The 115,343-nt window shown below is 63.9% G+C and carries 104 protein-coding genes (2 of these 104 running past the window's edge); 54 read left to right on the forward strand and 50 right to left on the reverse strand.

Annotated features, from left to right (window positions below):
- Positions 1–2,013: the 5' portion of a phosphoenolpyruvate--protein phosphotransferase gene (ptsP, locus tag KIH45_RS07695; protein WP_213175439.1), read on the reverse strand. It extends 264 nt beyond the left edge of the window; only the first 2,013 of its 2,277 coding nucleotides appear in the window; its start codon is at positions 2,011–2,013; its stop codon lies beyond the left edge, outside the window.
- A gap of 150 nt (positions 2,014–2,163) precedes the next feature.
- A complete protein-coding gene (locus KIH45_RS19445) occupies positions 2,164–2,592 on the reverse strand; it encodes a YdcH family protein (RefSeq protein ID WP_337925421.1) in 429 nt (142 codons plus the stop codon).
- Between the two features lie 14 nt (positions 2,593–2,606).
- Here KIH45_RS19445 and KIH45_RS07705 point away from each other — a divergent pair, with 14 nt between their 5' ends.
- Positions 2,607–2,801: a YdcH family protein gene (locus KIH45_RS07705; protein WP_213175440.1), complete on the forward strand. Its 195-nt coding sequence runs from the start codon at positions 2,607–2,609 to the stop codon at positions 2,799–2,801.
- On the opposite strand, the gene KIH45_RS07710 is transcribed toward KIH45_RS07705, so the two are convergent.
- Positions 2,802–3,560 carry a sulfite exporter TauE/SafE family protein gene (locus KIH45_RS07710; protein WP_213175441.1) on the reverse strand — a complete coding sequence of 253 codons (759 nt, stop codon included), beginning with the start codon at positions 3,558–3,560 and terminating at the stop codon, positions 2,802–2,804.
- A gap of 116 nt (positions 3,561–3,676) precedes the next feature.
- Entirely contained in the window at positions 3,677–4,375 is a 699-nt protein-coding gene (gene trmB / locus KIH45_RS07715; protein ID WP_213175442.1) for a tRNA (guanine(46)-N(7))-methyltransferase TrmB, read from the reverse strand.
- 117 nt (positions 4,376–4,492) lie between these two features.
- On the opposite strand from trmB, the gene KIH45_RS07720 reads away from it, so the two are divergent.
- Positions 4,493–5,131, forward strand: a complete 639-nt coding sequence (locus KIH45_RS07720) for a YoaK family protein (protein ID WP_213175443.1) — start codon at positions 4,493–4,495, stop codon at positions 5,129–5,131.
- Between the two features lie 4 nt (positions 5,132–5,135).
- On the opposite strand, the gene KIH45_RS07725 is transcribed toward KIH45_RS07720, so the two are convergent.
- The 3 genes from KIH45_RS07725 to KIH45_RS07735 all read right to left on the reverse strand — a co-directional run bounded on the left by KIH45_RS07725 (position 5,136) and on the right by KIH45_RS07735 (position 8,388).
- Entirely contained in the window at positions 5,136–6,356 is a 1,221-nt protein-coding gene (locus tag KIH45_RS07725; RefSeq protein ID WP_213175444.1) for a vanadium-dependent haloperoxidase, read from the reverse strand.
- 162 nt (positions 6,357–6,518) lie between these two features.
- A complete protein-coding gene (gene ctrA / locus KIH45_RS07730) occupies positions 6,519–7,214 on the reverse strand; it encodes a response regulator transcription factor CtrA (protein ID WP_213175445.1) in 696 nt (231 codons plus the stop codon).
- A 235-nt stretch (positions 7,215–7,449) separates the two neighbouring features.
- Complete coding sequence (locus KIH45_RS07735; RefSeq protein ID WP_337925422.1) at positions 7,450–8,388, reverse strand: tetratricopeptide repeat protein; 939 nt, start codon at positions 8,386–8,388, stop codon at positions 7,450–7,452.
- A gap of 274 nt (positions 8,389–8,662) precedes the next feature.
- On the opposite strand from KIH45_RS07735, the gene KIH45_RS07740 reads away from it, so the two are divergent.
- Entirely contained in the window at positions 8,663–9,373 is a 711-nt protein-coding gene (locus KIH45_RS07740) for a class I SAM-dependent methyltransferase (protein ID WP_213175446.1), read from the forward strand.
- Here the strand turns inward: KIH45_RS07740 and rpoN are convergent.
- Both rpoN and lptB read right to left on the reverse strand, forming a co-directional pair.
- Complete coding sequence (gene rpoN / locus KIH45_RS07745) at positions 9,370–10,821, reverse strand: RNA polymerase factor sigma-54 (RefSeq protein ID WP_213175447.1); 1,452 nt, start codon at positions 10,819–10,821, stop codon at positions 9,370–9,372. The genes KIH45_RS07740 and rpoN overlap by 4 nt on opposite strands.
- Before the next feature lie 20 nt (positions 10,822–10,841).
- A complete protein-coding gene (lptB, locus tag KIH45_RS07750; protein ID WP_337925423.1) occupies positions 10,842–11,600 on the reverse strand; it encodes an LPS export ABC transporter ATP-binding protein in 759 nt (252 codons plus the stop codon).
- 292 nt (positions 11,601–11,892) lie between these two features.
- On the opposite strand from lptB, the gene KIH45_RS07755 reads away from it, so the two are divergent.
- The 3 genes from KIH45_RS07755 (at position 11,893) to KIH45_RS07765 (ending at position 15,135) form a co-directional block, all read left to right on the forward strand.
- Positions 11,893–12,276, forward strand: coding sequence for a hypothetical protein (locus KIH45_RS07755; protein WP_225899760.1), 384 nt, complete (start codon positions 11,893–11,895; stop codon positions 12,274–12,276).
- A gap of 134 nt (positions 12,277–12,410) precedes the next feature.
- Positions 12,411–13,754, forward strand: a complete 1,344-nt coding sequence (locus KIH45_RS07760; protein WP_213175448.1) for a TldD/PmbA family protein — start codon at positions 12,411–12,413, stop codon at positions 13,752–13,754.
- Positions 13,747–15,135: a mechanosensitive ion channel family protein gene (locus tag KIH45_RS07765; RefSeq protein WP_337925424.1), complete on the forward strand. Its 1,389-nt coding sequence runs from the start codon at positions 13,747–13,749 to the stop codon at positions 15,133–15,135. Before KIH45_RS07760 ends, KIH45_RS07765 begins: the two co-directional genes overlap by 8 nt.
- 21 nt (positions 15,136–15,156) lie before the next feature.
- Here KIH45_RS07765 and ppa read toward each other — a convergent pair whose 3' ends face one another.
- Positions 15,157–15,696 (reverse strand): inorganic diphosphatase, encoded by a 540-nt coding sequence (gene ppa, locus KIH45_RS07770; protein WP_213175449.1) that lies wholly within the window; start codon positions 15,694–15,696, stop codon positions 15,157–15,159.
- Positions 15,697–15,848: 152 nt separating this feature from the next.
- A complete protein-coding gene (locus tag KIH45_RS07775; RefSeq protein ID WP_225899761.1) occupies positions 15,849–17,798 on the reverse strand; it encodes a M61 family metallopeptidase in 1,950 nt (649 codons plus the stop codon).
- 94 nt (positions 17,799–17,892) lie between these two features.
- Here KIH45_RS07775 and hisS point away from each other — a divergent pair, with 94 nt between their 5' ends.
- The 8 genes from hisS (at position 17,893) to KIH45_RS07815 (ending at position 27,439) form a co-directional block, all read left to right on the forward strand.
- Positions 17,893–19,122, forward strand: coding sequence for a histidine--tRNA ligase (gene hisS / locus KIH45_RS07780; RefSeq protein ID WP_213175450.1), 1,230 nt, complete (start codon positions 17,893–17,895; stop codon positions 19,120–19,122).
- Positions 19,123–19,128: 6 nt separating this feature from the next.
- Positions 19,129–20,202: a peptide chain release factor 1 gene (prfA, locus tag KIH45_RS07785; protein WP_213175451.1), complete on the forward strand. Its 1,074-nt coding sequence runs from the start codon at positions 19,129–19,131 to the stop codon at positions 20,200–20,202.
- On the forward strand, positions 20,202–21,044 hold the full coding sequence (prmC, locus tag KIH45_RS07790; RefSeq protein WP_420481930.1) for a peptide chain release factor N(5)-glutamine methyltransferase: 843 nt from the start codon (positions 20,202–20,204) through the stop codon (positions 21,042–21,044). Before prfA ends, prmC begins: the two co-directional genes overlap by 1 nt.
- A 301-nt stretch (positions 21,045–21,345) precedes the next feature.
- Positions 21,346–21,981 carry a DUF4167 domain-containing protein gene (locus tag KIH45_RS07795; protein WP_213175452.1) on the forward strand — a complete coding sequence of 212 codons (636 nt, stop codon included), beginning with the start codon at positions 21,346–21,348 and terminating at the stop codon, positions 21,979–21,981.
- Between the two features lie 31 nt (positions 21,982–22,012).
- Positions 22,013–23,611 (forward strand): apolipoprotein N-acyltransferase, encoded by a 1,599-nt coding sequence (lnt, locus tag KIH45_RS07800; RefSeq protein ID WP_213175724.1) that lies wholly within the window; start codon positions 22,013–22,015, stop codon positions 23,609–23,611.
- 41 nt (positions 23,612–23,652) lie between these two features.
- Positions 23,653–24,900 (forward strand): methionine adenosyltransferase, encoded by a 1,248-nt coding sequence (metK, locus tag KIH45_RS07805; protein ID WP_213175453.1) that lies wholly within the window; start codon positions 23,653–23,655, stop codon positions 24,898–24,900.
- A gap of 74 nt (positions 24,901–24,974) precedes the next feature.
- Positions 24,975–25,640, forward strand: a complete 666-nt coding sequence (locus KIH45_RS07810; protein WP_213175454.1) for a lysozyme — start codon at positions 24,975–24,977, stop codon at positions 25,638–25,640.
- Positions 25,641–25,693: 53 nt separating this feature from the next.
- Positions 25,694–27,439: a bifunctional metallophosphatase/5'-nucleotidase gene (locus KIH45_RS07815; RefSeq protein WP_213175455.1), complete on the forward strand. Its 1,746-nt coding sequence runs from the start codon at positions 25,694–25,696 to the stop codon at positions 27,437–27,439.
- On the opposite strand, the gene KIH45_RS07820 is transcribed toward KIH45_RS07815, so the two are convergent.
- The 4 genes from KIH45_RS07820 to KIH45_RS07835 are packed head-to-tail and all read right to left on the reverse strand — an operon-like array spanning position 27,436 to position 30,136.
- Positions 27,436–27,972 (reverse strand): glutathione peroxidase, encoded by a 537-nt coding sequence (locus KIH45_RS07820; protein WP_213175456.1) that lies wholly within the window; start codon positions 27,970–27,972, stop codon positions 27,436–27,438. The two genes, KIH45_RS07815 and KIH45_RS07820, sit on opposite strands and share 4 nt — an antisense overlap.
- 29 nt (positions 27,973–28,001) lie before the next feature.
- Positions 28,002–28,637, reverse strand: a complete 636-nt coding sequence (locus KIH45_RS07825; protein ID WP_213175457.1) for a CoA transferase subunit B — start codon at positions 28,635–28,637, stop codon at positions 28,002–28,004.
- Between the two features lie 42 nt (positions 28,638–28,679).
- Positions 28,680–29,423 (reverse strand): hypothetical protein, encoded by a 744-nt coding sequence (locus KIH45_RS07830; RefSeq protein WP_213175458.1) that lies wholly within the window; start codon positions 29,421–29,423, stop codon positions 28,680–28,682.
- Between the two features lie 5 nt (positions 29,424–29,428).
- Positions 29,429–30,136, reverse strand: a complete 708-nt coding sequence (locus KIH45_RS07835) for a CoA transferase subunit A (protein ID WP_213175459.1) — start codon at positions 30,134–30,136, stop codon at positions 29,429–29,431.
- Between the two features lie 143 nt (positions 30,137–30,279).
- Here KIH45_RS07835 and glnE point away from each other — a divergent pair, with 143 nt between their 5' ends.
- The 4 genes from glnE (at position 30,280) to KIH45_RS07855 (ending at position 35,178) form a co-directional block, all read left to right on the forward strand.
- Positions 30,280–32,973 (forward strand): bifunctional [glutamate--ammonia ligase]-adenylyl-L-tyrosine phosphorylase/[glutamate--ammonia-ligase] adenylyltransferase, encoded by a 2,694-nt coding sequence (glnE, locus tag KIH45_RS07840; protein WP_213175460.1) that lies wholly within the window; start codon positions 30,280–30,282, stop codon positions 32,971–32,973.
- A 2-nt stretch (positions 32,974–32,975) separates the two neighbouring features.
- Complete coding sequence (locus tag KIH45_RS07845) at positions 32,976–33,452, forward strand: peroxiredoxin (RefSeq protein WP_213175461.1); 477 nt, start codon at positions 32,976–32,978, stop codon at positions 33,450–33,452.
- Between the two features lie 22 nt (positions 33,453–33,474).
- Positions 33,475–34,275, forward strand: coding sequence for a ferritin-like domain-containing protein (locus KIH45_RS07850; RefSeq protein ID WP_213175462.1), 801 nt, complete (start codon positions 33,475–33,477; stop codon positions 34,273–34,275).
- A gap of 180 nt (positions 34,276–34,455) precedes the next feature.
- Entirely contained in the window at positions 34,456–35,178 is a 723-nt protein-coding gene (locus KIH45_RS07855; protein ID WP_213175463.1) for a M23 family metallopeptidase, read from the forward strand.
- Positions 35,179–35,247: 69 nt separating this feature from the next.
- On the opposite strand, the gene KIH45_RS07860 is transcribed toward KIH45_RS07855, so the two are convergent.
- Positions 35,248–38,781, reverse strand: coding sequence for a PAS domain S-box protein (locus KIH45_RS07860; protein ID WP_213175464.1), 3,534 nt, complete (start codon positions 38,779–38,781; stop codon positions 35,248–35,250).
- Positions 38,782–38,907: 126 nt separating this feature from the next.
- A complete protein-coding gene (gene galU / locus KIH45_RS07865) occupies positions 38,908–39,789 on the reverse strand; it encodes a UTP--glucose-1-phosphate uridylyltransferase GalU (protein WP_213175465.1) in 882 nt (293 codons plus the stop codon).
- 169 nt (positions 39,790–39,958) lie between these two features.
- Between galU and murA the strand changes: the two genes are divergently transcribed.
- The 4 genes from murA to KIH45_RS07885 all read left to right on the forward strand — a co-directional run bounded on the left by murA (position 39,959) and on the right by KIH45_RS07885 (position 43,868).
- Positions 39,959–41,242: a UDP-N-acetylglucosamine 1-carboxyvinyltransferase gene (murA, locus tag KIH45_RS07870; protein WP_213175466.1), complete on the forward strand. Its 1,284-nt coding sequence runs from the start codon at positions 39,959–39,961 to the stop codon at positions 41,240–41,242.
- A gap of 58 nt (positions 41,243–41,300) precedes the next feature.
- Entirely contained in the window at positions 41,301–43,004 is a 1,704-nt protein-coding gene (locus KIH45_RS07875; protein WP_213175467.1) for a coiled-coil domain-containing protein, read from the forward strand.
- A 71-nt stretch (positions 43,005–43,075) separates the two neighbouring features.
- Positions 43,076–43,321, forward strand: a complete 246-nt coding sequence (locus KIH45_RS07880) for a hypothetical protein (RefSeq protein ID WP_213175468.1) — start codon at positions 43,076–43,078, stop codon at positions 43,319–43,321.
- A gap of 67 nt (positions 43,322–43,388) precedes the next feature.
- Positions 43,389–43,868, forward strand: a complete 480-nt coding sequence (locus KIH45_RS07885; RefSeq protein ID WP_213175469.1) for a DUF305 domain-containing protein — start codon at positions 43,389–43,391, stop codon at positions 43,866–43,868.
- A gap of 3 nt (positions 43,869–43,871) precedes the next feature.
- Here KIH45_RS07885 and KIH45_RS07890 read toward each other — a convergent pair whose 3' ends face one another.
- The 4 genes from KIH45_RS07890 to KIH45_RS07905 are packed head-to-tail and all read right to left on the reverse strand — an operon-like array spanning position 43,872 to position 45,909.
- Entirely contained in the window at positions 43,872–44,105 is a 234-nt protein-coding gene (locus tag KIH45_RS07890; protein ID WP_213175470.1) for a ribbon-helix-helix domain-containing protein, read from the reverse strand.
- Positions 44,102–44,662 (reverse strand): GNAT family N-acetyltransferase, encoded by a 561-nt coding sequence (locus tag KIH45_RS19450; protein WP_213175471.1) that lies wholly within the window; start codon positions 44,660–44,662, stop codon positions 44,102–44,104. Before KIH45_RS19450 ends, KIH45_RS07890 begins: the two co-directional genes overlap by 4 nt.
- A 58-nt stretch (positions 44,663–44,720) precedes the next feature.
- Positions 44,721–45,227 carry a GNAT family N-acetyltransferase gene (locus KIH45_RS07900; protein ID WP_213175472.1) on the reverse strand — a complete coding sequence of 169 codons (507 nt, stop codon included), beginning with the start codon at positions 45,225–45,227 and terminating at the stop codon, positions 44,721–44,723.
- Between the two features lies 1 nt (position 45,228).
- The gene (locus KIH45_RS07905; RefSeq protein ID WP_213175473.1) at positions 45,229–45,909 is read right to left on the reverse strand and encodes a uracil-DNA glycosylase; all 681 of its coding nucleotides are present in this window, start codon (positions 45,907–45,909) and stop codon (positions 45,229–45,231) included.
- Positions 45,910–45,989: 80 nt separating this feature from the next.
- Here KIH45_RS07905 and KIH45_RS07910 point away from each other — a divergent pair, with 80 nt between their 5' ends.
- Genes KIH45_RS07910 through KIH45_RS07925 form a run of 4 tightly spaced genes read left to right on the forward strand, consistent with a single transcriptional unit; the run spans position 45,990 to position 48,542 of the window.
- A complete protein-coding gene (locus KIH45_RS07910; RefSeq protein ID WP_066764807.1) occupies positions 45,990–46,610 on the forward strand; it encodes a ribonuclease D in 621 nt (206 codons plus the stop codon).
- A gap of 42 nt (positions 46,611–46,652) precedes the next feature.
- Complete coding sequence (gene lptC, locus KIH45_RS07915; protein WP_213175474.1) at positions 46,653–47,300, forward strand: LPS export ABC transporter periplasmic protein LptC; 648 nt, start codon at positions 46,653–46,655, stop codon at positions 47,298–47,300.
- Positions 47,297–47,857 carry an LptA/OstA family protein gene (locus tag KIH45_RS07920; protein WP_213175475.1) on the forward strand — a complete coding sequence of 187 codons (561 nt, stop codon included), beginning with the start codon at positions 47,297–47,299 and terminating at the stop codon, positions 47,855–47,857. Before lptC ends, KIH45_RS07920 begins: the two co-directional genes overlap by 4 nt.
- A 25-nt stretch (positions 47,858–47,882) precedes the next feature.
- Positions 47,883–48,542, forward strand: a complete 660-nt coding sequence (locus KIH45_RS07925; RefSeq protein WP_213175476.1) for an O-methyltransferase — start codon at positions 47,883–47,885, stop codon at positions 48,540–48,542.
- On the opposite strand, the gene KIH45_RS07930 is transcribed toward KIH45_RS07925, so the two are convergent.
- Positions 48,539–49,783 (reverse strand): glycosyltransferase family 4 protein, encoded by a 1,245-nt coding sequence (locus KIH45_RS07930; RefSeq protein ID WP_213175477.1) that lies wholly within the window; start codon positions 49,781–49,783, stop codon positions 48,539–48,541. The genes KIH45_RS07925 and KIH45_RS07930 overlap by 4 nt on opposite strands.
- A gap of 106 nt (positions 49,784–49,889) precedes the next feature.
- Here KIH45_RS07930 and KIH45_RS07935 point away from each other — a divergent pair, with 106 nt between their 5' ends.
- Positions 49,890–50,342: a hypothetical protein gene (locus tag KIH45_RS07935; protein WP_213175478.1), complete on the forward strand. Its 453-nt coding sequence runs from the start codon at positions 49,890–49,892 to the stop codon at positions 50,340–50,342.
- Positions 50,339–52,297, forward strand: coding sequence for a hypothetical protein (locus tag KIH45_RS07940; RefSeq protein WP_213175479.1), 1,959 nt, complete (start codon positions 50,339–50,341; stop codon positions 52,295–52,297). Before KIH45_RS07935 ends, KIH45_RS07940 begins: the two co-directional genes overlap by 4 nt.
- Positions 52,298–52,311: 14 nt before the next feature.
- Here KIH45_RS07940 and KIH45_RS07945 read toward each other — a convergent pair whose 3' ends face one another.
- Positions 52,312–53,409, reverse strand: a complete 1,098-nt coding sequence (locus tag KIH45_RS07945) for a glycosyltransferase family 4 protein (protein ID WP_213175480.1) — start codon at positions 53,407–53,409, stop codon at positions 52,312–52,314.
- Positions 53,410–53,575: 166 nt separating this feature from the next.
- On the opposite strand from KIH45_RS07945, the gene KIH45_RS07950 reads away from it, so the two are divergent.
- A complete protein-coding gene (locus KIH45_RS07950) occupies positions 53,576–55,000 on the forward strand; it encodes an O-antigen polymerase (RefSeq protein WP_213175481.1) in 1,425 nt (474 codons plus the stop codon).
- 10 nt (positions 55,001–55,010) lie between these two features.
- Here the strand turns inward: KIH45_RS07950 and KIH45_RS07955 are convergent, their stop codons facing one another.
- The 5 genes from KIH45_RS07955 to gmd all read right to left on the reverse strand — a co-directional run bounded on the left by KIH45_RS07955 (position 55,011) and on the right by gmd (position 60,001).
- A complete protein-coding gene (locus KIH45_RS07955) occupies positions 55,011–56,387 on the reverse strand; it encodes an MATE family efflux transporter (protein WP_213175482.1) in 1,377 nt (458 codons plus the stop codon).
- Entirely contained in the window at positions 56,384–57,661 is a 1,278-nt protein-coding gene (locus tag KIH45_RS07960; RefSeq protein ID WP_225899762.1) for a WcaI family glycosyltransferase, read from the reverse strand. The genes KIH45_RS07955 and KIH45_RS07960 overlap by 4 nt, the downstream gene beginning before the upstream one ends.
- Positions 57,651–58,610 (reverse strand): GDP-L-fucose synthase family protein, encoded by a 960-nt coding sequence (locus KIH45_RS07965; RefSeq protein ID WP_213175483.1) that lies wholly within the window; start codon positions 58,608–58,610, stop codon positions 57,651–57,653. Before KIH45_RS07965 ends, KIH45_RS07960 begins: the two co-directional genes overlap by 11 nt.
- On the reverse strand, positions 58,607–58,828 hold the full coding sequence (locus tag KIH45_RS07970) for a hypothetical protein (protein WP_213175484.1): 222 nt from the start codon (positions 58,826–58,828) through the stop codon (positions 58,607–58,609). The genes KIH45_RS07965 and KIH45_RS07970 overlap by 4 nt, the downstream gene beginning before the upstream one ends.
- Positions 58,829–58,930: 102 nt before the next feature.
- Complete coding sequence (gene gmd / locus KIH45_RS07975; protein ID WP_213175485.1) at positions 58,931–60,001, reverse strand: GDP-mannose 4,6-dehydratase; 1,071 nt, start codon at positions 59,999–60,001, stop codon at positions 58,931–58,933.
- A gap of 132 nt (positions 60,002–60,133) precedes the next feature.
- Between gmd and KIH45_RS07980 the strand changes: the two genes are divergently transcribed.
- Positions 60,134–61,285 (forward strand): glycosyltransferase, encoded by a 1,152-nt coding sequence (locus tag KIH45_RS07980; protein ID WP_213175486.1) that lies wholly within the window; start codon positions 60,134–60,136, stop codon positions 61,283–61,285.
- Positions 61,282–61,839, forward strand: coding sequence for an LbetaH domain-containing protein (locus tag KIH45_RS07985; RefSeq protein ID WP_213175487.1), 558 nt, complete (start codon positions 61,282–61,284; stop codon positions 61,837–61,839). The genes KIH45_RS07980 and KIH45_RS07985 overlap by 4 nt, the downstream gene beginning before the upstream one ends.
- Here KIH45_RS07985 and KIH45_RS07990 read toward each other — a convergent pair.
- The 10 genes from KIH45_RS07990 to KIH45_RS08035 form a co-directional block, all read right to left on the reverse strand.
- A complete protein-coding gene (locus tag KIH45_RS07990) occupies positions 61,825–62,946 on the reverse strand; it encodes a tetratricopeptide repeat protein (protein ID WP_213175488.1) in 1,122 nt (373 codons plus the stop codon). The two genes, KIH45_RS07985 and KIH45_RS07990, sit on opposite strands and share 15 nt — an antisense overlap.
- A 1-nt stretch (position 62,947) precedes the next feature.
- Positions 62,948–65,116 carry a GumC family protein gene (locus KIH45_RS07995; RefSeq protein ID WP_213175489.1) on the reverse strand — a complete coding sequence of 723 codons (2,169 nt, stop codon included), beginning with the start codon at positions 65,114–65,116 and terminating at the stop codon, positions 62,948–62,950.
- 62 nt (positions 65,117–65,178) lie between these two features.
- The gene (locus KIH45_RS08000; protein ID WP_213175490.1) at positions 65,179–65,874 is read right to left on the reverse strand and encodes a polysaccharide biosynthesis/export family protein; all 696 of its coding nucleotides are present in this window, start codon (positions 65,872–65,874) and stop codon (positions 65,179–65,181) included.
- Positions 65,871–67,148, reverse strand: coding sequence for an O-antigen ligase family protein (locus KIH45_RS08005; protein WP_213175491.1), 1,278 nt, complete (start codon positions 67,146–67,148; stop codon positions 65,871–65,873). Before KIH45_RS08005 ends, KIH45_RS08000 begins: the two co-directional genes overlap by 4 nt.
- A gap of 153 nt (positions 67,149–67,301) precedes the next feature.
- The gene (locus tag KIH45_RS08010; protein ID WP_213175492.1) at positions 67,302–67,553 is read right to left on the reverse strand and encodes a hypothetical protein; all 252 of its coding nucleotides are present in this window, start codon (positions 67,551–67,553) and stop codon (positions 67,302–67,304) included.
- Between the two features lie 116 nt (positions 67,554–67,669).
- Positions 67,670–69,106, reverse strand: coding sequence for a sugar transferase (locus KIH45_RS08015; RefSeq protein ID WP_213175493.1), 1,437 nt, complete (start codon positions 69,104–69,106; stop codon positions 67,670–67,672).
- Between the two features lie 106 nt (positions 69,107–69,212).
- Positions 69,213–70,256, reverse strand: a complete 1,044-nt coding sequence (holA, locus tag KIH45_RS08020) for a DNA polymerase III subunit delta (protein ID WP_213175494.1) — start codon at positions 70,254–70,256, stop codon at positions 69,213–69,215.
- The gene (gene lptE / locus KIH45_RS08025) at positions 70,253–70,735 is read right to left on the reverse strand and encodes an LPS assembly lipoprotein LptE (protein WP_213175495.1); all 483 of its coding nucleotides are present in this window, start codon (positions 70,733–70,735) and stop codon (positions 70,253–70,255) included. Before lptE ends, holA begins: the two co-directional genes overlap by 4 nt.
- A complete protein-coding gene (leuS, locus tag KIH45_RS08030) occupies positions 70,735–73,257 on the reverse strand; it encodes a leucine--tRNA ligase (RefSeq protein WP_213175496.1) in 2,523 nt (840 codons plus the stop codon). Before leuS ends, lptE begins: the two co-directional genes overlap by 1 nt.
- A 23-nt stretch (positions 73,258–73,280) precedes the next feature.
- On the reverse strand, positions 73,281–73,727 hold the full coding sequence (locus KIH45_RS08035; RefSeq protein ID WP_213175497.1) for a DUF3576 domain-containing protein: 447 nt from the start codon (positions 73,725–73,727) through the stop codon (positions 73,281–73,283).
- Positions 73,728–74,133: 406 nt separating this feature from the next.
- Between KIH45_RS08035 and KIH45_RS08040 the strand changes: the two genes are divergently transcribed.
- The 3 genes from KIH45_RS08040 to KIH45_RS08050 all read left to right on the forward strand — a co-directional run bounded on the left by KIH45_RS08040 (position 74,134) and on the right by KIH45_RS08050 (position 76,312).
- The gene (locus KIH45_RS08040) at positions 74,134–74,898 is read left to right on the forward strand and encodes a Rho GTPase-activating protein (protein ID WP_225899763.1); all 765 of its coding nucleotides are present in this window, start codon (positions 74,134–74,136) and stop codon (positions 74,896–74,898) included.
- 242 nt (positions 74,899–75,140) lie between these two features.
- Complete coding sequence (gene phbB / locus KIH45_RS08045; RefSeq protein WP_213175498.1) at positions 75,141–75,863, forward strand: acetoacetyl-CoA reductase; 723 nt, start codon at positions 75,141–75,143, stop codon at positions 75,861–75,863.
- Between the two features lie 56 nt (positions 75,864–75,919).
- Positions 75,920–76,312 carry a limonene-1,2-epoxide hydrolase family protein gene (locus tag KIH45_RS08050; protein ID WP_213175499.1) on the forward strand — a complete coding sequence of 131 codons (393 nt, stop codon included), beginning with the start codon at positions 75,920–75,922 and terminating at the stop codon, positions 76,310–76,312.
- On the opposite strand, the gene KIH45_RS08055 is transcribed toward KIH45_RS08050, so the two are convergent.
- The 5 genes from KIH45_RS08055 to KIH45_RS08075 form a co-directional block, all read right to left on the reverse strand.
- Positions 76,309–76,728: an SPFH domain-containing protein gene (locus KIH45_RS08055; protein WP_213175500.1), complete on the reverse strand. Its 420-nt coding sequence runs from the start codon at positions 76,726–76,728 to the stop codon at positions 76,309–76,311. The two genes, KIH45_RS08050 and KIH45_RS08055, sit on opposite strands and share 4 nt — an antisense overlap.
- Positions 76,729–76,837: 109 nt before the next feature.
- Complete coding sequence (locus tag KIH45_RS08060) at positions 76,838–78,274, reverse strand: glutamate synthase subunit beta (RefSeq protein WP_213175501.1); 1,437 nt, start codon at positions 78,272–78,274, stop codon at positions 76,838–76,840.
- Positions 78,275–78,285: 11 nt separating this feature from the next.
- Positions 78,286–82,926, reverse strand: coding sequence for a glutamate synthase large subunit (gltB, locus tag KIH45_RS08065; RefSeq protein ID WP_213175502.1), 4,641 nt, complete (start codon positions 82,924–82,926; stop codon positions 78,286–78,288).
- Positions 82,927–83,116: 190 nt separating this feature from the next.
- Complete coding sequence (locus tag KIH45_RS08070; RefSeq protein WP_213175503.1) at positions 83,117–84,448, reverse strand: hypothetical protein; 1,332 nt, start codon at positions 84,446–84,448, stop codon at positions 83,117–83,119.
- 134 nt (positions 84,449–84,582) lie between these two features.
- The gene (locus tag KIH45_RS08075) at positions 84,583–85,827 is read right to left on the reverse strand and encodes a polyhydroxyalkanoate depolymerase (protein WP_213175504.1); all 1,245 of its coding nucleotides are present in this window, start codon (positions 85,825–85,827) and stop codon (positions 84,583–84,585) included.
- A 179-nt stretch (positions 85,828–86,006) separates the two neighbouring features.
- Between KIH45_RS08075 and KIH45_RS08080 the strand changes: the two genes are divergently transcribed.
- The 11 genes from KIH45_RS08080 to KIH45_RS08130 all read left to right on the forward strand — a co-directional run bounded on the left by KIH45_RS08080 (position 86,007) and on the right by KIH45_RS08130 (position 96,593).
- Positions 86,007–87,821, forward strand: a complete 1,815-nt coding sequence (locus tag KIH45_RS08080) for an ABC transporter transmembrane domain-containing protein (RefSeq protein ID WP_213175505.1) — start codon at positions 86,007–86,009, stop codon at positions 87,819–87,821.
- Between the two features lie 203 nt (positions 87,822–88,024).
- The gene (locus tag KIH45_RS08085; protein WP_213175506.1) at positions 88,025–90,154 is read left to right on the forward strand and encodes a M13 family metallopeptidase; all 2,130 of its coding nucleotides are present in this window, start codon (positions 88,025–88,027) and stop codon (positions 90,152–90,154) included.
- Positions 90,155–90,220: 66 nt separating this feature from the next.
- Positions 90,221–91,045 (forward strand): undecaprenyl-diphosphate phosphatase, encoded by an 825-nt coding sequence (locus KIH45_RS08090; RefSeq protein WP_213175507.1) that lies wholly within the window; start codon positions 90,221–90,223, stop codon positions 91,043–91,045.
- Positions 91,046–91,162: 117 nt separating this feature from the next.
- Positions 91,163–91,417 carry a GlsB/YeaQ/YmgE family stress response membrane protein gene (locus tag KIH45_RS08095; protein WP_047822682.1) on the forward strand — a complete coding sequence of 85 codons (255 nt, stop codon included), beginning with the start codon at positions 91,163–91,165 and terminating at the stop codon, positions 91,415–91,417.
- 77 nt (positions 91,418–91,494) lie between these two features.
- Positions 91,495–91,725 (forward strand): hypothetical protein, encoded by a 231-nt coding sequence (locus KIH45_RS08100; protein ID WP_213175508.1) that lies wholly within the window; start codon positions 91,495–91,497, stop codon positions 91,723–91,725.
- 282 nt (positions 91,726–92,007) lie between these two features.
- Positions 92,008–92,175, forward strand: a complete 168-nt coding sequence (gene rpmG / locus KIH45_RS08105) for a 50S ribosomal protein L33 (protein ID WP_066764720.1) — start codon at positions 92,008–92,010, stop codon at positions 92,173–92,175.
- A 170-nt stretch (positions 92,176–92,345) separates the two neighbouring features.
- The gene (locus tag KIH45_RS08110) at positions 92,346–93,002 is read left to right on the forward strand and encodes a LolA family protein (protein WP_213175509.1); all 657 of its coding nucleotides are present in this window, start codon (positions 92,346–92,348) and stop codon (positions 93,000–93,002) included.
- A 321-nt stretch (positions 93,003–93,323) separates the two neighbouring features.
- Positions 93,324–94,115, forward strand: a complete 792-nt coding sequence (locus tag KIH45_RS08115; RefSeq protein ID WP_213175510.1) for an exodeoxyribonuclease III — start codon at positions 93,324–93,326, stop codon at positions 94,113–94,115.
- A gap of 10 nt (positions 94,116–94,125) precedes the next feature.
- A complete protein-coding gene (gene ribA, locus KIH45_RS08120; RefSeq protein ID WP_337925429.1) occupies positions 94,126–95,196 on the forward strand; it encodes a GTP cyclohydrolase II in 1,071 nt (356 codons plus the stop codon).
- A gap of 225 nt (positions 95,197–95,421) precedes the next feature.
- Complete coding sequence (locus KIH45_RS08125) at positions 95,422–95,601, forward strand: DUF465 domain-containing protein (protein ID WP_213175511.1); 180 nt, start codon at positions 95,422–95,424, stop codon at positions 95,599–95,601.
- A gap of 14 nt (positions 95,602–95,615) precedes the next feature.
- Positions 95,616–96,593 (forward strand): TerC family protein, encoded by a 978-nt coding sequence (locus KIH45_RS08130; protein ID WP_213175512.1) that lies wholly within the window; start codon positions 95,616–95,618, stop codon positions 96,591–96,593.
- A 120-nt stretch (positions 96,594–96,713) separates the two neighbouring features.
- Here the strand turns inward: KIH45_RS08130 and KIH45_RS08135 are convergent, their stop codons facing one another.
- From KIH45_RS08135 to recQ, 3 genes are all read right to left on the reverse strand, one after another.
- Positions 96,714–96,914, reverse strand: a complete 201-nt coding sequence (locus tag KIH45_RS08135; protein WP_213175513.1) for a type II toxin-antitoxin system antitoxin — start codon at positions 96,912–96,914, stop codon at positions 96,714–96,716.
- 15 nt (positions 96,915–96,929) lie between these two features.
- A complete protein-coding gene (locus KIH45_RS08140) occupies positions 96,930–97,811 on the reverse strand; it encodes an SPFH domain-containing protein (RefSeq protein WP_225899764.1) in 882 nt (293 codons plus the stop codon).
- 68 nt (positions 97,812–97,879) lie between these two features.
- Entirely contained in the window at positions 97,880–99,766 is a 1,887-nt protein-coding gene (recQ, locus tag KIH45_RS08145; protein WP_213175514.1) for a DNA helicase RecQ, read from the reverse strand.
- Positions 99,767–99,935: 169 nt separating this feature from the next.
- On the opposite strand from recQ, the gene KIH45_RS08150 reads away from it, so the two are divergent.
- A complete protein-coding gene (locus KIH45_RS08150; protein ID WP_213175515.1) occupies positions 99,936–100,514 on the forward strand; it encodes a hypothetical protein in 579 nt (192 codons plus the stop codon).
- Positions 100,515–100,518: 4 nt separating this feature from the next.
- On the opposite strand, the gene KIH45_RS08155 is transcribed toward KIH45_RS08150, so the two are convergent.
- Positions 100,519–101,055 (reverse strand): acyloxyacyl hydrolase, encoded by a 537-nt coding sequence (locus tag KIH45_RS08155; protein ID WP_213175516.1) that lies wholly within the window; start codon positions 101,053–101,055, stop codon positions 100,519–100,521.
- A gap of 179 nt (positions 101,056–101,234) precedes the next feature.
- Here KIH45_RS08155 and KIH45_RS08160 point away from each other — a divergent pair, with 179 nt between their 5' ends.
- The 6 genes from KIH45_RS08160 to KIH45_RS08185 all read left to right on the forward strand — a co-directional run bounded on the left by KIH45_RS08160 (position 101,235) and on the right by KIH45_RS08185 (position 108,639).
- On the forward strand, positions 101,235–102,638 hold the full coding sequence (locus KIH45_RS08160; protein WP_213175517.1) for an MATE family efflux transporter: 1,404 nt from the start codon (positions 101,235–101,237) through the stop codon (positions 102,636–102,638).
- A gap of 166 nt (positions 102,639–102,804) precedes the next feature.
- Complete coding sequence (groES, locus tag KIH45_RS08165) at positions 102,805–103,092, forward strand: co-chaperone GroES (protein ID WP_213175518.1); 288 nt, start codon at positions 102,805–102,807, stop codon at positions 103,090–103,092.
- A 48-nt stretch (positions 103,093–103,140) separates the two neighbouring features.
- Positions 103,141–104,793 carry a chaperonin GroEL gene (gene groL, locus KIH45_RS08170; RefSeq protein WP_213175519.1) on the forward strand — a complete coding sequence of 551 codons (1,653 nt, stop codon included), beginning with the start codon at positions 103,141–103,143 and terminating at the stop codon, positions 104,791–104,793.
- 225 nt (positions 104,794–105,018) lie between these two features.
- Positions 105,019–105,426: a baeRF12 domain-containing protein gene (locus KIH45_RS08175; RefSeq protein ID WP_213175520.1), complete on the forward strand. Its 408-nt coding sequence runs from the start codon at positions 105,019–105,021 to the stop codon at positions 105,424–105,426.
- Positions 105,427–105,526: 100 nt separating this feature from the next.
- Entirely contained in the window at positions 105,527–106,075 is a 549-nt protein-coding gene (locus KIH45_RS08180) for a biliverdin-producing heme oxygenase (RefSeq protein ID WP_213175521.1), read from the forward strand.
- A gap of 17 nt (positions 106,076–106,092) precedes the next feature.
- Positions 106,093–108,639: an HWE histidine kinase domain-containing protein gene (locus tag KIH45_RS08185; protein ID WP_213175729.1), complete on the forward strand. Its 2,547-nt coding sequence runs from the start codon at positions 106,093–106,095 to the stop codon at positions 108,637–108,639.
- On the opposite strand, the gene KIH45_RS08190 is transcribed toward KIH45_RS08185, so the two are convergent.
- Positions 108,631–109,620, reverse strand: a complete 990-nt coding sequence (locus KIH45_RS08190) for an agmatine deiminase family protein (protein ID WP_213175522.1) — start codon at positions 109,618–109,620, stop codon at positions 108,631–108,633. The genes KIH45_RS08185 and KIH45_RS08190 overlap by 9 nt on opposite strands.
- A gap of 131 nt (positions 109,621–109,751) precedes the next feature.
- Between KIH45_RS08190 and KIH45_RS08195 the strand changes: the two genes are divergently transcribed.
- On the forward strand, positions 109,752–110,201 hold the full coding sequence (locus KIH45_RS08195; RefSeq protein ID WP_213175523.1) for a COG3650 family protein: 450 nt from the start codon (positions 109,752–109,754) through the stop codon (positions 110,199–110,201).
- A 340-nt stretch (positions 110,202–110,541) separates the two neighbouring features.
- Positions 110,542–112,845 carry a CDC48 family AAA ATPase gene (locus KIH45_RS08200; protein WP_213175524.1) on the forward strand — a complete coding sequence of 768 codons (2,304 nt, stop codon included), beginning with the start codon at positions 110,542–110,544 and terminating at the stop codon, positions 112,843–112,845.
- A 54-nt stretch (positions 112,846–112,899) separates the two neighbouring features.
- Here the strand turns inward: KIH45_RS08200 and KIH45_RS08205 are convergent, their stop codons facing one another.
- Both KIH45_RS08205 and KIH45_RS08210 read right to left on the reverse strand, forming a co-directional pair.
- On the reverse strand, positions 112,900–114,000 hold the full coding sequence (locus KIH45_RS08205) for a mechanosensitive ion channel family protein (RefSeq protein ID WP_213175525.1): 1,101 nt from the start codon (positions 113,998–114,000) through the stop codon (positions 112,900–112,902).
- Positions 114,001–114,073: 73 nt separating this feature from the next.
- On the reverse strand, positions 114,074–115,343 hold the 3' portion of the coding sequence (locus KIH45_RS08210) for a sensor histidine kinase (RefSeq protein WP_213175526.1). 41 nt of this gene lie beyond the right edge of the window; 1,270 of the gene's 1,311 nt are visible here — the last part of the coding sequence; the start codon falls outside the window, past its right edge; the stop codon is at positions 114,074–114,076.

Consider the following 115,343-nt stretch of genomic DNA (forward strand, 5'->3'; position numbering starts at 1 on the left):
GATGACGCGGCGCATGAAGCGCATGATCGACGGGGTCAGCCAGTCATAACGTTCGGCAAGCTTGGGGTTCGACCGGTCAGCGGCGAACAGGAACTGCGTAAGATCGTTCGTTCCGATCGACAGGAACGACAGCTTGGGCGCGAGCACGTCGAGCACTTCGGCCAGCGCGGGCACTTCCAGCATCGCGCCGTAGCGGATCTGTTCGGGCAGCATCTTGCGGCGCGAACGCAGGAATTCGAGCTGACTTTCGAATACTTCCTTCGCGGCATCGAACTCCCACGGCTCGGACACCATCGGGAACATGACATTGAGCGTGCGGCCCGCAGCCGCCTCCAGCAGCGAACGGGCCTGCGCCTTCATCAGGCCTTCGCGTTCGAGCGCGAGACGCAGGGCGCGCCAGCCCATCGCCGGGTTTTCATCGTCGAGCCCGTCTTCATCGCCACGCAGATAGGGCAACGACTTGTCGCCGCCGATGTCGACGGTGCGGAACACCACCGGCTTTTCGCCCGCCGCTTCCAGCACGTCGCGGTAGAGCCGGGTCTGGCGGTCACGCTGCGGCAAGGTCGCGGAAACGAGGAACTGGAACTCTGTCCGGAACAGGCCGATGCCGTCCGCGCCGGTCATGTTGAGCATCGGCACGTCATCGCGAAGGCCCGCATTGACCATGATCGTGATGCGCTCACCATCCTTGGTGCGCGGCTCGACCTCGCGCAGTGCGGCATAAGCGGCCTGGCGTTCGCGGTTCTTGGCCGACCGCGCCTCGAAAGCCTCGATCACGGCGGGGCCGGGGCGGACGTTGGCGATGCCCTGCGAAGCGTCGAGCAGGATTTCGTCCCCCTCACGCACGAAACCGCGCAGACCATGCACGCGGCCCAGCACCGGCACGCCCATGGCGCGCGCGACGATGACGACGTGAGCCGTCAGCGAGCCTTCTTCGAGGATCACGCCCTTGAGCCGTCGCCGGTCATATTCCAGCAGTTCGGCAGGGCCGAGGTTGCGCGCGATCAGGATGGCATCGCCGCGAAGGCCCATCGTCGCAGCCGTACCGACCTGCCCCGAAACCATGCGCAAAAGCCGGTTCGACAGGTCTTCAAGGTCGTGCATGCGTTCCGCCAGCAGCGGATCATCGATCTGGCGCATGCGCATGCGGGTGCGCTGCTGCACGCGTTCGATCGCCGCTTCGGCGGTCAGGCCAGAATCGATGGCCTCGTTGATGCGGCGCGCCCAGCCCTCGTCGTAGGCGAACATCTTGTAGGTCTCGAGCACGGCCTCGTGCTCTCCGCCCACGCCGAATTCGGCCTGGCTCGCCATCTTGTCGATCTGTTCGCGCATCTTGTCGAAGGCGAGATAGACGCGCTGACGCTCTGCCTCGGTATCTTCGGCAACGACGTGTTCGATGTTGATGCGCGGCTGGTGGAATACCGCGTGGCCCGCAGCCAATCCCTTCACCAGCGGCAGGCCCGACAACTGCTGCGGATCGACGAAGTGCGGGCTGGCCGACAGCGAATCGTATTCGTCGATGAGGTCGGCGTTGCTGATCAGTTCGGCCAGCACCATCGCCACCGTCTGCAGCGCCTCGATCTCGACATCGGCATAGCGGCGCGGCTCGACATGCTGCACGACCAGTGCGCCCACCGCGCGTTCGCGGCGCACGATCGGAACGCCTGCGAACGAATGGAATTTTTCTTCGCCCGTTTCGGGGCGGTAGAGGAAGTCCGGGTGGGCCGCTGCCTCGGCCAGGTTCAGCATTTCCACGTTCTTCGCGATCGTGCCGACAAGGCCTTCGCCGATGGCAAGCCGCGTGACGTGGACTGCGCTTTGTTCAAGACCGCGCGTTGCGAAGAGTTCGAGCATGCCTTCGCGCAGCAGGTAGATTGAGCAGACCTCGCTATCGAGGTTTTCACCGATGATATCGACGACCTGGTTCAGCTTGGCCTGCGCGTTCGCGCGCGAGGCCATGACCTCGTGCAGGTTGGTGAGGATCGAGCGGGCGGCTGTTACGGCGGATTCCATCGTGCCTTGCGTTAAAGCACATGCGAGGTGTTTTTGCGAAATGGAAAGCGTTCAAAAGGCTGGCCGACGCCGCAAACCGACCTGACGGAAAAGGAAACGCCCCCGGCCAACAGGCGCGAGGGCGTTCGGTTCCTTTAGTTCGGATTGAACTCAGTGAAGCGAAATGGCCTCCTTGATCTTCAACTTGGCCCGCTTCAGCTCCTGGATTCTTGCACTATCGGGCGCGGGGCGCGCCTGCTCGTTGCGAAGCTCCCGGTCCAGACCGGCATGCTTTGACTGAAGAGCGGTGATGTGCGTCGATTCCATGGCTTTCTCCTGCGTTGGTTGACGTTGTTCCCCTGAACCTTCTTTCGTCCAATTTTCGTCGGCAGTGCGACTCACGTCGCCTTCGCTTCCGACATCAGTAATGGAACACAAAGTTTCACGATTGCGAAGAGTGTTGCAGGAATATTTCGATAAATCGGGCAAGATCAAAGGGTGAGCCGAATTGCCGGGCGACGGACCGATTGCGCGCGGCGGCAGGTCGTGCGAAAGAGCGCTCGCCCGCACGGGAGCGGGGTGGTTCGAACGATAATGCACAGGGCAGCGCTCGCATGACCGAAGACGAGATGCGCAAGCGGCTTGAGATCCTGAAGGTCGAACATCGCGACCTCGACGCCGCGATCGCCGCCCTGGCAGAGAACCCTTCGGCGCAGCTTCAGGTCGCCCGCCTGAAAAAGCGCAAGCTGGTGCTGAAGGACCAGATCGCGATGATTCAGGACGCGCTGATCCCCGACATCATCGCCTGATCAGCGCAGCGCGCTCCAGATCCCGAATGAGCTGGTCGCTGCCAGCACGAAGCCTACGAAAATCAGCATCGGTTTCAACGGGATGCGCTTTGCAGCCCATGCCCCCAAAGGTGCAGCCGCGACCCCGCCGATAATGAGGCCCAACGTTGCCCCTAGCAGGTCCGCGATTCCCAGATGCGCGATGAATGTCGCCGACACCGCGATCGTCAGGAAGAACTCGACCGAGTTGACCGTGCCGATCACGCGGCGCGGCTCCACGCCCTGCACCAGCAGGTTCGAAGTGACGACAGGTCCCCAGCCGCCCCCGCCAGCCGCATCGAGAAACCCGCCAAGAAGGCCGAGCGGCGAGACATGTTTCGCCTCGCGCGGTTTGGGCGGCCAGAACACGCCGCGCACGAAGATGTAGAGGCCGATGAGCGCGAGATAGCCCAGAACGAAGGGCTTCACGATCGAGGCGTCGATGTTGGTGAGCAGATACGCCCCCGTCACCCCGCCCGCCATGCCGGGCAGAAGCAGCTTGAAGAACAGCGCCTTGTCGATGTTGCGATGGAGAAGGTGGCTGATGCCCGAACTAGCCGTCGTGAAGCATTCGACGACGTGGACTTTCGCCGATGCCAGCGCAGGCGGCAGGCCCAGCACGCCCACCAGCAGCGTATTGCAGATTACCCCGAAGGCCATGCCCAGCGCGCCGTCAACAAGCTGCGCGGCAAAGCCGATCGCTATGTAGGGCAGAAGCTGTTCGACGAACGTGAAGTCCATGGGCCAAGTCTCGCGGGGCAGGATTGCCGCGCAGGCTCGTAAGGCCGGGACCGGTTCGAACAGAAGGCAGATTTACATGGCGCGCGCAAAGTCCAGCTTTTGCGCGGCCCTGCCAATCACTTGCGACGATAGCGGAAGTACCAGACCTCGTGACCCAGCCGGCGGGCCTTGGCCTCGTACCTCGTTTCGGGCCAGCCGCCGGGGCGGACCAGAAAATCTTCGGGCTTTTCGCAGAGCCAGTCGAACTTGTCGGAATGGCGTTGCATGACCATCAGGGCATGGCGGACATAGACCGGGTGATCGGTGCCGAACCGGAATTCGCCGCCCGGCTTGAGCTTGGCCGCGATCATCTCGACCGGACCGTCGTTCATCATGCGCCGCTTGGCATGGCGCGCCTTGGGCCAGGGATCGGGATGCAACAGGTAGGCGAAGGACAGCGAACCGTCGGGCACGCGTGACAGCACTTCCAGCGCATCGCCGTGATGGATGCGAACATTGGCAAGCTTGCCTTCTTTCACGTGGACCAGCGCCTGCGCGACGCCGTTCACGAAAGGCTCTGCCCCGATAAAGCCGTGATCGGGCAGCATGTCGGCGCGGTAGGCCATGTGCTCGCCCCCGCCAAAGCCGATCTCGAAATGCATCGGCCGGTCGTATCCGAACAGCGCCTCTGCCGTGACCGGCCCTTCTTCGGGCACCGCGATCTGGGGCAGCAGGGTATCGACAAGGTCCTGCTGGCCCGCGCGCAGGGGCTTGCCTTTCGCCCGGCCATAGAGCCGGTTGAGCGTTGTCGGATCGCCTTCCTTGTGTGCCGTCATGGCCGCTACCCTTCCTGACAAGTGGCCTTCCAAACAAGTGCGCGCCGATGGCGGGGATCAGCCTGCGGGTCAAGGGGCCCCTTGCCGCCCCTGCGCACTGGCGCTAGCCAAATGCCCATGCTCCAGCATTCGCGCACGGCCCGCATGCTCGCTTTCGCGATTGCCGCGATCGCAGGCTATGTCGATGCCGTGGGCTTCCTGGGATCGGGAGCGTTCTTCGTCTCATTCATGAGCGGGAATACCACCCGGCTCGGTGTCGGCATTGCCGGCGACGGCAGCGCGGCGGCGATTGCCGCGGGGCTGATCGCGTGCTTCGTGGCGGGCGTGACCGTGACCTCGCTGCTGCGGCGGCGGATGGCCGAGGCGAGGAAGCCCGGCCTGACCCTCGCCTTCTGCGCAGGTCTGCTGACGGTCGCAACGCTAGCTCTCGGCGTTTCGGCCAGTATCGCGCCGTTCATGCTACTCGCCTTCGCGATGGGCGGCATCAACCTCGCGCTGGAGAACGAGGGCGAGGTGCGGTTCGGCCTCACTTACATGACCGGCACGCTGATCAAGCTCGGCACGCGGCTGGCCGACGCGCTGGCGGGAGAGCCCCGCGCCGACTGGTTGCCGCTCCTGCTGCTCTGGCTCGCCCTGTCCGGCGGGGCCATCCTCGGCGGCGTCGCCTATGAGGCACTGGCCATGAACGCGCTCTGGCCCGCCGTTGCCGGTGTTTGGGTTCTGGCCGGATTTAGCCTGCTCACCCGAAAGGCCTGACCCCTCACTCCTTCAGCGGCGGCATCAGTTTCAGCGTCTCGCCCGCGATCCGCTTGCCCAGAGCCTCTGCCGCATCGTTCGAAAAACGGTAATGCACACCGCCAAGAATGCGCGATTGCGACACGTCCTTTGTCCAGTCGTCAAAGGTCGGCAACACCTGCACGGCTGCATAATCGAGCGAGCGCGAGGCCACTTGCACTCCGCCGGGCGGAGCATTTCCCGCTTCCTGCTTCAGCACCTCGGCGGTCGCAGCCGCATAGCTGCAGTGCGCGCAGGGGTATTCGGGGAAGTTCGGCGTGTAGATGAAGGACTGCCAGTCGGCATCGATCTCGGTCGCGGGGTTGCCGTCCTCGTCCGCATTGCGGATCGCGGTCTGGGGCCGCCAGAAATTGTAGTGCAGCTTGGCCGCCGAAGTAACGACGCCGGTATCGTCGCCCGCCATGTAAGCCAGCGCCACCATGCGCGCGTTCTGAACCGTCGTGCGGCCTGGAAGATCAGCGATGGCGCGCAAGGTCGGGATGATTACCGGCGTGATGCGATAACGCGCGATGCGGCTTTCCACCTCACTGCGATCGGCGCCTTCCTTCCCGCCGATACGCTTCACTTCGTTGAGGTCACGTGCCCACACCTTGCTAGTGAGCGCGGGCGGCGGCGGGGGCATGTAGGCGGCGACGCTCTCGATCGACCAGAGCGGCATGACCGTCATCTCGTCCCGGATCGAGGGCAAGACCACCGGCACCCAAACACCCGGCGCAGTGCGGGGACGGTAAGTCACGGCCTTCACGCCATCGGGGATCTTGCCAGTGCCCAGCACGCGGGTTGCCGCCGCCTTGCCTGCCTCCACACCGATCTCACGACTGGCCTTGTCGGTGACCATCGACATGGCGAGTTGATAGCTGCCGTCCATCTCACCCTTTGCGGCGGGAAAGCGGGCCGAAAGCACTTCGTAGGCCGCAGTGACAACCGCCGCCTCGACCGAACCGCCCTCTGGCGCACGTTCCAGCTTCAGATAGCTTTCGTATTGCGGATCAACCGCGTTCGCTGCCTCGAACATGGCGAGCGCGACTTGTGTCTGGGCGAACCAGCCCTCAGGCGACCAAGGCGACTTGTCATCGGCATCGACCACGCGGGCCAGCTCCGCCCAGTCGGTCACGATATCGGCCCGTGCCGGTGCAGCCACCCCAAGCACGCAGGCGGCCGCAGCCGCCATGAATATCTTTCGCATGGTTCCCCCTTCCATCCGACCCTGGGGGGGAAGCCTATCACCCTATCGGCAAAACGGAAAACGTCTGCTGTAGGCACGAAAAAAGGGCAGGCGGTGGGGCGCCTGCCCTTTTCGGGGGAATGTCCGCCGTGAAGTGGGCAGCGGACTTGTTATCCGGATGGATCAGGCGGCCTGCGCCTCTGCGCCCGGATCGCGCAGCACGTAGCCACGGCCCCAGACGGTCTCGATGTAGTTGTCGCCGCTGCATGCCGTCGCCAGCTTCTTGCGCAGCTTGCAGATGAAGACGTCGATGATCTTCAGTTCCGGCTCGTCCATCCCGTTATAGAGGTGGTTGAGGAACATTTCCTTGGTCAGCGTCGTGCCCTTGCGCAGCGAGAGCAGTTCCAGCATCGCGTATTCCTTGCCGGTCAGGTGGACGCGGGCGCCATCGACTTCGACCGTCTTGGTGTCGAGGTTAACCGAAAGCTTGCCCGTCTTGATGACCGACTGCGAATGGCCCTTCGAACGGCGGACCACGGCGTGGATGCGGGCAACCAGTTCGTCCTTGTGGAACGGCTTGGTGACATAGTCGTCGGCGCCGAAACCGAAGGAGCGGACCTTGGAATCCATTTCCGAGATGCCCGAAAGGATCAGGACCGGCGTCTGCACCTTGGCGACGCGCAGCTTCTTCAGGACGTCGTAACCGTGCATGTCGGGCAGGTTGAGGTCGAGAAGGATGATGTCGTAGTCGTAGAGCTTGCCCAGATCGAGACCCTCTTCACCAAGGTCGGTCTGGTAGACGTTGAAGCCTTCGGTCGTGAGCATGAGCTCAATCGCCTTGGCGGTGGTCGGTTCGTCTTCGATCAGCAGGATACGCATTTGAAAGTGCCCCCTAGTCCGTTTCCGTCGACCGGCTTCGTTTAAATCCCCCGAAGCCCGTGCCGTGAATCATTAACCATGAGCAGAGTCGTTTAGAAAGGTTAATAAGTTCTGAAAAAGGTTAACGTTTGCAAATAGAGTCTTAATTGCAACACGTTGAGGGCGGTTTTCTGGGCTTTTGGGGGTGTGGACAAGCGAATCTCGCAAACTCGGCGCACAAGTTTCGCAAACCTTTTTACAGCCTCAGAGCGTCTGCGGCCTCGCGAAGGCGTCGCGTCGTTGTGGCATCGTTACGGAACAGACGCAGCGATTCGTCCCGCGCCTCGCGCGCGCCTGCCATGTCGCCCAACTGCACGCGGCTGCGCATCAACATGATCCAGCCATCGGGGTTGAGCGGGTCTTCCTCAAGCCTGGCCGCCAGCCGGTCGACCATGCCGCGGATCATCTCCTGCTGCTCGCTGGCCGACATCGCCCTCACCGCTGCTATGTCGGACGCGCTCGGCCCCGGTGCGCCTGCGGTCGCGGTTGCCGTGCCGCCGATGGACGGGGCGAGGCTAGTGTTTTCCAGCCGCTCGGCAACGTCGATATCATTGGCCTTGGCGACTTCGGTGATGGCCTGTTGCACGGCGGCGGCATAGGGGGCGTCGGCGGGCGTGTCTTCCAGCAGATCGAACCACGCCTCGATCGCTTCCTCGTGCTTGCCCTCCAGGTTGATTGCCAAGCCGCGGAAATAGCGGGCACGGGGATCGGCAGGGTCCAGCGACAGCGCGCGATCGAACGCGGCGCGGGCATCGCCAGGCAGGTCGCCGCCGTTGCGGCTGGCCAGAACCAGCGCCTCACCAAGCATCGCGTGGTTTTCGGCATTGTCGGGGTCGAGCGTCGCCGCGCGCCGGAACGCAGTCGCTGCCTCGGCATAGCGCTCTGTCTGCAAATTGGCTGTGCCGAGCATGCGCCAGCCCTCTTCATCGTCGGGGCTCTCGGCCAGCCGCGCTTCCAGCTTGGCGATCATCTCGCCGACAGAGGCCTGATCTCCCGTCACTTGCGGCACGGGCGCAGTGTCGTTGCGCACGATGGAATAGCCGATGGCACTCGCCGCGATCAACGCCGCACCGCCCAGTACCCAGCGCGCCATCGTCTTGCTCGAACCTGATGTCACGCCATTCACTTCCGTCACCACGCAATCCCCGCAATATTCCTTGCAGGCATTCGTTTACTCGCACAGGTCCGATCAGGAACCCCCGCATCGCGTAATCTTGTGTCTATCCGCTTCTATCGGGATGAAGCTGTTATCGGACACGACTACGGATCAACTGAGCGGCGGGCGAGCAAAGGCCCCGCACAAGCATCCCCTACACAAGTGAGAAAGCCGCTGACCGGCGGGCACTTGCGCATCACTGCCATAACCTGCAACCGATGACCGCGCAGATGTTCGAGGGACGAGCCAAGGCGTGACCGATACCGAAACAGATACCCCTGCGCTTCGCGGCTACGCCGACGGGCAGGCTGACAAGCGTGTCGCCAAGGCGCGCAAGATCGAGCACCTGATCGGATCGGTGGCGGGCAAGCGGTTGCTGGATCTCGGTGCGGGCTCGGGCCTGCTCTCGACCTATTTCGCCAGTCGCGGGGCGGATGTCACGGCGGCGGACCGCGATACCTCGACGTTTCAGCCCGACTTGCCAGTCGTGACGATAGACGGCGACGATCTGCCATTCGGCGACGCATCGTTCGATATCGTTATCTTCAATCACGTGATCGAACATGTCGGAGACCGCCCCGCGCAGGGCCACGTGCTGGACGAGATCAGCCGCATCCTGAAACCGGGCGGTCAGCTCTACATCGCGGTGCCCAATCGCTACGCACCGGTGGAGCCACACTTTCGCCTGCCGTTCCTGGGAGCCCTGCCCCGCGGGCTTGCAGATGCCATGGTCCGCAAATGGCGCGGCCATGCGCGGTATGACTGCTACCCGCTCTCACGCTCGCAGTTCATGGACTTGCTGGAGCCACGGTTCGCCAGGGTGGAGGACAAGACCGCCGACGCGTTTCACTTCGCCGTACGGCACGAAATGGGGGCCAGCCCCTTGCGGCTCGTTCCCCGCGCCGTCGCGCGGATGGCAGGGCCGGTTTACCCCACGCTCATCGCTCTCGCGACGAAAGCCTAGCGCACGCCCTGAAGCTTTTTCTGGCGGCGGCGCTGGACCGAACTGCCAAGCCCGATGGCCTCACGGTATTTCGCCACTGTCCGCCGCGCCAGCGTATATCCCTTGGCCTTCAACAGATCGACCAGCGTGTCGTCCGACAGGATGGCATCGGGCTTTTCATCGTCGATCAGCGCCTTGATCGCGGCCTTTACCGCCTCTGCCGATGCCGCGCCCTCACCGCCGTCCGATGCGACGCCGGATGAGAAGAAGTACTTCAATTCGAACGTGCCGCGCCCGCAATTGAGGAACTTGTTCGACGTCACGCGGCTGATCGTCGATTCGTGCATTTCGACCGCCTCGGCCACGTCGCGCAAGGTCAGCGGGACGAGCGCGGATACGCCGCGACGGAAGAAGCCTTCCTGCCGCCGCACGATCTCTTTCGATACTTTCAGGATCGTTTTCTGCCGCTGGTCCAGCGCTTTCACCAGCCAGTTGGCATCGGCCAGCTTCTCGCCCAGCCAGCCGCCCGACGACTTGTCCTTGCCACATCCGGCCTTCAGCGTTGCATAATACTGTCGGTCGATCACCAGCTTCGGCAGCGTGTCGCGGTTCAATGCGATCGCCCAGCCGCCGGTGCGATCAGGCTTCACGAAGACATCGGGCACGACCGGCGGGGCCGCATCGCCGCCGATCCGGCAACCGGGCTTGGGGTCGTAGCTGCGCAGTTCCGCGATCATGTCGGTCAGGTCTTCGTCATCGACACGGCACATGCGCTTCAACTGCGCGAAATTGCCGCGCGCCAAAAGGTCGAGGTTCGCGATCAGCGCCTGCATGCACGGGTCATACCGGTCCGCCTCTTTCGCCTGCAGCGCGAGACATTCCGACAGCGAACGTGCACCCACGCCCGTCGGGTCGAGCGACTGGACCAGTGCCAGCCCCGCCTCTGCCAACCGCATCGGGATGCCGAGCAGGTCGGCGATCTCTGCAAGGTCGAGCGTCAGGTATCCCGCCTCGTCCAGCTGGTCGATGATCTGGCGCGCGATGAATTGCTCCGCCTCGGTCCCGCCCGCCGCGCCAAGCTGTGCGTGGAGATATTCGGCCAGCGTTTCATCGCCCGAAGCACGCTCGCCAATGTCGGGCATGTCCTCGCCCGCTCCGCCCGAACCGCTGCTGCGCGAGGATCCGGTGTCGAAATCGCGGTCCAGCATCTCGCCAGATATGTCGAGCGCGGCCTCACCATCGCCCTGCCCTTCAGGCACGGCCTCGACAATTTCGCTGCTTTCGGCAGGGGCGGCGCGTTCGCCCTCCCCGTTGACCAGATCGACCAGCGGGTTGTCTGCGACGGCATCGGCGATGAACGATTCAAGCTCGAGGTTGGACAGCGCAAGCAGGCGGATCGCCTGCTGCAACTGCGGCGTCATCACCAGCGATTGCGTCTGCCGTAGGTCGAGGCGGGGGCCCAGTGCCATCGGTCAGCGGCGGCGCGGCATCAAAGCGTGAAGGCTTCGCCCAGGTAGAGGCGACGCACGTCTTCGTTCGCGACGAGATCTTCCGGAGAACCGGCAAAAAGGACCTGCCCGCCATAGATGATGCAGGCCCGGTCCACGATCTCCAGCGTCTCGCGCACGTTGTGGTCGGTGATCAGCACACCGATGCCGCGGCTCTTCAACTCGATCACGAGATCGCGGATGTCGCCGATCGACAGCGGGTCGATACCGGCGAACGGTTCGTCGAGCAGCATGATCGAGGGCTTTGCCGCCAGTGCGCGGGCAATCTCGCAGCGGCGGCGTTCACCGCCCGAAAGCGCCATCGCCGGGCTTTCACGCAGGCGCGTCAGGCCGAATTCATCGAGCAGGCGTTCGAGCTCAGATGCACGAACGTCTGCGTCAGGCTCCACCATTTCGAGAACGCAATTGATGTTCTGTTCGACCGTCATGCCGCGAAAGATCGAGGTTTCCTGCGGCAGATAGCCAAGACCGAGGATCGCGCGGCGATACATCGGCAGCTTCGTCACGTCCTCGCCGTCCATCAGGATGCGGCCCGAATCCGGGCGGACGAGGCCCATGATCGAATAGAAACACGTCGTCTTGCCCGCGCCGTTGGGGCCGAGCAGGCCGAGCACTTCGCCCTTGGCGACCGAGAGCGAGATATCGGTCAGGACCGCGCGCTTATCGTAGCTTTTGGCGATGGAGACGACTTCCAGCCCGCCCTGAGGCACCGGGGGCGAGGCCGTTTCGGCCGGGTCCACGGACGGATCGAGGGTATGGCTGTCGATGGTACTGCTCCTCGTCGGCAGGCACCCCCGTCATGCGAAGCGAAAGGGGGCACGCGTCGTTCTCTTGCGCCACCACATAGCATCTGCGAGCCGGCTTTGAAGCCCCCCGCATACCAATTGGCAAGATTCCTGCATGGCCGCGGGTGCCAGACAGGCGTCGACCCGCCCCGGGACATCGCCGGGGCGTTGGAGAACCGTGCTTGACGCACATTTCTCCCAGATGAATACTCATGCTATAAAAAGGATTGCCGAAGGGACTGGAGCGATGATGGTAAACAGCCGGAAGGATTCCGCGATCCGTGATCACGCACAAGAACCCGCCGTCGTGAAGGACTGGCGCCGCCGCATTAGCGACCATCTCGCCTATTCGCTGCTGGTCTATACCGCGCTGCAGATCTTCGTGACGATGAAGCAGCTGAAAGAGATGACCAGCACGACGCTGCCCTATCTCGCGCTTATCGTCCTGGTTGCCATGATCATCCCTGCCGCCCGAATGCTGGAAAAGCACTGGAGCGAGCTTACCGATGCCGAAGCGTTCGACCCGGCACAGGAAACGCGGTTCAAGCGTGACCGTATCATCATCTGGGCCTTCGCCATCGGCACGCCCTTCGTTCTGGCCGGTATCGCGCGCCTGATTGCTGCGTTCTGAGGCGCGCCATAGGGGCTTGGCCGTCACGCGGCTTGCCGCCCTGCGATCCTGCGCCTATCCCTTGGCGAAATGCTGCAGGATGAGCGAGCGACTGACGCCTTGATTACGATCCCCCTCATTACGATCGAGAGCCCATGCTGAACGAAGAGGGCGCGCTCGGCCGCTGCGCCGACCTGATTAACCGCGCAAAGGAACTGGGCGCGGACGCTGCCGACGCGGTATATGTCGGAAATCATTCGGAAAGCGTGGAAGTCCGCCTTGGCGAACTCGAAGCCGTCGACCGGTCGGAGACCGAGCATTTCGGCCTGCGCGTCTTTGTCGGCAAGCGCAGCGCGACCATCGGGTCCAGCGCGCTGGATGCCGCCAGCCTCGATGAACTGGCCAGCCGCGCAATCGCCATGGCCCGCGCCGCGCCGCAGGACGAGTTTTCGGGCCTTGCCCCCGAAGACATGCTGATGGCCGGGCCGATCCCCGATCTCGACCTCGTCTCGCCCAATCCTGACGCCGACATCCTGCGCGAATGCGCGCGCGAGGCGGAGGAATGCGCGCGCCAGGTCCAGGGCGTGACCAACAGCGAAGGTGCCTCTGCAGGAAGCGGCGGCAACACCATCGCCATCGCCACCAGCCACGGCTTTGCCGGAAGTTACTGCCAGTCGCGCCATTCGATTTCCGCGGCGGTCGTTGCCGGACAGGGCAGCGGGATGGAGCGCGGATCGGAATGGCGCGTCGCCCGTCATCGCGGCGAACTTCCCGATGCCGCCGAAATCGGCCGCAAGGCTGCGACGCGTGCAGTTGCCCGTCTCGGCCCCGAAACGATGCGCAGCGGCGCGATGCCGGTAGTGTTCGACCCGATGGTCGGGCGCAGCCTTGTCGGCCACCTCGTGGGCGCTATTGCCGGCCCGTCGATTGCGCGCGGGGCCAGCTTTTTGATGGAGCATGAAGGCAAGCAGGTCTTCGACAGCGCCGTCACCATCGTCGACGATCCGCTGCGCCCGCGCGGGCTAAGTTCGCATCCCTTCGACGGCGAAGGCCTGCCCGCCCGACCCTCGACCATCATCGCGGACGGCGTGCTTTCGGGCTGGTTGCTCGACACGGCATCGGCGAACAAGCTGGGGCGCAGGCCGACCGGCCATGCGGTGCGCCACGGCGGCGGATCGCCCAGTGCATCGTGTTCGAATGTCGTGCTCTCCCCCGGCGAGCAGAGCGTCGAGGAACTGATCGCGGACATCGAGGAAGGCGTGCTGGTCACCGAACTGATCGGACAGGGCGTCAATGGCGTGACCGGAGATTACAGCCGGGGCGCTTCCGGCTTCCGCATTCGCGGCGGCGAGATCATGGGGCCGGTTTCGGGCATCACGATTGCCGGAAACCTGCTGGAAATGTTCCGCTCGCTGCGCGCGGCGAACGATCTGGAGACGTTCTACGCGGTCAACGTGCCGACGCTGCGCATCGACGGGATGACGGTTGCCGGTGCCTGATTATCGGGCCCTGCGACACCTGTTCTGTGCGCTTTTTCTCGCGCTTTTCTCTCCGGTCGCCGCCCACGGGGCGATTGCAGAACTGACCGGCGAACCCGCGGCAGAGGAGGCTAGCGCCCCCGAACCCGCCGCGATTGAGACCGAACGGGCCGATGATGCCGACGCCCGCATTGCGGAACGCATCAGCGCCATCTTCGCGGCTATCGACGCGCTCGAGGGTGTCGAAGTCGAAGTACAGGAAGGCGTCGTCACCCTGTCGGGCAGCGTCGCCAGCGCAACGAAGGCCGATCAGGCTGAGACAATCGCGGGACGTGTCGCGGGTGTCGTCACCGTCAACAACGAGATCGAACGAGATCTTGCCGTCGACCGAAACCTTGCCCCCACCGTCTCGGCCATAGGGGACGAGGCGCGCAACTTGTGGCGCATGTTGCCGCTGTTCGGCGTGGCAGTCCTGCTCGCTGCGCTCGTCATGATCGCGCTGCGCTGGCTGGCGGATCGGGAATCGCTCTGGTTGCGTGTCACGCCCAATCCTTTCATCGCAGAATTGCTGGCCAGCGCGATCCGGTTCTTCGGCGTGCTGCTCGGGCTTTACATTGCGCTAAAGATTCTGGGCGCGACGGCCTTACTGGGCGCCTTGCTCGGCATCGGCGGCGTCATCGGTATCGCCATCGGCTTTGCCGTGCGCGACACGATCGACAATTACATCTCCTCGATCATGCTTTCGCTGCGCCAGCCCTTCCGCGCCAACGACCATGTCGTGATCGAAGGGAACGAAGGCCGCGTCATCCGCCTGACCAGTCGCGCCACGGTGCTGATGACTTTGGACGGCAATCATTTGCGTATCCCGAACTCCACCGTCTTCAAGGCGGTAATCCTCAATTTCACGACCAATCCGCAGCGCCGCTTCGAATTCGATCTCGGCGTCGATGCGGACGACGATCCGGTCGAGGCGATGGCGACGGGCACGGCCGCCATTGCCGCGCTCGATTTCGTGATCGCGGAACCGGTGCCAAGCGCCCGCGTCATGGAAGTGGGCGATTCCAATGTCGTCGTGCGCTTTCTCGGCTGGATCGACCAGACCGACACCGACTATTTCAAGGCTCGCTCTCTGGCGATTCAGGCCGCGAAGAACGCGCTGGAAGGGGCGGGCTTCGGGTTGCCCGAGCCGATCTACCGCCTGCGTATCGATCCGCGTTCGGCCCCGATGCCGCTGCCCGCGCCAAGCGAAGAGGGCGCAAAACCCGCGAAGGTTTCACGCGCTGCCGTCATCGAGGAAAAGGTGGATACCGCGCCCGAGACCCACGTTGCGGACCTGGTGGAGCGGGAAAGGCAGGTCACTCGCGAAAAGGACCTGCTGGACGAGAGCCGCCCCGTCGAGTGAGCGGCTCTCTGTCCTGAAGGTTCAGGCCTGACCGGCTTCCTTGGCGCGTTCGATCGCTTCGAGCACGATCTGACGGGCTTCTTCAGCGCCGCCCCAGTTGCCGATGCGGACCCACTTCTCGGCTTCGAGATCCTTGTAGTGGGTGAAGAAGTGCTCGATCTGCTGCATCACGATTTCGGGCAGATCGTGCTTTTCCGCGACGTTGGTATAGTACGGGAACGTCGAATCCACCGGCACGCAGACCAGCTTTTCATCGCCGCCATGTTCGTCCTCGAGGTTGAGGACCGCGATCGGGCGCGCGCGCACGACCGAGCCGGGGACGAAGGGGCTGCGCGCCACGACCAGCGCGTCGAGCGGGTCGCCGTCGGGCGAAAGCGTGTGTGGGACAAAGCCGTAGTTGGCCGGATAGCGCATCGGCGTGTGCAGGATGCGGTCGACGAAAAGAGCGCCCGAGGCCTTGTCGAATTCGTACTTCACGGGCTCGCCGCCGGTCGGGACTTCGATGATGACGTTGAGGCTTTCGGGCGGATTGTCGCCGGTCGGGATCATGTCGATGCGCATCGGATTTCCTGTCGTCTCAGGGTATCGGTGGAACTTGCCGCAGTGCAGCAAGCGAATGGAACGCCGGTGCCTCTAGCGCGCCCACGCTCCTTCGCCAAGGCTTCCTTTGGTCTGATACTCGGGATGTATCGCGCCTGCGAAGGCGCAGGCGATCAGCGGCGCGGTTCGAGCCAGCGGTCAATGGGCGCCTTGCCCTTCACCGCCTTTTCCAGCCACGGCCAGCGCAAGCCCCCGTCATAGGTAACCGGCACGGTCGTGTAACGACCGCCACGCTTGACGAGGAGATCGATCGAACCGCCTGCCTTGGCCGCCGTGATCGCCTTTTTCAGCGTGTCGGCAGAGTATTCCTCGCCGTTCACGGCCACGATCTCGGCCCCGCTGACGATGCCTGCCTTGAAGGCGACGCCGTCCCAGATCACCGAAGTCACCGCGCCCGTCTCGCTCAGAACCATGCCCAGCGAGTGTTCCAGCCGCAGCGTGCCCTTGGCCATCAGGCTCTTGTCGAAGGGATTGGGTTCTTCCTTGAAGACCAGCTTGTAGCCGCCAAGCTCGATGCCCTTCAGAGGAGCGGGAGCACCAGCCGCGTAGACACGTTCGCGCAGGAACGTCGCCCAGTCGCGCGGGTGGATGGCGTTCAACGTCTCGACCACGTCGTCGAAATCGTAAGTAATCTCGCCCCAGTCGCCCGGATGGCCGCCGAAGAACAGCTTGGCAAAGTCGTCGAGCGACTTGCGCCCGCTCGTCTCGCTGCGGATCAGCATGTCGGCTTCCAGCCAGACCAGCGCGCCCTCGTTGTAGTATTCCTCGCCGCGAGCGTAGCTGTAGTAAGGCTTCGACGCGCGCTGGCCGACTTGCGGATCGTTGGTCGTATCGACCAGCGAACGCCAGCTGCGGCCCGGTTCGCTCGCATATTCGGCGGCCGAACGCGCGATCTCGCCCAGCACCATTTCCTTGCTCTGCATTCCCGAGCGCGCGGACAGCGGCAGGTCCCAGTATTGCGTCTGGCCTTCATAGACCCAGAGCAGTTCGTTCTGCATCGGCTGACGATAGTCGGGCGTCCACGAACCGACCGGACGGCGGAACTTGCCGTTCCAGCTATGCACCAGTTCGTGCGGCAGCAGGTCGACGCGGTATTCGTTCTTTTCCCAGTCCTGGAAAGTGTCCTGCGGCAGCGTGTTCTCGGACGAGCGGTGATGCTCCAGCCCGATGCCGCCCAGCTTTTCGGTCAGGCCGAGCAGGAAGTCGTAGTGATCCCACTGCTGGTTGCCGAACAGGATCACCGCCTCGTCCATAAGGGCGCGGACGCTGGCGATCTGTTCGTCGGTTGCTTCGAGATGTTCGGGATCGTGCGCAAAAGCCTGAAGCTGCGCATCATGGCCCAGATCCCATTCGCGGTGGTGTTCGCCTGCAAAGATCGGGCTGTCGACCAGCGTCTGGTAATCGGTCTGCGCCCAGGTCACCGTGTCGCCGCTGCGCGCCATGCCGTCGAGAGCGGTGGCGACGTCCCAGCCTGCGGGGAACGTGACGGTCGGCTTCACCGCGATCCGGCGCACGTAATGTCCCGCGGGATAGAGCGTCATTTCCTCGAACTTCAGGTTCATCATCTCGGGCGTCATCACGATGCGCCCTTCGGACGACCGCAGCGCCGAAGTATAGACGAGATGCGCCACGACCTCGCTCGCCCCTTCGGGAAGGTCGAGGTGGAAGGCATAGACTTCGACCGGATCACGCTCCCACGCGACGTCCTTGCCGTCGACGGTGAACCGGATGCCGGTAAGGTTGCGGATCTTGGCAAGCCCTGCGTGCTTGCCCGGCAGCCACTGCGGATAGAGCAGCGTCAGCTTGTCGGTGCCGGCAGCGACGGGGATTGTCTCGGTCGTGCGGAACAACCCGCGTGCAAGGTCGGTAGCATCGACATCGATGGTGATCGTTCCGCCCGGAAACGGCGTATCGACCGGGCTGGGCACGTCCTGCGAAAGCGCAAGGCCTGCGGCGGGGAGGCTGCGGACGGCTTCGGCTTGCGTTTGCGCGATTGCGGGGGCGGCGCCAAGGGCGAGCGGAGCGCTGGCGGCGAGCAGCGCGATCATCGAAAAAGGTTTCATCGCCTACTACATGGCGAGGGGTCCTGCGCGATGCAACTGCATGGCCCGATAGCTACGCTTTTCAGCCCGCACGAACATCGCTAAGGCGCGCGGCATGAGCGGCAAGATCGACACACCACAGGCCATTCGCGGCACCCAGGACATTTTCGGCGCAGAGGCCGAGGCATTCGCACACGTCGTCGAGACGTTCGAGCGGGTGCGCAAACTCTACCGTTTCCGCCGGGTCGAAACGCCCGTCTTCGAAAAGACCGCCGTCTTCTCGCGCAGCCTTGGCGAGACGACCGACGTGGTCTCGAAGGAGATGTATTCGTTCGAGGATCGCGGCGGGGAATCGCTGACCCTGCGGCCCGAATTCACGGCTGGACTTGCCCGCGCCTACATCACCGACGGGTGGAAGCAGTACGCCCCGCTCAAGATCGCCACCCATGGCCCGCTGTTCCGCTACGAACGCCCGCAGAAGGGCCGCTATCGCCAGTTCCACCAGATCGATGCCGAAGTGATCGGCGCGGCCGAACCGCAGGCCGATGTCGAACTGCTCGTCATGGCCGACCAGCTGCTGAATGAACTTGGCATCGCAGAAGGCGTGACTTTGCAGCTCAACACGCTGGGCGATGGCGACAGCCGCGAGGCGTGGCGCTCCGCGCTCGTCGAATATTTCCGCGATCACGTAATCTCACTGTCCGAGGATTCGCAGGACCGGCTGGAGCGTAATCCGCTGCGCATCCTCGATTCCAAGGACCCTCGCGACCGGCCTTTCGTCGCCGATGCGCCCAAGATCGACCAGTTCCTGTCGGGCGAAGCGCAGGACTTTTTCGGTGCCGTCACCAGCGGTCTCGATGCCGCGGGCGTGAGGTGGAACCGCATGGATTCGCTCGTGCGCGGGCTCGACTACTATCGCCACACCGCCTTCGAATTCGTGACCGACCGCCTCGGCGCGCAGGGCACGGTGCTGGGCGGCGGGCGCTATGACGGGCTGATGGAAGCGCTGGGCGGTCCGATGACGCCGGCAGTCGGCTGGGCGGCGGGCATCGAACGCCTCGCCATGCTTGTCGGAGAGCGTGAGGAGCCCGTGACCGACGTAATCGTAGTGGTCGAGGACGATGCCGCGATGGCAGAGGGCGTTGCCGCCGTGTCGCGCCTGCGCCGTTCGGGCACCAGCGCGGAGCTGTTCGCCAGCGGATCCCCGCGCAAGCGGTTCGACAAGGCGGTAAAGCAGGGCGCGAAAGCGATCCTTGCCTATTCGATCCGCGAGGGCGAAGTCGCCAGCCGCATCAAGGCCGAAGACAACCTTGCCGATCGAATCGAGGCGGCGCTGGCCGACTGATCCGCCGTGCAGGTTTCCGACGAACGCCTTGCCCAGATCGCGCAGCGCTTTTCCGAACTGGAAGCGCGGCTTGCCTCTGGCACGCTGGAGGGCGACGACTTCGTAAAGGCCAGCCGCGACTATGCGGAGTTGGAGCCTGTCGCGCGCGAGGCAGCAGGCATTACCGCCATGCGCGGCGAGCTTGCCGAACTGCGCGAGATGCTGGCCGATCCTGAAATGAAGGCGATGGCCGCCGACGACATCGATCGGATCGAAGCGGAACTGCCCGAAGCCGAAGACCGTCTCGCCATCGCGCTCCTGCCTCGTGACGCTGCCGATGCGCGGCCCGCGATGCTGGAAATCCGCGCTGGCACCGGCGGGGACGAGGCCGCTCTGTTCGCAGGCGACCTTTTCCGCATGTACGAACGCTATGCCGCCGAACAGGGCTGGCGGGTCGAGACGATCTCGATGAACGCATCCGATGTCGGCGGCTTCAAGGAAATCGTCGCCAACGTCTCGGGCCAGGGCGTCTTTGCAAAGCTCAAGTTCGAAAGCGGTGTCCACCGCGTCCAGCGCGTACCCGTCACCGAAAGCGGCGGGCGCATCCACACCAGCGCGGCGACTGTCGCGGTCCTTCCCGAACCCGACGAAGTCGACGTGCGGATCGAGGACAAGGACATCAAGATCGACGTCTATCGCGCGAGCGGCGCGGGCGGGCAGCACGTCAACACGACCGACAGCGCCGTGCGCATCACGCACGAGCCGACCGGTATCGTCGTGACCTGTCAGGACGGTCGCAGCCAGCACAAGAACAAGGAAAAGGCGATGCAGGTGCTGCGCGCGCGGCTCTATGAGCAGATGCGCGACGAAGCCCAAGGCGCAGAGGCCGAGGCCCGCAAGGCCATGGTCGGCAGCGGCGACCGGTCCGAACGCATCCGCACTTACAACTTCCCGCAAGGCCGCGTGACCGATCACCGCATCGGCCTGACGCTGCACAAGCTGCCCGAGATTCTCGAAGGCCCCGGCCTTGCCGAACTGGTCGATGCACTAATCGCCGAAGACCAGGCCGCGCGGCTCGCGGCGCAGAACGAAGCGGCCTGATCGTGACCAGCGTGGCGGATGCCCTGCGCGACGCCGCCCGCGCGCTGGAGGCGGTCAGTTCATCGCCCCGCCTCGACGCCGAACTGCTGATGGCGCATGCCTTGGGGGCCAGCCGCTCCGACATGCTGCTGCGCCATGCCCGTGACGAGGTTCCAGCGCGGTTCGAGGCGCTTATCGCGGAGCGGCTCACCGGCAAACCGGTTTCGCAGATCACGGGAGAGCAGGAATTCTACGGGCTCTCGCTGAAAGTCACGCCCGACGTCCTGACTCCGCGTCCCGATACCGAAACGCTGATCGAGACCGCCATCGCCGCGCTTGGGGATCGCGCGCCGGACCGCGTGCTCGACTGTGGCACGGGAACGGGCGCACTGCTGCTCGCCGCACTGTCGGTCTGGCCCCAGGCGCAAGGCACCGGCATCGAACGCAGCCCCGCAGCCCTCGCGGTCGCCCGCGACAATGCAACACGCACCAGCATGGCCGACCGCGCGGCGATGCAGGCCGGTGACTGGACACAGGCGAACTGGCTTGACGGCCTCGGCCGGTTCGATCTCGTCCTGTCGAACCCTCCTTATGTCGAAACCAATGACCCCGATCTGGCCCCCGACGTGCGCGAACACGAACCGGCAGAGGCGCTGTTTGCGGGCAAAGACGGCCTCGACGATTATCGTATTCTTATCCCCGCCCTGCCCGAATTACTGGCGCCGGACGGCGTCGCGGTCATCGAAATCGGCTCTCGCCAGGCCAATGCGGTGTTGGCAATCGGTGAAAAGTCAGGGCTTTGCGGCTCGATGTACCGCGACCTTGCAAGTAATGCGCGCGCACTATTGTTTCGCGCAGGGTAAACAGCCTTTTGGTGAAAAGGGGTTGGCAGGCTCTGTTTTTGCCGATAACCCTGTAACCAGACGAACGACGGACGTAGATTCCCGCGCGATCGTCTATCCTTCCGTTCCGAACGCTTCGGTGCCTGCGACAGGCAGGGTCGGTGCTGGACCGTAAGGCTGGTTTGCCGTCCCCATTGATTTGCAAAAAGGACGACGGACCGAAAAGGGCTTGCCCGTGGTAATGAGGCTCCGGGCGTTTCCGACTGGGTGCGCGCTGTGGTGAAAATGGTTCACCCGCGCCGGACAAGGGAACAGTCTTACTTTGAATAACAATCGTGGCAACAATCGCCGGCGCGGCCGTAACAATCGGTCGCAGGGTGGCGGTCAGCATCTCAACCGGATCGACAGCCGGGCGCGCGGCAATGCCCCCCAGCTGCTGGACAAGTACAAGAAGCTGGCGGAAGAAGCGCACCGCAACGGCGACCGCGTGCAGGCCGAATATTACCTGCAGTTCGCGGATCACTATTTCCGCGTGATCGCCGACGGCAAGGCCCGTCAGGAAGAACAGCGCCAGAAGCGTGACGACGATCGTTCCGACCGCCAGTCGGACGACGACAACCGCGGCCAGAACAACGATAACGACAGCGAAAATGACGGCGAGGAAGAGGAAGAAACCTCGAACCGCCGCCAGCGTCGCCGCAAGGACGGCGGGGATGAAAATCCCTTTACGCGTGACAGTCGCCAGCGTCGCCCGCGTCGCAATCGCGACGACGAGGAATCGTCGGAAGACACCAGCGAGACCGAAAAGTCGGTCGACAACGACGGCGGCCTCGACCCGCAGGCGCTGCCGCCCGCAATCGGCGAAACCGAGGAAAAGCCCAAGCGTCGCGGTCGCCCGCGCAAGGTGAAGGCCGAAACCTCGGACGACGATGACGTGAAGCAGGCTGTTAACGGCTGACAAGCGAGGCGACTGGCCCTACTTGGCCGATATGCCTGTGCTGTCTGGTCGCTTCTCAAAACTCTCCGCACCGTTGCTGGCCTTCGTGGCCGGCGCGGTCGCGGCGACGGGGTTCGAACCCCTCTCCTTCTGGCCCGTAACGCTCGCAGCCCTTGCGCTGCTGATGCACTTTTTGCGCAACGCGCAAGGTTGGAAGCAGGCCGCACTGCTCGGCTGGCTGTTCGGTGTCGGCCACTTCTGGCTCGGCAACAACTGGATCGCGACGGCCTTTACCTACCAGGCCGAAATGCCCGCTTGGCTGGGCTGGATCGCGGTCTTTCTGCTCTCGCTCTACCTCGCGGTCTATCCTTTGCTCGCCGCGCTTGGTGCCTGGCTGATCACGCGTCGCGGACCGCAGGGCTGGCTCATGCCGGTCGCTTTTGCCGGTTGCTGGATCGTCAGCGAATGGCTGCGTTCATGGGTATTCAGCGGTTTTGCATGGAACCCCTTGGGCGCGGTGGCGCTAGGCGGGTTCGACAGGCCGGGCCTTGCCGTGATCCTGCCGTGGATCGGGACTTATGCGCTTTCGGGTGTCGTCATACTGCTCGCGGGAGCATGGCTTTGGGCATTCGATGGATGGCGCGGCAAAGCGGCGAAGTGGCAGCCTGCCCTCGCCTTGGCCGCCCCCGCCGTTCTGCTTCTCATTCCATATCCGACTGCAGGCCAAGGCGAAGGTACTCTCCCTTTCCGCCTCGTCCAGCCCGACGTCAGGCAGGAAGTCCTCAATGATCCGCGCGAGTACGAGGCGAATTTCGTCAAGACAGCGCTGCTCAGCGGACCTCCCGTAGCGGACGACGAGACGACGCTGTTCCTCTGGCCGGAATCGGGAGTGCCCGACTACCTTCGCCCCGGATATCCGCGCCGGTACTATCTCGCGACAACATACGGCGCGGATCCGGCCAGGGCGCGTGAACGCATCGGGGCGATGGTCGGGCCCGGCGGAATGCTCCTGACCGGTACGGTGGATATCGTGCTGAACGCCGAAGGTACCCGCGCTGCAGCTGCCGAAAACGTCGTCACCGCAGTGGGCCCCGGCGGAGAGATCGCGGCCGGTTACGCCAAGGCGCACCTCGTCCCTTACGGCGAATACCTGCCGATGCGCTCGATCCTCGAACCGCTTGGCCTTTCACGCCTTGTTGCCGGAACGCTCGACTTCCGGCCCGGTCCCGGCCCGCGCACGCTGGACCTTGATCGGTGGGGCAGGGCCGGCGTCCAGATCTGTTACGAGATCGTGTTCTCCGGTCAGGTCGCCGAGCGCGGAAACAGACCAGACTATCTCTTCAACCCCTCGAACGACGGCTGGTTCGGTGCATGGGGCCCGCCCCAGCATCTGGCGCAAGCCCGGATGCGCGCGATCGAGGAAGGCCTGCCGGTGCTGCGATCGACCACCACGGGAATCAGCGCCGTGATCGATGCGGGCGGCGTCGTTCGCCAGCACATCCCCAAGCATCAGGCTTCGCGTCTTTCCGGTCTCGTACCTCCAGCAACGGCGCCGACCCTGTTTTCACGGACCGGCAACTGGCTGCCCGTTTTGCTCGGTATCCTGTTGATCGTCGTCGCGGCTGTTGCAAGCCGCCGTACGCGTCGTTAGAGAAGATATAAAGAAAGCTTTATACGCCGTCAGGAACACTCATGCGTCGCAACTACCTCTTCACTTCGGAATCGGTTTCCGAAGGACACCCCGACAAGGTTTCCGACCAGATTTCGGACGCCATTGTCGACCTGATGCTGTCGAAGGACCCCGAAGCGCGCGTCGCGTGTGAAACGATGACCACGACGCAGCTTGTCGTGCTGTCGGGCGAAATCCGCTGCAAGCCGATGTACGACGACGAGAACGAAGCCTGGGCCGAAAACGGTTACTGGGCTCCGGGCGCGAAGGAAGAGATCGAGCAGACCGCCCGCGCCGTCGTGCGCGACATCGGGTACGAACAGGACGGCTTCCACTGGGAACGCCTGCGGTTTGAAAACTTCCTCCACGGACAGTCCGCGCACATTGCGCAGGGCGTCGATTCGAACGCGGAAAGCGCCAAGGACGAAGGCGCGGGCGACCAGGGCATCATGTTCGGCTTTGCCTGCGACGAGACGCCGGACCTCATGCCCGCGACGCTCGACTACAGCCACAAGATCCTGCAGCGCCTGTCGGACGACCGCCATTCGGGCGAGGCTGCGTTCCTCGAACCCGATGCGAAGAGCCAGGTGACCCTGCGCTTTGAAGACGGCAAGCCCGCCGCCTGCACCGCCGTCGTCGTCTCCACCCAGCACAAGCCGGGCTACGACACGGGTGAGCGCGAGGCGCAGCTGAAGAGCTATGTGAAGGGCGTCGTTGCCGACATTCTGCCGCACAACCTTCTGTCGGATGAGACGGTTTATCACATCAACCCGACCGGCTCGTTCGAGATCGGCGGCCCCGATGGCGATGCTGGTCTGACCGGTCGCAAGATCATCGTCGACACATATGGCGGCGCAGCCCCGCACGGCGGCGGCGCATTTTCGGGCAAGGACCCGACGAAAGTGGACCGCTCGGCCGCCTATATCGCGCGGTACCTTGCCAAGAACATCGTGGCAGCAGGCCTTGCTAAGAAAGTCACGATCCAGCTGTCCTACGCAATCGGCGTTTCGCATCCGCTGTCGCTCTATGTCGATACGCACGGCACGTGTGCGGACGGCGTTACCGATCCGCAGCTTGAGGATGCCATTCGCTCGATCGAGAGCCTCGGCGGCCTGACCCCTCGCGGCATCCGCACGCGTCTCAAGCTCAATCGTCCGATCTATCGCCCGACCGCAGCCTACGGCCACTTCGGCCGCCCGGCGAACGACGGCATGTTCCCGTGGGAAGCGACCGATCTGGTCGAGGAACTGAAGACCGCGCTCGGCCGCTAAGCCTCGGTTTTTATTTTCCTACAATAGCTACCGCACATCATGAGGCGGGTTTTCCATTGCCGGAGACCCGCCCGATGCCCACTGCCTACAACCCTGACCGCCCCACGATTACCCCGCGCATCGCCGCTGAGCTGATCGCGCACGAAGGCGTCGTGCGCGAAGCCTATCGCGACTCGGTGGGCGTCTGGACGTGGAGTGTCGGGCTGACCGACGCCTGCGGCCACCGCGTCCTGCGTTATCGCGACCAGCCGCAACCGCTACACCGCTGTCTCGAGGTCTTCGTCTGGGTCCTCCAGAACCGCTACCTGCCCGCCGTTCTGGAGGCTTTCGGTCCGGTCGCGCCGCAGGAACACGAACTGGCTGCCGCGCTCTCTTTCCACTGGAACACCGGCGCGATTGGGCGCGCCGAGTGGATGCGCCACGTTCGCGAGGGCGAAACGAAGACCGCGAAGATGGCGATGCTGAACTGGTGCCGCCCCGCCTCGCTCGCCATCAGGCGCAAGCGCGAACAGGCGCTGTTCTTCGATGGCCGCTGGCACGGTGACGGGACCGCGCTGGTCTATTCGGTCGCCAAGCCTTCCTATCACCCGGTGAAGGGCAAGCGCACGACGGTGATGGACACGCTCGAACTGCTGCTTTCGGGCGGCCCCGCGCGCGCGGTTGAACCGCAGGAGGTAAAGGTCCACGCCCCACCCCAGCGCGCCGCCGACAACTGGTTCGCACGCCTTTTCACCTGCTGAGCGGCGAACTTTGCTGACGCAGGGCGGCGAGGGCTTTATTGCCTGTCAGCGCAATGATTCGTCGCATCCTCAGCCCCGCCGCCCTGCTCCTCGTCTCTGCCTGCGCCACGGTTCCCGCCGCGCCGCCCACGCCAGAGCCGGTCACCGTCCGCATCGTTGGCATCAACGACTTCCACGGCAACCTGATGCCGCTCTCGGCGCCCAAGGACGTGATGACGCCCGATGGCGAAATCGTGAGCATTCCGGTCGGCGGCGCGGCGTGGATGGCATCGGCCATCAACACGATCCGCGCGCAGGACGAATATTCGATGGTGATCTCGGCCGGCGACATGATCGGGGCCAGCCCGCTCGCCTCTGCCGCGTTCCTCGACGAACCGGCGATCGGCGTGATGAACCGCGTAGGCGTGGACTTCAATGCGGTCGGCAATCACGAATTCGACAAGGGCTGGCAGGAGCTGAAGCGCATCGCCGACGGCGGGTGCGAGAAATACACGCTGCGCGAACCCTGCGCGGTCGAGAAGGACTTTGCGGGCGCGAACTTCCCGTTCCTGTCGGCCAATGTCGTCACCCGCAACGGCGAGACGCTGTTCCCCGCCTTCGGCACCAAGACGTTCGGTGAAGGCGAAGCGCAAGTCACTGTCGGCGTCATCGGGTTGCCGCTGCGCGACGTTCCCAATCTCGTCACGCCGAGCGGGGTCGAGGATCTCTATTTCGGGGACGAGGCGAACGCGATCAACATCTACGTCGAGGAACTGGCCTCCAAGGGCGTCGATGCCATCGTCGTGTCGATCCACCAGGGGCTCTACAATGTCCCGCGTGAGGATTCGAACGGCTGCGGCAGTGTTTCGGGTGAGCTTCTGCCCATTCTCGAAAGGCTGGACCCGCGCGTCGATCTCGTGATCTCGGGCCACACGCACCGCAGCTATGTCTGCAACTACGGCGATATCGATCCGGCCCGCCCCTTCCTCGTCACCAGCGCGGGATATGGCGCGTCGCAGGTCACCGACATCGCGGTCACCATCAATCCGGCGACGAACGAGGTAACGGCGAAAACCGCGCACAACGTCACGGTGCAGAGCGAGGGCAAGGCCAAGGACGGCTCGCCGCTCCCGACCAGCAGTGCCTTTGCCGCGATCGTCCCCGATGCGGGGATCGCCGCCTATGTCGGGCAGTATGTCGAGGCTGTCGAAGAAGTGGCGAAACGTCCTTCAGGCAAGGTCTCTGGCGAGGCGATCATCACCGATGACGACGAACTGGAAACCGCGCTGGGCGACATGATCGCTGACGGCCAGCTTGCCGCCACGCGCGAGGCAGGTGCCCAGATCGCCTTCATGAACAATTCGGGCGTGCGCGCCAGCCTCGTCCCCGCAGCAGACGGCACGGTCACGTTCGGCGATCTCTATGCCGTGCAGCCCTTCGGCAATTCGCTGATCACGCGGACCTTTACCGGCGACCAGGTCCTGGCCCTGCTGGAACAGCAGTTCGACAGCGCCGACAAGAAGCAGATCCTCGCGCCCAGCGAAGGGTTCGCCTTCACGTACGACCGCTCACGCCCCAAGGGCGACCGCATTGTCGAAGCAACGCTGAACGGCGATCCGATCAATCCGCTGAAGTCCTATCGCATCACGATGAACAGCTTCCTCGCCGCAGGGGGCGACGGGTTTACCGTGTTCACCGAAGGGACGCAGACGACGACAGGCGCGAACGACCTCGACGCGTTCGAGGCGTGGCTTGGCGCGGTGCCGGTTCGCCAGCTGCCCCAGACGGACCGCGTGACGAACCTTACTCCGGCAAGTTAAAGCGCGGCCTCAATCGCGGAGACCAGCTCCGCGTCATCGGGTGCGGTGGTCGGTGCGAAACGGGCAATGACTTCGCCATCGCGGCCGACAAGAAACTTCTCGAAGTTCCAGAGCACTTCGGGATCGTCGTTCGGGGTGATGCCGAAACCGCGCAGCCTTTCCCGGAAACCCTCGACATCGCCCTGCTTCGTCGGGGCCGCCTCGACCAGCTCGGCATAAAGCGGCTGCTTGTCCGCGCCGATCACGCTGGCCTTGGCGAAGAGCGGGAAGTTCACACCGAAGCTGGTTTCGCAAAACGTTGCGATTTCCGCATCGGTGCCCGGCTCCTGCGCGCCGAAGTCGTTGGCCGGAAAGCCCAGCACCTCAAGGCCCTGTTCGCCGTACTTTTCCTGCAACGCCTGAAGGCCTGCATATTGCGGCGTCAGGCCGCACTGCGAAGCGACGTTGACGATCAGCAGAACCTTGCCCTTGTGCGCGGCAAGGCTGTCTTCGCTGCCGTCGTTGCGGGTCAGCGCGATATCGGACAGGGCCATCGGGAAATCCTCTCTATCAGGTGTCGACGTTACGAAACGTAGTGCGCCGTCGTCTTTTCCGCCACTTCCTCGGCCGTAACGCCGGGGGCCAGTTCGACCAGCTTGAAAGGGCTGTCATGGTCGGGGCGCTGGAACACGGCGAGATCGGTGACGATCATGTCGACGACGTTCTTGCCCGTCAGCGGCAGCGTGCATTCGGGGATGAACTTGGGGCTACCGTTCTTGCTGGTGTGTTCCATGACGACGATGATCTTCTTCACGCCCGCGACAAGATCCATCGCGCCGCCCATGCCCTTGATCATCTTGCCCGGGATCATCCAGTTGGCGATGTCGCCGTTCTGGTCGACTTCCATCGCGCCCAGCACGGTCAGGTCGATGTGCCCGCCGCGGATCATGGCAAAGCTGGCCGCGCTGTCGAAATAGGCGCTCTTGTCCAGTTCGCTGATCGTCTGCTTACCGGCATTGATGAGGTCGGCGTCTTCCTCGCCCTCATACGGGAAAGGCCCGATGCCCAGCATGCCGTTTTCCGACTGCAGCGTGACTTCGACGCCTTCGGGAATGTGGTTGGCCACCAGCGTCGGGATGCCGATGCCGAGATTCACGTAGAAGCCGTCTTCCAGCTCCTTCGCGGCGCGGGCGGCCATTTCGTCACGGGTCCAGGGCATTTGCGTTACTCCTTGGCGATATTGTCTGTTGTTCGGGCGCCGTCAGGCGGCGGCCCTGATCGGTGGTGGCAGTTCGAACCAGCCGCTATCCAGCAGCGGATCGAACGGTGTCGGCGCGTCGGGATCGCGCAGGTAATCCATGAATTCGTCGAAGTCGCCCCTGCGGTCGCCGACGATGGCGGTGATGCACCATTCGCCCGCGGCAGCATTGCGGCGCTGTGTCTTGGTTTCTGCCGGATCGCGGATCAGCAGGAAGGTATCCTCGCCCGCCGGATCGAGACCGGTTTCGGCCAGCACGGCGCGCAGCTCTGCTTCGCGAGCTTCGCCCAGTATACTGATCCAGAGAACTTCGGTCTCCGCTGCGCGCGCGGTGGCAAGCGCCGGTGCGAGACCCGGCTGCGCGACGAAAGGCCCTGCTTCGGGCCGGAACGCCGCAATGCCGGGATCGAGATCGATCAGGATTGCAGGCTTGCCGCCATGGCAGGGCAGAACCGGCTCGTCATCGTTCGATGCCGCCGGATCGGGCAAGACAGAAAGGCCGGTTCCGGCACGATCACTGGCGAAGAGCGCAGCGGCAAACCACTTTTCGGTGAGGTTCGGCGTCGGCATGACCACCGCGACTTCCTCCGGAACGGCCACTGCAGCCTCGCCCTTGTCCTCGACGGTCCGCTTCGCCAGCATCCCGCTCGCCGCAAGGGGTAGCGCCGCGACACAGCCGGACAGGCCCGTTGCTGCGAGCATCAGCCCGCACAGGCCCAGGGTCCGGCTGAAGCGCGCGGCGCGCATAGCGCTTACGCGGCTTCGCGCTGGCGCGTGGTCGTGAACTCGATCTTCTTGTCGTAGGGCGCGCCGACGATCATCCGCTGGACGTAGACGCCCGGAAGGTGGATGCAGTCGGGGTCGAGCGAGCCGGTCGGCACGATCTCTTCCACTTCGACAACACAGACCTTGCCGCAAGTCGCGGCCGGCAGGTTGAAGTTACGCGCGGTCTTGCGGAACACGAGGTTGCCGCTTTCATCCGCCTTCCACGCCTTGACCAGCGAGACATCAGCGAAAATGCCCTTTTCAAGGATGTAGTCCTGACCATCGAAGGTCTTCACTTCCTTACCTTCGGCCACTTGAGTGCCGACGCCGGTCTTGGTGTAGAAACCGGGGATGCCCGCACCGCCGGCGCGCATGCGTTCGGCAAGCGTGCCCTGCGGGCAGAATTCGACTTCCAGCTCGCCTGCAAGGAACTGGCGTTCGAACTCCTTGTTCTCACCGACGTAGGAGCTGATCATCTTCTTGATCTGCTTGGTGCGTAGCAGCTTGCCGAGGCCTTCGTTGTCGATACCGGCATTGTTCGAAGCGACCGTCAGCCCCTTAACGCCGCTTTCGACCACGGCGTCGATCAGGCGTTCGGGAATGCCGCAAAGGCCGAAACCTCCACTTGCGACAAGCATGTCGTCCTTCAGCAGGCCTTCGAGTGCGGTCTTGGCGTCGGGGTAGAGCTTCTGCATCGCGGAACAGGCCTTTCCTGAATGTCGGTTCGGGTTTTTCGGGCCTATTACATTTAGCAGGGGTGCCTGTCACCTGTGTTGCAGCGCCGTAACGTCAACTTGCTGCCTTGCCATTGGCCTCTTGCGCCCCCATCCCTTGGTTCATGGAGAGGCAGAACCCAGATTGGACCGGCGCGATCACGCGCGCAAAGGCTCATGCGCCGTTTCTGGCGGACCTGCTGGCGCGAAGGCCCGATCTCGAAGAAATGCTGGCGACTGGCGAGGGCGATGCGGCCCTCGCGCTGGCGAAACAGGCGGGCGAAGGCGCGCCCGATGTCGCCACTGCGCTGCGCCGCGAAAAGCGTGCCTTGGCGCTCGTACTGGGCATCGGGGACCTCGCGGGCGCATTCCCGCTGCTGAAAGTCACGAGCGAACTTTCCGATTTCGCCAGCCGCGCGCTCCACGCCGCGATCGGCGAGGCAATCGCGCACCGGATGCCGGGGGCCGAGAACACCGGCATGACCGCGCTGGCGCTGGGCAAGCACGGGGCGGGAGAGTTGAACTATTCCTCCGATATCGACCCCATCCTGCTCTACGACCCCGCGCGCCTGCCCCGGCGGGAACGGGACGAACCAGGCGAAGCTGCACAGATGGCCGCCCGCCGTGTCGTCCAGACGATGGGCGCGCAGACGGCCGAAGGATACGTCTTCCGCACCGATCTGCGCCTGCGCCCCGCAAGCGAGGTCAGCCCGCTGGCGATCAGCTTCGATGCGGCGCTGACCCATTACGAAAGCTCGGCCCTCGCGTGGGAAAGGGCCGCCTTCATCCGCGCCAAGTCGGTCGCAGGCGATATAGAGGCAGGACGCGAGTTCCTGTCGCAGATCCGCCCCTTCGTCTGGCGCAAGTCGCTCGATTTCGGCGCGATTTCCGAAGTGGGCCGCCTCGTCCACCGCATCCGCGACGACCATTCGGGGCCGCAACACCCCGGCCCCGGTTTCGACGTGAAGAAGGGCCGCGGCGGCATTCGCGAAGTCGAATTCTTCGCGCAGACGCACCAGCTGATCCACGGCGGCCGCGATCCCTCGCTGCGCTGTTCGGGTACCCGCGCCGCGCTCGACGCGCTGGCGGCGGCGCAGATCATTTCGGGCGAAGACGCCGTTGTGATGGGCGAAAGCTATGACCGCCTGCGCGAGATTGAGCACCGCTTGCAGATGGTGAATGACCGCCAGACCCACTCGCTGCCCGCAGGCGAGGCGCTGGACAACGTGGCGCGGCTAGACGGGCTGGCCGATGGCGCGGCGCTTGTCGCGGAACTCGACACGATCTGCGAAAAGGTGCGCACCCGCTTCGACAGGCTGGTCGAAGCGCATGGGGGCAAGGTTTCCGCGCCCAAACCGCAGCCGGTGGCCGAAGAACGACTGGAGGAGCTCGGTTTTGCCGACCCCGGCGAGCTGGCCGAACGCATCGGCGGCTGGGAAGCGGGGCGCGTGAAGTGCCTGCGATCCGACGCGGCGCGGCAGGCCTTCGGCGCGATCCGTCCGCAATTGCTGGAGGCGCTGGCCAAGGCTCCCGAGCCCGAACGCGCCTTGACGCGATGGGAACAGATGCTGGCGCGGCTGCCGTCGGCGATCAACATCTTCCACTTGCTGGAAGCGCGCCCAGCCCTGCTCGAAACGCTGGCCCGCGTGCTGGCCCTGTCGCCCAGCCTTGCCGATGCGCTGGGGCGGCGCGGAGACTTGCTCGACACGCTGATCGACCGGACGGCATTCGATCTGCCCGGCGATGTGGACACGCTGATCGCCGACATGCGGGGCGAGGATGACGATTACGAAGCCGTGCTCGACCGCGTCCGCCGCGTCGTCGGCGACTTGCGGTTCGCGCTTGGCGTGCAGCTGATCGACAACGCGCACGACCCGCTCGACGTCGCCGCCGCCCTGTCGCGCGTGGCCGAAGCGGCGATTTCGGTCTGCGTGGAGGCGGCATCACGCGAATTTTCGCGCGCCCACGGGCGGATCGGGACCGAGGAACTGGTCGTGCTCGGCCTCGGAAGGCTGGGCGGCGGTTCGCTGACGCATGCCTCGGATCTCGACATCGTCTATCTTTTCACCGGCGATTTCGAGGGGGAGAGCGACGGCGAACGGCCGCTGGGCGCAACGCAATACTTCAACCGACTTGCCCAGCGTGTGACCGGCGCGCTGACCGTCCCGACTGCCGAGGGCGCGCTGTTCGAAGTCGACACCCGCCTGCGCCCGTCTGGCACGCAGGGGCTTCTGGCCGTCAGCATCGACAGCTTCGCCCGCTATCAGGCGGAATCGGCTTGGACGTGGGAGCACATGGCCCTGATGCGCGCGCGGGTCCTCCACGGACCGCCTGCCGCCCGCGATGCCGTTAACGAAGTCGTCCGCTCGGTCCTCACGCGCCCGCGCGATGAAGATGCCTTGCGCGCCGACGTGCTGAAGATGCGCGGCGACATGGCAACCCACAAACCGCCGCGCGGGCCGCTGGACATCAAGCTGCAGCGCGGCGGACTGGTCGACTTGGAGTTCCTGACCCATTTCCACCAGCTACGTACCGGAACCTGCCATGATCCCAACCTCGGCAAGGCGGTGCGCTGCCTTGGCGCGGCTGGTCACGTTCCCGATACGCTGGGCGAGGCGCGCGATCTCCTGACGCGGATGCTGGTCACGTTGCGCCTCGTCTCTCCCGATACCAACCTGCCCCCGCCCGCCGCGCGCGACGTTCTGGCCGCCGCCTGCCGTCAGGACAGCTGGGACGCGCTGCTATCCGCCCTCGACAAGGCCCGCGCCGAAGTGGCAGGGGCCTGGGCCGAGACTTTCGGCGAGACACTGGAGCTTTGAAGATGACCGACACGCGGCCCGACGTGGGCGATGCCTTTCCCGACATCGCGATGGAAACGCCCGATGGCGGCACCGTCTCGATCTCCGACTTCGCGGGCAAGAAGGTCGTCGTGTTCTTCTACCCCAAGGCGAACACCCCCGGCTGCACGACCGAGGCGAAGGACTTTTCCGCGCTTCTGCCCGAATTCGAAAAGGCCGGAACCGCGGTTCTGGGGGCAAGCAAGGACAAGCCCGCCGCGCAGCAGAAGTTCATCGACAAGCACGAACTGACCGTTCCGATCGCGTCCGATCCGGTAGAGGACGGCGTGACCGACGCGCTGGGCGTGTGGACCGAGAAGAAGAATTACGGCCGGACCTACATGGGGATAGAGCGTTCGACCTTCCTCGTCGGACCCGACGGCAAGATCGCGCAGGTCTGGCGCAAGGTTCGCGTCAAAGGTCATGCCGATACCGTGCTGGAGGCCGCAAAGGCGCTTTGACCCCGTAAACCGACCGTTCGAAATGTCCGAAAACCTGCCTTCCCTGTCGTCGGCGATCCGCGACGCGTTGCTGACGGGCGATCCGCGCGCCAAGGTCATGGCGACGCGCAAACTGGTGCGAGATTGGCGGCTGGAGCGCCTTGCCTTCGAGTTCGATTGCGAGATGCCGGATGAACCGGCGCGCCCAGAAACGCCGGAACTGCTGCCACCGAACCAGATGCCGAAACGCGGCAAGGGCGGGTCGGAACGCGGGCGAATCGCCCTGTGGCACGCGCTGGCGCACATCGAATTCGTCGCCATCGACCTCGCGCTCGACATGGCGGGGCGATTCGGCGAATCGATGGGAAAGGCGTTTGTATCGGACTTCCTGTCGGTCGCCGCAGACGAGGCGATGCACTACGCCCTGCTGGACCGGAAGCTGCATACGCTGGGCAGCCATTACGGCGCCCTGCCCGCCCATGCCGGGCTGTGGCAGGCCGCGCAGGAGACGCGGCACGACGTCGCGGCAAGGCTGGCGATCGTGCCGATGGTGCTGGAGGCGCGCGGTCTCGACGTGACGCCCGCGACGCTTGAGCGCGTGCGGTCGCAGGGGGACGAGAACGGGGCGCGAATCCTCGAACGAATCCTTGACGACGAGATTCGCCACGTGCGCTTCGGCACCAAACACTTCGACGAAGTGAGCCGTGCGAGAGACGAAAATCCGCAAGAAAGCTGGAGAAATCTGGTTGAAAGGCATTTTCGCGGTCGTTTGAAGCCACCGTTCAACGACTCGGCGCGCGAGGCAGCCGGTTTGTCGCGGGACTACCGCGCCGGTATTGTCTAATTAACCTTTACGCCCGTAACCAATACTCACGAGACGGCGGGAGGGTTCCGACGTTCTCTACAAATTTTTATCGCGGCAGGTCTGTGACGGACATCACGCCTGCCGTGCCGAGGGGGTCACCCGGCGTATCTCGCACCTTTTTAGGGGGGCCTGAGGCGCCGAGATAACGAAGGACTTGGCATGACGGACGCAATTCGGATTTCTGCACTGAAGGCTGGACGGGCACTTGCGCTCGGAACGGTCGGCATCGCCGCGATGGCGATGGCCCCCGCTCCGGCTCTTGCCAACGCCAGCGCCTCGGCCAGTGCGGACGTCAAGGCTCCGGTTCGCGAAAACGCCGAAAAGGCCGAAAGCGACGCCAAGTTCAAGCAGCTCTTCGCCACCTGGAAGAAGACCGAAGCTGAAGAAGCCAAGGTCGGCATCGCCAACACCGTCACCAGCAGCGTCGCGTCGATCCCGTCGCGTCTTCCGGTCGAAGGTTCGCGCTATTCCAGCTCGTTCGGTTCGCGCATCCACCCGGTTACGGGTCGCCGCAAGAACCACAACGGTCTCGACATGGCTGCGCCCACCGGCACGCCGATCTACGCAACGGCCGATGGCCGCGTGGAAATGGCCCAGTGGTACGGCGGCTACGGCAACTACGTTCAGATCGAACACGGTGGCGACATCGAAACTCGCTATGGTCACATGTCGCGCCTCAACGTGCGTCCGGACCAGGAAGTGAAGAAGGGCGAACTGATCGGTTGGGTCGGCTCGACTGGCCGTTCCACCGGCCCGCACCTTCACTATGAAGTCCGCATCGCCGGTGCCCCGGTCGATCCGGAGCCCTACCTGAACCGCGACACCTTCCAGCAGGCTTTTGCCGAAGCCAACGGCCTTGGTGCCGGCGGTCCGGAAGACTAAGCGCTACGTTCCTTATAATCGGGTTCAAGCGGCCCGGCACTCTCACCAGAGTGCTGGGCCGCTGCCGTTTCAGGCCACTTTCTGCATCGTTTCCCACTCCGACCTGACGAGTTCGAGCCGCGCAGCGCCATCTTCGGCATAGCGCAGCCGGTCTTCCAGCACGCGGGCGAGTTCGCCCAGCCGCGCTTCACCGAAATACCCCGCGGTTCCGGCCAGCTTGTGAAGCTGCATGGCTAGCACGTCCCATTGCGCCTCGCCCTGTCCGGCGGCGACTTCGGCAAGGTCGGACAGAAGCCGGGCCTTACGCTCGCGATATCGTGCAGCCAGCGGGTCGGCCTCTTCGACCATCGGCTCGACAACCGCGACTTCGAGCTCCGGTTCGGACTGACCGGAAGGTGCGAGATACGTCGCGATCGCCTCTGTCAGCGCCGGCGTCTGCAGCGGTTTGGCAAGATGCCCTTGCATTCCGGCTTCGCGGCAGGCCGCAATGTCCTCTGCAAAGCAATTCGCGGTCAGCGCGACGATTGGCAGCATGTCAGGCTCGAACCCTGCGGCTCGCAGTTGGCGGGTAGCCTCCAGCCCGTCCATCTGCGGCATCTGCATGTCCATCAGGACAAGGCGGTAGGGCCGCCCTTCGGCATGAGCCGCTTCGACCATGGCAATCGCTTCGGTCCCGTCAGCGGCGAGGTCGGGGTTGAGTCCGACGTTGCGCGCCATGGCGAGGACGAGTTCCTGGTTGATGTCATTGTCCTCGGCGACCAGCACGCGCGGCGCGTCTCCCATCTGTGGCAAGGCCGGCATGGACGTTGCCGGCGGCAGTATTTCCGGGGGACCGGTCATAAGCGCCTCAGCCTGATTTGCCGGAGTATCGGAGACAGCCAGAAGCGGGATACGCAGGGTGAAGGTCGCCCCTTCGTCGAGCCGCGACTGGACGGCGATTTCACCCCCCATCAGGCGTGCCAACTGGTTCGAGATCGCGAGGCCCAGCCCCGTTCCGCCGTACCTCCTTGCTATTGAGCCATCGGCCTGGCGGAACTGGTCGAAAATGTCGCTCAGCCGTTCTGGCGCGATACCGATACCGGTGTCGGAGACGCTGATTTCCAGCAGGTCGCCTTCGACCCTTGCATGGACCGACACACGGCCCTTTTCGGTAAACTTCACCGCATTACCAATGAGGTTGAGCAGGATCTGCCGCATCCGCAAAGGATCACCGATGAGGCGCGAGGGCACGTCGGCTTCGACTTTCGCTTCCAGCGTGATGCCTGCGCTATCGGCCACGGGCTGCAACAGGCCGACGCAAGTTTCGATCTTGGCCCGCAGGTCGACGGGCGCAGGGACTATGGTCAGTTTGCCGGAATCGATCTTCGACATGTCGAGAATATCGTTCAGCAACCGCATCATCGCCCGCCCGGAATCGGCGATAAGCTGCGCGTGGCGGCGCTGCGTACCGCTCAATTCGGAATCCAGCAGCAGGTCGGTAAAACCGATCACCCCGTTCATCGGGGTGCGAATCTCGTGGCTCATGTTGGCCAGAAACGCGGCCTTGGCCTGGGCTGCGTGTTCCGCCTTCTGCCGCGCCTTGGTAAGATCCGCTTCCAGTTGCTTGGCATCCGAAATGTCGCGCACAGATGCCACGATGGAGGCGACGCCGTGTTCTCCCGGAACGGCGGACAAGTGTGCATCCATCCAGCGGCCGCCTGCTGCATCGTCCATGCGGAACTGGAAGGCGCAATTCCGCTCGTCCCCGTTCCAGAGCGGGCGCAGACGGCGGTCTATCGCCGTTTGCGCATTGCGCCCGAACAGCGCGGCGAAAGGCCGGTCGACCAGCGTATCAGGCTCGCGAGAGAACATCGAACCCGCATAAGGGGAGGCATAAGTGCAAGTGCCGTCGGCCTGAACCATGAACAATGCATCGCGCACGTTATCGGTAATCGTCTTGATGCGCCGCTCACGCTCGGCCAGTTCGGCTTCGGCCACGCGCAAGTCGGTGATGTCCATATTGATGCCGATATGGCCGGTCAGGCGCCCTTCCCCGTCGAATTGCGGCGCGGCGGCGCACGTCAGCCAGACGACCGACCCGTCGGGGCGCAGCCAGCGCCACGTATCGGCAAAGGCACTGCGCGCCGCCGTTGCCGCCATCCAGGCGTAATAGACCCGGTCGAAGTCGTCGGGGTGGATTGCATCGGCCCAGCCATGTCCGCGCCATTGTTCGCCCAGCATCCCGGTCGATTCCTGCCACGCGCGATTGACCCAGGTACATTCGCCGCGCGCATTCGTGAGGAACAGACCAGCCGGCGCAAGTTCGGCCAGCGTCGCGAATTGCCGCTCGCTCGCTTCCAGTGCGATGCGGCCCGTTGCCTTTTCCGACACGTCGAGCATGTGCCCGATCACCCCTTGCGCCCGCCCCGCGGCATCGCGGGTACAGCGCATTCGCATTTCGACGTGACGCTCTTCCCCATCGGGCCGTTCGAACGCGAGTTCGATCTGCAGAACCGTGATCAGCCCCGCACGAAGCCGCGCCATCTCCGGCCCGATCCGCTCCCGCTCTGCCGGGGGCAGGAACAGGTCGTAGGGCTGGCCGATCGTTGTTTCGCGCTTGCGCCCGGTAATCCGGTCCCATGCGGCGTTCAGCGTCTGCCACGTGCCATCATTGGCGATGCAGAAGATAACCTCGTCGATATTGTCGAGCAGGCGGCGCTTGTCGTCGCGGCTGGTGCGCAGTTCCTCGCGGTCGCGAATGCCGCGTTCGATCAGGCCCGCTAGCGGCAAGCCGACCAGCGTCAGCGAGGCGAGGAACAGTTGCAGCGTCACGAATTGCAGCGCCGGATCGCCGCGGGTCAGCGTGATCGGGCCGCTACCGAACGCGGTTGCCGCAGTGCCGATCGTCGCCATCAGGATCAGTACGAATGCCGTACCGCCGATCCCCGAACTGATCCCGGCCAAGACGACAAGCGGAGTGACGAGGAACAGGAAAGGAAAGCTCGACTGCCAGAAGATCGCGAGCGACCCCAGGATGACAATGGCCAGTACAGGCACCGGCACGAGCATTCCGCCCTGCCCGCGCGTTCGCCATGCCGCGATCCCCACCATCGTGAGAGGAGCGATGAACAGCAGCCCGCTGGCATGGCGCGCGGCGAACAGTGCGCTGGCATCGGCAATCAATGTCACTGCGATGGCAGTAGATACGGCGGTCCCTACGATCATCGATGCGACGAAGCGAAAGAAGGCCACCGGATCGGTGAAGTCGACGATCTCACCGCATAAACGCCGCGTTAGCAGGGCCGTAACCGCCACCTCGGCCAGGTTCGCGAATGTCAGGATCGCAGCCGTGTCGGTCGGCACTTTCCCCGCCACTTCGCCAAGGAAAAGGCCTGCCGCCGCCCCGAGTAGCGCCGCGGGCATAAGCTGCTTTCGCCCAGACAGGACCACGGCAAGGATGACGGCATTGGGCAGCCACAACGCTGCCAACACGCCGGTATGGGGTATCGCAAGGCTGATGGCGGCCAGCGCCAGCGAGACCGCCATCATCGCTGCACAAATCGCGATATGCGCTATCGCCTTGGGTGCGGGCCGATGTTCCTCCCAGACCGCGTCGTTCGCCATGCCTTTGCCTCGTGCTGCCAATTTCAAGCCGCCTGCCTAGGCGGCGGCTAACAAAGCCATGGCAAACAGGGCGTTAGGTATTATCCGCGAGAGGCGGCGCGCTTTTACGCAGCGCCGCCTTGCGGCTTACTCGGCCAGCAGCCTTTCGGCGATGGCGCGTACGTCCTTGCCCATGTCCTCGCGTTCAAGGGCCAGCTTCAGCGTCGCCTCGACAAAGCCAAGCTTTGAGCCGCAATCGAACCGTTCGCCTTCGAAGGTCACGGCATGGAACGGCTGGTTGCCGATCATCTTGGCCATGGCATCGGTAAGCTGGATTTCGCCGCCCGCGCCCTTTTCCTGCGTTTCGAGCGTGCGCATCACTTCGGGCTGAAGGATGTAGCGGCCCGAGACGATCTTGTTCGAAGGCGCGTCCTCAACCGCGGGCTTTTCGACCAGGCCCTTCACTTCGGTCAGGTTGCCCTTTTCCTCGCCCGGCGTGATGACGCCGTACTTGTAGACTTCCTCGTGCGGCACTTCGAGCACCGAGATCAGGTTGCCGCCGACCTCGTTATAAGCCTCGACCATCTGCTTCATGCAGTTGGGCTTGCCCCACATCAGTTCGTCGGGAAGCAGGATGGCGAAAGGTTCATCGCCCACGACGGCGCGGGCGCACCAGATCGCATGGCCAAGGCCCATCGGCACCTGCTGGCGCACGGTGATGAGATCGCCCGGCGTAAAGCGCGTATCGTCGAGCGGGCTCATGTCCTTCCCGCGCTCTTGCATGGTCTGTTCAAGTTCGAACGCGATGTCGAAATTCTCGACCAGCGCGGTCTTGCCGCGGCCGGTGACGAAGATCATCTGCTCGATCCCCGCCTCGCGCGCTTCGTCGATGGCATACTGGATCAGCGGGCGGTCGACGACGGGAAGAAGCTCTTTCGGGATTGCCTTGGTGGCGGGCAGGAATCGGGTGCCAAGGCCGGCAACGGGAAAGACGGCCTTGCGGATCGGTTTGCGTTCGGAAGAGCTCATGAGGTGGGCAGACGTCCCTGTGATTGTTCGCGAATGGTGCACCGCAACCTAGGCATGGCAGCGGGTCGGGTTCAAGGGCGGACTGGCCCTCCTCTTCCCAACGCCGAGGGAACCTGTTGGCTCCCGCGCGGTTGCTTGCCCAATACGCAAAAGGGGCTAAAGGCGGGGAATGGACAAGATCATCATCGAAGGCGGCAAGCGCCTTGAAGGCGCGCTGCCGATCTCGGGCGCGAAGAATGCGGCACTTACGCTGGTGCCCTGCGCGCTGCTTACCGAAGAACCGCTGACGCTGCGCAACCTGCCGCGCCTTGCCGACATCGACGGTTTCCAGCACCTGATGAACCAGTTCGGCGTGTCGACCACGATCGCCGGTTCGCGACCCGAAGATTTCGGCCGCGTCATGACGCTGCAGGCCCCGCGCCTTACCAATACGACCGCGCCCTACGAACTGGTCCGCAAGATGCGCGCCTCGATCCTCGTGCTTGGCCCTCTGCTCGGCCGTGCGGGCGAGGCGACCGTGTCACTTCCCGGCGGCTGCGCCATCGGCAACCGCCCGATCGACCTTCATTTGAAGGCGCTGGAAGCCTTCGGCGCGACCATCGAACTGACCAGCGGCTACGTCCGCGCCCATGCCCCTGAAGGCGGCCTTCCGGGCGGCGACTTCTCGTTCCCGGTGGTTTCGGTCGGCGCGACAGAAAACGCGCTGATGGCCGCAGTGCTGGCCAACGGCACCAGCCGCCTCGACAACGCGGCGCGCGAGCCGGAGATCGTGGACTTGTGCAATCTCCTCGTCGCGATGGGCGCCGAGATCGAGGGTATCGGCGAATCGCTGATCACCGTTCACGGCGTTAAGCGCCTCCACGGCGCGACCTACCGCGTCATGCCGGATCGTATCGAGGCCGGCTCCTACGCCTGTGCCGCCGCGATCACGGGCGGTGACGTGACGCTGACCGGCGCGAACATGAAGGACATGAGCGCTACAAACCACGCGCTGCGCAATGCCGGCGTTCATGTGGAGGAAGTGAAGGGCGGCATCCGTGTCTATGCCGACGGACCACTCAAGGCCGTGAACCTGTCGACCGCGCCTTTCCCCGGATTCCCGACCGACATGCAGGCCCAGATGATGGCGCTGCTCTGCATGGCGCAGGGCACCAGCGTGCTGACCGAGACGATCTTCGAGAACCGCTACATGCACGTTCCCGAACTGAACCGCATGGGCGCGCATATCGAGACGCAGGGCCGCACCGCCATCGTTCACGGGGTCGAGAAGCTGACCGGCGCCGAAGTCATGGCGACCGACCTCCGCGCCTCGATGAGCCTCGTGATCGCGGGCCTGCGGGCAGAGGGCGAAACAGTGGTCCACCGCCTCTACCACCTCGACCGTGGTTACGAGCGCCTTGAAGAAAAGCTGAGCCTCGTCGGCGCGAACATCCAGCGCGTCGGCGGCGACTGATCGCATCCGGCGCGGGGCACGGCTTTACCCCCGCGCCTGACCGGCTAGTCTGACCCGCGTGCAGATCGTCAAACTCGTCATCGGCTGGATCGCGCGGCACTTCGTGCTGTGGATCCTGCTGATCGGCGCGCTGCTGGTCTGGAACGCGTGGCAAGTCGGCGCAGAGCAGGAACTGCGCGCGGCCAAGCTGGAAGAAACGCTCGCCGCGATCGAAGTGCAGCGCGAGGCGGGCGAGGAAGCCCTGCGGCAGGCCGAAGCCGATGCGCGCGGGCGGTCGGTTGAAGTGCTGGAGACCATGCTGGCCGATGCAAAGGCAGATCGGGCGCGGCTGGTCAGCCAGCGCCGTTCGGACCTCAAGCGCCGCGCCTCTATCGCGCTGGCCGACAGCGACGCGATCATCGCGGACCAGACACTGGAACTCGAAATCGCGGTCGCCACACGCAAGATCGCGGGGCTCGAACGCTCGATCGCGGCGACCGAGGCGCAGATGGATCGCGCCGCGATGATGACCGCCGCGATCAAGGCCTGGCGCGAGGCAGACACGAAATGGCGCAATGCCGTGCGCACTTGCGACGCGGCCAATGCCGCGGTGAAGCGGTACGAGGCGCGGCGCGGGCTGGGCCGGTTTTTCGGCAGCATCACCGGTGAAGGCAGGCGGCTGCGCGCCTCTCGCGACGACAAGTGTTCGGGCGTTGCCGCGCTTGCCGCTCGCGCTGAACGCGTGAAAGAAATCCTCGACGAAACGCGCAAGGGCGGTGCCGCCGTTGCCCGCGCTGGCGCATGGTCGCAGGACCGGCTGGAAAGCGCCGACACCATGCTGCGCGAGGCCGTCGCCCGCGAACGCGAAGGGGCGGACGGATCGGCCCGTGCGCAGATCCGCAAGAAATGGGCCGACTGGGGCATGACCGCGATCTTGTGGCAGGCCTTCGTCGCGCTGCTGCTGATCATCGCGATGCCTTACCTCATCCGCCTGCTGTTCTGGTTCGTCCTTGCCCCGATCGCAGAGCGGCGCCCCTCCATCCGCATTGCCGTGCCCGGCGGCATCGGCGCGCCCATGCCGCCTGCCGACGCCAGCCGCACCTCGATCGCGGTCCAGCTCGGCGCGGGCGAGGAACTGCTGGTGCGGCAGGACTACCTGCAAAGCAGTTCGGTCAGCGGGGCCAAGGAAACGCAGTGGATGCTGGACCTGAAGCACCCGCTATCCAGCCTTGCCAGCGGGCTCTGGTTCCTCACCCGCATTCGCGGCGCGGGCGAAGTCACGACGATCTCTGCGGTCCACGACCCCTTTGCCGAAGTCACAGAAGTCACGTTGCCTGAGAATGGCGCGGCGGTCCTGCACCCGCGTGCGCTGGCTGCCGTCGTGCAGAAAGAAGGCCAGCCGCTGAAAATTACCAGTCACTGGCGACTCTTCTCGCTCAACGCATGGCTGACGATGCAGCTTCGCTTTCTCGTCTTCCACGGCCCTGCCCGCCTCGTCATCAAGGGCGGGCGCGGCGTGCGGGTCGAACCGGCGGGCGCGGGCCGCATCTTCGGACAGGACCAGCTTGTCGGATTTAGTGCAGAGCTGGCCTATGCCGTGGCGCGGACGGAAACGTTCTGGCCCTACTTCCTTGGCCGTGAGCAATTGCTGAAAGACCGCGTGCTCGACGGAGAAGGCATGCTGATCGTGGAAGAGGCCCCGATGGCCGGGCGCAAGGGCCAAGGTCCGCGTTCAGGGCTGGAAGGCACGATGGACGCAGCGCTCAAGGCCGTGGGGCTTTAAGAGCACGAATTTTTCGAAACAATTGGCCCGTCTCGTGCGTTCTACCGGCAAAAGAACGAAGGAGAAATCTCATGGGTCTCATCAAGATGGCCGCTCTCGGCGCACTCGGTTACGCCGGTTATCGCTACTACAACAAGCGCAATGGCGTCCCTGCAGCCTATGACGACGACGGGCCCAAGGCCACGCCGTCGAACGAAGTCACGCCGGTTCGCGATTCCGGCCCTGCCGCCATGCGGGACAAGCCGAAGACATGGTCGAAGACCGACGAAGCCGTCGACGAAAGCTTCCCGGCAAGCGATCCGGCCGCGACGTACTGATCACCTTGAAAAACCAAGCAAGGGGCGGGGAAACCTGCCCCTTCTTCTTTGAAAGGCCCGCACCGCCATGACCTATACGCGCTTTTTCGCAATGATCGCGACATCGACCGTGGTGATGTACGGCCTGATGTACCTCAACACTTATGAAACGGCGCATATATGGTTCAGCCAGACGCGTGTGTGGATGGCGCTGCTGATGGGGGCGGTCATGGCCGTCATCATGCTCGGCTTCATGTGGAAGATGTACGACCGTCCGCCGGTCAAATTCTTCATCATGGGGGCAAGTGTCGCGGTCTTCGCAGGCTCTCTATGGCTCGTGCGCAGCCAGGAAACCGTGGGTGACGTCAGCTACATGAAAGCGATGATCCCGCACCATTCAATCGCGATCATGACCAGCCGCCGCGCCCACATTTCCGACCCGCGTGTTCGCGATCTGGCCAATGGCATCATCGATGCGCAAGTGAAGGAAATCGCCGAGATGGAGAGCCTGATCGCCGATATCGAGGCAAATGGGGATGCCGAGGGCGAACCCGCCCCGATCCACTGACCGTTAGGGCAAGCGCGCCGTCACCAGCCAGACGCGGATCGCACTGGCCAGTCCCGGCGGCGTCTCGCTCCTGATCCGCTCGGCATCGATCTTCGCGACGAGCATATTGATCGACATCCCCTGATCGGCCGCGGCATCCTTCAGCATGTCCCAAAAAATCGGTTCGAGACTGATCGAAGTCTTGTGCCCGGCGATCTCGACAGAGCGTTTGACCGGCGGATGATAGGCCTCGCTCACAGGTCGATCCGCCAAAGCAGCGTTTCATGACAGGGGTGATGCAAGTCGCCCGCATCGAAAGTCCCGACCACGCGCCCGCCGACTTTCTCGATCGTGCGCTGCGAGGCGATGTTGTCCTGGTCCGTCGTCAGTTCGACGTATTCCAGCCCGATCTCTCGCGCCTCCTTGCAGATCTGGATCAGCGCACGCGTCGCATATCCGTTACCGCGATGCCATTCGGCAACCGTATAGCCGATATGACCCGGCACCCCTTCGGGCAGCGCGCTCGTCCCCTTGGCCCAGCGCAAGTTGATCGAGCCGATGAAGGTCCCATCCTCCCACATCCAGCGGGTAATGCCCGGAAGCCGGGGCTTGAATGAACCGTCCGGCATCTCGATTGGCGGGCCTATTCCTTCCGGGTCGTGCATCAATGCGATCAGTGCCTCGGGATCTCGCTCAAGCTGCTCAAGCTGTTGCTGACGGACCCTTTCGACGTTGATGTTATGCGGCGCGAACCCGCGTTCGAGCGCATCGCGGTATTCCGGCAGCATCGCCAGTGTCGGAAGCACCAGTTCCATCGCTCAAGCTCCGTAAGCGCAGGTCATTGCGTCACTACGCATGATGCCCGATCCGCCCTCACCCGGTCCAGTCCTCAACCGTGATGGCCCAACGTTCATGATCGCGCCATTGCCCCCCTATCATCAGGTAGCGTGGACTATAGCCTTCCTTGCGAAAACCAGCCCTTTTGACCAACGCGATGGAGCGCATGTTCTCGGGCTGGATATTCGCCTCGATCCGGTGCAGCCCGACCTCGGTAAAGACGAAGCGCAGGACTTCGCCTATAGCCTCGGTCATCAGCCCGCGGCCTGCCGTCGCCGGATAGCCGTGATAGCCAAGATAGGCGCTACGAAAGTTGCCTAGCGCGATCTGGGTGACGTTGAAGACGCCGACGAGTTCGCCCTCTGTCGTCCGCGCAATGCGGGTGCGATTGGCAGGGGCCGAAGCAACCTCCAGCCATGCAGCAAATGCTTCCGCGTCGATGCAGGGCGAGGCGAAGTCGCCGTGATGCCCGCGCGCGGCCCGGTTCGCCGCGATCATTTCGGGCCCGTCTGCTTCGGTGAGGGGGAAAAGCTCTACGCTCATCTCACCACGCCACCGGCTGGCGCCCATGCGCCCTCAGAAAGGCGTTGGCGCGACTGAAGGGTTTGGAGCCGAAGAAACCGCGATGGGCCGAAAGCGGGCTCGGGTGCGGACTTTCGATGACGCAGTGGCGGGTGTCGCCCGCCAGTTCGGGAATGCGCCGCGCCTTGCCCTGCGCGTGGCTGCCCCAGAGGATGAAGACGCTCGGCTCCTCGCGCCTTGCAACCGCGGCGACGCAGGCATCGGTGATCGCGTCCCAGCCGCGTTTCTGGTGCGAGCCTGCATTGGCCGCCTCCACCGTCAGCGCATTGTTGAGCAGGAGCACGCCCTGCTCGGCCCAGCGGGTCAGGTCGCCATTGCCCGAAGGCGCAGTGCCGCAGTCGGCTTCGAGTTCCTTGAAGATATTGCGCAGCGACGGCGGCAATTTCACCCCGTCCGGCACCGAGAACGCCAGTCCGTGGGCCTGCCCCGGCCCGTGATAGGGGTCCTGCCCCAGGATCACGACTTTCGCCTCATCCAGCGGCGTCAGGTCCAGCGCGCGCAGCCGCTGCCCCCGCGGCGGATAGACGGTCTTGCCACCCGCTTCCTCTTCGCGCAGCCAGCCGCCCAGCTTGCGCGCCTCTTCCGACGCAAGCACGGGTTCGAGCACCGGGGCCCAGGATTGCGGGATCGCCTCACCGTTCATCGTGCAAGGGATTAGGCTTTTTGCCTTTCTGCCGCCAGCCGCCCCTTTCCCTCTTTCCCCATTCGGCCTAAGGGCCATTCATGGCAGTTTACCTCCACGAAGAAGACCTTCCCGAAGGCGTGCTCGCACCCGGCCCCGTGGCCGTCGATACCGAAACGATGGGCCTCGTCACCCGGCGTGACCGGTTGTGCGTCGTGCAGATCAGCGACGGCAAGGGCGACGAACACCTCGTGCGCTTCAAGGTCGGTAGCGATTATGACGCGCCCAACCTCAAAGCAGTGCTCGCCGATCCCTCGCGGGAGAAGTACTATCACTTCGCCCGCTTCGATCTTGCCGCGATCCAGCATTACCTCGGCGTGATGGCAGGGCCGGTGTTCTGCACCAAGATCGCCAGCAAGCTGACGCGCACTTATACCGACCGCCATGGCCTGAAGAACCTCGTCACCGAGCTTCTGGGCAAGGACATGAGCAAGCAGCAGCAGTCGAGCGACTGGGGCGCGCCCACGCTGATCGAGGCGCAGAAGGAATACGCCGCCAGCGACGTGCGCTTCCTGCACGAGATGGTCGAGATTTTCCGCGTCCGCCTCGAACGCGAAGGCCGCACCGAAATCGCGCAGGCCTGCTTCGACTTCCTGCCGACGCGCGCGCTGCTCGACCTCGCGGGCTGGGAAGACAAGGACCTGTTCAGCCACGAGGCCTGATAAGCCCTTCGCCTGAGAGGATCGGACCCCATATAACGAGCCATGACCGCCGAAGCCGACATCATCCGCGACAAGCGCCAGCACATGGCGGCCCCCGGCGGCACGCATGACAAGCTCGTGCGTTTTCTCGTGCTGGTCTTGCCGGTCGCGATCGGCGTGCTGTTTGCGCTGATGATCCTTGCCCCGCTCTCGCCGCGCGGGGAAATCAGCTTCCTGCTCGACCGGGACAAGGTGCAGGTCACGCCCAACCGCATCTCGGTGAACAAGGCGATGTACCGCGGCCTCGATGCAGAGGGGCGGCCTTTTGCCGTCATGGCGGGCAACGCGGTCCAGAAGACCCGCGAGATCCGCAAGATCGAGATGGACGACCTGACCGCGCGTATCCTGCTGGACAACGGCCCTGCGGAATTGAGCGCGCAGAACGGCATCTATGACTTTGGCGACGACACCGTTTCGGTGCCCGGCGCGGTCAATTTCATGGCTGCCGACGGATACCGCATGATCGCGCGCGACGTGTCGCTCGACCTGTCTGAAAAGAAACTGGTCGGCACAGGCCGGGTCGAGGGGCGTATCCCCGCCGGCACATTCAGCGCCAACCGACTAGAGGCCGATTTGCAGGCCCGCACCGTATCGCTTATCGGAGACGCCCGGCTCCGCATGGAACCCGGCTCACTCAGGATGCCCCGATGACTCTCAAGACCATTCTGAAATCCCGCACCCTTCGCGCAGGTCTTGCAGGCTTCGGCCTGACCGCCGCCATTATGCTCGGCGCGCAGCAGTTATCCGCGCAGTCGATCGCCGGCTTCAACTCGAACCAGCCGGTCGACTATGCCGCCAACCGGATCGAACTGCAGGACCGCGAAAACCGCGTGGTGCTGTCTGGTGACGTCGCGATCAAGCAGGGCGACCTGCGCCTCAATGCCGGTCGCACGATCGTGAACTACACCGATGCAGGCGCACTGAAGATCCAGCGCATCACCGCCACCGGCGGCGTGCAGGTTGCTCGCGGCAACGAAACGGCGCGCGGCAATGTCGGAGTCTACGACTTCAACCGCCGCATCATCACTCTGGTCGGCGACGTGCGCCTGCGCCGCGGATCCGACACACTAAACGGCGGCCGGCTCGTGATCGACCTCAACACCGGCGTGTCCAGCGTCGATGGCCGCAGTGCGGGCTCCTCGTCCTCTGCCGGTGGCGAGACTTCGTCGAACGGCCGTGTGAGTGGAAGCTTCTCGGTCCCCGAATAAGAATTCAGCCGGGGTCGCACCTGCCATGCTGAACAAGCTCATCGCGGGTGCGCCTTCGCGCAAGACGCGGTTTCATGATGCCTCTGGGCGCAGCGTCCCAGTCGGGCGCGTTTTGCGCAACGGATCGCGCGCGCTGGTCGGTGCGATCGGGCGGGTCCTGCTGGATGTTCGCCCCGCGCGTCCGTGGATTTCCTTCGACGCGCAGGCCCTGATCGATGAGAGGCTCGATGCGGACAGTTCGGTGCTGGAGTTCGGCTCGGGCATGTCGACCTTGTGGTTTGCGCGCCGGGTCGGGCGGATCGTCTCGCGCGAGGATCATGCCGGATGGCACGCAGAGATCGCCGGGCGCTTGGCTGACAGCAACGCCGACATCGATTATCGCCATGCGCCCGGGCGCGAGGCATACCTCGCGGTGCCCGAGGGCGAGGCGTTCGATCTCGTGCTGGTCGACGGCAAGTTCCGCGACGAATGTGTCGAGCTTGGCCTCTCGCTTCTGAAGCCGGGCGGGATGCTCTATCTCGACAATGCCGATCACGGCGTCGGCGAATTCGACGGTGACGTGCCCCGCGCCGTTTCGCTGATCGAGGAAGCGAGCCGGACCAGGGGCTGGCCGATGACGTCCTTCACCGATTTTGCGCCGACGACGTTCTTTGCCCAGCGCGGTCTTCTGATCCAGCGGCGTTAAAGGACCTCGCCCAGCAGATCCGCAATTCCGTCGCGGTAACGGGTAAAGGTAAAGGCCTCGGCTCGCTTCGGCGCGGCCTGGCGCCACTTGTTCAACAGGTCCCGGTCATCCACCACGCGCAGCATTGCGTCACGCACGCTTTCTACGTCGAGGCGGTCGAGCATGATGCCGGTGCCGTCATCGACCGCTTGGCTGGCGTTCTTGGTCTGGATCAGGGCCAGGCCTGAGGCCAGCGCCTCGTAAAGCGCGATACCGCCGCCTTCGTAGAAGCTGGGAAAGACGAATGCGTGGTGCTGGCGCATGATCGCAGGGATTGCGCTACGCGGCACGGCGGGGATGTGGTTCACGCGTTCAGCGAAAGGCGCGAAGGCGGCTTCAGGCAGATCCATCCGGCCTACCAAAGTAAGGGTTGCCGCACTTTCGGGCAGGCCGGCCAGAGCGTCGAGGATCAGGTGCACGCCTTTCCTCGCACTGATTCCGCCGATGAACAGGAAGCGCACCGGCTCGCCGCGTTTTGCCTCGGTCATTTCCGGTAGTTGGCCGAATAGAGCCTCGTCATAACAGTAGGGCAGGACTCGCACTTTATCCTTCAGCGCCGGATCGTCCGCGATGACGCTGTCGCGCGCAAACTCGCTGCCGGTGACGATCACGTCGGCCAGCGCCTGCTCCTCGTCCTCAAGTTCGATACGCTGCTGGCTGTATCGCTGGCCGGGTTCGGCAACCCACTGCGGGAAACGTTCCTCGATCTCGTCGATCGCCGCATTCACCTTGCGCAGTGAGGGGGTTGTGCGGTCATAGATCGCCTTGCGCCCGCTGGCCGCGCGAAAGGCACTGAGCGAGCTGCCGTTATAACCCCAGAGCGCGAAATCGCCCTGCCCATCGGCGAGCTCTGCGATCCGGCGTCCGAAAGCCGCATTGCCGATCCGGTCGATCTCTCGGGCAAGTCCGTCAAGGCCGCCGCGTCTTGCCACACGTTCCACCCATTCGTGCCAGCCGAAGGTCAGGACCTTGTCGGGATCGATCGCGGGATGGGAAAACCGCGCAAATTCGGACCGGGCTTTCGCAGCCAATCCCCCAGGCAGATAGCGAACGGCGCGATAAGGCCATGCATCCAGTTTCTCGAAGATCGAGGTCGCATAGGCATGAAGCCTGCCAAGCTGTTGCAGCGCAAGCGCGGTTTGCCAGCTATGCTGCGTGCCCGGATGAAAAACCAGGACATCGTCGGTGCCGCGTAAGCTCATGCCGCGTGTCTTCGCCCAATCATCGCCCCGTGTCGAGCGCCTGTTATTTTCCTACACCGCCGAGTTCTTGTACCGATTTGGTTCCTACTGTCATACAGGATGAACCATGTCACAATCTCCTGAAATCAAGCTGCCCTCCGGCTACGCGCCCGCCTTCGCGCTGGCCTTTACCGATTCGAACGGCGACCTCGCTTTCGTCGGCACCGACCAACCGCTGCCGACCGCGGCCAGCGTGTCAATCGAGCCGATCGCTGAACCCACTCCGCCCCAGCCGCTTTCCGGCACGAGCGCGACTAGCGCAATCGTCGGCCCCTTCGCCCCGCTGACCGGTCGCCCGATCGTCCTGGCGCTTACAGGAACGTGGACCGGCACCGTCTCGTTGCTGCGCTCGGTCGATGGCGGCGCGACCAAGGTTAGCCTGACCGCAGGCGGCCTGCCCTGGGGCGACTATACCGCCAACGTCTGCGAAGCTGCGTGGGAAGAAAGCGAGGCAGCGGCCGAGTTCTACCTCGACATCGCACCCGAGAGCGGCACCGTCGAATACCGGGTGTCGCAATGAGCGGGCTGGACATTGTCGCGCGCGGTATGGGTGTCGCCGCGCAGGCCGCCATGCCGCGCCTGTTCGCCGATCTCGAAGGCGCTGCACTTCCCCGCACGCTACTGCGCGTCGACACCGTGGGGCATACCACTTCGGGCCTTGGCGCAGCGGTCTATGTAAACGATGCGCTCTGCGATGAGGCGCTTGCTGCGGCCCACCCGCGCTTTGCCTTCACGGCAGCGGACGGTCGCGTCTTCCGCTTGCTCCCGGATTTCGGCAGCGTCAGTGTCGAACAAGGCGGCGCGGTCGGGGACGGCATCGCGAATGATCAGCCCGCCGTGCAGGCCACCATCGACTATGCCGAGGCGGTCGACGCGCGCGAAGTCGTGTTCGCAATGCCGCGCTATGCCATTTGGGCGACCATGCGGACATCGCCGCGCGCATCGCGCTTTGAACTCGATGGTAGGCCGATCGTCATATCCAAGACGATGTCGCTGCGCGGCGCATCTGCAGACCGCAGCGTGCTCGACTTCCGCGGGTTGGGCGGCGTCGATCCGGAAACCAACTGGCAGGTCGTGCCCGACAGCCAGGGCTCGGCCACAAACGCGGTCTGGCGCGGCGGCGGCATTTTCCTCTTCGGCAACATGACCGAACCGGCAGAAGGCGAGGCGCTGAACATCGAGCGGTTCGAGATGAGCCGGCTTGTACTTAAGGGCAATCGCGAAAGGACCGGCAATTCCAACACGACCGCCAGCCTCGTCACCGGGGACGGGTGGGATACCTCGGACAAGGGTGTCAGCATCCACGACACATGGGTCGGCGATCTTGTCATCAGCGACTGCGAAGTTCACGGCTTCAAGGGGGAGCTGTTCTTCATCGCCGGTTCCGACGCGCGCAGCCTTCATGCCGAGCGGCTGCACCTGCACACCACCAACGGCAATGCGTGGAACGCGGGCACCAACATCCGCGTCACCGCCGACAGTTGCGAGTTCGGCAACGCCCTGATCGCGCACGAGGATACGGGCAAGACTTTCGCCCGTTATACCAACTGCATCTGGCGCGATGCGAATACCGCGCCGCTGGGCAGCGGGCCGACGGACGGTATTCTCTACAATTATCTCTATCCCACCCGAGACGAGACCGAGAGCGCGCCAATGACCCAGCTAGAAGGCTGCGTTTTCAAGAATATCGGGCAGCTGATGGTGGGCTGCTGGACGCGCGGGTCCATCCGCACGATCGACACCCAAGTCTATTTCTCGACCCCGCTCTACAGCGAGCTTCGCGACATCGACCTCGAGATTGAGGCCTGGATGGACCAGCGCGGCAATTATTCGCCGATCTCCATCGCCGGACCTTCAAACCTTACTACCCAAGTCAGCGGCGCGCCTGCCGGGACCTACCAGGTGCCGCCGCGCAACATGCGTATCCATGTTCGCACGTTGCGTACCGCCGTTGCCAAGGCCGCGGGGCGCGAATGGATCGCAGCGACATGGACCGGTTACGTCGAGCCGACCTGCCGGGTCATCGTGGAGGGTGAGGCGAACAAGGCGCCCTATGCGATCAATCCGGTGTCGATGCCCAAGTTCGATTTGCGCGACTATAATTCGACCCATGTATCGGCAGGCGCGTTCAACGGGGCGCACTCACTGGGCTGGATCGACCAGGACCTGACCGTCGTGCCAAGCGCGGTGCACATGGGCTATTACCAGTCGGCCGGTACCGATCCGCGCGATGTCACGGTCGCGACCGAACCGGCAGCGGGATACGAGTATGGCTTCGCGCACGGGCAGAAGATCCGCTTCTACGCCTTTACCGACGGGCCGGGCATCCGCTTCGTCAAGGGCACCGCAGGCTTGCGAATGTCGCAGACGCGGACGCTGGTGAACAAGAAGGACTGGATCGAGTTCACGTTCGACAAGTACGACGGGCGGGCTTGGGAAGAGAGTGGCTTCTTCTCCAGCGCAGACCCGACCTGACCCGTTGGCGGGCCTCAACCCATCAGGCGTTCGAGGCCCGCCACAAAATGGCGCACGTCGCCACGTTCGGCGCTGTCGTACGCGGCGGCGGCCATGCGTTTGCGCGTGGCCTCGTCCGTGCCGATCGCTTCCATCGCGGCCAGCATCTGCGCGTGCGAATCCGAGGCAACCGCAAACCCGTTCACGAGATTGTCGAGCACGACATCAGTCGCCCCGCACTGGGTGGAGGCGATGACGGGAAGCCCGCTGGCCAGGGCCTCGATCACTACGAGGCCATACTGTTCCTCGATACTGGGCAACAGGAGAGCGGCACTGCGCTGCATCGCTTCGGTCACTTCAGCGGTCGGACAAAGCCCGCGGAAATCGACCTGACCCGCAATGCCCAGCGCCTGCGCCTTTGCCTCCAGTTCGGAACGCAGGGGCCCGTCTCCCAAAATCTCCAGTCGCCGTGCCGTGCCGTTGCGCGCGACGTATTGCGCGAAACATTCGAGCGTGAAGGCAATGTTCTTCTTCGGCACCAGCCGCGCGACGACGAGGAAAGGCCGCGTGGCTCCGTCGACTTCGGCGATGGCATCGGGGTTCTGTAACCGCAGCCGTTCGACCGACAGCGTGTCGTAACCGGTCACCGCGTCCTTCAAACCGAGGAAACGCATATAGCGGACCGAACGCTCGCTCCCCACGATCGCCCCGCAATAGGGCTTGAGCAGGACCGATTTCCCGCTTTCGCGCCACCACTTGCGGTCATAGTCGTCGAACTTGGACGCGATCATCGCATAGGGCCTGCGCCCCGTCGCGCGCAGCCAGCCGGCGGCCATGAACACGCCGGGAAATTCGTAGTGACACATGAAAACGTCGCGCGCATCGCTTTCCCCCACGGCGGCAACGATCTTGCGGGCAAGGATCGGCGGCGTCAGCTCGTCATGCGATTTCGCCAAAGTGACCGTGCGAAACCGGTTCGAGCTGCCTTCCTCCCAGTCATACATGTTGGACTTGCTGGCGATCTGGATCGCGGTCAGGTCATAGCCTGCGTCGGCAACCGCATTCAGCCGGTCGTAGTGATTGGGGCCGAAATTTTCCCAAAGCAGTACAATAGGTTTCTTGCCGGAAGGCATGAACTGGCAATCCCGATGCTCGCGAAGCGGCAGGCCATAAGCCAGTTGCCGGGGACTGGCAAACCGTTCGCAAGGATGCTCGCACCCGCGGGGTTTCTAAGCCGGGCCTTCACGACTATGGTCAGCGACAGCGCACCTCACTCGCCAGAGCGAATTTCCCCCGGACATGTACGACCTGCTGCTTCTCGCCTCGACGCTGTTCTACATCGCGGTCGTCTTTATCTACGTGCATCGCCCGGCCGCCTCGGTGTTCCACCCGGCGTCGCTCTACCTGTTGTTCCACGGCTTCATCTTCGTCCTGCGCCCGATCGTGGCGCGACTGATGGACTTTGAATTCGTTTACGCGACCTTCAAGTTCCAGCCCTCTCTTTCGGACAAGATGACGGTCATCCTCGCCGCGAACCTCGGCATGGTAACGTTTGTCGCCACGGCCATGTCTGTCGCGCGCCAGCCCGTCGTGTTCGAGCGTGACACTTACGACGAGATTTCGCGCCGGTCGCTGCGCAAGCCGTTCATAGCCGCCGCAATGATCCTTGCACCCATCGGGCTATATTCGATTTACGATTACTGGATGAGCTCGGCCTCGGACGCCAGCACGATGGTATTCGACGCCGAAACGAACATCCGCATCAACACCACGGGCAGCGGCTATTTCTTCGAGATGCAGTTGGTGCTGGCCTCGCTCTCGGTCGTCACGGCATGGCTTTACCGGTTTCGCTGGTGGGCATTGTTGCCGTTCGCCTTCTTCGTGTTCCTGAAGGCCGGTTCGGGCGGACGAGGAGCATTCGTTTATGCGTCCTTCGCACTCATACTGCTCTGGCTGTGGGAGAACCGGCGCAAATGGCCCGAGTGGCGCGCCATGGCGCTGGGCGTCGGTGTGCTGCTGCTGTTCAACTTCGTCGTCGCCGATCGCGGCAAGGCAATTCGCTCGCTCGTCGTGACAGATGAAGCGCGCACTTACGATCGCGCCGCCCTCAAACCGCTGGAGCACATGGACTTCGCGAACATGGAGTACTTCGAGTACCTCGTTTATGCAGTCCCCCAGCGGTCGGGCACGTACGACTATTTCCTGTCGAATCTGCAGATCTTTACCGAGTGGATTCCCCGCGCGCTCTGGTCCGGAAAACCGGTCGGCGCGCCGATCAAGACGATTAACCTGTTCGATTATGGCAGCCCGCTGGGAATGACGAACTCGTTGCCGGGAATGGGCTGGTACGAATGGGGCTGGATCGGCGTGGTGATCCAGTGCGCGGTCTTCGCGCTGATCTTCGGCTTCGCCTACCGCTGGCTGCTGATCGGCCGGCGCAGCACGTTCGCGCTGCTCGTCTATATGCTTTTCCTCGCCACAGCCGTGATCGGGTTTCGCGACGGTTCACTGCTGTCGACGATCAGGATGTCGCTTTTCTACCTCGTCATCCCGCTCGGCCTGTGGTGGGGCATTGCCCGGATGCTGAACATCCCAGGCGCGATGGCCATGCGCGAGGATGCGCAGCGCAGGCTGCCCCAGGGGGCCGCACTGCAGGAACGCGCGGCGATGACACCTGCCGAAAGGCGCAAGGCGCTCGCCCGCCTGGTGCCTGCTTCGCGCTGAAACACGCCAGTCAGCGCCGGCTGAGGAACCTGACAAGCATCGCCTTCACGCGCCCCGGCGCACGGCGAAGAGCCGCTGCGTGCAGCAGATCCATGCGCCACGCCTGGAAGCCGACCCAGCCCAGCATCGCCGCATCGAAACACATTGCGGCCAGAGCCGCGCCTTCGGGCCCCATGCGGCGCGACAGGACGAAAGCCATCAGCACCGACAGCGTCGCCAGCCCTGCAAAGACGTAGCTGAACCGCTCATGCTCGTTGACCGCCATCATCAGGTTGCTGATAGGCACCCAGAGCCCGTTCAGCACCATCGCCGCCGTCAGCATCGCGACCAGAAGGTAACCGGGCGAGATCTCTCCGCCAGTCCACAGCGCGACGAGCCACGGTCCTGCCGCGAACAGCACGACCGCCGTGGGGAGCAATACGATCAGCCCGGTCATGATCGACAACGCGACCAGTTCCTCGCGCTTGGCAACATCGCCCCGCGCATGGGCGACGGTGAATTCAGGCATCGAGGCAATGTTGATCACGCCTGTTACCTGCACCGCGGCGCGGGTCAGCGTCCGTACGCTGGTGAAATAGGGTACCGCCGCTGCCCCCGCCGCTGCGCCAATGGCAAGGATCATGCCTTGCATCGACAGCGCGTAGCACAGCGGGATGAGCATCATGGCGAGCGCCGGCCGGATCAGGCGGCGCAGTTCCGGCGTCTTCACCCGCCAGCGCCACTGCGACAGCCAAGGTACCTTGCGCGCAATCGCGATCCGCATCACCGCCAGAATGATCGCGTGGCCGACCAGATAGCACAGCGCCGCGCCCAGCAAGCCGCCGCCTGTCAGCACCCAGCCCCACAGGGCTATTGTCTCGATCGCGGTCGCCGCTGTGATCAGATAGATCGCCGTGGGATAGTACCCACCAGCGCGAAGCCCGGCGCGCGCGATCGCGAACTGCTGCCCCAGCACGCCCCAAGCCACGATAACGAGGACCGTGGCAATGGCCTCGCCGCCCGCCGCCGCCTGCGCGAACGCGAGAAGATTACTCCCCGGCCAGAGAAGCACGACTGCACAGACCGCGACCACCGCGATGCCGATCAGGGTCACGCCCGACTGCACCGCCTGCATCGTGCGCAGCGCATCTGCGCGTCTGTCCTGTGCGGCGGCAGCGGCGATGTCGTTGGCCGCCGCGCCGATCAGGCCCAGGTCGCTCATGGCGAGGTAATAGGGAATCGAGAACAGGATCAGCCAGACCCCGTAGGTCTCCAGCCCCCAGTTCGTCGCAAGGATCGGCACCGACACCAGTTGCACGACCATGTTGACCGCCTGACTGGTGCCTTGGGCCCCGATATTGCCGCCAAGGCCCGGACCGCTCATGCGCGATACGACACGGCGGATCATGTGGCTGGCCTTGCAGGCCGGCGGGCAATCAGCTCCGCCTCAGTAGAATTCAGAATACCGTCCAGCGCCCAACGCTCTCGCGCTCGCAACAGCGCCTCTGCGCCCAGCCGGTCAGCAAGAGGCTCATCGTCGGCAAGCCGCTCGATCGCATTGGCAAGCGCGCGCGCGTCTTCGGGCATGGTAACGATGCCGCAGCCTTCGCATTCCTCGGCAAGTCCGGTTCCCGCCTCCGCCGTGGCAATCACGGGACGGCCCGAAGCGAGAATATTCGTCAGCTTAGACGGCAGGACGAGATCGGCCGCCCCTGCCTTTTGCGGCAGGAGGTGGGCGTGAGCGAGTGCGAGAAGATCACCCACTTTCTCGCGCGGCTGGAGATCGTGAAACTGGATATTGGCGAGCCCCTCGGCCTGAGCCTCCAGCTTCTGACGGTTCGGCCCCTCACCGCAAATCACGAACGCAAGATCGCCGCGGTCTGACAGAAGGCGCGCTGCATCGATCACGACATCAAGCCCCTGCTTGTTCGCTATATTGCCTGAATAGAGCAGGACCTTGCGCCCTTCGAGCCCCCACGCGCGGACGTATGGCGATGCCCCGCTTGTTCCCCCGCCCGCTGCCATGATCGTGTCGGCGTGATTGGCCCAGTTGCGCATCTCGAACGTGTCGCGGGCATCGAAACCCTTGGCCTCCAGCCGCGTGCACATGGCGGGGCTGATCGTCGAGGCGAAATCGGCAAGGCCGAATAGAAATCGTTCGACTGCGCGGCCCAATCGGGCAACCGCTCCCTTACCCGACAGAAGACCGGTCGCCTGCGCGGCTTCGAGTTCGAAATCCTGCACGTGGACCCACAATTTCGCGCCCGAAAAGCGCGCGGCCATTGCGCCGACCGGCATTGCCAACAGTGACGGCGCGACGACGAGGACATGGTCCGGCTTCATCCGCCGCGCCTGCTTCACAGCCGGAAAAAGCGCAGAAAGCGTAAAGCTGGCGAGATGGATCAGTCGCTTCAGCCCGCCCGGATCGCGCGGAATGTAGTGCGGTACGCGAGTGATGCCGACGCCGCCCTGCGTGCGCCGGTTCCAGCGCGCGGGATATCCCGGCAGCGGCGCCCATTGCGGGTAATAGGAACGTCCGGTGACGACCTCGACACGGTGGCCGCGCGCCACCAGTCCTTCGGCCAGTCCCGCCGTATAGGGGCCGATGCCGACAGGCTCCGGCGCATAGTTCAGACCCACCACGAGGATCCGCAAGGGACCCTCGGGATCGTCAGCCGCCAAGACGCACCTGGCGTGCTTCGCCCGACCGGAATTCGCGATAGACCTCCTCGATCCCTTCGCGAAGCCCGATGCGGGCCTGCCAGCCGAGGTCCGAAAGCTTGGACACGTCGAGCCGCTTGCGCATTGTACCGTCAGGGCGGGAAGTGTCGAATTCCAGCCTGCCTTCGAACCCGACGACATCTGCAATCATGCGGGCAAGCTCGCCGATTTCGAGGTCCACCCCGCAACCGATGTTGACCTGCCCGGCTGCCGAGAAATGCTCCATCAGGAACACGCAGGCATCGGCAAGGTCGTCGACGTGCAGGAATTCGCGGCGCGGCTTGCCCGACCCCCAGACGACGACGGCATCATCACCCGCGACTTTCGCCTCGTGCGTCTTGCGCATCAGCGCGGGCAGGACGTGGCTGGTTTCAAGGTCGAAGTTGTCACCCGGACCATAGAGGTTCGTCGGCATGGCCGAGATGAAGTCACAGCCATATTCCGCGCGATAGGCATCGCACAGCATGACGCCTGCAATCTTCGCAATGGCGTACCACTTGTTCGTGGCTTCCAGCGGACCGGTCAGCAGGGCATCCTCGGCAATCGGCTGGGCCGCATCGCGCGGGTAGATGCAGGACGAGCCGAGCATCAGCAGCTTACCCACGCCCGCCTGACGTGCCGCTTCGACGACATTCGCCTCGATCATCAGGTTGTCGTAGAGGAACTGCGCCGGATAGCTGTCATTCGCAAGGATGCCGCCAACGCGGGCTGCGGCCATGAAGACCGCGTCGGGGCGGTTGGCTTCGAACCATGCGTTCACCGCAGCCTGATCGCGCAAGTCGGTTGACCGCTCGCTCGTCAGCACTTCGCATCCGGTGGCGGCGAGCCGACGCACGATGGCGGAACCCACCATGCCGCGATGGCCCGCGACATAGACCCGCTTGCCGCGAAGTTCGTAAATACCGCTCATCCCGCGATCTCCATACGCTTCCAATCAATCCAGTCGGGCCGGGCCGTATCGCGCGAGGCGATCTTGCGAGCAAAAAATCGATCACTCGACATGATGGCACGGGTGCCGATGCTCGCGGGGTCTATGTCGCAGAAAACCGGATTCGGGCCCATGTTCGACAGTGGCCTGACTGTCGAAGGCCAGTCCAGCCCCCGCATCACGCCTGCGTCACCCGGCATCGTACCGCCCCTGAACTAGGTAGGCCGACGCAAGAATTTCCTGCGCCGCCTCGATTTCTGCTGGCCTGATCGAAGTGCAGACCAGCGGTATGCGGTGGCTCATCAAGCGCCCTTGGCGATGGGCGCGTCGCGCATGACTTCCAGATCGGCAAGCGTCATCTCTCGTGCGAGTTCGCGCACGCTGGTCTCATGACGCCAGCCCAGCTTTTCGTGTGCCTTGGCGGGATCACCGAGCAGCAGGTCCACTTCCGTCGGGCGGAAATAGCGCGGGTCTACCTCGACAAGGCAGCGCCCGGTTTCGAGGCAGTAGCCCTTCTCGTCCACGCCCTCGCCGCGGAACTCAATCGGGATACCGGCATCCTCGAACGACCAGCGCACGAATTCGCGCACTTCGGTCGTCTCTCCGGTCGCCAGCACGTAATCGTCGGGCTCGTCCTGCTGCATCATCAGCCACATGCCGCGCACATATTCGCGCGCATGACCCCAGTCGCGCTGGGCTCCGAGGTTTCCGAGATAGAGCCGGTCCTGCCGGCCAAGCTTGATCGCGGCGGCCGCGCGCGTGATCTTGCGGGTGACGAACGTCTCGCCGCGAAGCGGGCTTTCGTGGTTGAAGAGGATGCCGTTCGAGGCATGAATGCCATATGCCTCGCGGTAGTTCACCACGACCCAATAGGCATAGAGCTTGGCCGCGGCATAAGGACTGCGCGGATAGAACGGCGTCTTTTCGGACTGCGGAACTTCCTGCACCAGCCCGTAGAGTTCGGACGTCGAGGCCTGGTAGAAGCGGGTTTCATTCTCCATGCCGAGAATGCGGATCGCCTCCAGCAGGCGCAGAGTGCCGATGCCGTCGGCATTGGCGGTATATTCGGGCGTTTCGAAGCTGACCTGCACGTGGCTTTGCGCGGCGAGATTGTAGATCTCCGACGGCTTCGTTTCCTGCACGATCCGGATCAGGTTCGTCGCATCGGTCATATCACCATAATGCAGGTGGAACCGGCGGTTCTGCTCGTGCGGGTCCTGATAGATGTCCTCGATGCGGCCAGTGTTGAACGAGGACGAGCGGCGCTTGATGCCATGGACCTCGTAGCCCTTTTCCAGCAGCAGTTCGGCAAGATAAGCACCGTCCTGTCCGGTTACGCCCGTGATCAGTGCAACCCTGCGGTCCGAGGCCATTTTGCGTTTCCCATAGTCGTGGAAGTGATTAGTTAGCGGCACTTAGCGACACTTGCCGCGCTCATGCAACCGAGAGAGCCTGCGGCATGCGCAAATTTCCGGCAAACACACTGTTTTAGCGTGGGAGAGCTCTTGGACCGGACTGTCGATATTGCCGGACTGCGCATCGGGCTGTTGACGGCCCGCGTCTCGCGGCTGGGCGGCGGCGTGTTCGAAGCGGTCGTCCACCACGCTGCACTGCTGCGCGAGGCAGGCGCGAAAGTTCACGTTTTCGGGCTGGCCGATGCTTTTGCAGACAAGGATCGCGAGCGGCTGTCCGGGTGCGAGGTCGCGACGGTCCCGGTGCTGGGGCCCGAACAGGTCGGCTATGCGCCGAAGCTGGTCGATGCGCTGATCGAGGCAGACCTCGACTTGCTGCACCTGCATGGCATCTGGATGTATCCTTCTGCGGCTGGGGCATCCTGGGCGCGGCGGACGGGGCGGCCTTACGTCATTTCTCCGCACGGGATGCTCGATCCGTGGATCACGTCGCGGGGGCGCTGGAAGAAAGCGCTGGCGCGGGCCGGTTACGAAAGGCGTAGCTGGCGCGCAGCAAGCGCGTTTCACGCGCTGACCGAGCGAGAGGCGGAAGACATCGCGGCAGAGGTGGGGGACGTGAAAAGCGAGGTCATTCCCAATCCCGGCCCGCCAGTGACCGATACTCCGGCGCAGGACCGGCTACCCAATGTCGGGTATATCGGGCGCATCCACCCGAAGAAGAACCTGATGGCCCTGATCGATGCGTGGCAGATGCGGGCCGATTCGGGCCGACTGCCCGAAGGCGCGGTGCTGACACTGGCCGGATGGGGCGAGGATAGCGACGTCGAGGCGCTGAACCTTCGGCTAGAGACCGCTCCCGACAGCATCCGTTTCGTCGGACCGGTCTTCGGCGGCGAAAAGGACGCCCTGCTTTCGGCCTCGCGTTTCATGGTGTTGCCTTCGCTAAGCGAGGGCCTGCCCGTCGCCGCGCTGGAGGCATGGGCCGCGGGCACGCCGATGCTGATGAGCGAGGCGTGCAACTTGCCCGAAGGGTTCGGTGCCGGGGCCGCGATCGATTGCGGCATGACCGCCGTGACGATTGCCGATGCGATCGCCAAGGCGCTCGACATGACGGGCGCGCAATGGAATGAGATATCCCGCGCCGCGACCGCGCTGGCAGATGGGCCGTTCGGCGCTGCGGCCGTGTCGCGCAAGTGGTGCGACCTGATCGGCACGCTCGTCGCGCAAGGAGGCGGAAAGACATGAAAGTTCTCGACGCCAGCGAGACCCGTCCGCTCGAAGGCGGGGCCAGCTTCCCGCTGTCGAACCGCCTGTTTCGCGTGGTGTGGATGGCAGCATGGCTGGTCCTGTGCCGATTTACCCCGCCCCCGATGCACGGCTGGCGGCGGCTGGTCCTGCGCCTGTTCGGAGCGCGGGTTGCCAGCGGCGCACGGGTCCATGCCAGCGTCCGGATCTGGCACCCCGCCAATCTCGACCTCGGCGCCAACGCGCTGATCGGGCCCGGCGCCATCCTCTATAACCAGGGACGCATCACGATCGGGGCGAAGTCGGTTGTGTCGCAGAGGGCGCACGTCTGCGCCAGCAGTCACGACATTCGCGGCGAGGATTTCCAGTTGGTGCTGAAGCCGGTCGTGATAGGCAGCAACTGCTGGGTCGCGGCAGAGGCTTTCGTCGGGCCCGGCGTCACGATGGCCGACCGATCGGTCCTTGCCGCGCGCGGCGTGCTGTTCGGCGATGCGGACGAAGGTGGAATATATCGCGGCAACCCTGCCGAAAAGGTGCGCTCAAGAGCCGGTTGAGCCAGCCTTCACGCTCTCCACCGCGATCTGCGTTCCCGGCCTTGCCCATAGCGAAAGTATCTGGACCGAGCAGTCGGGCACCGAAATAGCGTCCTGCCGCCCGAACGATGGCCGTGCCGGATCACCACAGTCTAACGAGGCGGCGACCATATCTTTGGCCCCGTCGCTGGTGATCTCGACAGACGCCTTGCCCGGCGCGAAACGGACGAGGCGCGTGGCAAAGACCCGCGCGATCCGCCCGCGATTGGCGACGCGCAGCGCCCCGCCGCCTTCGCTTACCGAGACGTCCCCGCTGGGCATCAATTGCCAGGCGAAAGGCGATTTTGCCTCTCCCGCAAAGCCGCCATCGATCTTGCGGGCAAGGCCGACGCCATCGGGGCAATGCGCCGACCAGACCGCCTCTGCCACATCCCAGAGCGAGCGCTTCACCAAGGCGGTCGCCGTCATGGCAATCTTCTCGCAGCCGAGCGGACCCGACCGGTTCGCAAGCCGCTCCAGAACGTCGACACGCGCCGCCGCGGTCGCGTCCGCGGTCTCAGCACCCAGCGTCAGATAGGGCAGCAGCCAGACCGGCTGCTCGGCCAAGCGGGCGGCCAGTGCCTCGCGCCCCTCGGGGCTGGCCTCGAGTTCGGCGCGCAGTTCGTCGGCTTGCGGCAGGATCGGGTGAGCGCGCAGGATCGCATCGATGCGCGCTGCGGCCAGATCGTATTCGCCCAGCTCCAGCGTCTGCTGCGCCCAGTAAAGCTGTGTCGCCGGTTCGCGCCAGCCGCCAGCCGCCGACACGCGGTAGGCGGCATCGGCCCTCGCAGTATCGCCCGACAGCAGGTAGCCGCTGGCCAGCATGCCCGCGCCAACGCCATAGAACGGCTGCTTGCGAACCGCGTCCTGCCCGGCATCGACAGCCGCCTCGCCATCTTGGCGCGATACGGCCAGCCTTGCGCGTGCCACATCGGCCTCGCTTCGGAAGATGGCCGGAACTGCGCCTTCGGCCATGATCTCGCGCCCCGCGATCCGGTCCAGCCCGCTACCCAGCGCGGCGACCGCATAGACCAGCGCGCCAGCCGCGACGATCCAGCGCAAGGCCCCTCGCGCCGGCAAAACGGACATGTCAGGCCGCGCCATCGCCCGAGCTTTGGTAGCGGTAGTATTCGTAGCCGTAATATTCGGAATAGAGGTTCGACGCCTTGCGGGAATCGAACTTGGTCAGCACGGCGCCCAGGATCACCGGGTCCATCGCGCGCAGGCGCTGAAGCGCGGTGCGCAGCTGTCCGGTGCGGCCGCGATCGGATTCGATCACGAACAGCACACCATCTGCCAGCGCGCTGACAACCGGTGCATCGGCAAGTCCCAGGATCGGCGGGCTGTCGAGGATGATGCAGTCGAAGCTTGCCGAAAGCTCTTCCAGCAGACCTGCCAAACGCGGCCCTGCCAGAAGTTCGGTCGGGCTCGGCGGGATCGGGCCGGACGTAATCACCGACAAGTTCTCGGCAACCTCGTGCACCGTTTCGGCGCCGATCGTGTCGACGCCGGTTAGCAGGCCCGAAAGGCCGTGCTTGTTGGGCAGCGAATGGCGCTTGTGTTCCGACGGCCGGCGAAGGTCCGCATCGATCAACACCACGCGCTTGCCCATGCGGGCGAGGGAATAGGCGATCGCGTTACTGGTCGTGGATTTACCCTCGGACGGCTGCGAACTGGTGATGAGCAACACCTTGGGCAGGCCATCGGCCGTCGAATAGAGCAGCTGGCCGCGCAGCGAGTTATAGGCTTCCGACATCGGCGACTTGGGATCGAGCAGGTCCTCTTCGGGCGTATGCTCGTCCGAGACCGGAATGACGCCCAGCAGCGGCAGCTTGACCTTGCCCTGCACGTCTTCGGGAATGCGGATCAGGTCGTCCAGCTGATCGCGCAGGAACACGAACGCGGCCGACAGCATCGCGCCGAGCAGGAGAGCAATCAGCAGGTTCTTGAACAGGTTCGGCGAAGAATGCCCCGTCGGGACCTGCGCCGTGTCGACGATCGACAAGTTGCTGTTCGCGATGCCGGCAGAAGCGTTCAGTTCGCGGAAGCGCTGCAGCAGCCCTTCGTAGATCGACCGCGCCGTATCCGCCTCGCGCGCCAATGTGTTGTAACGCACCGAACGGTCCTGTTCGGCTAGCGTGTCACCTCGTAGCGATCCGACCTGGTTGCGAAGCTGACGCTCGGCCTCGCTTGCGGCGAGGTATTCGCCGCGCACGCCGTCGCGCACTGACTGGGCGACGCTGCGGATCTGGTCGGTCAGTTCCTCGCGCTGGGTCTGAAGCTCGACGATCTCGGGATAGTCGTCGAGATAGCGGGCGCGCAGCGTCTTGATTTGGGAATCGATGCGCGCACGTTCGGTCATGAGGCTCTGCACCGTGGGATTGGCCAGAACGGTCGTCGACGACAGCAGCGGCTGGGCCGCTTCGGCGCGCCAGCGGGCCTCTAGCTCGATGCGTTCGGCTCGCGCGCGGTTTGCCGCCTCATTCAGCTGGACAAGGCTGCTCGCCGTCACGCTGCTCGACGTCGTGTCCCCGTCGCTCATCGAACCGCGCCCGCGGATCAGGCCGGCCTGGCGGGCATAGGCATTGAGCTCGCGCTCCGACGTTTCCAGTTGCGCACGCGCTTCGCCAAGCTGCTCGGAAATGAATTCGCGCGCATAGGACGAACTGTCGTAGCGGCGCTGCAGGCTCGACTGGATGAACTGGGCCGCGAATTCGTTGGCGATCCTCGCCGAAAGGTCGGGGCTGGCGCTCGTAAAGCTGATGCGCGCGATGCGGCTTTCGCGCGGCAGGTCGCTGATCATGTTGCCGCGCAAGAGACCGATCGTCAGGTCCTCGCGCATGGCGCGGGTCATGCCTTCAGCGGGAAGTTCGACTTCCATCGCGGTAAAAAAGGCCTCGTCTTCATAGAGGTCCAGCGCATTCGCCACGCGCAGGGCAACGTCGCGGCTTTCCAGGATTTCTAGCTGGGTGTTGAGGAAACGGTCCACGTCCCAGCCGCTGTTGACGTTGCTTGCGCTGTCCAGTTCCTCGCCCAGCACTTTCTCGCTCTGGTCGTTGATCTGGATCGTCGCGGTCGCGGTATAGCGCGGCGTGTCGAGCATCGTGGAGACAACCGCGATCGCGACCATAGCCGCCATGATCAGCGCGATCGGAATTACGTTGCGACGGACGAGCGCAAGCGCATAGCGCACCAGCTCGCCGATCGTGCTGCCCTTCCCTGCCTCATAGGGATCGGTCGGCCCGAGAAGCGGGTTCATGGGGACCGGAGCGTTCGACGTGCTAGCCAATTTCGTGTCCAGTTTAGATCGCTCGGATCGCGTCAGTAGCGATAGAAGATGTTGAGCAGCGGCGCGGTCTTCAGGAAGTCTTGGAAGACGCCGCGAACCTGCGAATAGCCGACAACGACGACATCGCCGGGAAGGATCACCGGATCGGGCGCCCGCCCCGCGCGGATCATGGCCAGATCGAAGCGCGCGCCCAGTCGTTCGCCGTTCACGGTGCGGAAGACCAGGACCTGGTCGACCTTGGCGCGGTCCGTCGTCGAACGGGCCATGGCGATCGCGCTCAAAAGCGTGTGGCCGGGCTGCATCTCGTAGACGCCGGGCTGCTCGACCTCGCCCTCGACCGAGACGGTGAGGAGGGCGGGAGTTTCGACGGAGACGGTAACGCGCGGGTCACGCAGAAACGATGCAGCAAGCCGGTCGCGGATATTCGCGGCAAGCTCGTCCTGCGTCATGCCGGCGGCGGGGATCGTGCCCAGCATGGGAAGCGCGATGTTGCCCGATACGTCGACCAGCACCTTCTGCGCGCTGAAATCCTTTTCGCGGAACACGCTGACGTCGATCCGGTCGCCAGCGCGCAGGCTGTAAACCGAAGGATTCGCCACTTCAGGCGCAACGGCGATCGCGTCATAGGCCGCGCTGCCTTGCGGCAATTGCGTCGTCACGGTCTTTTGACACGCGCCTAGCATGAGGGGGGCGGCCATGATGGCCAGCAACGCAGCCCTTGAATTCACGAATTGGTGTCCTTCTCAAGCGCCCGCCGTCCCGACCGGGCCATCATCGCGACGGCCAATGCCAGCAGACAGGCAAGCGACATGGAGCGCAGGGGGTAGTCCACGAGCGAGTGGAGGGCAAGAATCGCGACCGTTCCGAATGCGAAAAGCCGTTGTTCGCGGGGGATTGCGCCAGATCGGCACGACCGCCACGCCATGATCGCGATCAGCACCGCGCAGGCGATCAGGGCGACCACACCGATCGCACCGCTTTCGACCACGAGTTCGAGATAGTCGTTGTGCGCGCGATTGGGCCAGGTACGGTCGACGACTTCCAGCCGCTCAAACGGCAAGAGCAGTTTCGCAAACCCACCCATTCCGCCGCCAACCGGCCAGAATGCCTGCGCCGCCGACCAGCCGTCACGCCATAGTTCGAAGCGGAAATCGCTCGACACGTCGAACCGGCTGGCCACGCGCCCAACTGGTCCGGTAGTCAGTGCGGCGAGGAGCCCGGCAATGGCGATGCTGGCAAGGCCCAGTGCGACAGCAATGCGGCGGCGGGAACCGAAGATGGCAATGCCCGATGCCAGACCCGCGAAGAACAGCGCAGGAACTAGCAGCGCAATCCCCGCGCGCGATCCGGTTAAGATCAACGTCAGCGAGAGCAAGCCAAGTCCGCCCATCAGCCACCAGACCGCATGGCGTTTGCGGCCCGGCACGCCCGCCGATGCGCCAAGTGCCACCATGGCGATCAGAACAACATCCGCCGTAGCGTTCCGGTTGGCCTGGAACCCGACGATCCAGTCGCGGTGGCTCTCCCCGTACAAACGCAGCGCGCTACCACCTGCAGCCAATTGCATCGCGCCAAGTATCGCCGTCGCAAATCCGCCCATGATCACGATCAGCAGCAGTAGTCTGCGCTGGTCGCAAGAAAGCGAGGCAACGATCACCATCAGGACCAGCGGAGGACCTAGCGAGAGCAGGCTGGCCAGCGTCTGCGCCGGATCCAGCGAGATGGGTCGCCACTCGTCCGCTGCACCAACCAGTTCCAGTGCCGCGACGGCGCTATCCCGCCCCGGAAGCGCCTGCCAGACTGCAGGCGGCAGGGGGACCAACTGGATCAGCGGGACCGCGATGACGATGGCCGCAAGGGCGATTACGAGAGGGTCGATCCGTTGCCGGTCTTTTGCGAGAAACACCCATGCGACAAGGGCAAGGGCCGCGCACAGTTCGACCAGCAATTCGGCCCGCGGAGCAGGCGAACCGCCCCCGCCGAATACAATCGCAACAGCCATCAACGCGCAGGCGATCACGGTCGCGATGCACGGCCTGGAGAAAGCCTTCGCTGTCAGCATCTGCCCCGCCAGACCCTCAAATCCGTCCGAACCCCAAAAGAAAAACCCCGCCGTTACGGGCGGGGTTCTTCTAAACCTTGATCAGATCGCGGTTCAACCGGGCGTATCGCTTCCCGAATCGCCGATCATCGCCACGCCGCCGATAAGGACAGCCAGACCTGCAATGCCGAGCAGGTAGCCAGCGCCCCGGCGCTTCTTCTTCTTTTCGGCAGGAGCGGCCGCATCGTCAGCCGAAGTGGCCTGCGGAAGCATGTTTACCGAAGTCGTTTCCTTCGCGTTTGCAACACCGCCAAGCGCGAGGCCTGCAGCAGCGAGGGCGAAAGTAGCGGTTTTCACGACGCGCATTCATCAACTCCGGACAATGTGCAGACGCGATAAATCTGCATTTCGAGGCTTGTAGAACAGAAAAATTGCCTGATTGCAAACGCAAAGCGGCCGGCTTGCACAATCGTTCCCGCCGGTCAGAAAGCGCGATGGTGGACCAGCACTCGCAGGGTTGCGAAAATGATTCCGACGTCGCGCCAGATCGACCAGCCGTCGAGATATTGAAGGTCTGCCTGCAGCCGGTCGAGTAGGTCGACCTCGTTCTCGGTCGCGCCGCGAAACCCGCGGATCTGCGCCAGTCCGGTGAGTCCGGGTTTGAGCATGTGCCGCTGCCAATAACGCTCGTCGACTTCCCAGAACAGCTTGTCCCCGGCCTGCGATCCCGGCGCGTGGGGGCGCGGGCCGACAACGCTCATTTCCCCAGACAGGACATTGAACAGCTGCGGCAGTTCGTCGATCGACGTCCGGCGGATGAACCGGCCTATGCGGGTCACGCGATCATCATCGCGGCTTGCGGATCGCGTGCCGTGTTCATCCTGCCGATCAAGCCGCATGGACCGGAACTTGTACATGCGGAAAAACCGGCTCGCCCGACCTGTCCGCTTTTGTACGAATAGCGAAGGCCCCCGGTCCTCGGCCCAGATCAGCACGGCGACCGCCAGCATCAAGGGGGACAGGATTATGATAGCAGGGATCGTCAGGGCCAGATCCAGCATCCGCTTCATCGCCCGCGCGCGCAGGCCCAGCGGCTTGTGCGAAACGAGAAGAAAGCCCTGACCGCCGACGTGGTTGGCCCCCAGAGCGCCCAGCTTCTCCACCCTTTCGTCAACGACCTCGCCTTCGACGGATAGCCCCTTGAGCGCCATTGCCCAGGCGAGCTTGCGGTCATCTTCACAAGTGATGAGCACCCGATCCATCGGTCCGAACCATTGCCCGAGCCTGTCCAGTGCCACCGGATCGCTAAGGTCTGGGCGCAGAGCCTCCGCCCTCGCATCGACGACATAGGCACCTGGAAACGCGACATCGGGCCCACCATCATTGACGACGAGCACGTTCTCGATCCGCTCACCACAGCGCCATCGTACGAAGCGGCGCATGGCAATACGCAATGCAGGTAGAACGACAAGGCAACCCGATATGCCGAGCAGGAAAACAAGGCGGGAATAGATTGATGCGGTCTTGCTGAGATAGGTGAGCAAAACCATCGCCAAGGCCGCCAGCACGACCGCGCGCAACACCGCGCCCATGGTCCGCCAGGACACACGCAGAGCGCCCAGGTTATAGGCCCCGTTATAAAGCGCCACTGTCAGATAGAGCGGAAGCATCAACTGCGCCTGAAGCAGCGCGTGGCTCTGTGGGCCGGGGCCATAATAGAGCGTCGCGGTCCCGGTGAAGGCGATGAGAATGCCGAAAATGTCGGCCACGACCAGCGCGAGGTAACATTGCAGCCGACGCTTCTCGAGCGGTTCCACAGTCGGCGCGAACAAGCGCGTGCGGCCCAGCGCATCGGGCGCCTGGCTGGTCACTGTGCCGATCGGCCGTTGGTACTCTTTGAGACCCTGAGGACGGTTCATGATCTTGCTCTGCGCCCAAGTGCGCTGCTGGTCCGAAGTTTGCTGCGTTACTCCACGGGTTCCGGCTTGCCAATGGGCCGCGCCGGTCGCCCATGATCTGCTACGATTATCTGCGCGGGCGAGCGGCCTGTGCGATCTGCGTGCAACCGGCTGCGAACAGAAGCGGCGCGGCTTGGCTGTCGGCAAGAAGTGCCCGGTGCAGTTCGATCAGCCTTTCGCCCAGCCGTGCCAGACGCGCCCCGCGCCATTGCTGCAGCTGGCGGGCAATGGCGTCCTTGTCGCGGAAGAACAGGCGGCGGGCATCGACCTCGCCTTTCACGAAACCCGCGACATCGGGCCGGTCGCCCATGCGCGCGGCGAGCTGTGCCAGTTGTGCCACGCGGCGTTCCATCGCGAGGACCGTACCGACGGGGTTCAGCCCCAGCTGCTTGAATCTCGCCAGTTCGTGCGGCACCGCTGCCGCATCGCCCGACAGGACCGCATCGACCAGCGGCATCATGCCGTCGTCCTCGGTCTCTGCCGCGATGGCGTCGAGGTCTTCGGCGGTTACGCTGCGCGGAGCCTGCGCATCGGCATCGAGATAGAGTGCGAGCTTCTGGACTTCGGATGCCGCCATGCGAATGTCGAGCCCGACCGAGCCCGCGATCCGCTGCGCCAGTTCGGACCCCATGCGAAGGCCCGCCGCATCGGCCAGCCGCCGGACTTCGCCGGTGACCGAGGCAAGGTCGGGCGGATAGAACATGACGACGAGCGCATCGTCGCGCTTTTCCAGCAGCTTTGCCGTGCGCGAATTGTCGGTCGCCCCACTCGCGACAATCAACACCGGCCAGCCTTCGGCAAGTTCGGCAGGGTCGCTGTCAGTCAGGATTTTCAGCGCGTCGAGCGCTTCCTCGCCATTGGCGCGCACGACGATATGGCGGCGGTCGCCGAACAGCGACGTGGATCGGGTTTCGTCGGCGAGCCGGACCGGGTCTTTCTTGAGGTCCGATCCCTCGATCTCGACTTTCTCGCCCGGGGCGTCGAGCATCGAGACGATACGCGCCGCAGCGCCGTGGGCGCCGGCTTCGTCCGGACCGCAGAAGAAGAATATCCGCGCCTTGCGCGCCGCACCTGCGGCGACCGAGGCGAAGTTGCGCTGTGTCGCCTTCACCCTGCCGAACGCAGCTTCAGCGCCACGCTGGTCACGATGCGGTTTGCGACTTCGAGAGTCAGGTTCTCAAGCGCGGTCTGCTCTGCCGCGATCGTCGCATATTCGCTGGAGACGACGTCGATACCCGCGTCGGCCCCGGCCGTCGCGTCGAGCACCGTTTCACCCGTCGACAGGTCGATCAGCCGGTAACGTGCGCGCAAGGTACGACGTTCGCGCCCGATCGTATCATCCGACAGGAGGCCGAGCCCTTCGAGTTGGTCGTCCAGCCGCACGTCGAGCCGGTAACGCGGCGACGCGCTGGCCGAGCCGAGCCGGTCGTTGAGTGCATCGCGCATCAGCCAGCCCTGCTGGCCGGGAATCGCGCTCACCGAAACCGAGGACAGCCCCGTAGCGACCTGCCCGTCGCCCCCGCCCGCATACATGGGCGACAGCCCGCAGGCAGACAGCATCAGGGCAAGAGGGAGTACGAGAAAGCGCATCAGACGACGATGTTCACCAGCCTGTCGGGCACCACGATCACCTTGCGGACGGGCGCCCCATCGATGTTACGCTGGACTTTCTCGCTGGCGAGCGCAAGCGCCTCCAGCTCGTCCTTGCCGGTTCCCTTGGCAACCGTCAGCGTATCGCGAAGCTTGCCCTTCACCTGAACGGCGATGGTCACTTCGTCCTCGACCAGCATGGCCTCTTCATAGGCAGGCCATGCAGCTTCGGCGATAAGGCCTTCCATGCCTGCGCGGCTCCACGCCTCTTCCGACAAGTGCGGCATCATCGGCGCGACGAGCAGCATGAGAGCGCGGATCGTCTCGCTGCGGCTGGCCGACGGCGCGGCCTTTTCGGCAGCATTGGTCAGCTCGTAAATGCGCGCCACGGCCTTGTTGAAGGAGAGCGCCTCGATGTCGTCGGCAACGGCGGCGATCGTCTGGTGCATCTTGCGCGCCAGTGCCTTGTCGTCACCTTCCGCATTCGCATCGTACTGGCCGAACAGACGCCACAGGCGCTGGACGAACCGGCCGCAACCTTCGATGCCCGCCTCGCTCCACGGCAGGTCGCGTTCGGGCGGGCTGTCGGAAAGCATGAACCAGCGCACCGCGTCCGCGCCGTACTGGGCCACGATCTCGTCGGGGTCGACTACGTTCTTCTTCGACTTCGACATCTTGATGACGCGGCCGATATCCACCGGCTGGCCATCGTCCTTCAAGGTCGCGCCATTGCCGTCGCGCACGACCTCGCCGGGGCTGAAATAGACCGGACGGCCATCGGCCTCGCGGCTGTATGTCTCGTGCGTGACCATGCCTTGCGTGAAGAGCTGGGCGAAGGGTTCCTTCACCTCGATCATGCCGCAATGGGCCAGCGCGCGCGTCCAGAAACGGGCGTAGAGCAAGTGCAGAATCGCGTGTTCGATCCCGCCGATGTACTGGTTCACCGGAAGCCACTTGGCGACTTCCGCCGCGTCGAAGGGCTTGTCGCCCGGCTGGCTGGCAAAGCGCAGGAAGTACCAGCTGGAATCGGCGAACGTGTCGAGCGTATCGGTCTCGCGCCGCGCCTTTGCGCCGCACTTCGGGCAATCGACATGCTTCCATGCGGGATGACGGTCGAGCGGGTTGCCCGGCGTCTTGAAGTCCACGTCGTCGGGCAGCGTGACGGGAAGCTGATCCTTCGGCACCGGCACGACGCCACAGGCATCGCAATGGATCATCGGGATCGGCGTGCCCCAGTACCGCTGGCGCGAAACGCCCCAGTCGCGCAGGCGATACTGCGTCTTGGGAACGCCCCAGCCGTCTTCGGCAGCGCGGGTGATGATCGCGGTCTTCGCATCCTCGACCGAGAGGCCGGTGAGGAAGTCCGAATTGACGACCACGCCCTCGCCCGCCTCGGCTTCGCCCTCGAAAGGCTTGTCCGCGTCGGCCTTGCTGGCCGCGACGACGCGCTTGATGGGCAAGCCGTACTTGGTGGCGAATTCGAAGTCGCGCTGGTCGTGGCCCGGCACGGCCATGATCGCGCCGGTGCCGTATTCCATCAGCACGAAGTTCGCGATCCAGACCGGCAGGTCCTTGCCCGTGAACGGGTGCGCGACTTTCAGGCCGGTGTCGAAGCCCAGCTTCTCTGCCGTTTCCAGCTCGGCCGCAGTCGTGCCGCCGGCCTTGCAAAGCTTTATGAAGTCGGCAGCTTCATGGTTCGTGTCGGCAACGGCCTGCGCGATCGGGTGATCGGCGGCAACCGCGACGAAGCTGGCGCCAAAGATCGTGTCGGGGCGCGTGGTATAGACCTCGATCGTCTCGTCGAAGTTCGAACCCTTGAAGTGCGCTTGCAGGCCGGTCGACTTGCCGATCCAGTTTTCCTGCATCAGCCGGACCTTTTCCGGCCACTTGTCGAGACCGTCCAGACCTTCGAGCAGATCGTCGGCGAACTGCGTGATCTTGAGGAACCACTGCGACAGCTTGCGCTTCTCGACCAGAGCGCCCGAACGCCAGCCGCGTCCGTCGATGACCTGTTCGTTGGCCAGCACGGTCATGTCGACCGGATCCCAGTTCACCGCGGATTCGCGGCGATAGACGAGATCGTTTTCATAAAACGAGAGGAAGAGCGCCTGTTCGTGGCCGTAGTATTCGGCATCGCAGGTCGCGAACTCGCGGCTCCAGTCGAGCGCGAAGCCGAGGCGCTGCAACTGCGCCTTCATGTTGGCGATGTTCTCGCGCGTCCAGCCGCCGGGGTGCACGCCCTTTTCCATGGCGGCGTTTTCGGCCGGCATGCCGAACGCGTCCCAGCCCATCGGGTGCAACACTTCGTGGCCGGTCATCGCCTTGAAGCGCGCCAGCACGTCGCCCATCGTGTAATTGCGCACGTGGCCGATGTGGATGCGCCCCGAAGGATAGGGGAACATCTCGAGCACATAGCTCTTCGGCTTCTCGCTGTTCGAATCTGCGCGGAAGACTTCTGCCTCGCCCCACGCGCGCTGCCAGCGTCCGTCGGCGACCGACGGATCGAAACGCTCTTCAGTCATCTTCAGTTGCCCCTGGCGTACGATCAGCCGGTCAGCGCGTCACGGCGCAGTTCGCGCGCCCGCGTGAGGATGATGTCTTCCAGCTTCTGGATCGTGGCGGCCTGGACCGGCGATGCGACCCATGCCCCGCCCTGCGAAACTTCGCGGCTGGCGGCAACGCGCAGTGCATCGGCGCGCAGGTCCTGATCGAGGATCGTGACCGTGACCTTCATGCGCTCACCCGGATTGGCGGGGTTCGTGTACCAGTCGGTCACGATGACGCCGCCGTTCGAATCGGTCTGGACCAGCGGCGCGAAGCTCAGCGTGTCGAGGCTGGCGCGCCAGAGGTAGGAATTGACACCGATCGTGGTGACCTTGCTTGCCGCGAGGTCTGCCTTGACCGCGTCCTTGCTGCCGCCGCATGCGGAAAGCGCGGCCAGCGCGCCGGTCAGCAGCAGCGTCTTGGCGAAAGTGGTGGTCTTGCCGATCATCGAATCTCAGTATCCTTGGGCAGAATGAATGTCTTGCGAAGCACCTGCTTCGTCCGGCTCGGGCCTGCTCTATCCCGCGCAAGGGCGGGCGGCAAGCGTAGAGGCGGGACTACCACCGTTGCTTAATGGGACTAAGGCCAGGTGCGGCTGTCGTCGGGGTGTCATAAGGCGGGTCGATGATTAACCGGGGCTGGCCGAAAAACCGCTCTGCGGATTCCTTGCAACATATTGCGCGGAATCGGTTTTTCACGACACGAGAAAGCTTGGCAGACTCGTGTTGGGCGTAGTAGATTGGTTTACGTGGCCTAAATTCGGTCGCAGCTGGGAACCGCCTCGTCGCAACAGCGTAGGGTCGGTTGAGAGACGGAGATAGCGGGAAGCCATCATGGCGACGGGAAAAGCATCCATGTTCAGGCGCGTAGCGCGTGCAGGTACTGGCCTGCTCGCCGGTGCTGCCTGCGTGGTTGGCCTCTCGTCCGCAGTGGCCGCCGTTTCCGGAAGCACGATTCACGATCTCAGCCTTGCGGCTGCCGACGGCCTTGGCGCGTTCACGCCGGCATCGGTTAATCCCAAGCTGGTCGATACGCTGCGCCGCGCCCGCGGCACTGGCGGCGATGCCGGTTCGCTGTTCCGCTTCACACCGGCTGGCACGAAAACGGGCCCGCGCTCGATCACCGTCGCGGTCCGCGTCGATGCCGAAACCGCGCAGGCCATCTCGGTCCGCAAGGCCGCCGACAAGGCAGGTCGCGGCGTGGCGGGTGTTGCACCGGTCGCTTTCAACCTCGGCGTGTCGCGCGGTTATCAAAGCTTCGTTCAGTCTGACGACGTCCTGCAGACCGGCAAGCGCAGCCTGACGATCGGCAGCCCGATCGGCGAAATCAGCGCGCCCGATCTTCGCACCTTCACGCCCGCCAAGTCGCCCAGCGACAAGAGCAGGTTCAGCACCGTGGTCGAGCTTGACGAAAAGCAGAACCTGCCCGGCGCCTCGCCGCGCACGTTTGCTGGTGCGAACGATATGTCGGTCGACGTTGGCGGTGCCTATCGCGTTGCCGGCAACCTCAAGGTCACGGCCGGCATTCGTTATCAGAGCGAGCGTGATCGCCTGACCCCGCTGACCGATGGACAGCAGGATAGCCAGTCGGTCTACGTCGGAACGCGCTTCCGCTTCTGATCGCCTTGCCGCACCTGTCGCGGCGCTTTCATAAAATTCGTGTCATGCTGCGCCGACTTTTCTCGGAGCACGTCCTTGCGCCTAGTCCGAACGCCTATGCTGCAATTGCGAAAAGACTATTGCCTTGCGCTGCAACGCAACATAGTTTCGCAATCGCAGGGTGCGACGAAAGTCCGCTTGTGGAGAGCGGGACCGGCCCATAGGCTGGCCCGCAAGGAGAGCAACTGAAAGGGAAGTATCCAATGAGTCGAGTTGCAGTGGTCACCGGGGGAAGCCGTGGCATCGGCGAAGGCATCAGCCTCGCACTCAAGGAAATGGGAATGACCGTTGCCGCGAATTACGCAGGCAACGACGACAAGGCGAAGGCCTTTACCGATCGCACCGGAATTCCAGCCTACAAGTTCGACGTGGGCGACCACGAAGCGACACTGGCCGGTTGCGCGAAGATCGCCGAAGACCTCGGCCCGATCGACGTCGTGGTGAACAACGCGGGTATCACCCGTGACGGCGTGCTGCACAAGATGACGTGGGAAGACTGGAACGAAGTCATGCGCGTCAACCTTGGCGGGTGCTTCAACATGGCCAAGGCAACGTTCCCCTCGATGCGCGATCGCAAGTGGGGCCGCATCGTCAACATCGGCTCGGTCAACGGCCAGGCCGGTCAGTACGGTCAGGTCAACTACGCCGCGGCAAAGTCGGGCATCCACGGCTTTACCAAGGCGCTGGCACAGGAAGGCGCGAAATACGGCGTGACCGTGAATGCGATCGCTCCGGGCTATATCGACACCGACATGGTCGCCGCCGTGCCGGAACCGGTCCTTGAAAAGATCATCGCCAAGATCCCGGTCGGTCGTCTTGGCCATGCCGACGAGATCGCACGCGGCGTCGCCTTCTTCGTAGCCGAGGAAGCGACTTTCGTCACCGGGTCGACCCTGTCGATCAACGGCGGACAGCACATGTATTGATCAAGGGCGGCGGGTCTTCGGGCCCGCCGCACTTGTCTTCAAAAGGGGGACCATCCATGCCCTCACCAGCCGAAACCGTTGACGCATTCCTGTCGATGTGGAGCAGGCCCGGCGGCTTTGCCGAGTCCGTGCAGCTCTATTTCACGCCAGACACCCGCTATCTCAACGTCGGCATGTCCGACACGCGCGGGATCGAGGAAACGCTGGCCTTCATCGAAGGGTTCGAACAGGTCTCCGGCCCCGGCAGCCACATCCGCGTCGAGACCCTGTCCAGCGCAAGCGAGGGCAACAGCGTTTATAACGAACGCATCGACGAAGTCGTAGCCGCCGACGGGCGCGTGGTTGCCAGCATCGCAGTCATGGGCATCTTCGTCGTCGAGGACGGCAAGATCACCGAGTGGCGGGATTATTTCGACACGGCCGGTCTCACCGCGCAACTGGGCGGCTAGTTCGCCGGAGTCGCGCGCCGTCCCGCTTCGAGGATAGGCAGGCCACCTTCGGTCGGCACGTAGATGATCTGTCCTCGCGATTCCTCCAGGTTCTGGATGTAGAGGTAGCGCAAGTAGCCTTCAGGCCCGCCCAGACTGTCGGCAACGATGCGATTGGCTTCGGCCAGCCCCTTGGCCCGTTCGATCTCGGCTTCGGCTTTCAGCTTGGCGCTATCGAGTGCAGCCTGCGCCTCGAGAACGGCGATCTTTCGGTTCTGCGATGCCTGCGCCAGTTCCGCTTCGCCCGCCGTCTCCGCATTCCAGACGCGAACCGAATTGTAGGCCGCGCACGATCCCAACCCGCCACCGACGATGACGAGGAGCAGAAAGGCGAGCGCGCCGCCAAGTTTCAAGATCGAAGCTACCGGATTGTTCATTGCGACCCCCAGAGAATGAATTCCCGTTGAGTAGCCGCAAGTGTCGCAGCACAAAAGAAAAAGGCGCGCCCCGCGGGACGCGCCTATTCTATTTCAGCTATTCGGCCGATCAGCGGGCGAGTTCGCTCACGCCCATCAGTTCCTCATCCAGCGAGCGGGCGCACTGGCGACCTTCGCGGATGGCCCAGACGACAAGGCTCTGGCCTCGGCGCATGTCGCCGCAGGCCCAGACGTTCTCGTCGCTCGTCTTGTACGAAGTGGTATCGGCCTTCACGTTGCCGCGTGCATCGTATTCGAGGCCAGCCTGGTCCAGCATGCCGCTCTTCTTCGGACCGACGAAGCCCATGGCGAGAAGGATGAGATCGGCCTTCAGCGTGAATTCGCTGCCTTCGATCTCCTTCATCTCGCGGCCTTCCCACTCGATGCGGACGCATTCGAGGCCGGTGACCTTGCCGTTTTCGCCGACGACACGCTTGGTCAGGATCGCCCAGTCGCGGTCGACGCCTTCCTCGTGGCTGGACGAGGTGCGCAGCTTCAGCGGCCAGTTCGGCCAGGTCATCGCCTTGTCTTCGCGCTCGGGCGGCTTGGGCATAATCTCGATCTGCGTCACGCTCGCCGCGCCCTGGCGGTTCGAGGTGCCGACGCAGTCCGAACCGGTGTCGCCGCCGCCGATGACGATGACGTGCTTGCCGGTCGCGGTGAGCGTGCCGCGCGGGGCGGCGCGCTGTTCGTCGTCGCCCGCGTTGCGCTTGTTCTGCTGCGTCAGGAACTCCATCGCGAGGCGGACCCCGCTCATCTCCGAACCGGGGATGTTCAGCGTGCGGGCGTCTTCCGCACCGCCGGCCAGAACCACCGCATCGAAGTTTTCCTTCAGCGTCTTCATGGAAATGTCGACGCCCACTTCGGTCGAAGTGCGGAAGTTGACGCCTTCAGCCTCCATCTGCGCCGCGCGGCGGTTGATGAGGTGCTTTTCCATCTTGAAGTCGGGGATGCCGTAACGAAGCAGGCCGCCAACGCGGTCGCTCTTCTCGAACACGGTGACCGAGTGGCCGGCGCGGGCGAGTTGCTGTGCGCAGGCCATGCCCGCCGGACCCGAACCGACGACGGCAACCGACTTGCCGGTCTTCTTTTCGGGGACCTGCGGCTTGATCCAGTCGTTTTCCCACCCCTTGTCGACGATGGCGCATTCGATCGACTTGATGGTCACCGGCTCGTCCGTGATGTTGAGCGTGCAGGCCGCCTCGCACGGGGCGGGGCAGATGCGGCCGGTGAATTCGGGGAAGTTGTTGGTGGAGTGCAGCGTGATCAGCGCCTCCTGCCAGTCCCCTTCATAGGTCATGTGGTTCCAGTCCGGGATGATGTTGTTCACCGGACAGCCGTTGTGACAGTAGGGAATGCCGCAATTCATGCACCGCGAGGCCTGCGAACGCAGCCCATCCTCGGTGTGGGGAATCACGAATTCCTTGTAGTGCTGCAGACGCTCGGCCGGATCCGCATAAGTGCGATCGACACGGTCGAGTTCGAGAAAGCCCGTTTCCTTGCCCATAGTGCTGACCCTTATTCCGCTGCTTCGCTCTGAGCGGCGATGCGCTCTGCTTCCATGGCCTTGAGCGCGTTTTCATAATCGCGCGGCATCACCTTCACGAACTTTCCGATCGTATTGTCGAAATCGTCGAGCAGGGCGCGTGCCTTGCTGCTGGTGGTGTGCAAGTGGTGACGTTCCAGCAGGACCTTGATGCGTTCGGCATCGTGGTACAGCGGATCACCCATGCCCATGTCGTCGACCGAACGGCCACGCTGCGTCGGACGGCCTGCGCCGTCGTCCTCGTCGCGCACGTTCTCGACCTTGCGCAGGTCCACCATCGCGGTGTTGCAGCGCTTCTCGAACGTGCCGTCCTCGTCATAGACGTAGGCGATGCCGCCGCTCATGCCCGCTGCGAAGTTGCGACCGGTCTGGCCCAGCACGAGGACCATGCCGCCGGTCATATATTCGCAGCCATGGTCGCCGGTACCTTCGACAACGGCCACCGCGCCCGAGTTGCGGACGGCGAAACGTTCGCCCGCGACACCGTTGAAGTAGGCCTCGCCCGCAATCGCTCCGTAAAGCACGGTGTTGCCGACGATGATGTTGTTCGACGGGTCACGGTCCGCGCCTTCAGGCGGACGGACGATGACGCGGCCACCCGAAAGGCCCTTGCCGACATAGTCGTTGGCATCGCCGACGAGGTCCAGCGTGACGCCGTGCGCCAACCAGGCCGCGAAGGACTGGCCCGCGACGCCGGTGAAGTTCACGCGGATCGTGTTGTCGGGAAGACCGCCGTGGCCGTACTTCTTCGCGACTTCGCCCGACAGCATGGTGCCGACGGTGCGGTTCACGTTGCGAACCTCGCGGTCGATGCGCACGCTCTCACCCTTCTCCAGCGCAGGGGCGGAGGCGGCGATGAGATCGTTGTCGAGCGCGGCTTCGAGGCCGTGGTCCTGCGTTTCGGTCCAGAAGAGCTCCTTGCCCTCGGGAACGTCGACCTTGTGCAGCAGGCGCGACAGGTCGACGCCGTGCGCCTTCCAGTGCTTGACCGCCTTCTTCATGTCGATGCGGTCAACGCGGCCGATCATTTCGTCGAGAGTGGCAAAGCCCATCTCGGCCATGATCTTGCGCAGCTCTTCCGCCACGAAGAAGAAGTAGTTGATCACGTGCTCCGGCTGACCGGTGAAGCGCTTGCGCAGTTCCGGGTTCTGGGTCGCAACGCCGACCGGGCAGGTGTTAAGGTGGCACTTTCGCATCATGATGCAGCCCGCCGCGATCAGCGGAGCGGTTGCAAAGCCGAACTCGTCAGCACCCAGCAGCGCGCCGATGGCAACGTCACGGCCGGTACGCAGGCCGCCGTCGACCTGCACAGAAATACGGGCACGCAGATCGTTGAGAAGCAGCGTCTGCTGCGTTTCGGCGAGGCCGATTTCCCAGGGCGAACCCGCGTGGGTCAGCGAAGTCAGCGGGGACGCGCCCGTGCCGCCTTCATAGCCCGAGATCGTGACGTGGTCGGCACGCGCCTTCGAAACGCCGGCGGCGACCGTGCCGACGCCGACTTCGGACACGAGCTTGACCGAAACGCGTGCGCCCGGGTTCACGTTCTTGAGATCGTGAATGAGCTGCGCGAGATCCTCGATCGAGTAGATGTCGTGGTGCGGCGGGGGCGAGATCAGGCCGACACCCGGGGTCGAGTGGCGGGTCTTGCCGATGATCTTGTCGACCTTGTGGCCGGGCAGCTGGCCGCCCTCACCGGGCTTTGCGCCCTGCGCCATCTTGATCTGGATGTCGTCGGCATTGACGAGATACTCGGTCGTGACGCCGAAGCGGCCCGATGCGACCTGCTTGATCGCCGAACGCATCGTGTCGCCGTTTTCGAGCGGAACGAAACGCTTGGGATCCTCGCCGCCTTCACCGGTGTTCGACTTGCCGCCGATCCGGTTCATGGCGAGCGCGAGCGTGGTGTGCGCTTCCCAGCTGATCGAGCCGTAGCTCATCGCGCCGGTGGCGAAACGCTTCACGATCGATTCCGCCGGTTCGACTTCGGAAAGATCGAGCGGCTTGTCGGCCTTCTTCAGGTCCATCAGGCCGCGGATCGTCAGCAGGCGTTCGCTCTGCTCGTTGATTTCCTTGGCGAACTCTTCGTAGTTGGCGAAGTCGTTGCCGCGGACCGCGTGCTGCAGGTTGCTGATCGTTCCCGGGGTCCAGGCGTGATCTTCACCGCGCAGACGGTACTGGTAGATGCCGCCAACATCGAGCTGGTTCTTGTAGATCTGCTCGTCGGAATAGGCGGCTTCGTGACGACGCACGGTTTCCTGCGCCACTTCGGCAAGGCCGACGCCCTCGATGGTCGTCGCGGTGCCGGTGAAGTACGCGTCGATGAAGCGGCTGGACAGGCCGACCGCGTCGAAGATCTGCGCACCGCAATAGGACTGGTAGGTCGAGATGCCCATCTTGGACATGACCTTCAGGATGCCCTTGCCCACGGCCTTGATGTAGTTCTTCTCGACTTCCCACGCTTCCAGCGGGGCGTCCTTGTCGACACGCATCTTTTCGAGCGTTTCGAAAGCGAGATAGGGGTTCACCGCTTCGGCGCCGTAACCTGCCAGCACGCAGAAGTGATGCACTTCGCGCGCTTCGCCGGTTTCGACGACGAGGCCCGTCTGCATGCGCAGGCCCTGGCGGATGAGGTGCGCGTTGACCGCAGCCGTCGCCAGAAGCGCCGGCATCGCGATGCGGTCCTTCGACTGCGCACGGTCCGACAGGACGAGGATGTTCTTGTCCTGCAGCACCGCTTCGGTCGCGGCCCAGCACATTTCCTTGATCGCCTGCTCAAGGCCGTCGGCCCCGGTGCTGGCATCCCAGGTCATGTCGATGGTGGCGGTACGGAACGCGCCGTCGAGCATTTCCTCGACCGAGCGGATCTTCGCAAGATCGGCGTTGGTCAGGATCGGCTGGCTGATTTCCAGACGCTTGTGCGTGCCCGCTTCCTTGCCCAGCAGGTTCGGACGCGGCCCGATCATCGACAGCAGGCTCATGACCAGTTCCTCGCGGATCGGGTCGATCGGCGGGTTGGTGACCTGCGCGAAGTTCTGCTTGAAATAGTCGTAGAGCAGGCGCGAACGCTTGGACAGGACAGCGATCGGCGTGTCGGTGCCCATCGAACCGATCGGGTCCTCGCCCTTGAACAGCATGGGTTCAAGGAACTTGGACACGTCTTCCTGTGTGTAGCCGAAGGCCTGCTGGCGATCGAGCAGTTCGCCCACGGCCATGCCGGTGTCTTCAGCCTCGGGCTCCAGCGGCTCGAGGTCTTCGAGCTTGTACTGCGAGTGGTTCAGCCAGTCGGCATAGGGCTCTGCGTTCGAGAGCTCTGCCTTGACTTCCTCGTCCTCGATGATGCGGCCCTGTTCGAGATCGATGACCAGCATCTTGCCCGGCTGAAGGCGCCACTTGCGCGTGATCGTGGTGTCGTCGAACGGCAGGACGCCGCTTTCCGACGCCATGCAGACGAGATCGTCGGTCGTCGTGCAGTAGCGCGCCGGACGCAGGCCGTTACGGTCGAGCGTGGCGGCGATCTGGCGACCGTCGGTGAAGGCAACGGCGGCGGGGCCGTCCCACGGCTCCATCAGCGCGGCGTGATATTCGTAGAACGCGCGGCGGGCCGGATCCATCTCGTGGTTCTTGGCCCATGCCTCGGGGATGAGCATCATCATCGCGTGGCTGAGCGAGTAACCGCCGGCCAGCAGCAGCTCGAGCGCGTTGTCGAGACACGCGGTGTCCGACTGCCCGTGCGGGATGATGGGCCACATCTTGTCGAGATCGGCGCCCATCAGCGGCGATTCCATCGTGCGGCGGCGGGCGTTCATCCAGTTCACGTTGCCGCGAACGGTGTTGATCTCGCCATTGTGCGCGATGAGGCGGAAGGGCTGTGCCAGCTTCCAGCTTGGGAAAGTGTTGGTCGAGAAACGCTGGTGAACCAGCGCCAGCGCCGAGGTGCAGGCCGGATCACGCAGGTCGTCATAAAAGCTGCCGACCTGATTGGCGAGCAGCAGGCCCTTGTACACGATCGTGCGGGTCGAGAAGCTGGGCAGGTACAGTTCGGTCAGGCCCGGAAGACCGTGCTTGATCGACAGATCTTCCAGCGGGTTCTGGACCTGCTTGCGGATGGCGAGGATCTTGCGCTCGAAAGCGTCCTGGTCCTTGCACGGACCGCCGCGGCCGATGATGGCCTGACGGATGACCGGCATCTGCTCGATCACGGTCTTGCCGAGGCCGTCGAGCGTGGTCGGCACGTCGCGCCAGCCGATAAGGTCCTGGCCTTCCTTGGCAATGAAGGTCTCGAACCGCTTCACGACGAATTCGCGGGCAGCTTCGTCCTGCGGCAGGAAGCACATGGCAACCGCGTAGTCGCCTTCAGGCGGAAGCGTCTTGCCGTGCTTTTCCGCCCAGTTGCGGAACAGGGCGTCGGGCATCTGGATCAGGATACCGGCGCCGTCACCCAGCAACGGGTCAGCGCCCACCGCACCGCGGTGGTCCAGATTCTCCAGAATGGTCAGACCCTGTTTGATAATCGCGTTGGATTTCTGACCTTTGATATGGGCGATAAAGCCCACACCACAGTTATCGTGTTCGTTGCGCGCATCGTAGAGGCCTTGAACCGGCGGAAAACCCATTTTCACCTATCCTGTCGGGGCCCGGGCACCATAACCCGGAAATAAAATGCGACTCGCTCGCCGCGTATGCGCAGCGATATGGCGCACGGCACCCCCATGGCGATAGATTTGGATTTTTGCAACTGCACAGTAGACCAAAAAGGCGGCCGGGACCCCCATCCCGACCGCCTAGCCGATATTTTTCATGGTCTTAGCGCGCCGAAGGGTCGACCCGCATCAGTTCCTCGAGCGCCTCACGCAGGCGGAAATCCTGCGGTTTCCCTTTCGGAATCACGCTTGGAGCGTTGTTATTGCCGAATTCGGAAGGTGGCAGACCGGCTTCGCCGCGCTGACCTTCTCCACCACGCGGTTGATGTGTACGCCCAAGGCCGATGTCGGACAGCGAACCGTAACCGGCACCGTCATCCTCGGCCTCTTCCTCGTCGTCTCCGGCACCGTCATACCAGTTCTCGTCGCTCGGTGCGGCGAACTTGACGCGGGAGTACTGGTCGGGTCCGGCGTCTGCGGCAGGCGCGGGAACAGGGGCCGATAACGCTTCGGGTGCAGGCTCAGGCTCTGCTGCCACGAGCGCGGGGATCGGCATCGGCTCCGGCATGGGTTCGGCCATGGGTTCGGGCTGCACCTGTGCGACCGGCTCGGCCACAGGCGCAGGCTGCATGATGACAGGCTCCGCCTCTGCCGCGACCGGCTCCGGCTCTTGCGCTGCGACCGTTTCTACCGGCGCGGCCTCAATCACGGGTTCGGGCTCGTGCTCGGCCACCAGTTCGGGCTCTGCCGCAGGTTCTTCGGGCCAAGGCTCGAAGGCCAGATCTTCAGCGACGGGCGCGTCGTTCCATTCGTCGGCGGCCGACTCTGCTTCGCGTGCCTCGATCGGGTCTTCGTCCTGCTCGGCCGGGAACGGCTCGGGCGCAGTCCACTGGGCGGCTGGCTCCTCCTCCACCGGCGATGCGGGCGGAGCGTCAGCTACCTCGGGCTGCGAACGCGGCGGCGGCGGGACATCTCCGAATTCGGCCCATTCGTCATCGGCGCTGCCCGCGCTTTCGGGACGCTGCGCCTCTTCGCGATAGGCGAACGAATCGTGGTGATCGTCCTGTTCGCTACCGGCAGGTGCGGGATATTCGCTGGCGTGCGGATGTTCGAGCCCGAGTTCCTTGAACGAAACCGCGACCGGCTTGGTCGGAGCGGCGTTCGGATCTTCGTAGCGGGGAACGACCGAATCCTGCTTCTTTTCGCCATCGACGAGGTGGCGGCGCAGGCGCGGCACGGCTTCGGCCGCATCGTGGCGGCTGCCCGGGGCTTCCTTCGGGCGATGGCGCAGCATCCCGGCGATCTGCGAACCCATGAGAAAACCGATGAGGCCGAACAGGCCATGCGCGACCATGCGGGCCATCGAAAGGTCGACACTGCCCGACAGGCCAAGCGCCGCGATCGAGCGGGCGAGCACTGCATCGGGAATAAACATGACAGCGGCCACGCCCGCACCGGCACCGCCGATTCGCAGCAAAAGGCCGACAATCTTCATCACAGCGTCCATTCGTCTTCTTTCGCAGGGTTTGCGAGAAGATGTCTTAAACGGACTTGGTAAATGCAGTGATAACGAAGCGTTAGGTGTCGTGGTGGCGACGCATGCTCGGTCGCCACCTCAACCCATTGATATCAGGCGACGGCCTGCAGCTTGCCGCGGCGATGGTCGGCCATCCACTGTTCCACGATCGGGGCGATGCTGCCGCGCCACTTCGAACCGTTGAAGATGCCGTAGTGACCGACCGCGGGGGCAAGGTGGTACAGCTTCTTGTCGTCGGGAAGGTTGGGCGTCAGGCCCATCGCGGCCTTCGTCTGCCCCACGCCGGAAATATCGTCGCGTTCGCCTTCCACGCACAGAATCGCGGTGTCGGTGATCGCGCCAAGATCGACCGTCTTGCCCTTGTGGGTCAGCAGACCGCGCGGCAGCAGGTATTCCTTGAACACGGCGTTCACGGTCTGGAGATAGAACTCCGCCGTCATGTCGCACACGGCGAGATATTCGTCGTAGAAAATCTTCGTCGCCTCGGCACTTTCGCCGTCGCCGACGACGAGATGTTTGAACATCGCGTAGTGGCTCATCATGTGGTTGCCCAGGTTCATAGACATGAAGCCGGCAAGCTGCAGGAAACCGGGATATACGCGGCGTCCGGCACCCGGATAGTGCAGCGGCACTGTCTGGATCAGGTTCTGCTTGAACCATGCCATCGGACGCGAGGTCGCCATCTCGTTGACTTCGGTCGGCGCTTCGCGGGTATCGATCGGGCCACCCATCATCGTCAGCGTGGCGGGACGGCAGGGATTGCCTTCCTCTGCCATGATCGCGGTTGCCGCAAAGGCGGGAACCGACGGCTGGCACACGGCCATGACATTCGCGCCCGGACCGATGAATTCGAGGAAATCGATCACATAGTCGATGTACGCGTCGAGATCGAAGATGCCTTCCGACATCGGCACCATCTTCGCGTCGGTCCAGTCGGTGATGTAGACTTCGGCATTTTCGAGCATACGCTCGACCGTGCCGCGCAGAAGCGTGGCGTAGTGACCGCTCATCGGAGCGACGATCAGCAGGCGCGGCGGGTCCTTGGGCAGGCCGTCGTGCGTGAATTTCTTGAGATTGCCGAAAGGCTTGTGCAGCACATCGGCTTCGGCGACTTCGAAAGTCTTTCCGTCACGTTCGACGTGGGTAATGCCGAAAGCGGGTTTTGCGCGCGGCGATGCGGCATGCGCAAAGACTTCCATGGCAGAGGAAATGGCAGGGCCAAAGCCGGTGTAGCCAAGCGGATTGCGCGGGTTGCCGAGCCATTCGGCACCGACCGAAGCGGCAGCGCTCGCGCTGGACAGCCAGGCCTTCTGAAGCTCGTAAATCTGGTAGAGCAAGAGTGGTCCTCCTCGTATCTCCTCCACCGCCAATATCGGCGGTTGCGCCTCTCGTTGCAATGCACAAGATTATTTTGCAGTCGCGAGAGAGGTTTGACCTGCCGTAAACGGCAACGCCGGTGAGGATTAGACCCTCGGCGCACTTGGCCCTGCCTCGCCTTTGGGCTAGGCCCCGCGCCATGAGCGGGAACAGGCGGCGCAAGTCGCGCCAGGACACACCGACAGGATCGAACGGGAACGAAGCGCCCAAGGCGAAAAGCCTGGGGCCCTTGCGCCTGCTTTACGATGCCGCGCGCAGCTATCCCGGCGTCGTCGGCGCGGCGCTTGTCGCGCTGGTCATCACGTCTGCCGCCACTTTGGCCATCCCTTCGGGCTTCCGCCTGATCATCGACCGGGGCTTTTCCGGCGAGGGCGATATTTCGCGCTGGTTCCAGTACCTGCTGCTGATCGTCGTGATCATGGCCGTGGGCACCGCGTTCCGGTTCTATTTCGTGTCGTGGCTGGGCGAACGGGTCGTGGCCGATTTGCGCGTGCGGGTGAACCGGCACCTCATGTCGATGCCGCCGGCCTTTTATGAAGAGAACAGCCCGTCCGAAATCGCATCGCGCATGACGGCCGATACCGCGATCATCGAACAGGTCGTGTCGAGCACGGTTTCGGTCGCGCTGCGCAACCTGTTGATGGCGATCGGCGGTACGGCCTACATGTTCTACCTCGCCCCCACGCTCAGCGCGTGGCTGGTGCTGGCGATCCCGTGCGTCGTCCTGCCGATCATCTGGTTCGGGCGGAAGGTGCGGAACCTGTCGCGCACCAGCCAGGACCGCATCGCCGACGTCGGCGCGATGACGAGCGAGGTGCTGTCATCGATGCAGGTCGTGCAGGCCTTCAACCAAGAAGACCGCGAACGCGACCGTTTCCGCGGGGCCGTCGATGCCAGTTTCGAAGCGGCGAGCCGGCGCATCAAGGTGCGCTCGTTCCTGACGTTCGTCGTCATGACGATGATCTTCGGCGCGATCACGCTGCTGCTCTGGAAAGGCGCGATCGAAGTTACCGCGGGCAACATCACCGGCGGCACGATCGCAGCTTTCGTCATTACCGTGGGCCTTGTCGCAGGCGCATTCGGGTCGCTGACCGAAGTCTACGGCAGCCTGCTGCGCGCAGCAGGGGCGGCACAGCGCATGGCCGAACTGCTGGAAGCCCGCCCCGCAATCGCCGCGCCGGAACGTCCGCAGACCATGCCGGTCCCGCCGCGCGGGCAGATCGCGTTCCAGCACGTCACCTTCCGCTATCCCGCCCGCCCCGAACGCGCGGCGCTGGAAGACTTCTCGCTCAACATCGAGCCGGGCGAGACCGTGGCCGTTGTCGGCCCCTCGGGCGCGGGAAAGTCGACGCTGTTCCAGCTGGTCGAACGGTTCCGCGATCCGCAGGCGGGCAGCGTGCGGATTGACGGGGTGGACCTGACCCGCGCCGATCCTGCCGACATTCGCGACCGCATCGCGCTGGTCCCGCAGGAATCGGTGCTGTTCGCGGCGACCGCGCGCTACAACATCCTCTACGGCAAGCCCGAGGCGAGCGACGAGGAAATCTGGGAAGCGGCCCGCGCCGCAAATGCCGAGAATTTCCTGCGCGAACTGCCCGAAGGTCTCGACACTTTCATCGGTGAGGCCGGCGCACGCCTGTCGGGCGGCCAGCGCCAGCGCATCGCGATTGCCCGTGCCCTGCTGCGCGACGCGCCGATCCTGCTGCTGGATGAGGCGACGAGCGCGCTTGATGCCGAGAGTGAGCGTCTGGTCCAATCCGCGCTCGACCGGCTGATGGAAAACCGCACCACGCTGGTCATCGCGCACCGCCTCGCGACGGTTCGCGCCGCCGATCGTATCGTGGTGATGGACGAGGGCCGTATCGTAGAAACCGGCGATCACGACACGCTGACCGCTGCGGGCGGGCTCTATGCGCGCCTTGCCCGGTTGCAGTTCGACGATCCCGTTGGCTGACGGCCTGCCCCGCGGCAAACGCCTCACATATCCGGAAATCTTGCCGCAAGCCTGAACGCACGCTTGCGAAAACGGGCGCTTGACCCATCTACAGGCTCAGTTCATCGATAAAGTTACAAAAGAAACCGACGAACGACATCTGTAACGCTGCGCAGGACGCTATGACGCGTGGCACTGGACTAACGAACGGAACTGCACCCCCCATGACTCGGAAACTGCTTATTGCCGGTTGTTCGGCACTCGCATTCGCTCTTACCTCCCCCGCCATCGCCCAGGATTCCTCGGAAGAGACCATCGCCGCTGCAGAAGCTGCGGACTGGGGCGCCTTCGGTGTCCAGACCCAGTACATGGACAAGTCGGTCGAGCCGGGTGACGACTTCGACGCCTACGTCAATGGTGAGTGGATCAAGGCCACCGAAATCCCCGCCGACAAGACCAGCTATGGCGCGTTCAACCTTCTGGGCGACCTTTCCGAAGCGCGCGTGCACATGATCCTGAAGGAACTGGCCGCTGGCTCTTGGGAAGCAGGTTCTGACGAAGCCCGCCTCGCCAATGCCTATGCCGCGTTCATGGACACCGACGCGATCGACGCCGCCGGTCTTGCGCCTGCGCAGCCCTATCTGCAGTCGATCTACGCGGCCAGGACGCCCGCCGATCTGGTCAAGCTGTTCGCAACGCCCGGCTATGCCTCCCCCATCGCGCCCGCCGTTTTTGCCGATATGAAGAACAGCGACGTCAACGCGATCTACTTCTTCACATCGGGTCTCGGCCTGCCGGACCGCGACTATTACCTCAAGCCGACCGAGACGAACCTCGAGGCGCAGGCCGAGTACAAGAAGTACCTCGCCTTCCTGCTCGAAAAGGCCGGTTACCAGGATCCGGTCGAAGCGGCCCGCGCGGTCTATTCGCTTGAAGTCCGCATGGCCCAGGAAGACTGGAGCCAGGAAGTCAGCCGTCAGCGCGACCTCACCTACACCCGTCTCGAAGCGGATGAACTGGCCCAGCTCGGCCCCGACGGGCTGATGAGCAGCTTCCTCGCCGACATGGGCCTTGCCGACCTGCCCTATGCGGTCGTGTGGCAGATGCCGCCGACGCAGGAAGAACTGGACGCTGCCGGCATCGACGCTGCCGAAGCAGCCGCCAACATCGGCGGCGGCGTGCCGGCCGTGATGGACATGCTGGAAACCGTTCCGGTCTCGACCTGGCAGGCATGGCTCGCCGCCCGCTTCCTCTCCAGCCACTCCGAAGTGCTGCCCAGCGACATCGCCGACGCGCGCTTCGACTTCTATGGCCGCACCCTGCGTGGTCAGGAAGAACAGCGCCCCCGCTGGAAGCGCGGCATCGACGCGGTCGAAGGCCAGATGGGCGAACTGCTCGGCAAGATCTACACCGAGCGGTATTACTCGGTCGAAGAGAAGGCCAAGATGGAAGCGCTGGTCGCCAACCTGCGCACCGCGATGGACGCGAACCTCGACGACCTGTCGTGGATGAGCGCGGACACCAAGGTCGAGGCCAAGGCCAAGCTCAACGCCTTCATGCCCAAGATCGGCTCGCCCGACGAGTTCGAGACCTATGAAGGCCTGATGCCGACGGCGAACGATCCGCTCGCCAACTCGATGATGGCGTCGGAATGGGCCTTTGCGGACGAGATCAAGAAGGTCGGCCAGGAAGTCGATCGCGGCGAATGGGGCATGTTCCCGCAGACCGTGAACGCCTACTACAACCCGACGCTGAACGAGATCGTCTTCCCCGCAGCCATCCTGCAGCCGCCTTTCTTCAACGTCGAGGCGGACCCTGCCGTGAACTACGGCGCGATCGGCGCGGTCATCGGCCACGAAATGGGCCACGGTTTCGACGATCAGGGTGCCAAGTCCGACGGCGAGGGTAACCTGCGCAACTGGTGGACCGACGGCGACAAGGCCAACTTCGAAAAGCTGCAGGACGTGCTGGCCGCCCAATACGATGCCTTCTGCCCGTTCGATGACGGTGAAACCTGCGTCAACGGTCGCCTGACCATGGGCGAGAACATCGGCGACCTCGGAGGTCTTTCGCTCGCCTACCGCGCCTACCAGCTTTCGCTGAACGACGAGGAAGCGCCCGTGATCGACGGTTACACCGGCGACCAGCGCTTCTTCATGTCGTGGGCACAGGTATGGCGCTCGAAGATGCGCGAGAAGCGCATGCGCGAACTGCTGGTCACCGACCCGCACTCGCCGCCGCACTACCGCATCAACGGCATCGTCCGTAACTTCGACGAATGGTACAAGGCGTTCGACGTGAAGCCGGGCGATGAGCTCTACCTCAAGCCGGAAGAGCGTGTGCGCATCTGGTAATCTATCTGGGCAGCCCGGCGCATTCGGCTTGACTTAGGCCGAGCGTCGGGCGACCTCCCGCGGCGCATGGAAAATCTCACGCTGACCGCAATCCTCCTCGGTATCGTCGAGGGGCTCACCGAATTCATTCCCGTATCGTCGACCGGCCACCTGATCCTGGCCTCGGCCCTGTTCGGCTACGACGCAGAGGAATGGAAAGTCTTTAACGTCGTCATCCAGCTGGGCGCGATCCTTGCGGTCGTCGTGCAGTACCGGCGTACGTTCTGGGCGGCTGGCACCGGCATCTTCCAGCGCCATCCCGAATCGATCCGGTTCGTCATCAACATCGTCGTCGCCTTCATGCCCGCGGCCATCATCGGCCTGATCATGAAGGACTACATCGACATCATGCTGGGCAGCCCCAGTATCGTGGCCTGGGCCCTGATCGCGGGCGGCATCGCTATCCTCGTGATCGAAAAGGTCGCCAAGGAAGGTCCGCCCAGCGGCATCGGCCAGCTCCCCGTAAAACAGGCGCTTGGCGTCGGTTTCATCCAGTGCCTAGCCATGATTCCGGGCGTCAGCCGTTCGGGCGCAACGATCATGGGTGCATTGGCCATGGGAATCGAGCGGCGTACGGCAGCAGAATTCAGCTTCTTCCTTGCCATTCCGACTATGCTGGGCGCATCGACGCTGGAGATCTGGCAGTACCGCGACCTGCTGTCGGCAGGATCGATGACGGTCGGCTGGGACGAAATCGCAATCGGCTTCGTCGTGTCGTTCATCGTCGCGCTGATCGTGATCCGCGCCTTCGTTGCCTATGTCTCCAAGGCCGGCTTCTCGCCGTTCGCCTGGTACCGCATCGTGATCGGCATTGCGGCCCTGTTCTGGTTGGGCGTTTTCACAGGCGGCTAAGTTACTGGGATTTAAGGCCTTAACCTCTGTAACGATTCAACTTTTCCACAAGCGCCGGAACCAAGGCGTACCCATCGACGTTTCTTCTTCAAACGCTAATCTGAAGGAATTCGAACGATGGGTATCATTATTCTGATCATCGTCGGCGGCATCATCGGCTGGCTTGCCAGCATCGTCATGCGTACCGACGCCCAGCAGGGTATCCTGCTTAATGTCGTCGTCGGTATCGTCGGCGCCCTGCTTGCCGGCCTCGTCGTCGGTGGTGACACTATTATGAACGGCTTCAGCCTCTCGGCCCTGCTGTTCTCGTTCCTTGGCGCCGTTGTGCTCCTTGCGATCGTTAATCTGTTTCGTCGTGGTTCCGTTCGCTAAGATCGGTACTTAAGACGGACTATCTTCCGGGGCGGCAGGGTTCTGCCGCCCCGGAATTATTGTGAAGGGGAAAGATTATGAAGAAGCTTATCGCCGCTGCAGCCGCCGCTGCCATGGGTCTTGGTCTCGCTGCATGTGACAGCCCGGCCGAAAACGAAATGGAAGCCGAAGCGGAAGCCATCGAAGATGCAGCCGAAGCCACCGCAGAAGCGATGGAAGACGCCGGCATGGAAGAGCAGGCTGAAGCCGTTGAAGAAGCCGGTGAAGAACAGGCTGATGAAATGGAAGACGCGGCTGACGAAATGTAAGCCAACGTCCAGATTGCCCTTGCCCCACGGCAAGGGACACGAGACGGCGCCGGTACGGACCGGCGCCGTTTTCGTTTGGGTAGACTGTGAAACGCCCGGCAGGGGGCTGCTGACGCGGCTTTGGGTTGACTTGGCAGGGCGTTTATCGCAAAGGCCCCCACGCTTTGCGAGACGGGTCAGGCGATTCCGAATCTCGCACTTACGAATACCCGCGAGTTTTAACGTTCGCGTAGCAGGCTCACCGGCCAGCCGCGCGGCTACAGGAATTACTAGGAACACGCCATGGCGAAGCCCGCAACCGTCAAGATCCGGCTGGTCTCCACCGCCGATACCGGTTTCTTCTACGTGACGAAGAAGAACCCCCGCAACATGACCGAGAAGATGGTCCAGCGGAAGTATGACCCGGTCGTGCGCAAGCACGTCGAGTTCAAGGAAGCCAAGATCAAGTGATCTTGCGCGGCGGGGCACATCGCCCTGCTGCACGCTTTCCGGCGGTTTGAAGGCGGGCGCAGCCACTGCGCCGCCCGCCATCCCGCCCGATCTGCCCTTCGTTTTACCTTAAGGGCGGGAACACTCCCGGTTCACAACGGGTTCAATGCCGCAAAGGTAGTAGAACCGGGATGAATACGATGAACCCTATCCGCAAGACCGCCCGCGCCATCGGCGTCGGCCTTCTCGCTCTCGCTGTACCGGCCGCTCTTGTCGCGCCGGCCGTTCCGGCTGCGGCCGCTTCGGGTAACAAGCTCGACCAGGCCGTGACTGCGCTTCGCGCCATCAACACGATGACGGCCAGCTTCACGCAGATCGGCCGCGGCGGACAGCAGCTTACCGGCAAGATGGTGCTGAAGCGCCCCGGCAAGATCCGCTTCGAATATGCAGATGACGTTCCGGTCCTCATCGTGTCCGACGGCTCGCGCCTGACGATGCTGGATTACGAGGTGAACCAGAAGCAGGTTTGGCCGATCAAGAACAGCCCGCTCGGCGCGCTGCTTCAGCCCGATGGCGACATCAGCAAGTACGGCACGCTGATGCCGACCAACCATTCCGACGTGACCAGCATCCGTATCAAGGATCCCAAGCATCCCGAATACGGGACGCTGACGATGATCTTCGAAAAGAACGCAGCGGCACCCGGCGGTATGGAACTGGCCGGCTGGGTTTCGGTCGACGCGCAGAACAAGATCACCAAGATCCTGCTCGACAACCAGCGGTACGGCATGTCGGTGTCGAACGGCACGTTCATGTTCAAGGACGTGAAGCCGCGCACCCGCCGCTAGGCCAGTTTGTTCAGGTTGGGCGGGCGATCGTTCAGGTTTCCCGCCACCTGAACGGCCAGTCGTGCCGCCATGGCGGTGAACTGCCCTGATGCAATGGTTACTGTTCATCTAATGGACAGGACTGCGCCCGTAAAAATGAACTCACAGGACACGCGGTTCGAGTTTCCCCCCTGTTGCTCGTGACCAAAGCGAACGTGTTCTGCCGAGCGTGACGAACGCGAATGGAAGCCCTCGACCCATTGCCCCCGGGTCGGGGGTTTTTCCGTTTTTGGGCGGCGCGCACGGTGGACTTTGGGGCGCGGCGCTCTATTTGCCATTGCCATGGTTTCTATCGCTACCTGGAACATCAATTCGGTCCGCCTTCGCATGGACCAAGTCGCCCGCGTCCTGACAGAGCAGGCGCCCGACGTCCTCTGCCTGCAGGAGATCAAGTGCGCAGAGCACCTGTTCCCGCACGAGGCTTTCGAGAAGCTAGGCTATACCTACCGCGCGGTACACGGCCAGAAGGGCTATCACGGCGTCGCCACGGTCAGCCGCATCCCCCTTACCGAGTTCAGCCGCCACGACTGGCAGGACAATGGCGAGGCCCGCCATGTCGGCGTCGAGCTGGGCGGCCCGGGCAAGGGCATGATCCTCGAGAACGTCTATATCCCCGCAGGCGGCGATGTCGCGGACCGCGAGGTGAACCCGAAATTCGGCCAGAAGCTCGACTTCCTCGAACGCATGACGCGCTGGTCAGAGAAGATCGACCGACCCACCCTGCTGGTCGGCGACTTCAACATCGCCCCGCTGGAATGCGACGTCTATGACCACAAGGCGCTGCTGAAGGTCGTCAGCCACACTCCGCTGGAAGTGGAAACGCTGGGCAAGCTGTCTGACGCGCACGGCTGGGTCGATCTGGGCCGCAAGCACATTCCCGCGCCCGATCGCAACTACTCGTGGTGGTCCTACCGCTCCTACTGGCGCCAGAAGGACCAGGGCCGCAGGCTGGACCACATGTGGGCCTCGCCCGACCTTGCCGCACAAACGACCTCGCACCGCATCGTCGAGGAAACCCGCAAGTGGGAAAAGCCGTCGGACCACGTGCCGCTCATCACCGAGTTCGACCTGTGAGCGTAAACGGGTGAGCACGGGCAATCCCCGCCGCGCGGCGCAGGCGATCGACGCGCTGCGCCACGGCTGGCCGATCCGCCTGGCCGGGGCGGACGGGGTGCTGACGCTGCTGAACCCCGAAACCGGCTTTGAAACAGGCGATACCGCCGCACCGCGCCTGCTGATCTCCGCCGCCCGCGCCGCGACGCTGAAACTGGCGAACCAGCGCGAAGCCGCCGTGCCCGACGCACCGGTCCTGATCCGCGCGGCAGAGCCCTTCACCCTCCCCCTCGCCCGCGAATTGGCCGACCCCTCGCAGGATCTGGCCCATCCGCTGGCAGGGCCTTTCCTTGCCGAACCGATTGCGGCTGGCGAGGCAGCGAAAGCGGCGATGACTCTGGCAAGGCTTGCGGGGCTACTGCCGTGCTTCCTTGTCGATCCCGCACCTGCTGACGTCGCAGTCGAATGCGACGTTGCGGACTTGACCGCGTTTCAGGACCCGCACCGCCTGACGATCCAGACCCGCGCGAACCTGCCCACTGCCGCGGCCGAGGCTTGCGAGATCGTGGCTTTCCGCGCGCCCGACGACCTTCGCGAACACGTCGCGCTGATCGTGGGCGAACAGCGTTCGGATCGTACCCCGCTCGTCCGGCTCCATTCGGAGTGCCTGACCGGCGACGTGCTCACCAGCCTCAAATGCGACTGCGGCCCACAGCTCGATGCGGCGCTTCACGCCATGGCCGAAGAGGCGGCCAATGGCGGCTATGGCGTTCTGCTCTACCTGCGTCAGGAAGGGCGTGGGATCGGGCTCATCAACAAGCTGCGCGCCTATCGCCTGCAGGACCAGGGTTTCGATACGGTCGATGCCAACAACCGGCTCGGCCTGCCGACCGAGGCGCGCGATTTTCCCGTCGCGGCGCGGATGCTGGACCTGATGGGCATTCCCGCGATCCGGCTGATGACCAACAACCCCGCCAAGGTAGAAGCGCTGGAAGCCGTGGGCGTCACCGTTGCCGAACGCGTGCCGCACCAGCTACCCTCCAATCCGCACAATGCGCGCTATCTGGATACCAAGCGCGACCGGACCGGACACATCCTGTAACAATCCGGCGCTTGCAATCGGCCCGCCCTGCCCCCATTTTCGGAAATGCGGGACCGGGCCCCTCTGGCGCGGCGTCCTTGGGCATTCGGCCCAGAACGCCACGTGATGTCGGACCGCATCGGGTAAGACCGATGCCAGTCCGGGCCTTTTCAAAGCCTCGCAAACCAAACCGGACCATCGCTCTCTTGCCCGATCGAACGAACAATGTTTCGAAAGGGAATAGACATGTCCGACCACCTCTTCCGCCTGCTCGAGCGTTTGCAGAAGCTCGACGACCAGCTACGCCGCGCGCAGCGCCAGCGTTGCAACCGGCAGGAAATCGCCCGCCTCACGCTGATGAAGTCCGCGCTGCGCCACCGTCTCGCGCGGCTTTCGGCCCGCTCCGCACCAATGCCTGCGCACTGACGGGGAGCGGACAGATGGAATTTCTTGTCGCCGACTGGCTCGGCACTCCGGCGTGGTTCTGGCTCGCCTTCCTTGGCATCGTTGCCGCGCTGACCGCCTTCGACCTCGGCATCCTGCACAAGGAGGATCGGGAAATGGGCATCGGCGAATCGCTGAAGCTTACCGCCTTCTATATCGGCATCGCGCTCTTGTTCGGGGTGTGGGTCTGGTTCGCCAAGGGTGGCGAGGCCGGGATGCAGTACTACACCGGCTTCTTCATCGAGAAGGCGCTGTCGATCGACAACGTCTTCGTGATCAGCCTGATCTTCACCTTCTTCGCCATTCCGGCAAAGTACCAGTACCGCGCCCTCTTGTGGGGCATCATGGCGGTGATCGTGCTGCGCGGATTGATGATCGCGGGCGGTGCGGCGCTGGTGCAGGAAGCCTACTGGGTACTCTACATCTTTGCCGCATTCCTCGTGTTCACGGGCGTGAAGATGTTCTTCACCTCGGACCACGATCCCGACATCGGCAACAACGCGGTGGTGCGCTGGATCAGCCGCCACATGCGCGTGACGAAGGAACTGCATGCGCAGAAGTTCTTCGTGAAAGTGCCCGATGAAAGCGGGAACATGGTGCGCGCGGCAACCCCGCTGTTCCTCGCGCTCGTCATCATCAACCTTGCCGACCTGGTGTTTGCCGTGGACTCGGTGCCCGCGATCTTCGCGATCACGACCGACACGTTCATCGTCTACACCTCGAACATCATGGCAATCCTTGGCCTGCGCGCGCTCTATTTCGCGCTGGCGGCGATGATCAACCGGTTCGCCTATCTCAAGTATGCGCTGGCCGCAGTGCTGGTGTTTATCGGCGGCAAGATCTTCGTGGCCGATTTCCTGCTGGGCGGGGCCAAGTTCCCGCCAGCGATCAGCCTTGGCGTGACGTTTGCCCTGATCGCGAGCGGGGTTGCCTATTCGCTCTGGAAGACGCGGGGCGAACCCGCGCCTCTATAGGGTTAGGCCGACAGCACCATGAGGCCAATGCCGCCTGCCAGCATCAAGGCTGATCCCAAAGCGATCATGCGGATGGTGGCGGGCGGCACGTCCATATGGCGCAGCATGACGTGAAGCATCTCAATCCTCCTGTTTCGGCGGGCGGCCACGGCGGGGCTGCTCGCTGACCCCCACCTTCACCCCGCGCCGCGACAGAGCCTCCCGCAAGAGGAACTCAATCTCGGCGTTGACCGAACGCAAGTCGCGCGCGGCCATACGCTCGATCTCGGCGTGGAGCGCCGGATCGAGGCGCAGGGCAAAAGGTTTGCGTTTTGCGGGCACGAATGCCTGCTCCCGTTATCCGTTGTAGAGCGTGCCGGTGTTGACGATCGGCTGCGTGTCGCGTTCGCCGCACAGCACAACCATCAGGTTCGAGACCATGGCTGCACGGCGTTCGTCATCCAGATGCACGATGCCGTCTTCGGACAGCTTGGCCAGTGCCATTTCCACCATCGATACCGCACCCAACACCAGCTTGGCCCGCGCGGCGATGACCGCTTCGGCCTGCTGGCGGCGCAACATGGCGCCGGCGATTTCGGGCGCGTAGGCAAGGTGGGTAAGCCCCGCCTCGTCCACGACGATGCCCGCGACTTTCAAACGCTCGTTCAGTTCGGTCAGCAGTTCGGCATTCACCTGGTCGCCGTCACCGCGCAGCGTGGTCTCGCCTTCCTCGATGTCGTCGTAGGGGTGGCGCGAACCGACCGTGCGCAGGCCCGCCTCGATCTGGATGTTCACAAATTCGCGATAGTCGTCGACGTCGAAGCTGGCCTGCGCGGTATCTCGCACGCGCCACACGACGTTGCAGGCGATCTCGATCGGGTTGCCGCGCAGGTCGTTGATCTTGATCCGATCCGAATGGATGTTGTTCGCACGCGCCGAGATCTTCTTGCGCCCCAGCCACGGCCAGACCCAGCGCAGGCCATGCGTGCGGTCAGTCCCGCGATACGATCCGAACAGAGTGATGACCGCCGCCTGGTTCGGCTGCAGCATGTAGAAACCGGAAGAGAAAAACGCGACGATCAGCCCGCCGACGACGATCGGCATGAGCATAGGCTCGTAACTGCCGAACAGGCCCCAGACCATGGCGACAAGGCCAAGCAGGATGACAAGCAGGACCGGATAGCCACTCGCGGTGCTGGCTCCGGTTTCATGGCTGGCTTCCATTGATTTGAGTTCCATGTGATTCCCCCGTTCTGATATAAATATGATATCATTTTTATATCAGAACGGGGGAATTCGCAAGCCGGTCAGGAATGTTGTCGGATAACCGTCAGGAACTGGTCCCCGTATGCGTCGAGTTTCTTGGCCCCGATGCCGGGAAGATCGGCCAGCGCGGCGCGGGTCTGCGGCTTGAAGCCTGCCATGTCGCGCAGCACCGCATCGTGGAAGATGACGTAAGGCGGCAACCCGCCTTCCTTCGCCAGATCGCGGCGTAGCGCACGCAGTGCATCGAACAGCGGATCGCCCACGGGGTTGAGCGCCTGCCCGCTGCCCTTGCGGCCCCGACCCCGCTCACGCTTGGGCGGCAGAACGAGGTCGAGCGAGAGTTCGCCCTTAAGGTACGTCCGTGCCTCCGGCCCCAGCATCAGCCCGCCATGTTCGGTCAGCAGCAATGCGCCGCGCACCAGCAGGGCGCGCTGTACGGGCTTGAGCAGCGCCGCTTCCTCGCCCTCGACGATGCCGAAGACCGACAGGGTATCGTGGCCCTGTTGGCTGGCGCGCTCGCTCGCCTGTCCGGTCAGGATGCTCTCGACATAGCCTGCCCCGTACATCTGCCGCGTGCGCGCCACGGCGGAGAGGTACTTCTGCGCAGTCACCGTCGCATCGACCGACTTGGGCGGTTCAAGGCAGTTGTCGCAATTGCCACAAGTCTCTGGCGGGCTTTCGCCGAAATGGCGCAGCAGGATCGCGCGGCGGCACCCCGCCGTCTCGACCAGAGCGCCCAATGCGGACAGGCGCGCGCGTTCGCCCTGCTGGCGCGCCTCGTCCACTTCCTGCACCCGCATCCGCGCGCGGGCGAAATCGTCCGCGCCCCAGAACAGGTGCGCGCTGGCCGGATCGCCGTCGCGGCCGGCGCGACCAGTTTCCTGGTAATAGGCCTCGATCGACTTGGGCAGGCCCGCATGGGCGACAAAGCGCACGTCGGGCTTGTCGATGCCCATGCCGAAGGCGACCGTGGCGCACATCACCATGTCCTCGGACGCCACGAAGGCGGACTGGTTCGCGGCGCGCACTTCGGGCGGCAGCCCTGCGTGATAGGCGCGCACCTCGCGCTTGCCATCGGAAAGTGCCTCCGCCAGCCGCTCGGTCGCCGCGCGGGTCGGGGCATAGATGATGCCGGGGCCGGGGTTGGCCGCCAGCAACCGGCGAAGCTGCTGCGTCAGCCCTTCGCGGGGCCGGATCGCATAGCGGATGTTGGGCCGGTCGAAGCCCGCGACGATCATGCCCTCTTCGGGAATGCCGAGCTGGGCCAAGATGTCCGAGCGGGTATGTGCGTCGGCCGTCGCGGTCAGCGCCAGCCGCGGCACGCCGGGGAACAGGTCCATCAGCGGGCGCAGCAGGCGATAGTCGGGGCGGAAGTCGTGGCCCCATTCGGAAACGCAGTGCGCCTCGTCGATCGCGAAAAGCGCGATGCGACATTGGCCCAGAAGCTCGCGGAAATGCGACTGGCTGGCGCGTTCGGGCGCGACGTAAAGCAGGTCCAGCTCTCCGGCGCGCAAGCGAGCGACGGTTTCGGCGCGATTTTCGTCCGCGCTGGTCAGCGTCGCGGCGCGGATGCCGTTCGCCTCTGCGCTGCGCAGCTGGTCGTGCATCAGGGCGATCAGCGGGCTGATGACGACGCAGGTGCCATCCACCATCGTCGCGGGCAACTGGTAGGTCAGAGACTTGCCCGCGCCCGTCGGCATGACCGCCAGCGTCGACTGGCCCTGCAATACGCGGTCGAGCACTTGCTGCTGCACGCCGCGAAAGGCGCGGAAGCCGAAGACCGAGTGCAACTTGTCGAGCAACGTCGCCTCGTCCGGCGCGGGGCCGAAGACCACCGGCTCGGGCGTGAAGTCGGGATAGTCCACGCGCTCGAAGTCGTCGTACTGGTCGAACGGGTCGAAATAGGGGGCGTCGGATGGCTCTGCCATGGATCAGCCTTTGCCAGACCTTGGGCCCGCAGGAAAACCGCTTGCGCCGCGTAGATGGGGCAAAGCCGTGGATAGCGTCGGTGAAATCGACCACTCCCTTGCACTTTCGGCCCAGATGCCGCGCCGCAAAGGCATGATAGCTTCCGATGAAAGACTCGGGGGAGATACGATGCACAGGCTTTTCGGCCCGGTCAGCGGTTCATTCACGGCCCTTTTGGCTGTGCCGGTCGTCATGGCGCAACCTGCACCTGCGACCAGTCCGGCGCTGCAGGGCCAGAAACGCATCATCCTCCACACGCGCGACGGGCAGGCGATCCCCATCGGTACGGTGGTCTTCACCCCGAGTGCGGCAGGCAGCCAGTTCGACGTCCAGATCGCGCCGGACCGGACCACGACCTACTTCCTGTCCATGCGCAATTTCCGATGCGTCGAGGGGGACGAGGTGTTCTGCCACGTCCCCTACCCCTATCCGCTGGGCGAAACGGTCGCGCCCGGACGGCTTGACTGGCTCGAACACGCTCTGCTGTTCCTGTCGAAATCGCCCAAAGAGTTTGGCGCGCGGTTCGAGAACGGAATCTATTTCCGCATGGAGATCGACGGCAACCGCATCGTCGGCACACCGCAGGGCATCGATCTGGAAGATATCGGCAGCCCGCCCGACGACCTGACGATCCCACCCTATTCGCTGATCGACCGGTTCGACGAACCAGAAGGCGACAACTGGATCGCGCGGCTGACGATCGAGTGAGCGATCAGAGCCTGTAATTGAGGCGCAGGCCCATCATGTCGATGCCGGGATTCTGCCCTGAATTGAACAGGCGCGCATGGCTGACGTGCATCCAGCTGGCCTCGATCGAGAAGCGTTCGTCGATCTGCGTGCCGATGGCGATCTCGGGTTCGAACAGGACGCGGCTGCCCAGTTCAAGGTGCCGTCCGTCAGGCGCGATCCTTTCTTCCGGTCCGTCGTGGATGGCGATGCCGACCGCAGGGCGTACATAGACGGGGCCTTTGCCGATCTTCCAGCTGAGCCCCACCGCGGCAAAATTCGTGCCGCCGTCGCTATTCATCGATCCCAGCACGTAAGGCGCAGGCTTGCCGATGAAGTCCAGCGCCTCGATCCGGTCGAAGCGATAGCCGATCACGCCGTCGACCCCTCCCTCACCGGTCTCGAAAGTGAAAGGCGTGTCGACGGCGTGGGCGTAAGCGCCGACAAAGACTTCGTCGGCCTGTGCCGGGGTGGCCAGAAGAACGGTACCGGCCATGAGCGGGATGAGTGCGAAACGGGTCATGCACTCTCAAACCCTTGCGAACGGCATGACGTTCCGCACGCCGTGCCATGCTGCATCAGAGATAGAGGCGCAGCGAGGCACGCGGGTGTTGCCCGGTTGCCTCCATCTGCTCCGCATTCAACCGCCTCAATCGAATTGTCTTTCCCCCGTCACTGACCTCGCCTAACCGGGCCGGCTTTATGACTGACGCAGCCCCCATCTCGACTCGCCATGATGCGACTTCCCTGCGCGCCGAATTCGGCGCGACGGCGCGCCTTGGCGTGCCGCTGGCGGCTGCGAACCTGTTGCAGATGGCGGTCTATGCCATCGACGTGATCTTCATTGCGCGGCTGGGCACGCAGGAACTGGCGGCAAGCACGCTGGCGACGTCGACTTACGGCCTGTCGCTGTGGTGCACGCTTGGCCTCATCAGTGCAGTCGCGCCGATGGCGGCAACGGCACTGGGGCGCGGGCGGCACGCGGTGCGCGAAGTGCGCCGCTCGTTCCGCATGGGGCTCTGGCTTGCGGCGATGGCCTGTCTGTTCGTCATGGCGATCTGCTTTCTGGCCGAAGACTTCATGCTGCTGACCGGACAATCGGCAGAAGTTGCGCGACTGGCGGGGATCTACCTCACCTGGCTCGCCCCTGCGGCGCTGCCAGTGCTGGCATCGAACGTGCTGCGTATCTTCGTCTCGACGATGGACCGGGCCGTGCTGGCCACGTGGATCACGGTCGTTGCGCTCTTCGTGAACGCGGGTTTCAACTGGCTGCTGATCTTCGGCAACTGGGGCTTCCCGGCACTGGGCCTGGGCGGCGCGGCGCTGGCCAGCGTCATCACCGCCGTCGTCGTGCTGGCCGCATATGTCATCGTCATCCAGTCGGACCGGCGTATGCGGCGGCATTACCTGTTCGGACGCCTGTGGAGGCCGGACTGGGCCCGGCTCAAGGAACTGTGGCGCGTTGGCCTGCCCATCGCGGCGATCACTCTGGCCGAGGGCGGATTGTTCTCCAGCGCGGCGTACCTCATGGGTGCGATCGGGACGCTGGAACTTGCGGCCCATACCGTCGCACTGGGCTTGGGCGCGCTCTGCTTCCAGGTGCCGTTCGGGATTGCTCAGGCAGCGACGATCCGGGTCGGCCTGCACAATGGTGCAGGCTCGCACGTCGGTGTGCACAACGCCGGTCTGACGACGATGATCGTCACGCTGGGCTTCGCGGTACTTTTCGCCGCGGCGATGCTGGGCGTGCCGAAACTGCTGCTGTCGATCTATATCGACGTCGACGCGCCGGAAAATGCCGAGCTGGTGAAGCTGGCGGTCGTCTATCTCTACGTCGCTGCCGCTTTCCAGTTGTTCGACGGGGCGCAGGCGGTTCTTGCAGGACTGTTGCGCGGCCTTTCCGATACTCGCGTGCCGTTCGTGCTGGCGGTCATCGGATATTGGCTGTTCGGCTTCGGAACCGCTTACTACCTGGGATTCCACACGGAAGTCGGCGGTCTTGGCGTCTGGATCGGACTGGCCGTCGGGCTGGTCATCACGTCGATCCTGTTGGGCTGGCGCTGGCACCGGCGCGAGAGTCTCGGGCTTGTCACTGGCGGCGTGTAATTCCGCGCGTAACGCCTTGCTGCACGCAGGCCACGATCCGTCTCGAAAAAACTTGATGAACCACGGTTGACGACCACGTTCAGCCCAACCATATGCGCCTCGCTGGCACTCTCTAGCAGGGAGTGCCAACAGGCATAACCAACCCTTTAATGGAAGAGGTCATATCATGGCATTCCGTCCGCTGCACGATCGCGTTCTGGTCGAACGCATCGAAGCCGAAGAAAAGACCGCCGGCGGGATCATCATCCCCGACAGCGCCAAGGAAAAGCCCTCGGAAGGGCGTATCGTGGCAGTTGGCACCGGCACCCGCGCCGACAACGGCACCGTCACCCCGCTCGACGTCAAGGAAGGCGACCGCGTCCTTTTCGGCAAGTGGTCGGGCACCGAAGTCAAGGTCGACGGCAAGGACCTGCTCATCATGAAGGAAAGCGACCTGCTCGGCGTCATGGCCTGAGCACCTCGCACCTTCTGACATACTGAATTCCCAAGAGGAGAAAGAACAATGGCTGCCAAGGACGTAAAGTTCTCGCGCGACGCACGCGAACGCATCCTGAAGGGTGTCGACACCCTCGCCAACGCCGTGAAGGTCACGCTGGGCCCCAAGGGCCGCAACGTCGTGATCGACAAGAGCTTCGGCGCACCCCGCATCACCAAGGACGGCGTTTCCGTCGCCAAGGAAATCGAGCTTAAGGACAAGTTCGAGAACATGGGCGCGCAGATGCTGCGCGAAGTCGCCTCGAAGGCGAACGACGCTGCCGGTGACGGCACCACCACCGCGACCGTGCTGGCCCAGGCCATCGTTCGCGAAGGCATGAAGTCGGTTGCCGCCGGCATGAACCCGATGGACCTGAAGCGCGGCATCGATCTGGCCGTCGGCAAGGTCGTAGCCGACCTGCAGGGCCGTTCGAAGGACGTTTCCGGCACTTCGGAAATCGCCCAGGTCGGCGTGATTTCGGCCAACGGCGACAAGGAAGTCGGCGAGAAGATCGCCGAAGCCATGGAAAAGGTCGGCAAGGAAGGCGTGATCACCGTCGAAGAAGCGAAGGGTCTCGAATTCGAGCTCGACGTCGTCGAAGGCATGCAGTTCGACCGCGGCTACCTGTCGCCCTACTTCGTCACCAACGCCGAGAAGATGACCGTCGAACTGGATGATCCGTACATCCTGATCCACGAAAAGAAGCTCTCGAACCTTCAGCCGATGCTCCCGATCCTGGAAGCCGTCGTGCAGTCGGGCCGTCCGCTTCTCATCATCGCGGAAGACATCGAAGGCGAAGCACTCGCCACTCTCGTCGTCAACAAGCTGCGTGGCGGCCTGAAGATCGCTGCCGTCAAGGCTCCGGGCTTCGGCGATCGTCGCAAGGCCATGCTGCAGGACATCTCGATCCTGACCAACGGCGAAATGATCAGCGAAGACCTCGGCATCAAGCTGGAAAACGTTTCGCTGAACATGCTCGGCCAGGCCAAGCGCGTCACCATCGACAAGGACAACACCACGATCGTCGACGGTTCGGGCGATGCGGAAGCCATCAAGGCCCGCGTCGAACAGATCCGTGCGCAGATCGAATCGACCACGTCGGACTACGACCGTGAAAAGCTGCAAGAACGTCTCGCCAAGCTTGCTGGCGGCGTTGCAGTCATCAAGGTCGGCGGTGCTTCGGAAGTCGAAGTGAAGGAACGCAAGGACCGCGTCGACGACGCCCTGCACGCCACGCGCGCAGCCGTCGAAGAAGGCATCGTCCCCGGCGGTGGTACGGCCCTGCTCTACGCCACCAAGGCTCTCGACGGCCTCAAGGGCGAAAACGATGACCAGACCCGCGGCGTCGACATTATCCGCCAGGCCATCATGGCCCCGGTTCGCCAGATCGCGACCAACGCCGGCTTTGACGGTGCGGTCGTCTCGGGCAACCTGCTGCGCGAAGGTGACGAAACGCAGGGCTTCAACGCTGCTACCGACGTTTACGAAAACCTCGTCGCTGCCGGCGTGATCGACCCGACCAAGGTCGTTCGCACTGCCCTGCAGGACGCAGCTTCGGTTGCCGGCCTGCTGATCACCACGGAAGCCGCGATCAGCGACATTCCGGAAGACAAGCCCGCAATGCCGGCAATGCCCGACATGGGCGGCATGGGCGGTATGGGCGGCATGGGCGGCTTCTAAGCCTCCCGCCTTCCAAGGCTCGAAAATCAGGGTCGCCGGACACGGGTTCGGCGGCCCTTTTTCGTGGCAAGCGTAAACGACTGGATGTCGTTTATCCTGATGTTGCCCTGCCCTGTCGCAGATTTGGCAACTTAACTTCGGATTTTTGCATCGGGCGGGACACTTCGGGCCTGTCGAGCGTTGCCTGAGAGAACGAAAACACGAGAAATCCGAAAAGGACGAATCATGCGACTGCCGCACAAGGCTCACCTCGCCATCGTCGATGGCGCCAGCTTCACCCTGATGCGCAACGACGGATCGCCCGATTCTCCCTCTCTCACGTCCATCGACCGTCCGGATGTAGAGGGCAGCAATTTCAGCGCGGGCGTTCGTCATCAGGACGATGTCGGCCAGCGCAAGGGCAGCACCGATCTTAACGAACTGGCCCATGCGGCCGCGGTTGCCGAATATCTCAACCAGGCGGTTCTTCAGGGCAAGATCGACAAGCTGGCCATTGCCGCCGATCCCAAGACGCTGGGCGAAATGCGCCGCCACTATCACAAGTCGCTCGAAGCTGCGCTCGTTGCCGAAGAGGCAAAGACCGTGACCGGCGAACCTGTTGCGAGGATCGAGAAAGTCCTCCTCTCCGACTGATCAGAAAGTACCCCTTGCCATGGACGGGTCGCAGTTTACCCCCACCCAATATCGGCAACCGGCGTCTGCCCGCGAAAGCGGGGCAGGCGCCGAAGCCATTATGGCCGAACCGGAAAATCGCGGCCGCACCGCGCGCTTTGTGCTGCGCGATCGCACGCGTGAAGAGCACGAGGCGACAGAGGCCGCCTTTGCGCCGTTCGACCTTGAGAATATCGACCATTACCGCGCTTTCCTGACCGCGCACGCCATGGCGTTGCCGCGGCTTGAACTGCGGGTCACCGGCCTTGGCTGGCAAAGTTGGCATCCGCGCTATCCGCGGCTTGCCGACGATCTTGCCGCGCTGCGCATTCCGCTGCCTGCGCCGATGATCGCGTTCTCCGTCACGCCGGTCACCGCATGGGGCGTGCAATACGTGCTGGAAGGATCGCGTCTGGGCGGCAAGGTCCTGTCCGACATGCTGCCTTCCGGCACGCCGCGCCGCTATCTCTCGCCCGACCCAGACATGGGTCGCAACTGGCAGTCGTTCTGCGCAGCATTCGACGATGCCTGCACGGGCGCTGACTGGCTGGACGAAGTTACCGACGCAGCTATAGAGACCTTCCGCGCATTCCGCAGGGGTGCAGCTGCCATGGCGGAGGACCTTCGTTGAACCGACCCGAGACGGGCATGGACGCGGTTGATCTTACCAACTGCGATCGTGAGCCGATTCATATCCTGGGCAATATCCAGCCCATCGGCTTTCTGATCGCGGTAGGCGCAGACTGGATCATCCAGCGCGCCGCCAATACGGAGCCTTACCTCGGGATCGAGCCGATCGGCCTGCTGGGCCGTCCGCTGCACGACATCTTCCTGCCGCACGCCCTCAATTCCTTGCGCGCGCGCGCAGGGAACTTGCGCGGCGACGATTCGGTTGAGCGGCTGTTTTCCGTGAAGCTGATTTCCGACGCCAAGGCGTTCGACGTCGCTCTCCATTTCTCGGGCCGTTCGATCGTGATCGAGTGTGAGCCCGCACGTGGTGACGAGATCGAGGTGTCCTCGCTCGTGCGCAGCATGATCACGCGGATCCAGTCGACCGAGACGATCCAGAACATCTTGCGCGAAGGTGCGCGGCAGGTCCGCCTGCTGACCGGGTTCGACCGCGTGATGGTCTATCGCTTTGGCCAGACCGGATCGGGCGAAGTCGTGGCAGAAGCGCTCGAACCGGGGATCGACAGCTTCCTCGGCCTGAACTTTCCCGCGTCCGACATCCCGAAACAGGCACGCCAGCTTTACCTGCGCAACGTCTTCCGCATCATCGCTGACGTTAATGACGAGCCCAAGCCGATCGAACCGGTCTCCCAGACTGAGCCGCTCGACCTCTCGCTCTCTCTGTTCCGCGCAGTTTCGCCGATCCACGTCGAATACCTGAAGAACATGGGCGTGCGCGCCTCGCTGTCGATCTCGATCATCATCGATGGCAAGCTGTGGGGCCTGTTCGCATGCCACCACTATAGCCCGCGCCTGCCCAGCTTTGCCGAACGAAGCGCTGCCGAATTGTTCGGGCAGATGTTCTCGCTCGTCCTCGAAAGCCGCCTGCGTTCGGAAATGAACGCCTACGAAGAAAAGGCCCGCCGCGTGGCGGACCGCCTCATGGCTGCCGCGGCGCAGGATACCGACAAGCTGACCGACGCGCAGTGGATGGGCGATCTCGTCATGGACGCGATCCCCGCCGATGGCGTTGGCGTCTTTGTCGAAGACAATGTCTCCCTCAGCGGCCTGGCTCCGAACGAGGAACAGTTCCGCCGCCTTGCCAATGTACTTAACCGGGGCGAGGCGAGCCAGATCTTCACGACCAATCGCATCTCCGAAATCCTGCCCGAGGCGGAGGAATACAGTTCCAAGGCCGCAGGTCTGCTGGCCGTACCGATTTCGCGCCGCCCGCGTGACTATGTCGTCCTTTTCCGGGCAGAACGCCTGCGCTCCGTGCGTTGGGCCGGTAATCAGGAAAAGGAAATCGAGTATGGGCCGAACGGCGCGCGCCTAACCCCGCGCAAAAGCTTCGAGGAATGGTCCGAACTCGTCCGAGGCGAAGCGGCCCCGTTTACCGACGCGGAAATGCGCGTGGCCGATGCCCTGCGCTCGACCCTGCTGGAAGTCGTGCTGCGCCTGACCGAAGCGGCCAGCGAGGATCGCCGCCGCGCGAGTGAGCAGCAAAAGCTGCTGATCAGCGAGTTGAACCACCGCGTTCGCAACATCCTCGCACTCATCCGCGCGCTTGTCGGGCAGACGAGCCGCGAGGCGGACGATGTCGGCGCGTTCATCAATACTCTCGATTCGCGCATCCAGTCGCTTGCCCGCGCGCACGATCAGTTGACTGCCGACCAGTGGGGGCCGGCGCGGCTTGAAGACCTGATCGTCACCGAGGCGAAGGCCTATTTCGAGGAAGACCGCCAGTCCGTCCGCATGGTGGGCCCCGACGTCGCGATCATGCCCGATGCTTTCACCGTCCTCGCGCTCGTAATTCACGAGCTTGTGACGAATGCGGCAAAGTACGGCGCACTCAGCGACAGCGGCACGGTCGACGTGACCTGGCAGCTCGCCGAAGACGGTTCGCTCGTCATCGACTGGCGCGAGATGGGTGGCCCCGCCGTCATGCCGCCCAAGCGGCGCGGTTTCGGTACGACCGTGATCGAGAACTCGATTCCCCACGAACTGGGGGGCGAGGCGCAGACCCATTACAAGACCGCCGGGTTCGAGGGACACTTCTCGATCCCCGCCCGTTACGTTGCGGCGTCGCGCGGCAAGGAAGTGCACAAGGCCGTGCCGGCCAACAAGTCTGGAGGCGAAGCGCTGATCACCGGAAAGCACGTGCTGTTGGTCGAAGACAGCGCACTGATCGCGCTGGACGCCGAAGATTCGCTGCGCGAACTGGGTGCTGGCGAGGTCTATCTGGCGGCCAGCAATGGCAATGCGGCCAAGGTCCTGCAAGAGCGGCAGATCGATCTCGCCGTCCTCGACTTCAATCTCGGGCGCGAGAATTCATCACCTACGGCTGAGAAGCTTCTGAACGCGGGCATCCCCTTCATCTTCGCATCCGGTTACGGCGGCGAGGAAGTGATGCCCGAGAAGTTCCAGCACGTCCCGATGATCGTGAAGCCTTACGGCACCGAACAGATGGGTCAGGCGCTGGCCGAACTAGCGGTACAGCGCAATCCCGAGGCCGGGTCAGACTGACGGCATCTGCTGGCTGGCGCAGTGAAAGCTGCCGCCACCGGCCAGAACCGCCCGAGCCGGTATGCCGATCGCGCGGCGGTCTGGAAACAGCGCGTCGACCGCCGCGACACCGTCCGCATCGTGTACCGTGCCGTAAGTTGGCACGACGACAAGGTGGGTGGTGATCGCAAAGTTCATGTAGCTTGCCGGCTCGATGAAATCGCCCGAAGTGACGAGCCCCGGTGAAGGCACGTCGACCACTTTCAGCCCCGCCGCCATGGCCCTGTCGCGCGCATCGGCATAGATCGCGCGGTTGGCATCGTCGGGGCCTGTCGGCACTGGAAGCGCGAGCGTGCCTTCGGCCACGAAGCGGGCGAGATTGTCGACATGGCCGTCGGTGTGATCGTTGAGCAGCCCGTCGCGCAGCCAGACCACGCGGTCCATGCCTAGATCGGCAGCAAGCCTGCCCTCGATATCCTCACGCGACATCTGCGGATTGCGATTGGGGTTCAGCAGGCACTGTTCGGTCGTGACGACCAGCCCGGTGCCATCCCCATCGATCGCCCCGCCTTCGAGTATCCAGTCGGCGGTTTCCAGCGGCAGTCCGGCGTCACGCGCCAGTTCCGCGCCGACGGTCTGGTCGCCGTCCATCAGGTACTTGCCGCCCCAGCCGTTGAATCCGAACCGGCGCGCCGAAAGATTGCCTGCGCCGTCGGACAGTACCAGCGGGCCGGTATCGCGCAGCCAGACATCGCCATAGACCCGCCGCTCCAGCTTGACCGCCGCGCTCGTCAACTGGCGCGCACGCATCTCGTTAGCGCCGTCGCGGACCAGCAGGCGCACTTCCTGCCCCGTTTCGGCCACCGCATTGGCGAAAGCGGCGATTTCCTCCTGGGCCTGGTCGATTACGCCGGACCATTCGGCAGGGTCGTGCGGAAAGCCGATCCAGATCCAGTCCTGCGCGTGCCATTCGGGCGGCATCCGCCAAGGTGTATCGGTCATCTTTCCGCTTTCGGTCCTAGAGTTTGTGTAAGGCGCGCAGCGGTGCCAGAGGCGGCACGGGCAGGCAATGGCTTCTTCAAGCGCAAACAGGCCGCTCGCCCATGCGTTCCCCATCTGGTAGCCATTTGGCCATGATTTCTACGAAGACCCTGATCGCCGCGTGGCTTGCCCTTACTGTCGCCGGTTGCGGCGCGAATCCCACGCCCCAACCGACAGAGACCGCCCCTGAACCGACGACCGGGCCTGCACCGGCCCCTACCGCGCTGCCAAGCGAATCGCGCTTCCCGCAATCTTTCCGCGCACTAGGCACCGAACCGTTCTGGGCCGTTCACGTCAGCGAAGGGAAACTTCGCTACATGACTCCCGAAGATCAGGAAGGCCGCCAGATCGACATCCAGCGCGAGCAGACGGAGGGCGACGAACTTGCCCTTACCGGCACGCTGGAGGACGAGGCGCTGACGCTTTCCGTTACGGTAGAGCCGTGTTCGGACGGAATGTCGGACCGCAATTACCCCTTCGCCGCCACTTTGCGGCTGGGCGAGGCCACCCTCAACGGGTGCGCCCGACCCACCGAACCTTGATGTTGCAGCGCACAATAATTTTTGCCACTTCGCCCTAGCGATATGGATAGGGTTATATCGCCCTGACGAATGTCATTAAAAAACATTGATTTAGATCAACAGTTGCAATTACTGCAACCTTGTTTTCTCTTTTCGCACTTGCGAGATAGCGCCCGAATCCGCATTCAGGAGGGGCCTTACAGGCATCCTCTCCCAAACTTATACGGCCCGGTCGGTTCTTCCGCCCGGGCCTTTTTTTGTCCGTAATCCGCGCATGCACCGCCCGTGCCGGTTTGCATCCGGCGGAACCACTTCCCATCTCGTCCTTTGACACCGTACCAGGCAGGACGAGGACGAATTCATGGCCGACGCAGGCGCTGCGATCGAAAACGAGGTCAAGCTGCAGGTCGCAGCCGCAAAGCAGGAGGAATCGGGCCACGGTATCGCCCGCATCCCCCGCACCGCGATGGCCACACTGGGCATTACCGAAGGCGATGTGATCGAGATCGAGGGCAAGCGCACGACGCCGGCCCGCGCCCTTTTGCCCTACCCTGAAGACGAAGGGCTGGACGTCATCCGCCTCGACGGGCTTGAGCGCGGTAATGCCGAAGTCGGTTCGGGTGAGCATGTCTGCGTCCGCAAGGCCGAATCGCGCCCCGCCACCCGCGTTGTCTTCGCCCCGGCCCAGCGCGAAATGCGCCTGCAAGGCCCGGCAGAGGCGCTGCGCCGCAATTTCTTTGGCCGCCCGCTGACCGCCGGCGACCTTGTCGCCACGCGCGGACAGCAGCGCGTGCAGGACATGCCGCCCGAAATCGCACGCATGTTCAACGCGCCCGCCTATGCGCTGACGCAGATTCGCCTTTCCGTCGTGTCGACCAGCCCCAAGGGCATCGTCCACATCGACGAGAATACCGAAGTCGAGCTGAAGGCCGAGTTCGAGGAACCGCGCGATGCGCGCGCATCGGTCAATTACGACGACGTCGGCGGGATGAGCGAGACCATCCAGCAGCTTCGCGAGATGGTCGAATTGCCGCTGCGTTACCCCGAACTCTTCACCCGTCTTGGCGTCGATCCGCCGAAGGGCGTCCTGCTGCACGGCCCGCCGGGCACCGGCAAGACGCGCCTGGCCCAGGCCGTCGCCAACGAATCGGATGCGAACTTCTTCCTGATCAACGGTCCCGAGATCATGGGTTCGGCCTATGGCGAATCCGAAAAGCGGCTTCGCGAGGTGTTCGAGGAAGCCGAGAAGAACAGCCCCTCGATCGTCTTCATCGACGAGATCGATTCGATCGCGCCCAAGCGCCAGAACGTGCAGGGCGAGGCGGAAAAGCGCCTTGTCGCACAGCTGCTGACGCTGATGGACGGGCTTCAGGCGCGCTCCAACCTCGTCGTCATCGCGGCCACCAACCGGCCCGACGCGATTGACGAGGCGCTGCGCCGTCCGGGCCGCTTCGACCGCGAGATCATCGTCGGCGTGCCGGACGAGAAGGGTCGCAAGGAAATCCTCGCCATCCACACCCGCGGCATGCCGCTGGACGATGACGTCGACCTCAAGGAACTGGCCCGAACGACGCATGGTTTCGTCGGTGCAGACCTTGCCGCTTTGGCACGTGAAGCCGCGATCGACGCGGTGCGCCGGATCATGCCGCGCATCGATCTCGACGCCCGCACGATCCCGCCCGAAGTTCTCGACGATCTGAAGGTCGTTCGCGACGACTTCATCTCGGCATCAAAGCGCATCCAGCCCAGCGCCATGCGCGAAGTCATGGTGCAGGCCCCGTCGGTCGGCTGGTCCGACATCGGCGGGCTCGACGATGCGACCGAAATGCTGCGTGAAGGCGTGGAACTGCCGCTGAAGAACCCCGATGCGTTCAAGCGGCTCGGCATCCGTCCGGCCAAGGGCTTCCTGCTCTATGGTCCGCCGGGCACCGGCAAGACCCTGCTGGCCAAGGCCGTCGCCAAGGAAGCAGAGGCGAACTTCATCTCGATGAAGTCGTCCGACCTGCTTTCGAAGTGGTACGGCGAGAGCGAACAGCAGATTTCCAAGCTCTTCGCCCGCGCCCGCCAGGTCGCGCCATGCGTCGTCTTCATCGACGAGATCGACAGCCTTGTCCCGGCCCGTGGGTCCAGTGGCAACGAGCCGCAGGTCACCGCGCGTGTGGTCAACACGATCCTTGCCGAAATGGACGGACTGGAAGAACTGCAGTCGATCGTCGTGATCGGGGCCACCAACCGGCCCACGCTGGTCGACCCTGCGCTGCTGCGTCCGGGGCGTTTCGACGAACTGGTATATGTTGGCGCGCCGAACGAGCCGGGCCGTCATCACATCCTAAAGATCCACACGTCCGCGATGCCGCTGGCCGAAGACGTGGATCTGGCCGCCATCGCCAAGCATACAGAGCGCTACACCGGCGCGGACCTTGAAGACGTGGTGCGCCGCGCGGGCCTTAACGCCATCCGGCGCGAGGGATCGAAGGTGTCGTCCGTCAACAAGGCCGATTTCGAAGACGCGCTGAAGGATTCGCGCCCCACGGTGACCGACCGGATGGAGAGCGAGTACGCCAAGATGCGCGGCGAGTTGAAACGCCGCGCGGCAGAAGTGAACCCGATCGGGTTCGTTACGCCGGGGATGCTGAGTTCGACCCGCGACAACAAGCACGAATAAGCAAAAGGCCCGCCATCACGGCGGGCCTTTTTATATCTGCCCTGTTTATTTGGATCAGCCCTGCGAAAGGGCCGGTGCTCCTTCGATCCGCACCGGCTCTGTCGCGCGCAGACGCTGGCTGGCGATGGCATCGGGCATTTCACGGCGCAGCCAGTCCATCATCGTCTCGCGAATGGCGACACGCAGGTCCCAAAGCTCCTGCGCTCCTGTGGAACTGACCAGCAAACGCACTTCCATCGCGTGTGGCTTGAGGTCGGTGACCTGCACGTTCTGCACGCGCCCGTCGAAAAGCTCATGTTCAGCGATCTGGCGCTCGAACTCCGCACGGATCGGGGCGACGTCAGTGGCCGGATCGACGTAGAGCATGATTGAGCCGAGAAGCTGCGAGCCGCGCTTGGTCCAGTTCTGAAAAGTCTCTTCAAGGAACTTCGTCGTGGGCACGACAAGGCGGCGTTCGTCCCAGATCTTCACGACCACGTAAGTCGTCTTGATATCCTCGATCCGGCCCCATTCACCATCCACGATCACGACATCGTCGATCGCGATCGGTTCGGTGACGGCCATCTGCATACCCGCAATCAGGGACTTGAGCGCAGGCTGAGCCGCTGCACCGACGGCAAGGCCGGCAAGACCCGCAGACGCCATCAACGTCACGCCAATATCGCGAACGCCGGGGATGGAGAGCAACATCAGGCCCACGGTCACGAAGATGATCACTGCCGTGCCTATGCGAGAGAAAATCGCCAGACGGGTCCGCTTGCGCCGCGCGCGCTGGTTGTCGGCCACGGTGATATCGGCCCGGATCGTCATCGCGTGAATGAAGGCGTGCAGAACGGCAAGCGCGATCCAGCCCACCAGCGCGGGCATGACGAAGCCTGCCACCCGCTCCCACACCTTTTCCAGCAACGGGATTTCCCGTGCCGCAAGAACGAGACCCAGCGCGATCAGGGCATAGCGCGATGGCCGCGCCAGTTTGCGGACCAGCAGGTCATCGGTACTGCTGTCGCTGCCCTTGGCGAACTTGCGCAATATCCTGAAAATGATCCGGTGAATGACGAGCGCAACCAGGATCGCAAGGGCGGCAGCACCCAGCGCGATTGCCGTGTTGATCATCCATGGAGGGGTTTCGGCGAGCAGGTCCTGAATCGCTTGCATGCGATCGAACCTAGGTTGCTGCACTGCAACATTCAACGCCCCCTGACGCGAAAGGCAGGCAATCGGACGCGGTTCAGACCGTGGTGGTCGCTGTCGTATGGGGGAAGCGGATGTCCACGACCATGCCCTGATCGTTGAATTCGCGGTCGATCGTGCCGCTCAACTGGCGGGCGCTGCTTTGCATCAGCATCGAACCGAAACCCTGCCGTTCCGTCGGTGCCTTGGGCGAGGGCGAGGTTTCCTGCCAGCGGATCTGCAGCGCGCGATCGTCACCCGAACCTTCATAAGTCCAGTTGATCGCGATCTTCCCGCCCACATTGGACCACGCGCCATACTTGACCGCATTGGTCGTCAGTTCGTGGAGCACGAGGCCCAGCGGCGTTGCCTCTCGCGGTGTCAGTTCGACATCGGGGCCGGACACTTCGAACTGGTTGCCCTCGTCCGAATAGGGCGCAAGCACCTTGTCGACAAGCACGCGCATACGCGCCGTGCCATCGGTATCCTTGCCCTGCGTCGCCTCATGCGCGTCAAGCAGCGCGTGGATGCGGGCCGAGATACTGTCGACGACGGGCTTGGCCTCGGGCTTGTCGCGCGCGCTCATCCGCACGATGGCGAGGATGACGGCAAACAGGTTCTTCACGCGGTGATTGAGCTCGTGCGCGAGCAGGTCGGCCCGATCGCGGGCTTCGGCCAGTTGCGCGGCCTGTGCGGCCTGCGCTTCGGCATGGGTGGCGCGCACTGTAGACCATAGACCCAAGCCCAGTGAGCCTAGCGTCAGCAGGAGCGTAACCGACAAAAGCGGCAGCACGCGGTCTTCCGCTGCCGCTGCTTCCTGCGTGGCAGAGGCGAGGATGCCCTGTTCCAGCGCTTCCATCTCCGACAGCGAATTGCGCAAACGCTCCATCGCGATGCGGCCTTCGTCGGACAGGATACGCTGCTGCGCATCGCGGATTTCGCCGCGATCGATCATCGCCACGGTCTTGGCCAGCTGGTCGAACTTCGTATCGGCGTGCTGCTCAATCGTTGAGAGCAGTTCTTCCTGCCGCGGCAGCATTCCCGCGGCCTCGACTTCGGTTTTCAGGTTGTCCATCGACCGGGGATAGAGCGCGCGGCCAAATTCGTATGAGGCGAGATACCGCTTGTCGAGCGTGATGAAATAGCCGCGCTGCCCTGCCTCGGCATTGATCGCGGCACGGTCGATATCGCGCAGCGCAACCATGATCTCGTTCGTACGCTCGACCTGCTCACGCTCGGCCCGCTCGCTCGCGATCGTGGACCAGACGAGCAGCAAGCTGCCAATCAGGCCGATCGCGGTCAGGGTCAGGACGAGCAGGATCGGCGCA

Source organism: Croceicoccus gelatinilyticus (assembly GCF_018398395.1).
Classification (GTDB): domain Bacteria; phylum Pseudomonadota; class Alphaproteobacteria; order Sphingomonadales; family Sphingomonadaceae; genus Croceicoccus; species Croceicoccus gelatinilyticus.

Bases quoted from the DNA above. Each gene is read 5' to 3' on its own strand.
- KIH45_RS07705 (WP_213175440.1), top strand. From the start codon at position 2,607: ATGACCGAAGACGAGATGCGCAAGCGGCTTGAGATCCTGAAGGTCGAA.
- KIH45_RS07710 (WP_213175441.1), bottom strand. From the start codon at position 3,560: ATGGACTTCACGTTCGTCGAACAGCTTCTGCCCTACATAGCGATCGGC.
- trmB (WP_213175442.1), bottom strand. From the start codon at position 4,375: ATGACGGCACACAAGGAAGGCGATCCGACAACGCTCAACCGGCTCTAT.
- KIH45_RS07720 (WP_213175443.1), top strand. From the start codon at position 4,493: ATGCTCCAGCATTCGCGCACGGCCCGCATGCTCGCTTTCGCGATTGCC.
- KIH45_RS07725 (WP_213175444.1), bottom strand. From the start codon at position 6,356: ATGCGAAAGATATTCATGGCGGCTGCGGCCGCCTGCGTGCTTGGGGTG.
- ctrA (WP_213175445.1), bottom strand. From the start codon at position 7,214: ATGCGTATCCTGCTGATCGAAGACGAACCGACCACCGCCAAGGCGATT.
- rpoN (WP_213175447.1), bottom strand. From the start codon at position 10,821: ATGGCACTGGGCCCCCGCCTCGACCTACGGCAGACGCAATCGCTGGTG.
- KIH45_RS07755 (WP_225899760.1), top strand. From the start codon at position 11,893: ATGATGGTAAACAGCCGGAAGGATTCCGCGATCCGTGATCACGCACAA.
- KIH45_RS07760 (WP_213175448.1), top strand. From the start codon at position 12,411: ATGCTGAACGAAGAGGGCGCGCTCGGCCGCTGCGCCGACCTGATTAAC.
- ppa (WP_213175449.1), bottom strand. From the start codon at position 15,696: ATGCGCATCGACATGATCCCGACCGGCGACAATCCGCCCGAAAGCCTC.
- KIH45_RS07775 (WP_225899761.1), bottom strand. From the start codon at position 17,798: ATGAAACCTTTTTCGATGATCGCGCTGCTCGCCGCCAGCGCTCCGCTC.
- hisS (WP_213175450.1), top strand. From the start codon at position 17,893: ATGAGCGGCAAGATCGACACACCACAGGCCATTCGCGGCACCCAGGAC.
- lnt (WP_213175724.1), top strand. From the start codon at position 22,013: ATGCCTGTGCTGTCTGGTCGCTTCTCAAAACTCTCCGCACCGTTGCTG.
- metK (WP_213175453.1), top strand. From the start codon at position 23,653: ATGCGTCGCAACTACCTCTTCACTTCGGAATCGGTTTCCGAAGGACAC.
- KIH45_RS07810 (WP_213175454.1), top strand. From the start codon at position 24,975: ATGCCCACTGCCTACAACCCTGACCGCCCCACGATTACCCCGCGCATC.
- KIH45_RS07815 (WP_213175455.1), top strand. From the start codon at position 25,694: ATGATTCGTCGCATCCTCAGCCCCGCCGCCCTGCTCCTCGTCTCTGCC.
- KIH45_RS07820 (WP_213175456.1), bottom strand. From the start codon at position 27,972: ATGGCCCTGTCCGATATCGCGCTGACCCGCAACGACGGCAGCGAAGAC.
- KIH45_RS07825 (WP_213175457.1), bottom strand. From the start codon at position 28,637: ATGCCCTGGACCCGTGACGAAATGGCCGCCCGCGCCGCGAAGGAGCTG.
- KIH45_RS07830 (WP_213175458.1), bottom strand. From the start codon at position 29,423: ATGCGCGCCGCGCGCTTCAGCCGGACCCTGGGCCTGTGCGGGCTGATG.
- KIH45_RS07835 (WP_213175459.1), bottom strand. From the start codon at position 30,136: ATGCAGAAGCTCTACCCCGACGCCAAGACCGCACTCGAAGGCCTGCTG.
- glnE (WP_213175460.1), top strand. From the start codon at position 30,280: ATGGAGAGGCAGAACCCAGATTGGACCGGCGCGATCACGCGCGCAAAG.
- KIH45_RS07845 (WP_213175461.1), top strand. From the start codon at position 32,976: ATGACCGACACGCGGCCCGACGTGGGCGATGCCTTTCCCGACATCGCG.
- KIH45_RS07850 (WP_213175462.1), top strand. From the start codon at position 33,475: ATGTCCGAAAACCTGCCTTCCCTGTCGTCGGCGATCCGCGACGCGTTG.
- KIH45_RS07855 (WP_213175463.1), top strand. From the start codon at position 34,456: ATGACGGACGCAATTCGGATTTCTGCACTGAAGGCTGGACGGGCACTT.
- KIH45_RS07860 (WP_213175464.1), bottom strand. From the start codon at position 38,781: ATGGCGAACGACGCGGTCTGGGAGGAACATCGGCCCGCACCCAAGGCG.
- galU (WP_213175465.1), bottom strand. From the start codon at position 39,789: ATGAGCTCTTCCGAACGCAAACCGATCCGCAAGGCCGTCTTTCCCGTT.
- murA (WP_213175466.1), top strand. From the start codon at position 39,959: ATGGACAAGATCATCATCGAAGGCGGCAAGCGCCTTGAAGGCGCGCTG.
- KIH45_RS07880 (WP_213175468.1), top strand. From the start codon at position 43,076: ATGGGTCTCATCAAGATGGCCGCTCTCGGCGCACTCGGTTACGCCGGT.
- KIH45_RS07885 (WP_213175469.1), top strand. From the start codon at position 43,389: ATGACCTATACGCGCTTTTTCGCAATGATCGCGACATCGACCGTGGTG.
- KIH45_RS19450 (WP_213175471.1), bottom strand. From the start codon at position 44,662: ATGGAACTGGTGCTTCCGACACTGGCGATGCTGCCGGAATACCGCGAT.
- KIH45_RS07900 (WP_213175472.1), bottom strand. From the start codon at position 45,227: ATGAGCGTAGAGCTTTTCCCCCTCACCGAAGCAGACGGGCCCGAAATG.
- KIH45_RS07905 (WP_213175473.1), bottom strand. From the start codon at position 45,909: ATGAACGGTGAGGCGATCCCGCAATCCTGGGCCCCGGTGCTCGAACCC.
- KIH45_RS07910 (WP_066764807.1), top strand. From the start codon at position 45,990: ATGGCAGTTTACCTCCACGAAGAAGACCTTCCCGAAGGCGTGCTCGCA.
- lptC (WP_213175474.1), top strand. From the start codon at position 46,653: ATGACCGCCGAAGCCGACATCATCCGCGACAAGCGCCAGCACATGGCG.
- KIH45_RS07920 (WP_213175475.1), top strand. From the start codon at position 47,297: ATGACTCTCAAGACCATTCTGAAATCCCGCACCCTTCGCGCAGGTCTT.
- KIH45_RS07925 (WP_213175476.1), top strand. From the start codon at position 47,883: ATGCTGAACAAGCTCATCGCGGGTGCGCCTTCGCGCAAGACGCGGTTT.
- KIH45_RS07930 (WP_213175477.1), bottom strand. From the start codon at position 49,783: ATGAGCTTACGCGGCACCGACGATGTCCTGGTTTTTCATCCGGGCACG.
- KIH45_RS07935 (WP_213175478.1), top strand. From the start codon at position 49,890: ATGTCACAATCTCCTGAAATCAAGCTGCCCTCCGGCTACGCGCCCGCC.
- KIH45_RS07940 (WP_213175479.1), top strand. From the start codon at position 50,339: ATGAGCGGGCTGGACATTGTCGCGCGCGGTATGGGTGTCGCCGCGCAG.
- KIH45_RS07945 (WP_213175480.1), bottom strand. From the start codon at position 53,409: ATGCCTTCCGGCAAGAAACCTATTGTACTGCTTTGGGAAAATTTCGGC.
- KIH45_RS07950 (WP_213175481.1), top strand. From the start codon at position 53,576: ATGTACGACCTGCTGCTTCTCGCCTCGACGCTGTTCTACATCGCGGTC.
- KIH45_RS07955 (WP_213175482.1), bottom strand. From the start codon at position 56,387: ATGATCCGCCGTGTCGTATCGCGCATGAGCGGTCCGGGCCTTGGCGGC.
- KIH45_RS07965 (WP_213175483.1), bottom strand. From the start codon at position 58,610: ATGAGCGGTATTTACGAACTTCGCGGCAAGCGGGTCTATGTCGCGGGC.
- KIH45_RS07970 (WP_213175484.1), bottom strand. From the start codon at position 58,828: ATGCCGGGTGACGCAGGCGTGATGCGGGGGCTGGACTGGCCTTCGACA.
- gmd (WP_213175485.1), bottom strand. From the start codon at position 60,001: ATGGCCTCGGACCGCAGGGTTGCACTGATCACGGGCGTAACCGGACAG.
- KIH45_RS07985 (WP_213175487.1), top strand. From the start codon at position 61,282: ATGAAAGTTCTCGACGCCAGCGAGACCCGTCCGCTCGAAGGCGGGGCC.
- KIH45_RS07990 (WP_213175488.1), bottom strand. From the start codon at position 62,946: ATGTCCGTTTTGCCGGCGCGAGGGGCCTTGCGCTGGATCGTCGCGGCT.
- KIH45_RS07995 (WP_213175489.1), bottom strand. From the start codon at position 65,116: ATGAACCCGCTTCTCGGGCCGACCGATCCCTATGAGGCAGGGAAGGGC.
- KIH45_RS08005 (WP_213175491.1), bottom strand. From the start codon at position 67,148: ATGGCTGTTGCGATTGTATTCGGCGGGGGCGGTTCGCCTGCTCCGCGG.
- KIH45_RS08010 (WP_213175492.1), bottom strand. From the start codon at position 67,553: ATGCGCGTCGTGAAAACCGCTACTTTCGCCCTCGCTGCTGCAGGCCTC.
- KIH45_RS08015 (WP_213175493.1), bottom strand. From the start codon at position 69,106: ATGAACCGTCCTCAGGGTCTCAAAGAGTACCAACGGCCGATCGGCACA.
- lptE (WP_213175495.1), bottom strand. From the start codon at position 70,735: ATGCGCTTTCTCGTACTCCCTCTTGCCCTGATGCTGTCTGCCTGCGGG.
- leuS (WP_213175496.1), bottom strand. From the start codon at position 73,257: ATGACTGAAGAGCGTTTCGATCCGTCGGTCGCCGACGGACGCTGGCAG.
- KIH45_RS08035 (WP_213175497.1), bottom strand. From the start codon at position 73,727: ATGATCGGCAAGACCACCACTTTCGCCAAGACGCTGCTGCTGACCGGC.
- KIH45_RS08040 (WP_225899763.1), top strand. From the start codon at position 74,134: ATGTTCAGGCGCGTAGCGCGTGCAGGTACTGGCCTGCTCGCCGGTGCT.
- phbB (WP_213175498.1), top strand. From the start codon at position 75,141: ATGAGTCGAGTTGCAGTGGTCACCGGGGGAAGCCGTGGCATCGGCGAA.
- KIH45_RS08050 (WP_213175499.1), top strand. From the start codon at position 75,920: ATGCCCTCACCAGCCGAAACCGTTGACGCATTCCTGTCGATGTGGAGC.
- KIH45_RS08055 (WP_213175500.1), bottom strand. From the start codon at position 76,728: ATGAACAATCCGGTAGCTTCGATCTTGAAACTTGGCGGCGCGCTCGCC.
- KIH45_RS08060 (WP_213175501.1), bottom strand. From the start codon at position 78,274: ATGGGCAAGGAAACGGGCTTTCTCGAACTCGACCGTGTCGATCGCACT.
- gltB (WP_213175502.1), bottom strand. From the start codon at position 82,926: ATGGGTTTTCCGCCGGTTCAAGGCCTCTACGATGCGCGCAACGAACAC.
- KIH45_RS08070 (WP_213175503.1), bottom strand. From the start codon at position 84,448: ATGAAGATTGTCGGCCTTTTGCTGCGAATCGGCGGTGCCGGTGCGGGC.
- KIH45_RS08080 (WP_213175505.1), top strand. From the start codon at position 86,007: ATGAGCGGGAACAGGCGGCGCAAGTCGCGCCAGGACACACCGACAGGA.
- KIH45_RS08085 (WP_213175506.1), top strand. From the start codon at position 88,025: ATGACTCGGAAACTGCTTATTGCCGGTTGTTCGGCACTCGCATTCGCT.
- KIH45_RS08090 (WP_213175507.1), top strand. From the start codon at position 90,221: ATGGAAAATCTCACGCTGACCGCAATCCTCCTCGGTATCGTCGAGGGG.
- KIH45_RS08095 (WP_047822682.1), top strand. From the start codon at position 91,163: ATGGGTATCATTATTCTGATCATCGTCGGCGGCATCATCGGCTGGCTT.
- KIH45_RS08100 (WP_213175508.1), top strand. From the start codon at position 91,495: ATGAAGAAGCTTATCGCCGCTGCAGCCGCCGCTGCCATGGGTCTTGGT.
- rpmG (WP_066764720.1), top strand. From the start codon at position 92,008: ATGGCGAAGCCCGCAACCGTCAAGATCCGGCTGGTCTCCACCGCCGAT.
- KIH45_RS08110 (WP_213175509.1), top strand. From the start codon at position 92,346: ATGAATACGATGAACCCTATCCGCAAGACCGCCCGCGCCATCGGCGTC.
- KIH45_RS08115 (WP_213175510.1), top strand. From the start codon at position 93,324: ATGGTTTCTATCGCTACCTGGAACATCAATTCGGTCCGCCTTCGCATG.
- KIH45_RS08125 (WP_213175511.1), top strand. From the start codon at position 95,422: ATGTCCGACCACCTCTTCCGCCTGCTCGAGCGTTTGCAGAAGCTCGAC.
- KIH45_RS08130 (WP_213175512.1), top strand. From the start codon at position 95,616: ATGGAATTTCTTGTCGCCGACTGGCTCGGCACTCCGGCGTGGTTCTGG.
- KIH45_RS08140 (WP_225899764.1), bottom strand. From the start codon at position 97,811: ATGGAACTCAAATCAATGGAAGCCAGCCATGAAACCGGAGCCAGCACC.
- recQ (WP_213175514.1), bottom strand. From the start codon at position 99,766: ATGGCAGAGCCATCCGACGCCCCCTATTTCGACCCGTTCGACCAGTAC.
- KIH45_RS08150 (WP_213175515.1), top strand. From the start codon at position 99,936: ATGCACAGGCTTTTCGGCCCGGTCAGCGGTTCATTCACGGCCCTTTTG.
- KIH45_RS08155 (WP_213175516.1), bottom strand. From the start codon at position 101,055: ATGACCCGTTTCGCACTCATCCCGCTCATGGCCGGTACCGTTCTTCTG.
- KIH45_RS08160 (WP_213175517.1), top strand. From the start codon at position 101,235: ATGACTGACGCAGCCCCCATCTCGACTCGCCATGATGCGACTTCCCTG.
- groES (WP_213175518.1), top strand. From the start codon at position 102,805: ATGGCATTCCGTCCGCTGCACGATCGCGTTCTGGTCGAACGCATCGAA.
- groL (WP_213175519.1), top strand. From the start codon at position 103,141: ATGGCTGCCAAGGACGTAAAGTTCTCGCGCGACGCACGCGAACGCATC.
- KIH45_RS08175 (WP_213175520.1), top strand. From the start codon at position 105,019: ATGCGACTGCCGCACAAGGCTCACCTCGCCATCGTCGATGGCGCCAGC.
- KIH45_RS08180 (WP_213175521.1), top strand. From the start codon at position 105,527: ATGGCCGAACCGGAAAATCGCGGCCGCACCGCGCGCTTTGTGCTGCGC.
- KIH45_RS08185 (WP_213175729.1), top strand. From the start codon at position 106,093: ATGGACGCGGTTGATCTTACCAACTGCGATCGTGAGCCGATTCATATC.
- KIH45_RS08190 (WP_213175522.1), bottom strand. From the start codon at position 109,620: ATGACCGATACACCTTGGCGGATGCCGCCCGAATGGCACGCGCAGGAC.
- KIH45_RS08195 (WP_213175523.1), top strand. From the start codon at position 109,752: ATGATTTCTACGAAGACCCTGATCGCCGCGTGGCTTGCCCTTACTGTC.
- KIH45_RS08200 (WP_213175524.1), top strand. From the start codon at position 110,542: ATGGCCGACGCAGGCGCTGCGATCGAAAACGAGGTCAAGCTGCAGGTC.
- KIH45_RS08205 (WP_213175525.1), bottom strand. From the start codon at position 114,000: ATGCAAGCGATTCAGGACCTGCTCGCCGAAACCCCTCCATGGATGATC.